The following is a 114,024-nucleotide window of genomic DNA, read 5'->3' on the forward strand; positions in this document are numbered from 1 at the left end:
TTGCCCGGGTCAGGCCCCAAGGTGTTCATCAACGCTTCGTAAAGCCAGAACAACGGCCAAACCGCCGCGGCGACAAAGACGCCAATTCGCCAGACTGGAAAACGCATCAGTAGTCCTTCCTCAAGTCCATCCCTGCATATAAAGAAGCGACTTCATCCTGATAGCCGTTGAACATCAACGTATCGCGAACATTGGGACTGAATAACCCGCTCGGCAAACGGCGTTCGTGCGCCTGGGTCCAGCGCGGATGATCGACCGTCGGATTGACGTTGGCATAGAAGCCGTATTCATCGGACGCAATACTCTGCCAGGTCGTCTTCGGCTGCTCGCTAACCAGGCTGATACGTACAATCGACTTCACACTTTTGAAACCGTACTTCCACGGCACCACCAACCGCAACGGCGCGCCGTTCTGGTTCGGCAACTCCCGTCCGTACATTCCTACCGCCAGGATTGCCAGCGGGTTCATTGCCTCGTCCAATCGCAAGCCCTCGACATAAGGCCAGTCGATCAAGGCGAAGCCGGAGCGCTGCCCGGGCATGGTTTTGGGATCCTGCAGGGTTTCGAAGCGGATGTATTTGGCCTTGGAGGTCGGCTCGATCTGCTTGAGCAGTGCGGAAATGGGAAAGCCAATCCACGGGATGACCATCGACCAGGCTTCGACACAGCGCAGTCGATAAATCCGCTCCTCCAACTGATAGGGCTTCATGAAGTCTTCCAACCCATAACGCCCCGGCTTGCCCACCTCCCCGTCCACCACCACGCTCCAGGGTTCGGTTTTCAAGGATCCGGCATTCGCCGCCGGGTCGCCCTTATCGGTCCCGAACTCATAGAAGTTGTTGTAGTGGGTGGCGTCTTTGAACGGCGTAATGGGCTCATTCTTGACCGTGACCGCGCCCCATTGAGTGGACGGCAGTTTCTCGGCAAACCAGGATGGCGCCTTGCCGGGCTCGACATCGGCATACCGCGCCGCGTCGGCAGCACTGGCCCAACGCGGCAGGCCGCTCACGGCAAGGCCGGCCATGGTTGCGCCCAGCATTTGACGACGAGATAGATAGAGGGATTCGGGCGTGACGTCCGATTCACGGCAGTCGGACGACTTGGGGATCTTGATTAGCATGACAACTCCGCAGTATTGGAGGGCAGGTGCACCAATAGACTGCGGAGTATGGGGGAAATTACATCACTCGGCGCTTTTGTGGCGACGCAAGTGCAACAGGTATTGAACCGGGCCGGACGCCGCGTAAGCGAGGAATACCAGTAACAGAATTCGCGGCGGATCACTGAAGACCACCGCGAACACCAGCACCACCGCCAGAATCGCAACGAATGGCACACGCCCCTTCAAGTCCAACTCCTTGAAGCTGTTGTACTTGATGTTGCTGACCATCAGCATCCCGGCCGCCGCTACCAGCAACGCCACCAGGAACGACATTTTCGAACCCTGGATGCCATAGTCGCTGAATGCCCAGACCACACCGGCCACCACACCTGCAGCTGCCGGACTGGCCAAGCCGATGAAGTAACGCTTGTCAGCCTTGCCTACTTGGGTGTTGAAACGCGCCAGGCGCAACGCCGCACCGGCTACATAGATGAAGGCGACCATCCAGCCGACCTTGCCCATGTCCCCCAGCGCCCAGCCGAAAGCTAACAAAGCCGGCGCCACGCCGAAGGCCACCATGTCGGACAGCGAATCGTACTCGGCACCGAAAGCGCTCTGGGTATTGGTCATGCGGGCCACGCGCCCGTCCAGACCGTCGAGCACCATGGCAACAAAGATCGCAATGGCAGCGAAGGCGAAGTAACGACTCGCCCCAGCACTGTCACCGGCGCTCAACGCGGCCTGAGCGCTCATGGAACTGATGATGGAATAGAAACCGGCGAACAGGTTCGCGGTGGTGAACAGATTCGGCAGCAGATAGATGCCACGATGCCGGACCTTACGGCCTTCAGCGTCATGGCCTTCTTCGATGTGCTCATCGATGGGTAGCAGGCTTTCGGCGTCAGGAGCCTGGTTTGGCTCGTCGGGACGTTCGCTCATGGACAATACCTTGCAACGGTGTGAAAAAATTCGACAGGTGTCTGGGACGACGGTTCGACCGCAAACGATGCAGCTTTATACCAGAAGCCACCGCCCAAACGAAAAAACGCGGCCAAGGCCGCGTTTTTCGATCAAGCTCGCGACTTAGTTCTTGGCCTTGTCGACGATCTTGTTGGCACCGATCCACGGCATCATCGAGCGCAGTTGCTCGCCGATGATTTCAATACCGTGAGCGGCGTTGTTACGACGCTTGGCGGTCATCGAAGGATAGCCGGTGGCGCCTTCACTGATGAACATCTTGGCGTATTCGCCATCCTGAATGCGTTTCAGGGCGTTGCGCATAGCCTGGCGGGACTCGGCGTTGATCACTTCCGGACCGGTCACGTATTCGCCGTATTCAGCGTTGTTGGAGATCGAGTAGTTCATGTTGGCGATACCGCCTTCGTACATGAGGTCAACGATCAGCTTCAGTTCGTGCAGGCACTCGAAGTAGGCCATTTCTGGCGCGTAGCCCGCTTCAACCAGGGTTTCGAAGCCGGCTTTGACCAACTCGACGGTACCGCCGCACAGAACGGCTTGTTCGCCGAACAGGTCGGTTTCGGTCTCGTCCTTGAAGGTAGTTTCGATGATGCCGGTACGACCGCCGCCGACGCCAGCTGCGTAGGACAGGGCCACGTTCTTGGCATTGCCGGACGCATCCTGGTAGATCGCGATCAGGTCAGGGATACCGCCGCCTTTCACGAACTCGGAACGTACGGTGTGGCCCGGGGCCTTCGGCGCGATCATGATCACGTCGAGGTCGGCGCGTGGCACAACCTGGTTGTAGTGGATCGCGAAGCCGTGGGAGAAGGCCAGGGTGGCGCCTTTCTTGATGTTCGGCTCGATTTCGTTTTTGTACAGGGCAGACTGGAACTCGTCCGGGGTCAGGATCATGACCAGGTCGGCGGCAGCAACGGCGGAAGCCACGTCGGTGACTTTCAGGCCATGGGCCTCAGCCTTGGCAACGGTGGCCGAGCCCTTACGCAGGCCAACAGTCACGTCAACGCCGGAGTCTTTCAGATTGCACGCCTGGGCGTGACCTTGGGAACCGTAGCCGATGATGGCGACTTTCTTACCCTGGATGATCGACAGGTCGCAGTCTTTATCGTAGAAAACTTTCATGAATTTCCCCTCTATCCGGCCTTTCAGGCCATTCGCTAATTTGGTTTAGATGCTCAGTACTTTGTCGCCACGGGCAATCCCGGTGACGCCACTGCGTACGGTTTCCAGAATCGAGGCAGTGCCGATCGATTGAATGAAGCTGTCGAGCTTGTCGCTGGTACCGGTCAACTGAACGGTATAGACGCTGGCGCTGACATCGACGATCTGCCCACGATAAATATCGGTAGTGCGTTTGATCTCGGCACGCTGTGCGCCGGTGGCCTTGACCTTGACCAGCATCAGTTCGCGCTCGATGTGAGCGCTTTCCGACAGGTCCACCAGCTTGACCACCTCGATCAGCTTGTTCAGGTTTTTGGTGATCTGCTCGATGATTTCATCGTGGCCAACAGTGGTCAGCGTCAGACGCGACAGGGTCGGGTCTTCGGTTGGCGCCACGGTCAGGCTTTCGATGTTGTAGTTGCGCTGCGAGAACAGGCCCACTACACGAGACAGAGCACCCGGTTCGTTTTCCAGAAGCAGGGAAATAATATGTCGCATGATTAGGTACGCTCCGTCTTGCTCAGCCACATATCGCGCATGGAGCCGTCTTTGATCTGCATCGGGTAGACGTGCTCACTGGTGTCGACCGCAATATCGATCACCACCAGGCGGTCCTTCATGGCGAACGCTTCCTCCATCTTCGACTTCAAATCTTTCGATTCGGTGATGCGTACGCCGACGTGACCGTAGGCCTCTGCGAGCTTGACGAAATCAGGCAGCGATTCCATGTAGGAATGCGAGTGACGGCTGCCGTAGCTCATGTCCTGCCACTGGCGAACCATGCCCAACACACCGTTGTTCAGGATGACGATCTTCACCGGCAAACCGTATTGCAGGCAGGTGGACAGTTCCTGGATGTTCATCTGGATGCTGCCCTCGCCCGTGACACAGGCAACGTCGGCATCCGGAAAACTCAACTTGATGCCCATGGCCGCCGGAAAACCGAAGCCCATGGTGCCCAGGCCACCGGAGTTGATCCAGCGGTTGGGCTTGTTGAACTTGTAGTACTGCGCGGCGAACATCTGGTGCTGGCCCACGTCGGAGGTCACAAAGGCATCGCCCTTGGTCACTTCGCACAGGGTTTCGATTACGGTCTGCGGCTTGATTATGCTGCCGTCGCCCTTGTCATAAGGGAACAGGCCACGATCGCCACGCCATTCATCAACCTGCTTCCACCAACTGGCCACGGACTCCTTGTTCGGAGCCTCGCCGATTTCCTTGAGGATGGCGACCATTTCGGTCAGCACGCTCTCTACCGGACCGACAATCGGCACGTCTGCCTTGATGGTCTTGGAGATGGACGCCGGGTCGATGTCGATGTGGATGATCTTGGCGTTCGGGCAGAACTTCGCCGGGCCGTTGATGACACGGTCGTCGAAGCGCGCGCCGACTGCCAGGATCACATCGGCATGGTGCATCGCCAGGTTGGCGGTGTAGCTGCCGTGCATGCCGAGCATGCCGATGAACTGGCGATCGGTGCCCGGGTAGGCACCCAGGCCCATCAGGGTATTGGTGACCGGCAGGTTGAGCATTTTTGCCAGTTCAGTCAGCGGCGCTGAGCCACCGCCAAGGATCACACCACCGCCGGAGTACAACACAGGGCGCTTGGCCGCCAGCAGCATTTCAGCTGCCTTGCGGATTTGCCCGGAGTGACCGCGTACGGCCGGACTGTAGGAACGCAGCTTGGCTTTTTTCGGGAAGATGTATTCGAACTTCTCGGCCGGGTTGGTCATGTCTTTGGGGACATCGACCACGACCGGGCCCGGACGACCGGACTCAGCCAGGTAGAAGGCCTTCTTCATGACTTCCGGGATTTCCGACGCGTGCTTGATCATGAAGCTGTGCTTCACGATCGGCCGGGAAATACCGATCATGTCGGTTTCCTGGAACGCATCGGTGCCGACCATAGTGCTAGGCACCTGACCGGAGATGATCACCATCGGGATAGAGTCCATGTACGCCGTGGCGATACCGGTGATGGCGTTCGTGGCGCCTGGACCGGAAGTCACCAGTACCACGCCGGCCTTGCCGGTGGCACGGGCATAGCCGTCAGCCATATGAGTGGCCGCCTGCTCGTGACGAACCAGGATATGGGTCACTTCCGGTTCTTTGAACAGGGCATCATAGACATGAAGAAGAGCACCACCGGGGTACCCGTAGATATATTTGACGCCTTCGTCACGCAAAAAGCGGACGAGCATCTCACCGCCAGATAAAAGCTCCACGTTGTTCACCTCTAAAACGCCAGAATACCGACCCACAACAAGGGGACGGGTCTTAATAGGTTTACTTCTCGGCAGAGCATGAGCGACGGTGGTCGCCGACTACGTCAGCACTGACTGAGCAAGTATTGGGATCGTCCCAAGTGTTGCGGGCCTTTCCCACCCAGCGCGAGGTAACGCGTTGCGGGTGTAACAGGTCGGCGCGGATGTGCGCCTCATGATCTGCCGAGTGGGTCTGCTTCTGGCAGTCCCTCTACAGCGGACTTTGGATTCTTCTGTTTCGTCTTCTGCAAGTCAAGTCGTCAATGTACTTTATTCGAAGTAAGCGCATGAGAACGCAAGAAAAAACCTTTAAACGGCAACTGTGTTAGCTTCAATTGCGCAACCCACGACAAGGAAACAGCATGCGAATGTTCTTCTTGATGGCCAGCTTGCTGGTTGGCCTGAGCCCGACCTGCATGGCCGGTCAGGTCTACAAATGGGTGGACGCCCAAGGCGTGACGCATTTCGGAGCCCAGCCGCCCGAAGGCGTGCAGACCACGACCGTGATCAAGTCCTCGCCGTCCGTCGCTAAACCACCAGCGCCCCCCTCTGGTGGAGTCATTGGCGACCAGAAGGCTATCGATCAACAGGTAAAGAAACAGATCGCAGAACAGCAGGCCCAGCTCAAGATGTTCTGCGATCAGGCCCGGACCAACCTGGCGCAATTGCAGAACAACCCGAGGGTGCGTGAGGACGTGGAAGGGGAAATGCGTCGCCTCACCGATGAAGAGCGACGCCAGCGGATCGATGAGACCCGCAAGCAGATCGAAGAACATTGCCAGTAATAGCGATCAACCGACGTCGCTGATCAACTGGTCAAACTGCGACAGCAGCCGCTGCAACTCGATGCCCTGCCCTGGCCGCTGGGCATAGACCATTTCAGCCATGGCGAGGATGCCTGAGGCGTTGGGCAGCGGCAGGTCATTTTCCAGGATGGCTTTCATCCGTGGCAGGAAAATCCATTGCAGCCATTGCTCGAAGTCCAGGGTATCCACCGCGAACGGCTCGACGCTGGCCAGCGCTTCGACGGAAGGCGAAACGCTGCTCCACCAGCCTTGGACCCTCAACTCCCGCTCGATCAGCAGCAACTGCTCGGCAATCAGGGGAAAACGCGTATCCATCAGAGCGAAACCTTAGCCTTCTGACGGGCCAACGCCGCGCCAGCGGAATCGCCTTGTTTCTCGCGAGCCTGGGCGATCAATTCCCACAGGCTGGCCTGAAGCGCCGGACGACCGCTGGTGAGTGTCAGGCCGCGACGGGCGAGTTGTTCGGCTTGCGGCGCATCGCCCTGGGCCATGCGCACCTGGGCCAGGCGATAAAGCACCTGCGGTTCACGCGGTGCTACTCGCTGGGCACGCTCCAGGCTGGAGGACGCACCATTGAGGTCGCCGCCGGCCTGCTGCTGTTGCGCGGTAGTGAGCAGGGCCAGCACCGGGCCGTCCAATTGCTCATCGGCGGACAAACCACCCGAACTGGCCGACGGAATGCGGCTCGGCGTCGAAGGCATGCTGTAGCTGCCCTGATCGATCGGCGAGGTCTCGATAGGCCCCGGGGTAATGGGGCCCGGCGTGATCGGCGTGCTGCTGATCGGCGCCGAGGTCGTAGCGCCACCACCCGGCACCATCACCACGACACCGGTGTCGCCTTGAGGGATCGCCTGAGGCTGGCCCTGCACCGGCCGCTTTACCGTCGTTTGCCGGAAACCGCCGTTGGCCGAGATCCGCTCACTGTTGGAAACAGCGGTGCCGGAATCAACGACCGGAATCGAACCGCGCTGTACGGTAGAGCAGCCACTGAGCAAAGCCACGGCCGTTACCGCTGGAATCAACCACTTGTTCACTTGAAACCCTCTTTGCTTAATTCACCCAATCCTTGACCCAATCCATCACCGACTCGGCGGGACTCGTGCTGCCACAGGCAGCACCGGGTGGCGGCTCGCTGCCGCGAATATACGGCATCTGTACAGCGCCCGGGCAATTGGCGTCGGAACCTTGTCCAGTGCGCGAATCGACCCAGGCCTGAACGATATTGTCCGGTTGTGGCATGTCCAACGGCAATGGGTCAGCCTTGCGCATGAAACTGGTCCAGACCTGCAACGCCCCCGTGGCGCCGGTGAACGGGGTCTTGCCGTTATCATCACGTCCAAGCCAGACCACCGCCAGCAGATCCTGGCTGAAACCGGCAAACCAGCTGTCGCGCGAATCGTTACTGGTACCGGTCTTGCCCGCCAGGTTCAAGGTCCGGGGCAGCACGTTATAAACCAAACTGCCGGTGCCTTCACGCATGACCCGCTGCATCGCGCTCTGGATCAGATAAATGGAAGCCGGATCAAAACGCTGCTGGATCTGGAACGGGTAACGCTTGAGCGGTTCGCCATCGGCGGTCAGCACGCTACGGATCCCGCGCATCGGCGTATTGAAACCACCGTTGGCCAGGGTCTGGTACATGGCCGCCACTTCGATTGGCGTGAGACCACCAGCCCCCAGCAGCATCGATGGGAAAGCCGGGAATTCGCGGCTTACCCCCAGGCGCGCCAGGGTCTTGAGTACGTTCGGCACGCCGATTTCCAACCCGAGGCGAGCCGTCGAGAGGTTGTAGGAATGCGCCAGCCCCTGGTACAGGAACACCGTCCCGTGGGAGCGGCGATCGTAGTTCTGCGGTTTCCAGACCTGCCCATCCGCCCCTTTGACCGAGAACGTTTCGTCCGACAGCCAACTGGTCAGCGTGTACTGGCTCGGTTTCTCCAGCGCGGTAAGGTACACCGCCGGCTTGATCAGCGAGCCGATCGGCCGCACAGCGTCCAGCGCCCGGTTAAAACCGGCGAAGCTGGCCTGGCGGCTGCCGATCATGGCCTGGACTTCGCCGGTTTCCGGGTTGGTCACCACCATGGCGGCTTCGACTTCGTCAGCGCCCTTGCGCCCGCCCAGCCGTTTGAAGGTGTCCTCGACCGAGGCTTCGGCCTTCATCTGTAGGATCGGGTCGAAACTGGTGAAGATGCGCAGACCTTCTTCGGTCAAGTCTTCGTCGCGGTAGTCTTCACGCAGCTGGCGCTTGACCAGGTCCATGAAGCCTGGGAACGAGCTGTCCGCCAGACTGCCGCGCTTGGTCACGCCCAGTGGCATTTTCTTTGCCGCTTCAACCTGCTCGGCGGTCGCCACGCCTTGTTGTTGCAACAGGTCGAGCACCAGATTGCGCCGCTCGAGGGCACGCTCCGGATTACGCCGCGGGTTGTAGGAAGACGGCCCCTTGACCATGCCCACCAGCAACGCCACCTGATGCAGCTTGAGCTCGGACAATGGCTGGCTGAAGAAGAACTGGCTGGCGAGACCGAAACCATGCACCGCCCGCTGACCGTCCTGGCCGATAAACACCTCGTTGAGGTACGCCTCCAGGATCTCCGGCTTGTCGTAGTGCAGCTCCAACAGCAGCGCCATCATGGCTTCGGTGAGCTTACGAGACAGACTGCGCTCGTTGGTCAGGTAGAAGTTCTTGACCAACTGCTGGGTCAGGGTACTGCCGCCCTGGCGCATATGGCCGGAGGAGGTGTTGACCCAAATGGCCCGGGCAATCGACTTGGGCGAGACGCCGAAGTGATGGTAGAAGTCGCGGTCTTCGACGGCGATCAGCGTATCGAGCAGGAACGGCGGAACCTGGTCGATCTTGATCAGGATCCGGTCTTCAAGGTTCTTGGGGTAAAGGCCACCAATCAACAGCGGCTCGAGGCGCACCACCGACAAGCTCGCATTGTTGGCGCCAGTCAGCGCAGCTACATAGTCGCCAGAGAAGCGCACCCGCACCGGTTGCGCCTGCTCCATGCCTTCATAGAACTGGAAACCGCGGGTATTGAGGTCGACGGTATTGCCATTGACCGAGGCCGCACCCGGACCATTGGCCACGCTTTCACGGCGATAACCCAAGGCATCGAGTTCGGTCAGGAAATCATCCTTGCTCAGCTTCTGTCCGACGAACAGCTCCAGCGGCCTGGCGTAGACCTTGGCCGGGATCGTCCAGCGCTTGCCGGAGAACTTCTCCTGGACCACGGCATCGAGATAGACCGCAAAACCGGCGAGCACGACAAGGCCCACCAGGCTAAGTTTAAGGGCCCAGCCCAGCCAGGGCCGCAGGCGGCTGGCGGGTGGTTTCTTGGGGGTACGGGGGGATCGGGTACGAGTCATGGCGGCGGATTATACGCACTTTGCGGCGGTTCAACATGAGCCCGACGAGGTTTGCGTTAACGTCGCTTGCGGCCATAATGACGGCCTTGAATTTTCCAGTCTCTGAAGGACCGCCCGTGAGCCAATCCCTGATCGCCGCCCTGCAAAACCCGGCCCTCTACCCGCATCCCGTCGAAGGGTTCCAGGTCATCGAAACCCACATTTCCTGGGTATTGCTCACCGGGCCATACGCCTACAAATTCAAAAAGCCGGTGAACTTCGGTTTCCTCGATTTCACCAGTCTCGAGGCACGCAAGCATTTCTGTGGCGAAGAGCTGCGCCTTAACCAGCGCTTGACCCAGGACCTGTACCTGGAAGTCCTGCCAATTACCGGCAGTGCCGAAGCGCCGCAATTGGCGGGCGATGGTCCGGCCATCGAATATGCCCTGAAGATGCGTCAGTTCCCCCAGAGCCAACTGCTCAGCACGCTGCAAGCCAACGGTGAACTGACCACCGCCCACATCGACGAAATGGCCACGCAGATCGCCCAGTTCCACCTTTCCACGCCCAAAGTGCCAGCCGACAATGCGGCCGGCACCCCGGACAGCGTGATGGCGCCGGTGCGGCAGAACTTCGAACAGATCCGCCCGTTCCTCAGCGACAAAGCTGACCTGTTGCAACTCGAAGCGCTGCAAGCCTGGGCTGAAAGCAGCTTTGATCGTCTCAAGTCGCTGTTCATCCAACGCAAGGCCGAAGGTTTCATCCGCGAATGCCATGGCGATATCCACCTGGGTAACATCACGCTGATCGACGGCAAAGTGGTGATTTTCGACTGCATCGAATTCAACGAGCCCTTCCGCTTCACCGACGTCTACGCCGACACCGCGTTCCTGGCGATGGACTTGGAAGACCGTGGCCTCAAGTCGCTGGCGCGGCGCTTCGTCAGCCAATACCTGGAACTGACCGGCGATTACCGGGGCCTTGAACTGCTGAACTTCTATAAGGCCTATCGTGCCCTGGTCCGCGCCAAGGTTGCGCTGTTCAGCATGCCGGCCGAAGCCGATCCGGTGCAGCGCGCCACCACCCTTCGCCAATACCGCAACTACGCCAACCTGGCCGAAAGCTACAGCACCATTCCGTCACATTTCCTGGCCATTACCCACGGCGTTTCGGCCGTAGGCAAAAGCCACGTCGCCATGCGCCTGGTGGAAGCACTGGGGGCGATTCGCCTGCGTTCGGACGTAGAGCGCAAGCGCCTGTTCGGCGAGCAACATGTGCCCAACGATCCACAAGCCGGTATCTATAGCAGCGACGCCAGCAGCGCCACCTACGCGCGCCTGCATGAAATCGCCGACATGATCCTGCACGCCGGATTCCCGGTGGTGGTCGACGCCACCTACCTCAAGCGCGACCAGCGCGATGCAGCAGCGAAAGTGGCTGAAGCCACGGGCGCACCATTCCTGATTCTCGACTGCAACGCACCGCAAGCGGTCATCGAAGCCAGACTCGCGCAGCGTCAGGCCGATCAGAAAGACCCCTCGGACGCGACTCTGGCGGTCATCGCTGCACAACAGGCCAGCCGTGAAGCCCTGACCCCGACGGAAATCCTTTGCAGCAAACGGGTCCAAACCAACGAAAGCGGTACCCTCGACGTCGTGGTTGCGCAGATCCGTCAGCGCCTGCCAGGCCTGTAGAAAACTATTTCGGCCGTGAAGCGAGACCCGGCTTCACGGCCGCCAAATAGTGGCACTATACTGGCGTCATAAAACCAACAGGTGCTATGAAATGAGCCTCCCCAAGCTTCTCAATACCCCGCTTTATGCCTTGCTGCGCAAAGACGATATTGCAGGTTTCAACAGTGAGCGCCCTCAAGGTCCGGTCGACATGCGCGGCGGTGATTTTCGTGGCCTTGATCTGCGGGAACTGAACGCCGACGACGTTGATTTCAGCGACGCTTACTTCCGCTCCGCTGATTTGCGCGGCATCGATTTTCGCAAAGCGTCACTGGAAGGCGCGAGCCTGGCCCACGCGCAGATATCCGGCGCCTACTTCCCGCCTGAGCTGTCTGCCGACGAGATTCTGATGTCGATGAACTTCGGCACCCGGCTGCGTTACCGCACCCGCTGATCCTGTGGAAACCGGGTAGGCCAAGACGCGGCCGCCCCGCCACAGACCGACCCGAACTCCAGCGCCCCCGCCCGCGCTGGAGGACGTATCGTGCGGCACCTTCCCACCGCATCGTGCGTAATGCATTAGAAGCTTTTGCGTCGAATCCCACCAAAGAATCACGCTTTTCCTACTGACCGCTACACTGCTCAGAAGCTTGCCCAATGCACCAATCGGCCGTCGCAAGGAGGCTCGATGAATGATGAGTTGCAACACCTGAAGAATCTCGGCAAGACATCAGCCCAGTGGCTGCATGCCGTCGGTATACACAGCGCCTCGGATCTACGCCGGCTTGGCGCGGTGGACGCCTATCGGGCCGTGCGCACTCGCGGCTTCCGGGCTTCCAAGGTGTTGCTGTATGCGATCGAAGGCGCATTGATGGATGTGCACTGGAACGACCTCCCCGCCGAACGCAAGGAAGCCCTGAATCAACAACTGGACGCTATCTCGACGCGGCATAAAGCCTGACTACCCTCGTTTTGCCGACTGACGTGGTAACCGTTCAGGTTATTTCGGGAAATCGAAAAACAATGTTTGACATGGTAATGAGAATCGCTATGATTACCACATCCGGTCGCGAGACTGGTCGATATTTGAACAGCCCTTGGTTCGGACTCTCAGATATCTCCTCATCAGGCTAATCACGGTTATTTGACCCGGCTTTTGCCGGGTCTTTTTTTGCCTGGAAAAAGCCTCTCTTCTTTAGCGCGATCTCACCCCTTGGTGTGTTCACGCATCTGTGCGCAGTAATCCTGAGGCGGTGTGGCCGGGGTGTACCACACATAGTCGGCCATGGTTGATGTCACGTCGCGGCCTTCCTCGGCCAGCATCAAGACGATCGGAGCTTCGCTGGCCCCAAGATCCAGCGCATGCAGCGGCACACCAACATCCTTTCGCCCATGCCAGGCGCCGGCGAACAACAATGCGGGGGTGGGCGCGTCCAGTAGACGTTCAGCCATGCGCCGGTCACGCTGCTGCTGGACCGCCAGCATCGCCGGCATTTGCGATTCAGGCAGCAGGCCGCAGTGGGATTCACGGATCTGTCCCAGCAGTTCCCCCTTCACAACCGTCGCATTGGTGCGAACGCCGCTCAAGCCCGGCGCTTGCCGATAGAAACGCTGGATCTCGGCGGCGTCCAGATTGGCCGCCAGCAAAGGATAAGGTTGCGTCAAGACGAACTCGATGACAGGCCCATACAGGCTCCAGTCCCAGCCCGGCGACCAATCCAGCGCACCGGGCAGGTCCTTCGGCAAGGTCGATAACTGGCGAACGGCAGCAATCCGTGGTTGCTGCTGCGGCGTCAGCATTTCCAGCAACAGACTGCCTTGAGCCCGCCTCTCGGCCAAGGCCTGAAGCAGCCATAGCTGTAGCGCGTGGTGATCGCGATTGTCGTGTTTTTCACCCACCACCACTCGAGACGCTGTCGCCAAACGCTCGACCAGCGCCTGGGGCGTGACGACCTGACCAGTGTGCAAGTCTCGGATCCGCCCGCTGACCGGGGGCGGCGCAATGCTCTGACAAGCCGTCAAGACACTCAATGCCAGGATCAGGATCAGCCGCACGTCTACATCCTCAAGAAACCCTCAACGGGCAATGATCAATGGATGCCCGCGCTCCGGATGGGACTGCACCAGCACTTCCAGGCCAAACACCGCTTTGAGCGGTTCCGGGCGCAGCACCTGCTGCGGCGTGTCCAGGGCCACGGGCCGGCCAGACGCAAGCAGCAACAGACGATCACAGTAACGCGCCGCCAGGTTCAGGTCATGCAGGATCACCAACACGGCAGCGCCGCGATCGGCGAATTCACGCACCGCCTGCAGGATGGTGTGCTGATGCAGTGGGTCGAGCATCGAGGTCGGCTCGTCCAGCAACAAAGTTTGACCCGCCTCACCCGGCCACAGTTGTGCCAACACCCGCGCCAGATGCACCCGCTGACGCTCGCCCCCGGACAACGCCAGGTAACTGCGTCCGTGCAGATGCGCCGCGTCCGCGGCTTGTAGCGCCGAGGCGACGATTTGCTCATCGCGTACCCGGCCACTCTGATGCGGCAGGCGCCCCATGCCGACGACTTCCTCGACACGGAACGCAAAGTCCAGGGTCGAGGACTGCGGCAAGACCGCCAGGCGGCGAGCGCGCTCGGCACCGTCCCACTGGGCCAGCGGTCGATCGTCGAGCCAAACCTGGCCCTGGGCCGGACGCAATTGACCGCACAGGCCGGCCAGCAAGGTACTTTTCCCCGCGCCATTGGGCCCAAGCACGCCGAGCACTTCACCGGGATTGAGTTGCAGATCGACGTCCGCCAGCACGCTTTGCCGACCACGATGAATGTGCAGGTTCTGCGCTCGCAACATCAGGCGCGCCCTCGCAACAATAAATAAAGGAAGAAAGGCGCCCCGATAAAGGCCGTGACGATACCAATCGGCAGTTCCGCCGGGGCCAGCGCCAAGCGTGCCACCAGATCGGCGAACAGCAGCAGGCTGGCACCTGCCAACACTGAAGCTGGCAGCAACACGCGATGGTCCGGGCCCGCTATCAGTCGCACCAAATGCGGCACCACCAACCCGACAAAACCGATCATGCCCGCTGCCGCCACCGCCGCGCCAACGCCCAGGGCCGTGCAGAACACCAATTCACGCTTGAGGCCTTCAACATCAACGCCCAAATGGGCCGCTTCGGACTCACCCAACAACAGCGCATTGAGCGCTCGGGCCCGACGTGGCAACCAGAGCGCCACGCCGGCGCTGACCAGCAACAACGGCCACAACCGCGCATAGCTGGCGCCGTTAAGACTGCCCAGGTTCCAGAACGTCAGGGTGCGCAGGGTCGCGTCGTCCGCCAGGTAGGTGAACAGGCCGACCGCCGAACCGGACAACGCGGTCAGGGCGATGCCGGCCAGGAGCATGGTCGCCACGTGGGTCTGGCCGTTGCGCCGACCGAGGCGATAGACCAGGGCCGTGACCCCAAGCCCGCCAAGAAACGCACACAACGACAACACATAAGGGCCGAACGCTTCGGGCAACCCACCCAGCGCCGAACCAGCGACAATCGCGAAGGCCGCCCCCAGCGCCGCGCCGCTGGACACGCCCACCAGCCCCGGGTCGGCCAGCGGGTTGCGGAACAGGCCCTGCATCGCCACACCGGACAATGCCAGCACTCCACCCACCGCCAACCCCAGCAAGGTGCGCGGCAAACGGATCTGGCCGAGGATCAGCTCAGCCTGCTCCAGACCATCGGCAGCGACCGGCAGACCCAGCAGGCGCAACGCGGCGCGCAAGGTGTCGAACAGCGGCAAGCTCACCGGCCCCAGGGCCAGGGACAGCCAGATCGCCAACAGGCACAGCAGGCTCAGGCCGATGAATAAGGTGCGCGGCTTGACCACCGGCCTCATGGCGCCTTGGCCGACGCGGCCGGATAGAACCCATCCGTCAGTTTCACCAGGCTTTGCGGCAACCGTGGCCCCAGCCCGCCCACCAACAACGTCGGGTCAAGTTCCATGACGCGTCCATCCCTGGCGGCCCGGGTCGAGGCAAGGATCGGGTTTTCCTTGAACAATGCCGCGCGGGCTTCTTCACCCTTCAAGGCACGGTCGGCGAAGACCAGCACCTCAGGATTCAGCCCGGCGAGGTTCTCCATGGAAAATGGCTTGTAACCGCTATGGGTCGCCAGATTGTGACCACCCGCCTGCTGCAACAGCCAGTCGGCGGCGGTGCCCTTGCCGGCAACCAAGGGTTTGCCGCCGGCGCCCCCGATCAACAGCAACACGCCGGGCGTCTTTTGCTTGAGTTGGATTTCGCTCACCCGGGCTTTTTGTTGGGCAAGCTGCTGTTGATAACCGTCGAACAGCTGCGCGGCCAGGGCCTCGGCCCCCAGCAATTGCCCCAGGTGCCGCAAATTGCCTTGCAGGGTCGGCAGATCCGGCGTGGCCGAGAACAGTTCGACCTGTACGCCGGCGCCGCGGATCTGCGACAGCACCGGGGGCGGCCCCATTTCTTCAGTGCCCACCAGGATCTGCGGGCGCAGGCTCAGCACGCCTTCCGCCGACAGCTGACGCTGATAACCGATACTCGGCAGGGCCCGCAAGGATTCGGGATGCTGGCTGGTGGTGTCCACACCCACCAGTTTCGATTCACCACCCAGCGCGCTGACCCACTCCGACAAGGCACCACCGGCGCTGACCCAGCGCTGCGGCAAATCGGCCGCAGTGGCCCACGGGCTGGCCAGCAGTGCGACACACAACCAAACAACACGGATATTCAGGCGCATCAGGCAGCTTCCTCAAAGAAGTTGTTCACAGGACCGGGCATGGACGTGCCAGGCCAAGTATCCTCAGTCACCTGCGAAGAAGGCGCCATTTGATAATTGTTTTCATTTGACCGTCAAGCATGAACCTTTTGCCACACGAAACCTGTGGGAGCGAGCTGCTCGCGATAGCGGTGTGTCAGTCACTGAAGTGTTCAATGTGGCGCCGTCATCGCGAGCAAGCTCGCTCCCACAGGGGCTCTTCAACACAAATATCGAGACACACATGAAGCTTCTTTGTACCGCTGCCCAATTGCCTGACAACGGCAGTCGTGGCTTCGACATCAATGGCCGCAAGGTGCTGATCGTGCGCCGCGCAGGCCGGGTTTATGCGTACCTCAACCGCTGCCCGCACCGCGGCGTGCCACTGGAATGGCAACCCGACCAGTTTCTCGACCCCAGCGCCAGCCTGATCCAGTGCGCCACCCATGGCGCACTGTTCCTGATCGAGGACGGTGAGTGCGTGGCCGGTCCCTGCGCCGGTCAATTCCTGGCGGCGTTAGACAGCCGGGAGGACGAACAAGGGATCTGGGTCGAGCTGTAGCGGTTCGAGCAGTACCGGCAATGGACGGTCCACCCACATCTCCTCCGGCGTCAGGCTGACCCCATAAGCCAGCACCTCGACACCTGCCGCCACCGCGTCGCGCAAGGCGGCCGCATACAGCGGGTCGATTTCCTGCGCCGGACGCACGGCCTCAATGCCGCTCAGGTTCACGCAATACAGCTGCACCGCCCGCACACCTTCCCGGGCCAGGCAGGCGAGTTCGCGCAGATGTTTGGCCCCGCGCTGGGTCACCGCGTCGGGAAACGCCGCCACGTTCGTGCCATCGAAACCCAGCGTGACACTTTTGACTTCGACCCAGGCCGAACGGTTGTCGTAGTCCAGCCGGAAATCGATACGGCTGTTTTCCTGACCATAGGCCACTTCACGCTTGAGCCCGGTAAACCCGTTCAATTCGGCGATGATCCCGGCGCGCAAGGCCTCTTCGATCAAGGCGTTGGCCCGCGCCGTGTTGATGCAGGCGAGCCGCCCCTGAGGGGTTTCGCCGACTTCCCAAGTACCGGGCAGCTTGCGCTTGGGATCACTGGAGCGACTGAACCAGACTCGCGCACCCTCTGTCATGCAATTAAGCATCGAGCCGGTGTTCGGGCAATGAATGGTCAGCAGTTCGCCATGAACGGTCTCGATATCGGCGAGAAAACGCTTATAACGTCGAATCAGACGCCCTTCTTCCAACGCAGGAGAAAAACGCATCAGCCTTGCCAGCTCCGCAGTCCGCGCTCGATTCGCGCCACCGCTTCCTGTAGCCGCGGCAGGCTCTGGGTGTAGGCGAAACGCACATGGTGGCCGGCCTGATGGCGGCCGAAATCCAAACCTGGCGTAAAGGCCACATGTTCGGTTTCCAGGAAATACTGGCAGAACGCAAAGGCATCGCCGCCGAACGCGCTGATATCGGCGTAGAGGTAAAATGCCCCTTGCGGCTCCACCGCAATACCGAAGCCCAACTCACGCAAAGCCGGCAGCAGAAAGTCGCGGCGCAACGCGAACTCGGCCCGACGTTGCTCGAAGATCTCGATGGTGGCGGGTTCGAAACAGGCCAGGGCCGCGTACTGGGCCATGCTTGGTGCGCTGATGTAGAGGTTCTGCGCAAGCTTTTCCAGCTCGCCGACGGCGGCCGAAGGCGCCACCAGCCAACCCAGTCGCCAGCCGGTCATGCCGAAATATTTGGAAAAACTATTAAGAACAAAGGCGTCGTCGTCGACTTCCAGCACGCTGGCGGCGTCGGTGCCGTAGGTCAGGCCGTGATAGATCTCATCCACCACCAGATGGCCGTTGTGCCCGCGGATGGCCTTGGACAACCCGGCCAGTTCGTCCCGGGTGAGGATCGTCCCGGTCGGGTTGGCCGGCGAGGCCACCAACGCGCCCACGCTGTCCTGGTCCCAATAACGGTTCACCAGGTCCGGCGTCAGTTGGTAACGCACATCCGGGCCCACCGGCACCAATTGCGCCGCGCCTTCCACCAACCGCAGGAAGTGACGGTTGCACGGATAGCCGGGATCGGCCAGCAACCAGTGCTTGCCTGGGTCCACCAGCAGGGCGCTGGCCAGCAGCAACGCGCCGGAGCCACCCGGGGTGATCAGGATACGCCGGGGGTCAATGTCCACCCCGTAGCGCTGCTTATAGAAACCCGCGATGGCTTCGCGTAATTCGGGAATGCCACGGGCCGCGGTGTAACGGGTCTTACCCGCTGCCAGCGCTGCCTGGCCGGCCTGGATGATCGGCTCGGCGGTGGTGAAGTCTGGCTCGCCGATCTCCAGGTGGATGACGTCGTGCCCGGCGGCTTGCAATTCATTAGCGCGGGCCAGCAGCGCCATCACATGGAAAGGTTCGATGGCGCGGCTGCGCGCACTATAGGGCTGAGCCATTAGCCTTCCTTACGTAAGAAAAAGAACCGATTCTACCCAAGCCGGGAACGAGCGCGAACCTAAAGAAGTCAGAGCCCTCGGATTGCTGGAAATGACTCCGGCGATTGGCCCAGGCTTGACTAGAATCAAGCATTGAGCAGGATTACATCTGCACCGAACCGAACCCGACCACGCTTTACAAAGCCCCCGACGGCCGCAGGCTCGACAACCGGGAGTAGCGCGGCCCGATTTGATCTGGTAAGTTCGCCCGCTTGCAGCCGCAGGGCCGGCAGGTGTCGGTGATGGAGCAATCCTGCGTAGTGGATTACAAGAGTAGAGGCGGTCCATTCATGCCCACCCAAGCAAAGCAAAACCCAAATAACACGCTCAGCGGGTTTGAGCCTTACGTCTCGCAACCTGGCGAAGAGTACATGGGCGCCCCCATGCGCGCGCACTTCACCAAGATCCTGAATAAGTGGAAACAGGACTTGATGCAGGAAGTCGATCGCACTGTGGATCACATGAAAGACGATGCAGCGAACTTCCCCGACCCGGCCGACCGTGCCAGTCAGGAAGAAGAATTCAGCCTCGAACTGCGTGCCCGTGACCGTGAGCGTAAGCTCATCAAGAAAATCGACAAGACGCTGCAACTGATCGAAGACGAAGAATACGGTTGGTGCGAGTCCTGTGGCGTCGAAATCGGCGTCAAGCGACTGGAAGCCCGTCCGACTGCCGACATGTGTGTCGACTGCAAGACCCTGGCGGAAATCAAGGAAAAACAGGTCGGCAAGTAATTGCCTGGGCTGTAACGAAAACGGAGCGTTCACACGCTCCGTTTTTGTTTCTGGCACTTTCTATGCGCCCGGCGAATCCCTTGTGGGAGCGAGCTTGCTCGCGATAGCGCAGTGTCAGTCAACTTAATACTGGCTGATCCGACGCCTTCGCGAGCAAGCTCGCTCCCACAGGGGATGGGTTTCGTCATCAAGATATGTATTCCTACCGCTCGGACTCAGTAACATTCTCCCCATGACTGCCACCACCCCCTACATCGGCCGCTTCGCCCCCACCCCCAGCGGCCACTTGCATTTCGGCTCGCTGGTCGCTGCGTTGGCGTCATACCTGGATGCCCGGGCTGTCGGCGGGCGCTGGTTGCTGCGCATGGAGGATCTTGACCCGCCCCGGGAAGAGCCGGGCGCGCAAGCGGCGATTTTGAAGGCACTGGAAAGCTACGGGTTTGAATGGGACGGCGAGATGGTCCGCCAGAGCGAGCGCCATGACGCTTACGAGCAAGTCATCAACCGCTTGTTCAGCCAGGGCCTGGCCTATGCTTGCACCTGTTCGCGCAAGCAACTGGAGGCGTATCAGGGCATTTATCCGGGACTGTGTCGCAACGCTGGGCATGGCACCGAAAACGCCGCCATCCGCCTGCGCGTCCCTGAGCTTGAGTACCACTTCACTGACCGGGTACAAGGCGAGTTCCGCCAGCATCTGGGCCGCGAGGCCGGTGACTTTGTGATTCGCCGTCGTGACGGGCTCTACGCTTATCAACTGGCGGTGGTGCTGGACGACGCCTGGCAAGGGGTCACCGATATCGTGCGCGGCGCCGACCTGCTGGACTCCACGCCGCGCCAGTTGTACCTGCAAGAACTGCTCGGGCTGCCACAACCGCGTTACCTGCACGTGCCGCTGATCACCCAGCCGGACGGGCACAAGCTTGGTAAGTCCTATCGCTCGCCACCGCTGGCGGCCGATCAGGCCACGCCGCTGCTGTTGCGGGCGTTGCGCGCGCTGGGCCAGCAACCGGGCTCAGAGCTGGCCGACGCCAGCCCACGGGAGCTGCTGGATTGGGGCATTCGCCACTGGGATGCGGCCAAGATCCCGCGCACACTGAGCCTGCCCGAAGCGCAAATACGTTGACGGCCCTTGCAGCTTGGCGCCCATCCGTTACCATCGCCGCACGTTTTCGGGCACGCGCATAAATAAGAGAGGCCGGGATGTATATCTATCGCTTGGTCCTGCTCCTGGTAGTGGGGATTTACCTGTTCTCCCCGGCGATCATGGATTGGTGGATCGATGCCACGGGTGCCTGGTATCGGCCGTATCTGCTCTGGCTGATTCTGATTGTCGTGACCTTCATCCTGCAGAGCCAAAAAGATGCCGATGAGCTTTAGCCTGACCCAGATGATCCTGATCAGCGCCGCCTACTTGGCAGTGCTGTTTGGTGTAGCCTGGATCAGCGAACGGGGCATGATCCCCCGGGCGATCATCCGCCACCCGCTGACCTACACCCTGTCGCTGGGCGTCTACGCCAGCGCGTGGGCGTTCTATGGCACGGTCGGGCTGGCGTATCAGTACGGCTATGGGTTCCTGTCCAGTTACCTCGGCGTGTCGGGCGCGTTCCTGCTGGCGCCGGTATTGCTCTACCCGATCCTGAAAATCACCCGCACCTACCAACTGTCGTCCCTGGCCGACCTGTTCGCTTTTCGCTTTCGCAGCACCTGGGCCGGTGCCCTGACCACGATCTTCATGCTAGTGGGCGTATTGCCGCTGTTGGCTTTGCAGATCCAGGCCGTGGCCGACTCCATCAGCATCCTCACCCGCGAACCGGTGCAGCACCGGGTCGCGCTGAGTTTCTGCGCCTTGATCATCCTGTTCACGATTTTCTTTGGCTCCCGGCACATCGCAACCCGGGAAAAACACGAAGGCCTGGTGTTCGCCATCGCCTTCGAATCGGTGATCAAGCTGATCGCCATCGGCGGCGTCGGCCTCTATGCCCTGTACGGCGTGTTTGATGGTCCGCAACAGCTTGAGCTTTGGCTGCTACAGAACCAGACCGCCCTCGCCGCCCTGCATACGCCCCTGCAGGAGGGACCGTGGCGCACGCTGTTGCTGGTGTTCTTCGCGTCGGCGATCGTGATGCCGCACATGTACCACATGACGTTTACCGAAAACCTCAACCCGCGCTCGCTGGTCAGCGCGAGCTGGGGCCTGCCGCTGTTCCTGCTGCTGATGAGCCTGGCGGTGCCGCTGATCCTGTGGGCCGGGTTGAAGCTGGGGGCCAGTACCAATCCAGAGTATTTCACCCTCGGCATCGGCATCGCCGCCAACAGCAAGGCCCTGGCCTTGCTGGCGTATATCGGCGGCCTGTCGGCGGCCAGTGGCCTGATCATCGTCACCACGCTGGCGCTGTCGGGGATGGCCCTCAACCACCTGGTGCTGCCGCTGTATCAGCCGCCAGCTGAAGGCAATATCTACCGCTGGTTGAAATGGACCCGGCGGGCGCTGATCGTCGCGATCATCATGGCCGGCTACGGTTTCTACCTGATGCTGGGCGACGGCCAGGACCTGGCCAACCTGGGCATCGTCGCATTCGTTGCCACCTTGCAGTTCCTGCCTGGCGTGTTGTCGGTGCTGTATTGGCCGACCGCCAACCGTCGCGGCTTTATCGCCGGCCTGCTGGCGGGGATCCTGGTGTGGCTGGTGGCCATGCTCCTGCCGCTGCTGGGCAACTTGCAGGGTTTCTATATTCCGCTGCTGAACATGATCTATGTGCTCGACGACACCAGTTGGCACATGGCAGCCATCGCCTCCCTGGCGGCGAACGTGCTGATGTTCACCCTGATCTCACTGTTCACCAACGCCAGCAGCGAAGAGGCCAGCGCCGCCGAAGCCTGTGCGGTGGACAACGTTCGTCGCCCGCAGCGCCGCGAGCTGCACGCCGCCTCGCCCCAGGAGTTCGCCACGCAACTGGCCAAGCCCCTGGGCGCCAAAGCTGCGCAAAAGGAAGTCGAACAGGCCCTGCGCGACCTTTATCTGCCCTTCGATGAGCGCCGCCCCTACGCCCTGCGTCGCCTGCGGGACCGGATCGAAGCCAACCTGTCCGGCCTGATGGGCCCCAGCGTGGCCCAGGATATGGTCGAGACGTTCCTGCCTTACAAGGCTGGCGGCGAGAACTACGTCACCGAAGACATCCACTTCATCGAAAGTCGCCTCGAGGATTACCACTCGCGCCTCACCGGCCTGGCCGCCGAACTGGACGCCTTGCGTCGCTATCACCGCCAGACCTTGCAGGAACTGCCGATGGGCGTGTGTTCCCTGGCCAAGGACCAGGAAATCCTGATGTGGAACAAAGCCATGGAAGAGCTGACCGGGATCGCTGCCCAGCGCGTGGTCGGTTCGCGCCTGAGCACCTTGGGCGAACCGTGGAAAGGTTTGCTGCAAGGCTTCATCGACCTGCCGGACGAGCACCTGCACAAACAACACCTGGCCCTCGACGGTCAGACCCGCTGGCTCAACCTGCACAAGGCGGCGATCGACGAGCCGCTGGCACCGGGCAACAGCGGCCTGGTATTGCTGGTGGAAGACCTGACCGATACCCAGATGCTCGAAGACAAGCTGGTCCACTCCGAACGACTGGCGAGCATTGGCCGGTTGGCCGCCGGGGTCGCCCACGAGATCGGCAACCCGATCACTGGCATCGCCTGCCTGGCGCAGAACCTGCGCGAAGAGCGCGAGGACGACGGCGAACTGACGGAAATCAGTGGCCAGATCCTCGAACAGACCAAGCGCGTGTCGCGTATTGTTCAGTCGCTGATGAGCTTCGCCCATGCCGGCGGTCACCAACATAACGATGAGCCCGTCTGCCTGGCCGAAGTGGCCCAGGATGCCATTGGTCTGCTGGCGCTCAACCGGCGCAATTTCGAAGTGCAATTTTTCAACCTGTGCGACCCGGATCATTGGGTCGACGGCGACCCCCAGCGGCTCGCCCAGGTGCTGATCAACCTACTCTCCAACGCGCGGGACGCCTCACCGGCCGGCAGCGCGGTGCGGGTCAAGAGCGAAGCCAGCGAACACACGATCGACCTGATCGTCGAAGACGAAGGCAGCGGTATCCCACAGAACATCATGGACCGATTGTTCGAACCCTTCTTCACCACCAAGGATCCTGGCGAAGGCACCGGTCTGGGCCTCGCACTGGTCTATTCCATCGTTGAAGAGCATTATGGACAAATCACCATCGACAGCCCGGCCGATGTACAAAGCCAACGCGGCACCCGTATCCGGGTCACCTTGCCGCGTCATGTCGAAGCGACGTCCGCTGTGAACTGAGACCGTCGAGAGAATCGAATCAATGCCGCACATTCTGATCGTCGAAGACGAAACAATTATCCGCTCCGCCTTGCGCCGCCTGCTGGAACGCAACCAGTACCAGGTCAGCGAAGCCGGTTCAGTGCAGGAAGCACAAGAGCGTTTCAGCATCCCGACATTTGACCTGATCGTCAGCGACCTGCGCCTGCCCGGCGCTCCCGGCACCGAGCTGATCAAGCTCGGCCAGGGTACGCCGGTGCTGATCATGACCAGTTACGCCAGCCTGCGCTCGGCGGTCGACTCCATGAAAATGGGGGCCGTGGACTACATCGCCAAACCGTTCGACCACGACGAGATGCTCCAGGCCGTGGCCCGCATCCTGCGCGACCGACAAACGGCAAGCGGTAACCCATCGGAACCCGCCGGCAAGGCCCCTGCCTCCGCGAAGGTCGGCGCCAGCAACCATAACGGCGAAATCGGCATTATCGGTTCCTGCCCACCCATGCAGGACCTGTACAGCAAGATCCGCAAAGTGGCACCAACCGACTCCAATGTCCTGGTCCAGGGTGAGTCCGGTACCGGTAAGGAGCTGGTGGCCCGCGCGCTGCATAACCTCTCTCGTCGGGCCAAGGCGCCGATGATCTCGGTGAACTGCGCGGCGATCCCGGAAAGCCTGATCGAGTCCGAGCTGTTCGGTCACGAGAAAGGCGCGTTCACCGGCGCCAGCGCCGGACGTGCCGGGCTGGTGGAAGCGGCGGACGGTGGCACGCTGTTCCTCGATGAAATCGGTGAGTTGCCGTTGGAAGCCCAGGCGCGATTGCTGCGCGTGCTTCAGGAAGGCGAGATCCGCCGGGTCGGGTCGGTGCAGTCGCAGAAAGTCGACGTCCGCCTGATCGCTGCGACCCACCGTGACCTCAAGAGCCTGGCGAAGATCGGCCAGTTCCGCGAAGACTTGTATTACCGCTTGCACGTCATCGCCTTGAAACTGCCGGCCCTGCGCGAGCGTGGCGCGGACGTCAACGAAATCGCCCAAGCGTTCCTCGCCCGCCAGAGCGCGCGGGTCAACCGCACCGATCTCAAGTTCGCCCCGGACGCCGAGCAGGCCATTCGTCATTACGCCTGGCCGGGTAACGTTCGAGAGCTGGAGAACGCGGTCGAGCGGGCGGTGATCCTGTGCGAGAGCCCGGAAATCTCCGCCGATCTGCTGGGTATCGACATCGAACTGAGTGACCTGGACGACGAAGAGTTCATCGGCCTGGCCCCACAACAGGGCGGTGCGGCCAACAACACCAGCCACGAACCCACCGAAGATCTGTCCCTGGAGGACTACTTCCAGCATTTCGTCCTGGAGCACCAGGACCACATGACCGAGACCGAACTGGCCCGCAAGCTGGGCGTAAGTCGCAAGTGCCTGTGGGAACGCCGCCAGCGCCTGGGTATCCCGCGACGCAAGACCGGGGTGGCCAGCGAAAGCTGATTTGTGGGAGCAAGCTCGCTCCCACAGGAGGACAGGCTCGAAGAGCCATGAATGTGAAAAAACTGTTACCTCAGCTTTTTCACGTAACAGAAGCCGGGGTTTACGGTAACGAAACCCCGGCTTTTTTTCGTCCCGAAAAAACCGACATATCCTTAGAACCCCCGGTTTTTCTAGCCTTCGCAAAAGTTGGCACGCACCCTGCTATAGCTTTGGTACAAGAACAATAACAAGCAATGCAAAAGACAATAAAAATAAGACGAATCGACTCACGCACAATAAAAACAAGACGGCGAGAGGCGCAGCTAACTGATTCTTTTGGAGAGGCGTTGTATTTGGGGCTAGCCCCACAACCAGGCCGAGAACAATAAAAACTGTCTCAAGACAGGTGCCTGAACTGGTTGGATCGATTGATCACTGCAACACAGCGACCAAAGCAATCCGTTTGCTCTTGACTCCCGATTGGGAGGGTCACGAAGGGAAAACCTCGTGGCGCGGGCACTCAACAAAAACAAGAAGCCCGAAACCAATAATAAAAATAGAGCACGTAACTAATTCTGGGGGAGCTTCGGCTCCCCTTGTGGTTTCTGTCTTTCCCACCCGAAAGCCTACAAGGCTTGTGGCGCAAGCCTGCAGCTCAAAACTGCTCCGTCCTACACCATCCCTCGACTAAATGCTAGAATCCCCGCCCATCTGCGGTCATTCTTCGTTTTTGGCCGAATATTCCTTCAAACAGTGCATCCCATGCTGAAGAAGCTGTTCCAGTCATTCCGTTCTCCCTTGCGTCGTACGCAACACATTCGCAGCACGCCTGAAGTGCTCAACAGCGGCCAGCATTCGCTGCAAAAGGCCCAGTTCAGCCGTTATGCGGTGAACATCGTCGAACGCCTGCAGAACGCCGGTTACCAGGCCTACCTGGTCGGTGGCTGTGTGCGCGACATGCTGCTCAACATCACACCCAAGGATTTCGACGTTGCCACCAGCGCCACGCCGGAACAGATACGGGCCGAATTTCGCAATGCACGGATCATTGGCCGGCGCTTCAAGCTGGTCCACATCCACTTCGGTCGCGAAATCATCGAAGTGGCGACGTTCCGCGCCAACCACCCGCAAAGCGAAGAAGAAGACAGCAACCAGTCTTCTCGCAACGAGAGCGGGCGTATCCTGCGTGATAACGTCTACGGCACGTTGGAAGAAGACGCGCAACGCCGCGACTTCACCATCAATGCCCTGTATTACGATCCGGTCAGCGAACGCATCCTCGATTACGCCAACGGTGTACATGACATCCGCAATCGCCTGATCCGCCTGATCGGCGATCCGAAGCAGCGTTACCAGGAAGACCCGGTGCGGATGCTGCGGGCCGTTCGTTTCGCCGCCAAGCTGAATTTCGGTATCGAAAAACACAGCGCCACGCCGATTCGCGAACTGGCGCCAATGCTGCGGGAAATCCCTTCGGCCCGCCTGTTCGAAGAGGTGCTCAAGCTGTTCCTGTCGGGCCACGCGGCAGATACCTTCGAGATGCTGGTGGACCTGCAACTGTTCGACCCGCTGTTCCCGGCCAGCGCCGAGGCGTTGGAGCACAATCCAACCTACACCCACACCCTGATCAGTGAAGCGCTGATCAACACCGACTTGCGCATCAAGCAGAACAAGCCGGTGACCCCGGCGTTCCTGTTCGCCGCATTGCTCTGGCCGGCCCTGCCGGCCCGGGTGCTGCGCCTGCAAGACCGAGGCATGCCGCCGATCCCGGCGATGCAGGAAGCCGCCCACGAGCTGATCGCCGAACAGTGCCAGCGCATCGCAATTCCAAAACGTTTCACGATGCCGATCCGCGAGATCTGGGACATGCAGGAACGCCTGCCACGGCGCAGCGGCAAACGTGCCGACCTGCTGCTGGACAACCCGCGTTTCCGCGCCGGCTACGACTTTCTACTGTTGCGCGAAAGCGCCGGCGAACAGACCGATGGCCTGGGCGAATGGTGGACCGACTATCAGGACGCCAATGACAGCGAACGCCGCGACATGATTCGCGAGCTCAGCAGCAAGGAGGACGGCACCACCGGCCCACGCAAGCGGCGGCGCAGCAGCGGTGCCAAGCGCAAACGCGCCGGGGCACCGAGCGCATCGGGCGAGTAATCGATGGAGCGCATCTACATCGGCATGGGCAGCAACCTGGCCGAACCCGCTGAACAATTGCGCTGCGCCGTCCAGGCGCTGGCGCAACTGCCCGACACCCGGTTGGCGGGCGTTTCAGCGTTCTATCAAAGCGATTCCCTGCTGCCCGGCCAGCCGCGCTATACCAATGCGGTGGCAGCGCTGGACTGCCGACTGGCGCCGCTGGTCCTGCTCGATGCGCTGCAAGCCATCGAAACCGGGCAAGGTCGCGAACGCCTGGAACGCTGGGGCCCGCGCACGTTGGATCTGGACATTCTGCTGTTCGGCGATCGCCTGATCGACGAGCCCCGCCTCAAAGTCCCCCACTACCACATGCAGGCCCGGGCCTTTGTACTCTATCCGCTGGCCGAGCTGGCCCCCGCCGACCTGCGTCTGGCCGATGGGCGCCTGCTCAAGGATTTGCTTGCGGCGTGCCCGTTTGTAGGCCTGGAACGCTTGCCTGCGAACTGATGCAAATCCCCCCTGTGGGAGCGAGCAAGCTCGCTCCCACAGGTTCCAGCACCGGGCAGTCATTCTGGGACGCTCATCTACGCTGAAACGCATCAGTAACCCCGGTAACACCCAGCGGTAACACATCCAATTGACTTCCCGAGAGCTCCTCACGACTATAGGCGTCCCGTTGCCGCCAACGCGGCGTTGAAGGGCGCAATCCAGGCCTTACAAGCACCACACATAGAGGGTGCGCCTGTGTAAATGACGAATCATGCGCGTTACTCGCAGTAGTTCACGAGCGCCTAATGAGGACTTTTTCATGCCAGCTATTACCCTGACCACACTGCAAGGTCTCAAGCAAAAAGGTGAGAAAATCGCCATGCTGACCTGCTATGACGCGACCTTCGCCCACGCCTGCAACGAGGCCGGTGTCGAAGTGCTGCTGGTGGGCGATTCCCTCGGCATGGTGCTGCAAGGTCACGACAGCACGCTGCCGGTGACCACCGCCGAGATGGCCTACCATGTGGCCGCCGTCAAACGCGGTAACACCGATGCGCTGATCCTCGCCGACCTGCCATTCATGTCCTACGCCACCCTCGAACAAACCATGACCAACAGCGCCATGCTGATGCAGGCCGGCGCCCACATGGTCAAAGTCGAAGGCGCACTGTGGCTGGCCGATTCGATTCGGCTGCTGGCCGAGCGCGGCATCCCGGTGTGCGCGCACATGGGCTTGACCCCACAGTCGGTAAACATTCTCGGTGGCTACAAAGTCCAGGGGCGCAATGAGAACCAGGCACGGCAGATGCGCGCCGACGCCATTGCACTGGAGCAAGCCGGTGCAGCGATGTTGCTGCTCGAATGCGTGCCCAGCGAGCTGGCGGAAGAAATCACCCAGGCAGTGAAGATCCCCGTGATCGGGATCGGCGCCGGCAACGCCACCGACGGCCAGGTGCTGGTGTTGCACGACATGCTCGGGCTGTCGATCACCGGCCGAGTGCCCAAGTTCGTGAAGAACTTCATGGCTGGGCAAGGCTCCATCCAGGCGGCCCTGAGCGCTTACGTTGCCGAAGTCAAAGCAGCGACCTTCCCAGGCGTTGAACACGGATTCTCTGCATGAACACCGTCAAAACCGTACGTGAACTGCGGGCTGCCGTAGCCCGCGCCCGCGGTGAAGGCAAACGCATCGCCTTCGTGCCGACCATGGGCAACCTGCACAGCGGCCACGTGGCGCTGGTGACCAAGGCGGCACAGCGCGCCGACTTCGTGGTGGCGAGCATTTTCGTCAACCCGCTGCAATTCGGCGCCGGCGAAGACCTGGACAAATACCCCCGTACCCTGGCCGCCGACCAGGAGAAACTGCTCCAGGCCGGCTGCCATCTGCTGTTCGCCCCCAGTGTCGAAGAGATGTACCCCGACGGCATGGCCGGACAGACGCGGGTCAGCGTCCCGCAATTGTCCGAAGGCCTGTGCGGTGCCAGTCGGCCAGGGCATTTCGAGGGCGTGGCGACGGTGGTCAGCAAGCTGTTCAACATGGTCCAGCCTGACCTGGCAGTGTTCGGCCAGAAGGACTTCCAGCAACTGGCAGTGATCCGCGCGCTGGTCCATGACTTGAACATGCCGATTCAGATCATCGGCGAACCCACCGTTCGCGCCGAGGACGGCCTGGCGCTATCGTCGCGCAACGGTTTCCTCAGCCCTGAACAGCGCGCCGTCGCGCCGGTGGTCTATCGCGGCCTGAGCCAGATTGCCGAGGCCATCAGGCAGGGCCAACGGGATTTCCCGGCGTTGGTTGCCGAGCAGCTCAAGCAACTGGAAGCCGCCGGCCTGCGTCCCGATTATCTGGAAGTCCGCCATGCCCGGACCTTGCGTCCGGCCACAGCCGAGGATCGTGACCTGGTGATACTGGTGGCTGCATTCCTGGGTACAACGCGCTTGATCGACAACTTGCACCTGGACCTCGATACGCCCGCCTGACCCCTCACCTCCCCCTGTGGGAGCGAGCTTGCTCGCGAAGACGCCGGCACATTCAACATTGATGTGACAGACACACCGTCTTCGCGAGCAAGCCCGCTTCCACAAGGGGACTGCAGTGTTATTGCCGCTTCGGTAGCCTTCGGGCAAACTGCCCGCCGTTCGGACCCGACCAGAGGAAACACTCATGCACGCCATCATGCTCAAGGCCAAGCTGCACCGCGCCGAAGTCACCCACGCGGTGCTCGATTACGAAGGCTCCTGCGCCATTGACGGTGAATGGCTGGACCTGTCGGGGATCCGTGAATACGAACAGATCCAGATCTACAACGTCGACAACGGCGAACGCTTCACCACCTACGCCATCCGTGGCGAGGAAGGCTCGCGGATGATCTCGGTCAACGGCGCCGCCGCCCATAAAGCCAAGGTCGGTGACCGCGTCATCATCTGCGCCTACGCCCATTACAGCGAAGCCGAGCTGGTCAACTTCAAACCCCGCATGCTGTACATGGCACCGGGCAACGAACTGAGCCACACCAGCAATGCCATCCCGGTTCAGGTTGCCTGACCAAACCCGCGAACTCCCTGTGGGAGCGTGCTTGCTCGCCAAGGCGATGTGTCTGTCACATCAATGTTGAATGTGCCGCCGCTTTCGCGAGCAAGCCCACTCCCACAGTTGATCAGCAATATCCCCAGCACCTCCGTCTGTCGGACCATTCCTGGCCTGTTTGTATAAAAAAGTACCAGGAACCGGTCTGACAAAGTCAAGACAGATCGCAACGCGAGGTTTACTGTAGTCGCCCTGCGCCCAGAGATCGTGTCGACGCAGTTGTCCGGACGCCTACCTAGGGCCGCGCCGGAATTTTTAGTGTACAAAAGGTCGTTCAAGTAAAAAGGAAACCCGCAGCGATGGCGTATTACCGAACCCCTCATGACGTGACCGCTCTGCCTGCCTGGCAAGCGCTGAATGACCACCGCAAAGCCATGCAGGATTTCAGCATGCGCGAAGCGTTCAATGCCGATCCGCAGCGTTTCACCCAATTCACCCTGTCGAGCTGCGGCCTGTTTCTCGACTATTCAAAAAACCTGATCAACGCCCAAACCCGCGACCTGCTGGTGGGCCTGGCCAATGAAGTCGAGCTCAAGGGCGCGATCAAGTCGCTGTTCGAAGGCGAAATCGTCAACGCCTCCGAAAACCGCCCAGCCCTGCACACCGCCCTGCGTCGGCCGGTGGGCGACAAGTTGCTGGTGAACGGCGTCAACGTGATGCCGGACGTGCACAAAGTGCTGAACCAGATCACTGACCTGGTGGGCCGCATTCACGACGGCCTGTGGCGTGGCTACACCGAAAAGCCGATCACCGACGTGGTGAACATCGGCATCGGTGGCTCCTTCCTCGGCCCGGAGCTGGTGTCCGAAGCGCTGTTGTCCTACGCGCATAAAGGCGTGCGCTGCCATTATCTGGCGAATATCGACGGCAGCGAGTTCCACGAGCTGACGATGAAGCTGCGCGCCGAGACCACGCTGTTTATCGTCTCGTCGAAATCCTTCAACACCCTCGAAACCCTGAAGAACGCCCAGGCTGCCCGTGCCTGGTATCTGGCCCAGGGCGGCTCCGAAGCGGAGCTGTATCGCCATTTCATCGCGGTATCGAGCAACAACGCCGCCGCCGTGGCCTTCGGCATTCGCGAAGAAAACATCTTCCCCATGTGGGATTGGGTTGGCGGGCGTTACTCGCTGTGGTCGGCCATCGGCCTGCCGATCGCCCTGGCCATCGGCATGTCGAACTTCAAGGAATTGCTCTCCGGCGCCTATTCCATGGACCAGCATTTCCAGAGCGCGCCGTTCGAGCAGAACATGCCGGTGCTGCTGGCGCTGCTGGGCGTGTGGTACGGCAATTTCTGGGGTGCGCAAAGCCATGCGATCCTGCCGTATGACCACTACCTGCGCAACATCACCAAGCACTTGCAGCAACTGGACATGGAATCCAACGGCAAGAGCGTGCGCCAGGACGGCACGCCTGTGTCGACCGACACAGGCCCGGTGATCTGGGGCGGCGTCGGTTGCAACGGACAGCACGCTTACCATCAGCTGCTGCACCAAGGCACCCAGTTGATCCCGGCCGACTTCATCGTGCCGATCGTCAGTTTCAACCCGGTATCTGACCATCACCAGTGGCTGTACGCCAACTGCCTGTCCCAAAGCCAGGCACTGATGCTGGGCAAGACTCGCGCCGAAGCCGAGGCCGAGCTGCGGGACAAGGGCGCGAGCGAAGAAGACGTGCAGAAACTGGCGTCGCACAAAGTGATCCCCGGCAACCGTCCGAGCAACACGTTGGTGGTTGAACGCATCAGCCCACGTCGCCTTGGCGCACTGGTGGCGTTGTATGAACACAAGGTATTCGTGCAAAGCGTGGTCTGGGGCATCAACGCCTTCGACCAATGGGGCGTCGAGCTGGGCAAGGAACTGGGCAAAGGCGTCTACAACCGCCTGGTGGGCAGCGAAGAAAGCCCGGCCGACGATGCTTCGACCCAAGGCTTGATCAACTACTTCCGTGGGCGTCATCGCGGCTGATCCTTAGTTTTTGCATTATCCCTGTGGGAGCGAGCTCGCTCGCGATGGCGGTAGGTCAGTTGACACCTATGTTGACTGACACACTTCTATCGCGAGCAAGCTCGCTCCCACAGTCGCTTTTTGTACATGACTTGAACCCTCCGGCTACTCGGCGCATCTTTATGACTTGTCGCAAAAACAAGAATAAGGAACCGTCATGTTCGATATCAGCCAGTTCCCCCAAGCCGATGCCGTCCGCCGGGCTGCGCAACTGAGCCAGGACGAGTACAAGCGACTCTATAAAGAATCCATCGAACACCCCAGCGCCTTCTGGGCCGCACAGGCCACGCGCTTTCTCGACTGGATGACGCCTTGGCAAACCGTCCAGCGCTATGACCTCAAGAGCGGCGACGCGACATGGTTCGCGGGTGGCAAGCTGAACGTCAGCGCCAATTGCATCGACCGTCATCTGGACACGCGCGGCGACCAGACGGCAATCATCTGGGAAGGCGACAACCCCGCTGAATCGGCGGAAATTACTTACAAAAAACTTCACAACCATGTTTGCCGCCTGGCCAACGTGCTGAAAAGTCGTGGGGTGAAGAAAGGCGATCGGGTCTGCATCTACATGCCGATGATTCCGGAAGCCGCCTACGCCATGCTTGCCTGCACCCGCATCGGCGCAGTGCATTCGGTGGTGTTCGGTGGTTTCTCGCCGGACTCTCTGCGCGACCGGATTCTCGACGCCGATTGCCGCACCGTGATCACCGCCGACGAAGGCGTGCGCGGCGGGCGCTTCATCCCGCTCAAGCGCAACGTCGACAAGGCCCTGGAAAGCTGTCCGAACGTCAGTACGGTATTGGTGGTCGAGCGCACCCAAGGCCAGATGGACTGGGTTGAAGGGCGTGACCTGTGGTACCACCAGGCCATGCACGAAATGAGCGACGACTGCCCGCCCGAACCGATGGACGCCGAAGACCCGCTGTTCATCCTCTACACCTCCGGCAGCACCGGCAAACCCAAGGGCGTGCTGCACACCACCGGCGGTTATCTGCTGCAAGCGGCGATGACGTTCAAGTACGTGCTCGATTACCGCGACAACGAAGTGTTCTGGTGCACCGCCGACGTCGGCTGGGTCACCGGCCACAGTTACATCGTCTACGGCCCGCTGGCCAACGGCGCCACCACGCTGATCTTCGAAGGCGTCCCGAGCTATCCCAGCAGTTCGCGTTTCTGGCAGGTGATCGACAAACACCAGGTCAACATCTTCTACACCGCGCCGACGGCCCTGCGTGCGCTGATGCGCGAAGGTCCCGGACCGTTGCAGGAAACGTCGCGCAAAAGCCTGAGATTGCTCGGCAGCGTCGGTGAGCCGATCAACCCGGAAGCGTGGGAATGGTACTTCAACGTGGTCGGCGAACAGCGCTGCCCGATTGTCGATACCTGGTGGCAGACCGAGACCGGCGGCATCATGCTCAGCCCTCTGGTGAGTGCCCCGCGGCTCAAACCCGGCTGCGCTACCCAGCCGATGTTCGGCGTGCAACCGGTATTACTGGATGAAACGGGCAAGGAAATCAGCGGTGCCGGCAGCGGCGTACTGGCGATCAAATCCAGCTGGCCGGGACAAATCCGCAGCGTCTACGGCGACCATCAACGCATGGTCGATACCTACTTCAAGCCCTACCCCGGCTATTACTTCACCGGCGACGGTGCTCGTCGCGACGAAGACGGCGATTATTGGATCACCGGGCGCATCGACGATGTGATCAACGTCTCCGGGCACCGCATCGGCACTGCCGAAATAGAAAGTGCCCTGGTGTTGCACGACAACATCGCCGAAGCAGCGGTGGTCGGTTACCCCCATGACCTCAAGGGCCAGGGCATCTACGCCTTTGTCACACCGATGAACGGGGTCGAGGCCAACGACGAATTGAAGAAAGAATTGCTGGCCCACGTCAGCAAGGAAATCGGCAGTTTCGCCAAACCGGAACTGATCCAGTGGGCGCCGGCGCTGCCCAAGACCCGTTCGGGCAAAATCATGCGGCGGATCCTGCGCAAGATCGCCTGCAATGAACTCGACAGCCTCGGTGATACCTCGACCCTGGCCGATCCGAGTGTGGTGGAGGGGTTGATCGACAAGCGCCTGAATCGCTGAGCCAAACACAGACCCCGTGGCGAGGGAGCTTGCTCCCGCTGGAGTGCGTAGCGCTCCCAAAAATCATAGGGCCGCTGCGCAGCCCAGCGGGAGCAAGCGCCCTCGCCACAGGAGCGTATCTGGTTCGCAACCTTATGCGACCTCAAACCTGATCCTTCATAACTGCTAAACTCCCGCGCCTCATTTCCTTAAGGCGCGCTCGGCATGTCTTCCTTGAATCAGGCGCTGCGCGCCGCCCTCGACCAACGCCAGGACCTGCTCGGCCAGTTGCATCAGCAAGGCACCGATTGCTATCGCCTGTTCCACGGCAGCCAGGAAGGCGCCCCAGGCCTGACCATCGACCGCTACGGCCCGCAACTGCTGGTGCAGAGCTTCCATCAGTCACTGGAGCGCGACGCCTTGCTGCAGCTGCACGGCATCGTCAACGAGCGCCTGGGGCTGGAAACCCTGCTGGTCTACAACGATCGCGCCCGGGGCAATTCGCGCATCGACCGCCAGGACACGGTGTACCAGGCTGACGAAGCCGCCTTGCAAGACCTGGTCGGCCATGAATGGGGCCTGAACTATCGCGTTCGCGGGCGCCATGCCGGACAGGATCCCCTGCTGTTTCTCGATCTGCGCAACGCCCGGGGCTGGGTCAAGGAACACAGCCGAGACAAAAGCGTGCTGAACCTGTTCGCCTACACCTGTGGCGTAGGCTTGAGCGCCGCAGCCGGTGGCGCGCGCGAGGTGTGCAACCTGGACTTCGCCGAAGGCAACCTGGCGGTGGGGCGCGAGAACGGCCTGCTCAACCCCGCTTTGCCGCCCATGGAATTCGTGCAATCGGATTACTTCCCGGCGATCCGCCAACTGGCTGGCCTGCCCATCAGCCAACGCCGCGGGCAGAAACTGCCCAGTTATGTGCGCCTGGAACAACGCCAGTACGACCTGGTGCTGCTCGATCCGCCGGCCTGGGCCAAGAGTGCTTTTGGCACCGTCGACCTGTTGCGCGACTACCAGAGCCTGCTCAAACCGGCGCTGCTGAGTACCGCCGACAATGGCGTGCTGATCTGCTGTAACAACCTGGCAAAAGTGCCCATGGACGACTGGCGCGAACAAGTGCTGCGTTGCGCGGAAAAGGCCGGCCGACCGGTGCGTGAATGGAGCGTGCTGACACCCGGCGACGATTTCCCCTCCCTGGACCAGCAGCCGCCGCTCAAGACGTTGATCCTCCAGCTCTAAGCCGGCGCCTGAATTCTCATGCACAAAACAGACAAATCTCATAAATCACAGTGGCTTCGGAACCGTAAACGCATGCCATACTCCAAGGCACTCCGAATTCACACTAGATGAAGCCACACATGCCCAAAGGATTGATTCGCGCTTTCGGCGCCCTGTTGACCGCACTGGCCCTCTACAGCTTGTTGGGTTTTCTGATATTGCCGGGCATCGCCTTGCGGATCGCCAATCAGCAACTGGCCGAGTACGCGACGGTGCCGGCCCAGATCCAGCGTATCGAACTCAATCCTTTCAGCCTTGAAGTCAGCCTTTGGGGCCTGAACATCGGCGAACCGGGCAAAGAGCAGGTCGGCTTCGAACGGCTGTACGCCAACCTGCAGCTCGACAGCCTGTGGTCCGGCGCCCTGCACCTGGTCGACATCGAGCTGGACAAGCCCAAGACCGAGGTGATGTTCACCAAGGACGGTCAGTTGAACCTGCTGGGCCTGTTCAAACTGCCGGCCAGCGAACCGACCCCGGCCGATCCCGAAGCCAAGCCATTCCCCCTGCGGGTTGATCGCATCAAACTCGCCAGCGGTTATGTACATTTCCAGGACCTGCGTCCCAGTGAGCCCATCGAGTTCCTGTACGACACTCTCGATTTCGAGCTGAAAAATCTCAGCACCCTGCCCGATGACAACGCCGACATGACCCTGGTGGCCGCCGGCCCCGCAGGCGGGAAAATCGACTGGACCGGTAACTTCAGCCTCACGCCGATCGCTTCCGAAGGCACACTCAAGGTCACCGGCGGCCAGATGAAAGCCTGGTGGCCCTACGTGCGCGACGCGGTGCCGCTGGTATTGGAAAACGGCGTACTGAACCTCAGCACCGACTACAAGCTCAACCTGTCCAAGGGCACCGAGCTGCTGCTCAACAATGTCGCTGTCAGTGTCGCGCCCTTCTCCATCAAGGCGCCCGATGGCCGTCCGCTGGTGAGACTCGAACGCCTGGATGTCAGTGAAACCACGGTGGACCTGGCCAAGCAGCAAGTCATCGTCGGCAAGATCCGCAGCCAGAAGCTGGAAACCTGGGCTGCGCGCGAGGCGGACGGGCAACTGGACTGGCAGAAACTCTTCGCCAGCCAGCCGAGCAAACCGCAAGTCAAGGTCGAGCCGGCCTCCGCCCCGGCCGCCGCCGACTCGCCGAAACCAGCAGCTGAAACGGCCAGCAAACCGTGGCAGGTGTTGTTGAAGGACGTGCAGTTGCGCAATTACCAGGTGCACCTGGCCGACCGCCAGGCACAACCTGCCGTGGCACTGGAAGTCGGCCCGCTGAACCTTGACCTGCAAAACTACGACACCCTCAACGGCTCGCCTTTTACCCTCAAGCTGGATACCGGGGTGGGTAAGCAGGGCAAGATCCTCGCCGATGGCGAGGTGAACCTGAACCCGATCACCGCCCGGCTCAAGGTCAAGACCCAGGACATTGACCTGCGGGTCGCCCAGTCGTATATCAACCCGTTCATTCGCCTGGAGCTGCGCTCCGGGATGCTCGGCAGCGATCTGGCAGTGGATCTCAAAAGCACCGAACCACTGGCATTCGCGGTCACCGGTCGCGCCCAGGTCGATCAACTGCATACCCTCGACACCCTCAAGACCCGCGATTTCCTCAAGTGGCAGCGCCTGGTACTCGACGGTCTCAGTTATCAACACGGTGACAGCCTGTCCATCGACAAGGTCAACCTGTTCCAGCCTTACGCGCGCTTCATGATCAACGACGATCGCACCACTAACGTCGATGACCTGCTGATTCCGCAACCGGCCGACAGCGGCGCGAAGAAAGCCGCGGCAAAACCGGCTTCTCAGGAAAAACCGCTGGGTATTCATATTGGCGGCATCGCCATCAACGACGGTTCGGCCAACTTCGCCGACTTCAGCCTGACGCCCAATTTCGCCACCGCCATCCAGCAGCTCAACGGCCAGATCGGTACCATCGACAGCCGCGAGGCCAAGCCAGCCAGCGTGGACATCAAGGGTAAGGTCGACCGCTACGCGCCTGTCACCATCAAAGGTGCGCTCAACCCCTTCGACCCGATGGCCAGCCTCGATATCGCCACCAGTTTCAAACGGGTCGAGCTGACCACGCTGACGCCGTATTCCGGCAAGTTCGCCGGCTATCGCATCCGCAAGGGCCGGCTCAGTCTCGACCTGCATTACCGGATCACCAAGGGCAAGCTCCAGGCAGAAAACAAGGTGGTGGTCGAACAACTGCAACTGGGAGAAAAAGTCGACAGCCCGGATGCCGTGAGCCTGCCCCTCAAACTGGCGGTCGCCCTGTTGAAGGATTCTGAAGGCAAGATTTCCATCGAGCTGCCGGTTTCCGGCGACCTCAACGATCCGCAATTCAGTGTCATGCCGATTGTCTGGCAAACCTTGCGCAACCTGGTGGTACGAGCAGCCCAGGCGCCGTTCAAACTCATCGGTGGGTTGGTGGCCGGCGGCGGTTCGGAAGATCTGGGCAGCGTTTCGTTCGCGGCGGGTTCGAGCGATCTGAGCAAGGAGAACGAAGGCACGCTGCTCAAACTGTCCGAGGCCCTTGGCAAACGCCCGGAGCTGCGCCTGGAGATCGAAGGCACCGCTGCCGAGAGCAGCGACGGGCCGCTGCTCGCCGCCCAGCGCCTGGAGCGCGAATACCAGTACAACTACTTCAAGATGCTGCAGCGCCGGGGCGACAAAGTACCGGCCCAGGCCTCCTTGCTGCTGGTACCCGAGGATGAAAAGCCCCCGCTGCTCGAAGGCATCTACCGCACCCGTCTCAAAACCCAGCCGCCGGCCGAATGGACGCAACTGGATAAAAAGGCGCGTATCGAGAAACTGCGCGAAGGCGTGATCAAGTTCTGGAGCGGCAGTGACGTGCTGTTGCGCCAACTGGGGCAGGAACGCGCCAGCAGCATCAAGGACTTCCTGGTGGACAAAGGGCAATTGGCCGACGACCGTGTGTACTTCATCGACGCCAGCCTCGGCCAGGCTGAGAGTGACGGACGCGTAATCACTCCCCTGCATCTGGATGCTGAATAAGATGAAGCGTCGGTGGGCGTTCAGCCTGGGTTTACTGCTCGCCGCCAGCCAGGCATCGGCAGCCAATACGCTGCGCTGCGGCAGGCAGTTGATCAGCGTCGGTGACCGCGCGAGCGAAGTACTGCAAAAGTGCGGGGAGCCTGCGGCGCGGGATGACCTGGGCTATAAACGCAGCGTCAATCGCCGGGAAGAATACCCGGTGGAGGAATGGACCTACGGCCCCAACAGTGGCATGTATCAGTACCTGCGTTTCGAGCAGAATCGGCTGGTGGAGATCACCAGCAAGCGGGGGCGCTGAGTCGTCCATGACCCTGTGTGGAATGTACCGCCGCCATCGCAAGCAAGCTCGCTCCCACAGGTGATCGAGTTCTTTCAGGAGGAATGCAATCCAATGTGGGAGCGAGCTTGCTCGCGATGGCGGCAACTCCGAGCCAGAGCCTGACCCGCAAATTTAGCCATCCCGGAATAGAACAGGCCCCCGGCACGAATGCCGGGGGCCTGTAATGGCCACGTCCGTGTGGCCTTTCGCATGAACTGCAAAGCAACGGCAAACGTATGTCTTGGCCCGCTTGCCGTGCCCTCTCCCAGTCCAGGCGAGAAGTCGTAGCCTTACTCGGACTTCAGGCCATCAGCCGATACGGCTTTCACACCTTTGATCTTTTTGGCGATCGCCACGGCGGTGTCTTTTTGCGCATCAGTGACTGCGGTAGTCGAAGACAGGGACACAACACCTTTGTTGGTTTCGACTTTGATGTCGGTACCTGGAATGCCTTTTTCGGTAACCAGGTCAGCTTTGACCTTGGTGGTGATCCAGGTATCGGAAACGTCTTCTTTGGCCTCTGTCACTTCGCCAGCAGCCAGCATCATCGGCGCCTGGGTCGCTTGAGTGGTCTCGGCGAATGCGCTAGCCATGGTCAGGGTCAGTGCGGTAGCAGCGGCGGCAGTGATAGCGAACTTCTTCATACGAGTAACTCCTGTTTTTCTCAAAAACTGCCGGAGGTGAATCCCGGCAGGGTTATCAGGAGTAGTGCGAACGCTGTGCCAGTTTTGAATCATCGACTAATTCGTTATAAATCAAACAGTTAAGCGAAGCGGTTATTTTCGCAATCATGCAAAATGCATGAAGCGTTGATTCTGGACATGCAACTTGCGGGTTTTCGCATTTCGCTAAGCCGCTGAATTGTCGGACTTTTATTCAACGACACAATAAGCATTTTCTTGAACAAGTCGTGCCGCCATGAACACGCTGGGGCACGATACAAAAAACCCCGCTGTGTTAAGGCGGGGTCGATCATTTCAAGCCTTGTTACTAACCAGCAGCGGCAGCAGCACCGGTACAGCCGGCGGGCAGATACTCTTGAGCGGCATTGGAACCGCACGTCCAGGCACCCGCAGCTGTGCGAGAAAGAGTGATCGTCTTACCGGCTACGGCAGCAGGGGCGTTGGTGAGGGTACAGACGATAGTGCCTGCACCCGCTGCGGCGGTACCTGTGATCGTAATTGTGCAGTTACTGGTAGGCGAGGTTATGTTCATGTTAGCCACAGAGGGATCGGTACCTTGATTCATGGCGTCCTCATACGGCACCTTCAACGCAGAAATCTCCGCCAACCCGGCGGTGGCCTTGGCCCGCGCCTGGTACTTGGAATACTGCGGCAACGCGAACGTCGCCAGAATGCCGATGATCGCCACGACGATCAGCAGCTCGATCAGCGTAAAACCCTTCTGCTTGTTCATAGACATCTCCATAGCATGAGGTGAAATCTCATGTCCTGATACGGCCGTTGCACGGCACATGCCAACCTCCCCGGCCCCGCAGGCAGAGGGTTTCAACCGTCACAAGCCCGACGTCCTACCCAAACAACCGCACTATCTGACGTTTTTTGTCACCCCACCCCGCTGGTTTGGCGTCGATGCTTGACTAGGCTATAAGTCATGAACTGTCAGCCGCCGGTATTCCCATGAATGACATCGCCCTCAGCGGCCTGACCAAGCAATTGGTATTGGCCGAACTGATCACCGAGCAAAATGCGCAACAGGCGTACCAACAGGCCCAGCGCAGTCGCATGCCCCTGATCAGTTATCTGGTGCAAAACAAACTGGTCCAGAGCCGCCAGGTTGCGGAAATCGCTTCGGAACATTTCGGCGTCGCCCTGCTGGACCTCAACAGCCTGGACAAAGACACCCAACCCAGCGGCCTGGTCAGCGAAAAACTGGTGCGCCAGCATCACGCCCTGCCGTTGTGGCGACGCGGCAACAAGCTGTATGTGGGCATTTCCGACCCGACCAATCACCAAGCCATCAATGACATCCAGTTCAGCACCGGCCTGACCACCGAAGCCATCCTGGTGGAGGACGACAAGCTCAGTGACGCCATCGAGAAGTTTTTCGAGTCCAGCAGCACGGGCCTGGAAGGCATGGGCGACGTCGACCTCGACGGCCTGGACATCGAGTCGATCGATGAACACAAGCAGGACTCCATCGCCGGCCAGGACACCGACGATGCGCCAGTGGTGCGCTTCGTCAACAAGATGCTGCTGGACGCGATCAAGGGCGGCTCTTCCGACCTGCACTTCGAACCCTATGAAAAAATTTACCGGGTGCGGGTGCGTACCGATGGCATGTTGCGGGAAGTGGCCCGGCCTCCGATCCAGTTGGCCACCCGTATCGCCGCACGCCTCAAGGTGATGGCCAGCCTCGATATCTCCGAACGACGAAAACCCCAGGACGGACGCCTGAAAATGCGCCTGTCGAAAAGCAAATCCATCGACTTCCGAGTCAACACCCTGCCCACCCTCTGGGGCGAAAAAGTGGTGATCCGGATACTCGACCCGTCCAGTGCGCAAATGGGTATCGATGCCCTGGGCTACGAACCGGATCAGAAAGACCTGTACATGGCCGCCCTCAAACAACCACAAGGGCTGATCCTGGTGACCGGGCCGACCGGCTCGGGCAAGACCGTGTCGCTCTACACCGGGCTGAATATCCTCAACACCGTGGACATCAACATTTCCACCGCCGAAGACCCGGTGGAGATCAACATGGAAGGCATCAACCAGGTCAATGTGAACCCGCGCCAGGGACTGGATTTTGCCCAGGCCCTGCGCTCGTTCCTGCGCCAGGACCCGGACGTGATCATGGTCGGCGAGATCCGCGACCTGGAAACCGCCGAAATCGCCATCAAGGCCGCCCAGACCGGGCACTTGGTACTCTCGACACTGCACACCAACAGCGCCGCCGAAACCCTGATCCGCCTGCAGAACATGGGCATTCCGGGCTTCAATATCGCCACGGCGGTGCACCTGATCATCGCCCAGCGGCTGGCGCGCAAGCTGTGCAACCACTGCAAGAAAGCCATCGAGATCCCCGAGGAGACCTTGCTCAAAGAAGGTTTCCCTCGGGAACGCATCGGCACATTCACGATCTATGAGCCGGTCGGTTGCGAACAGTGCAACCACGGCTACAAAGGGCGCGTGGGGGTTTACGAAGTGGTCAAGAATACGCCTGAGCTGCAACGGCTGATCATGGCCGAGGGCAACTCGCTGGAAATCGACCTGCAAATGCGCAAGGACGGTTTCAATGACCTGCGCACATCGGGGCTGCTCAAGGTGATGCAGGGCATGACCAGCCTCGAGGAAATCAACCGGGTCACCAAGGATTGAACATGGCGGTCAAAGCAGTCAAAACCGATGTCTACACGTGGGAAGGCAAAGACCGCAAAGGCACAAAAATGACCGGCGAACTGACCGGTCAGAGCCCGGCCTTGATCAAGGCTCAGTTGCGTAAACAGGGCATCAACCCGGAGAAGGTGCGCAAGAAGTCCACCTCGATATTCAGCAAGGGCAAGCGCATCAAGCCGTTGGATATCGCCCTCTTCACCCGCCAGATGGCCACGATGCTCAAGGCCGGCGTGCCTCTGTTGCAGGCGTTCGACATCATTGGCGAAGGCTTCGACAACCCCAACATGCGCAAGCTGGTGGACGAGGTGAAACAGGAAGTCGCAGCCGGCAACAGCTTCGCCGCATCGTTACGCAAGTGCCCGCAATATTTCGACGACCTGTACTGCAACCTGGTGGACGCCGGTGAACAGGCTGGCGCCCTGGACACGCTGCTGGATCGCGTTGCGACCTACAAGGAAAAGAGCGAAGCGCTCAAGGCCAAGATCAAGAAAGCCATGACCTATCCAGCGGCCGTGGTCCTCGTCGCTGCGGTGGTCACGGGGATCCTGCTGGTCAAGGTCGTGCCGCAGTTCGAATCGGTATTCTCCGGATTCGGCGCACAGCTGCCAGCCTTCACGGTGATGGTCATCGGTCTGTCGGAATTCATGCAGCAATGGTGGTGGGTGGTGCTCGGCGGGCTGGTGGGGGCGTTTTTTGGCGTGAAATACGCCCTCAGGCGCTCCGAGGCCTTTCGCGACTGGCGCGATAAATGGCTGCTCAAGCTGCCACTGATCGGCACTTTGATGTACAAATCCGCCGTGGCCCGCTACGCCCGCACGCTGTCCACCACCTTCGCGGCCGGCGTGCCGTTGGTGGAGGCACTGGATTCGGTGTCCGGCGCCACCGGCAACGTCGTGTTCAAACGCGCCGTGCAACGCATCCGCCAGGATGTCTCGACCGGCATGCAGTTGAATTTCTCCATGCGCGCTTCAGGTATCTTTCCGAACCTGGCGATCCAGATGACCGCCATCGGCGAAGAATCCGGTGCGCTGGACGACATGCTCGACAAGGTGGCGAGTTTTTATGAGGCCGAAGTGGACAATCTGGTGGACAACCTCACCAGTCTGATGGAACCCTTCATCATGGTGGTCCTGGGGGTGGTCGTCGGTGGCCTGGTGGTTGCCATGTACCTGCCCATCTTCCAACTCGGCTCAGCGATCTGATATGCCCCTGACTGACTTCTTCGTGCTGTATCCACTGGCCTTCGTGCTCACTGCGTTATTGCTCGGATTGATCGTCGGCAGTTTCCTCAATGTCCTGGTGTGGCGCCTGCCAAAGATGCTCACCCGCGAATGGCGCCTGCAAGCCCACGACCTGTTGGGACTGCCGGCCGAAGCACCCGGCCCGATCTACAACCTGATGCTGCCCCATTCCCAGTGCCCTCACTGCGACCATCGCATCCGCGCCTGGGAAAACATCCCATTGTTGAGCTACCTGATATTGCGCGGTCGCTGTTCCAACTGCACCGCCCCCATTGGCAAGCGTTACCCGCTGACCGAACTGGCCTGCGGCGCCTTGTCAGCGTTCGTCGCCTGGCACTTCGGCTTTGGCTGGCAGGCCGCGATGGTGATGGTGTTGAGCTGGGGCCTGCTGGGCATGAGCCTGATCGACGCCGAGCATCAGTTGCTGCCCGATAGTCTGGTATTACCGTTGTTGTGGCTGGGCTTGATCGTCAACAGCTTCGGCCTGTTCGTTTCCTTGAACCAGGCGATGTGGGGCGCGGTGGCCGGCTATCTGACGCTGTGGTCGGTGTTTTGGGTATTCAAATTGCTCACCGGCAAGGAAGGTATGGGCTACGGGGATTTCAAGCTGCTGGCGATGCTGGGTGCCTGGGGTGGCTGGCAGATCCTGCCGCTGACCTTGCTGCTGTCGTCGCTGGTGGGCGCGGTTATCGGGGTCATTGTGCTGCGCCTGCGTGATGCCCCTGGGTCGACGCAGATCCCCTTCGGACCTTATCTGGCAATTGCCGGCTGGATTGCCTTGCTCTGGGGTGGTCAAATAACCGACTTCTATTGGCAGTCTGTCGGTTTCTAATGTCGATGTTTATGAATAGCTCCGTGAAACAACCCTGGATCCTCGGCCTGACCGGTGGCATCGGCAGCGGCAAAAGCGCGGCAGCCCAGCACTTCATCGACTTGGGTGTGCATGTCATCGACGCCGATCACGCGGCGCGCTGGGTGGTCGAACCGGGGCGCCCGGCGCTGGCTGAAATAGCGGAACACTTCGGCCCAGGCGTATTGCAGGCCGACGGTACGCTGGACCGAGCGGCGCTGCGCAAACTGATCTTCGAAAATGCCGAAGAACGCCGCTGGCTCGAGGCGCTACTGCATCCATTGATCGCCGAGGAAATCGTTCATCATCTGGCCCAGGCACAATCGCCCTACGCGATTCTGGTATCGCCGCTGTTGATCGAGTCGGGGCAGTACGCCATGACGCAACGAATCCTGGTGATCGATGTGCCGGAACAACTACAGATCGAACGCACCCTGCAGCGCGACCAGATCAGCGAACAGCAGGTCCAGGCGATTCTCAAGGCCCAGTCCAGCCGCCAGGACCGCCTGAGCCATGCCGACGACGTGGTGGTCAACGACCGCGACCTCGCCTGGTTACACAGCGAGGTCGAGCGCCTGCATCACTTTTACCTTACTTTGCGTGGAGGCCAGTCATGAGCCAAACCCCAACCGTTGATTGCCCAACCTGTGGCGCCCCTGTCGAATGGAGCCCGGAGAACACGTTCCGGCCGTTCTGCTCTGATCGCTGCAAACTGATCGATTTGGGCGCCTGGGCGTCGGAAGAACACAAGATCCCGGTCAGCCCCGATGCCGAGGATGAGCTGTTCAGCGAAGATTTCGAGCCTCGCTCACACCACTAAGGCCGCATGAAGCCGTAATCCTGTTCATCGTCGAGATTTTCCGCCAGGAAGCTCAACTCATCGGCCAGGTCTTCAACACTGCGCACGGTCTTGCTCTGCTGCACGATCGCACTGAGCAAGGCCCGCAGGCTCAAGCCCGGGTCGAAGCCAATTTCCATAGCGGCGTCGTGGCTACGCCTGATCTCTTGTCTCGCCCACTCATAAACACTCATGGTTGTGCTCCTGGAAGTTTTCCAGAGCATGAAGGGGGTGTGATTGTGCAGCCTTGACGTGAATCAAGGCTTGTCGTCATCGTTCCAGGGCGCCGACAGATAGCGCGTGCGGTTGAACGTCTCCAGCCATTCGGGGCTGAACACCACCAGGGCACTGACCACCATGCCGTTGATGAAGGCCTCGGGAAAGATGATCAGCCAGAGGTAGCCGATGAAGTCTTCCAGCCAGTAAGGCATGGCGAATACACCGTCGTACCACAGCAAACCGAGCCCCAGCAGCAGGCACAACAACGCCGACAGCGCCGCGGCGAGAAACCCCGAGCAGAAGATATACACAAACAGATTGCGCGGCCGGGCACGCTCCACCAGGATCGCGCAGCATTCGGTGACCAGCACGGGCAAGAGAATCAACAGCGTACCGTTGACACCCACCGCCGCCATGTCCTGACGGCCCAGCAACACCAGCGCGAACTGGGCCAAGAGGCCGCCGAGAATCGCCAGCGGCCAATCCAGCAGCAGCGTCACGGCGGTCATGCCGATGAAGTGATACGAAACGCCCGTATCGAAATCCCGTCGCACCAGCCACAACATGAACAGCGCCAACACCGTGCCGAACAGCAAATGCTGGCGACGGCTGTCGGTGAACAGCTCAACCCACGGCGCCCGCGACACCGCCCAGAGCAGCACCGGCACATAAATCAGCCAGCCGCCTGCCAGGGTCTGCGGTGAAAGCAGTTCGGCACCGATCATGGACTACTCCTGCGAGAACTTGAAAACGGTACTGCGCTTATTCGAGCGGCCGGCCTCAAAACGCAGTTCGTTCGCTACTCGGTCGCGACACTCCCTGCTTGTTGTACCAATGCCATTGCAAACTTACCAAAGCCCACCGACCAATCCGAATAGTCATTCTCATGCATGAAGATGAAAACGTCCTGCGGGCGAACCTGAGCCTGGACACCGAGATTGTCAGCAATTTTTTTGTAGAGCTCCCGCTTCATCGCATCACTGCGGCCTCTACGCATCGTAATCTCAATCACGATCAAATTGTCGGAACGCGCCACACCGTTAAAAGTGCGGCTGTAAAAAAACTGCTCCGGATCATAGTCCGCGACCAAGTTGAACAATTCATCCTCGGGCATACCAATGCTCTCGACCAACGCTTGGTGTATGGCATCGACAATGCGCTGGCGTTGTTGCTGGCTGGTGCCTTTGATAACGGCGGTACGAACGAATGGCATGTGAGGTGCTCTCAATTTGATTTGAAGTGTTCCTCAGTTCTGGCGACCCTGAACCGTCAGCAGATACTTGGTTAACCAAGGAATTCTGCAAAATCCGGACGGTGCCTGATACCGATTTATACGCCCTATGTAATTGAGTTAAAGTCACTTTATGAGACGTCGACTCCCCCCACTGAATGCACTACGTACCTTCGAGGCGGCTGCCCGACTGGGAAAAATGACGGCTGCCGCCGAGGAGCTGTCTGTCACGCCCGGCGCTGTGAGTCGCCAGGTACGTCAGCTGGAGCTGAGTCTTGGCGTGGATCTGTTCGAAGGCCCGAAAAACAAACCGCAGCTCACCGCTGCCGGAACAGAGCTCCTGCCGGATTTGACGGCCGCGCTGGATCAGATCGAGGCTGCGGTGGGCAGAATCCGAGACACTGCGGCAGGCACCTTGGACGTCTCCTGCTTCAGCACGTTTACGGTCAAGTGGCTGATACCCCGTCTTTTCGACTTCAATACGACTTACCCCGATATCAAGATTCGCTTGAGCTCCCCGGTCCACACGACCGATCCAGGTCGAGATCGATATGACGTGATGATCACGGCTGAACAGGGCGTCGTTGGAGACCCAAAAAACACCGTCCTGCTGTTTCCTGAACGGCTGGGCATCGTTCTGTCGCCCACATTATCCGCGCGTATTCAATTAACTGACTTGAACTCGATTTTCAGCCATCCCCTCCTGCATACAAAAACCCGTCCAGATGCCTGGATAAACTGGGGGGATGCGATTGGATACCGGGGCACTCCGCCGACCGGATTGGAATACGAGCACTATTACTTTACGTTGGAGGCAGCGATTGCCGGCCTGGGGATTTGCGTCGCCCCATGGCACCTGGTGGCCGACGACATTCGCCTTGGTCGTCTAGTGGCACCGTTCGGATTCCACCCAAGCCGCTACGCCTATATCGCAAAGCGAAGTGCCCAACACAGCAAAAAACTGGAGCTATTCTGCGCCTGGTTGGTGCGCCAGGCTGAACAGGACGGGCTAGCGGGCCCTACCTGATCGAAATTTTGCCCTTTCACGGCAAGCTTTATTTTTTATGATCACATTTGGACGCTAAGCTTGGGCTCATGGATGACTCCGATTATTTACGCCTGCTGACCATCGCGGCCGAGCAAGCCAACGCCTTTCTCTCCAATGCCCGCAAATGGGAGCGTGAGCGTTGGGTCTGCCAGCGCCTGCTCCAAGGGCTGAACGTGCCCTATCGTGCCGACGAGTTCGCGCCCGCCGGGGAGCCGCCGGACGTTTTGTTTCGGGACGCCAACTTCGAGGTGTTTTTCGTCCTCGACGAAGGTCGTCGCCTCAATGACGAATGGCGCGACGAACTGCAACGCCGCCGCAGCGCGTTCTCCCTCAGCCAACTGGTGCGCCGTGAAGCCAAGCCCCGGCGGATCCCGGCCAACGAGTTCCTGATGCGGCTGGCCCCGACCCTGCGCAAAAAAGCCCACAACTACACCGAGCGCGGCATGGACCTGGGCGACCTGGACATCATCGCCTTCGCCAGCCTCAAGCGTGAAGTGCTGGACCTCAACAGTCACTTCCCGCCGCCGACCGAATACCTGCGCCAGGGTTGGCGCTCGCTGTCGCTGGTGGGGCCGACGTTTGCGCGGGTATTGTTCGCCCATCCCGACGCGCCGGACTTTCTGCGCAGTAACCTGGGGCGCAGCATTGTGTTCGATGTCGGGATCAGCCTGTGAGTCCCTTGCAAGAACTGATTGCCGCAGTGCCCCAGCAAGGCCGCGTACGCTGGATCGGCGTGCGCCCCCAAGGCCATGCGCCAATGATCGAACTGGACGCCGTGGAGGCCCGCCTGGAAGCCGGCCTGACGGGGGATCATGCCCGCCCCGGCGTGCGCAATGCGCGGCAAGTCACCTTGATTCAGTGGGAACACCTGGCCGTGATAGGTTCACTGATGGGCCGCCCGGCGGATCGCCCCGTATTGCCGCAAGAGCTGCGCCGCAACCTTGTGATCAGCGGCATCAACCTGTTCAGTCTCAAGGGCCGACGCTTTCGCATCGGCCAGGCCCTCTTCGAAACCACCGGCTGGTGCCAGCCGTGCGCGCGACTGGAACGCAACCTCGGCGAAGGGACATTCCAGGCCGTACGCGGCCATGGCGGAATCACTGCACGGGTGTTAAAAAGTGGAATCATTCGCCTGGACGACAGCTTGCGTGTCGAACCTGTTCCGGCGAGCGGCTACGCTGCTTTTAATGCCGGATAGCCGGACGCTGTAGCGTCTACACCTTTCGCAACGTCTACCTGACGAGGCCTTTATGACCAGCCGCCTGAACCCAGATGACCAGAAGCATGTCGAAGAGTACCTGCAACTGTCCCAGCACCGAGTCGAGCGCCGGCCTTTCCGGCCGTGGATGCTCCTGGTGGTGGTACTGGCCATCACGATTGGCTTGGGCCTGTTGAGCCGATTGATCAGTTACCTGACGCTATGAGTTGCATTGCACTCGCTCGGGTAACGGCACCGATTTCCTTTAGCCTTGCGAGATATCCCCATGACTCATCGTATTGTCATCGTTGGCGGCGGCGCCGGCGGTCTGGAGTTGGCTACCCGTCTGGGTAAGACTCTGGGCAAGCGCGGCACGGCCAGCGTGATGCTGGTCGACGCGAACCTGACCCACATCTGGAAACCGCTGCTGCACGAAGTGGCCGCCGGCTCCTTGAACTCCTCCGAAGACGAACTCAACTATGTCGCCCAGGCCAAATGGAACCACTTCGAGTTCCAGCTCGGGCGCATGAGTGGGCTGGATCGCGAGAGCAAGAGAATCCAACTGGCCGCCACCTATGACGAGGCTGGCCTGGAGCTGTTGCCAGCCCGGGAACTGGGCTACGACAGCCTGGTGATTGCCGTCGGCAGCACCACCAATGACTTCGGTACCGAAGGCGCGGCGCAACATTGCCTGTTCCTCGACACCCGCAAGCAGGCCGAGCGCTTCCACCAGCAACTGCTCAATCATTACCTGCGCGCCCACGCCGGCCAGACCGATGTGGTGGAGCGCATCAGCGTCGCCATCGTCGGTGCCGGTGCGACCGGTGTCGAACTGGCGGCCGAGCTGCACAACGCCGCCCATGAGCTGGCGGCCTACGGCCTGGACCGGATCAAACCGGAAAACATGCACATCACCCTGATCGAAGCCGGGCCACGGGTCCTGCCGGCATTGCCCGAACGCATCGGTGGGCCCGTGCACAAGACCCTGGAGAAACTCGGGGTCAATGTCATGACCAACGCCGCTGTTGGCCAGGTAACGGCCGACAGCCTGATCACCGTCGATGGCAAGGTCATCGACGCGAGCCTGAAAGTCTGGGCCGCCGGGATTCGCGCACCGGATTTCCTCAAGGACATCGACGGCCTGGAGACCAACCGAATCAACCAATTGCAAGTGTTGCCGACGCTGCAAACCACCCGCGATGAAAACATTTTCGCCTTTGGCGACTGCGCCGCCTGCCCGCAACCAGGCAGCGACCGCAATGTTCCACCTCGTGCCCAGGCAGCCCACCAGCAGGCATCGCTGCTCGCCAAGTCGTTGAAACTGCGGATCGAAGGCAAGGCACTGCCCGAATACAAATACACCGACTACGGCTCGCTGATCTCGCTGTCGCGCTTCTCGGCGGTAGGCAACCTGATGGGCAACCTGACCGGCAGCGTGATGCTCGAAGGCTGGCTGGCGCGGATGTTCTACGTGTCGCTGTACCGCATGCACCAGATGGCGCTGTATGGCATGTTTCGCACAGCGATGCTGATGCTGGGCAGCAAGATTGGGCGTGGGACCGAGCCTCGGCTGAAGTTGCACTGAGGGCGAACCGCTGACGACTGCGGTGTATCAGCAACATTGACACTGAATGATCTACCGCAATCGCGAGCAAGCTCGCTCCCACAGGGTGACCGCGATCAACTGTGGGAGCGAGCTTGCTCGCGATGACGGCGGCACAATCAATACTTAAGCTCGGACAGAATCTCTGTCCGAGCTATCCATCAATCAAACCTGAAACCGCTGCACCATAGTGCGCAACGAATTCGCCAGTTGCGACAACTCATGGCTGGACGCGCTGGTCTGATCCGCGCCGGTGGCCGAGCGCACCGACAAATCCCGAATGTTCACCAGATTGCGATCAACCTCACGGGCCACTTGTGCCTGTTCTTCGGCGGCGCTGGCGATCACCAGGTTGCGTTCGTGAATCTCGTTGACCGACGCCGTGATGGTCTGTAGCGCCTCCCCCGCCCGCTCCGCCATCGCCAGGGTGCTGGCGGCGCGGCTGGAGCTGGCCTGCATGGAGTCCAGCGCCTGGGTGGCGCCGCTGCGCATGCCCTGGACCATCTGCTCGATTTCCTGGGTCGATTGCTGCGTGCGGTAAGCCAGCGCCCGCACCTCATCGGCCACCACCGCAAACCCACGACCGCTTTCGCCGGCCCGGGCCGCCTCGATGGCCGCGTTGAGGGCCAGCAGGTTGGTCTGCTCGGCGATGGCCCGGATCACATCCAGGACCTTGCCGATATCCTGTGATTGATTGGCCAAGGACTGCACCAGGCCACCCGTCACCTGCACATCGCTGGCCAGGGCACCAATGGCGTCGACCGTGTCGCTGACCCGCTGCTGCCCAAGGGACGCCGATTCACTGGACTGACGCGTGGCATCGGAGGTGGAAACGGCATTGCGCGCGACTTCCTCCACGGCAGTGGTCATCTCGGTGACGGCGGTGGCGGCCTGTTCAATTTCGTTATTCTGCTGTTGCAGGCTGTGGGTGCTGTCGAGGGTGACGGCGTTCAGCTCATCGGCGGCGGTCGCCAACTGTGTAGCCGAGCCGCTGATGCCCTGCAGGGTTTCACGCAAGTTCTGCTGCATGGTCGCCAACGCCTTGAGCAAGCGGCTCACTTCGTCGCTGCCGTGGGCCTGGATCGGTCGGGTCAGGTCGCCTCGGGCGACGTTCTCTGCGGCATTCAACGCCTCGCCCAAAGGCTTGACGATACTGCGGGTGAGCAACATCGCCAGGGCCACCGTCGCCAGGGCGGCGAGCACAATGAACAGGCTGACGATCATCCGGGAATTGACGTAGTGCTCCTGGGACTTCTGGCTCTCGATGGAGACTTGTTTGGAGAACAGTTCCGCCAGGTCGTTGAGTTGTTTGCCGGAACCGTCCACCACGGTCTTCATGTCCACCAGCAGCAGCTTGATCAGCTCGTCTCGACGCCCCTGCTCTGCCAGGACGAAGGATTGGGCGATGCCCGTGCGGTAAGCGGCGAAAGTTTGCTTGAACTGCTCATAAAGCGCCTTGCCTTCAGGCGTGACGACGAGCTTTTCGTAACTGGCGATTTTTTCGCTCAGCTCTTTGTCGCGGGTGTCCATTTGCCCACGGTACACCGGGATATTCTTCGGATCCTGGTCCAGGGCCATGCGCAGGGAAATCGTGCGAATGCGCAACATCCATTCACGGATCTCGTCACCGCCGCGAATACTGGGCAGCCACTGGGTTTCTACCGCGACTTCACTGTCACGGATACTCGACATCTGTCCCAGCGCAAACACCCCGAGCAACGCCACCAGTACGGCGATCAAAGCGAAACCCAATGCGGCACGGGGGGCGATATTCAGTTGACGAAGAACCATAGGGAGCGCCTTTTTTATTGTTGGCCTGAGATGGGGCCATGCCCCTGTTGGCGGGTTATCGGCAACTTGTACGATGACTTAACACTGTTTGCTTTTTCGCAGGCAAAAAAAATCCCCGTATCTTTCGATACGAGGATTTTTAGTATGGTCGGGGTAAGGGGATTCGAACTCCTGACATCCTGCTCCCAAAGCAGGCGCGCTACCGGACTGCGCTATACCCCGGTAAAAAAAAGGCGACCTTCGCAAGTCGCCTTCTCGATCAGCGCTTTTGGCCTCTGATCTTAAGATTCGATTCCAGCGAGCTGGTTTCAAAAATGGTGGGTCGTGTGGGATTCGAACCTACGACCAATTGGTTAAAAGCCAACTGCTCTACCAACTGAGCTAACGACCCAAAAATGGTCGGGGTAAGGGGATTCGAACTCCTGACATCCTGCTCCCAAAGCAGGCGCGCTACCGGACTGCGCTATACCCCGATTGAAATGGCTCCGTGACCAGGACTCGAACCTGGGACCCAATGATTAACAGTCATTTGCTCTACCGACTGAGCTATCACGGAACTGATATTTCAAGTTACAACGTTGAAGCTAGCTTCAACCTCTTCTACCCTTACGCATCGCTGCGTTCGTGTGTCTGAGGCGCGCTATTCTACAATCTTAAAAACCTCTGTCAACCCCTTAAATTGCTTTCAAGACAATGATTTGCAACTTATTTTGGGTTTCTTCTCACCGAGAAGTGCCCCTTGGGGGTGACGTACTGCGGGGCGCACTTTACAAGCCTTTTCCTTTGAGTTCAACGGCCTGATGAAAAAAATGGCCTCGCAGTGCGAGGCCATTCCAATCACCCGATACGCTGGCTTTCAGTTGAAGACGATTTCATCGTTCTCCACAGTGCCCGTCACGGTTTCGCCTGGCATGAAGCGACCCGACAGAATCAACTGCGCCAGCGGGTTTTCGATCCAGCGCTGGATCGCCCGCTTCAGCGGCCGTGCGCCATAGACCGGGTCGTAACCCACTGCGATCAACTTGTCCAAGGCCTCGCTGCTCAACTGCAGCTTCAGCTCCCGTTCGGTAAGGCGGCTGCGCAGGCGACCCAACTGGATCTCAGTGATGCCGGCGATCTGATCACGGGCCAACGGCTCGAAGATCACCACTTCGTCGACCCGGTTGATGAACTCCGGCCGGAAGTGGGTGGAAATCGCATCCATCACCGCAGCGCGTTGCGCCTCGCGATCACCGACCAGCTCCTGGATCTGCGCCGAGCCCAGGTTGGAGGTCATCACGATCACGGTGTTGCGGAAGTCCACCGTGCGCCCGTGGCTGTCGGTCAGGCGGCCATCCTCCAGCACTTGCAGCAAAATGTTGAACACATCCGGATGGGCCTTCTCGACCTCATCGAGCAGGATCACCGAGTACGGCTTGCGCCGCACAGCCTCAGTCAGGTAACCGCCCTCTTCATAGCCGACATAGCCCGGTGGCGCACCGATCAGCCGCGCCACGGAGTGCTTCTCCATGAACTCGGACATGTCGATGCGCACCATGGCCTCTTCGGTGTCGAAGAGAAACTCGGCCAGCGCCTTGCACAACTCGGTTTTACCGACACCGGTCGGGCCGAGGAACATGAACGAACCGCTCGGACGATTGGGGTCCGACAGCCCGGCACGGGAACGGCGTACGGCATTGGACACCGCCACCACCGCTTCTTCCTGGCCAATCACGCGCTGGTGCAGCAGGCTTTCCATCTTCAGCAGCTTGTCGCGCTCGCCTTCGAGCATTTTCGACACTGGAATGCCGGTCCACTTGGAGACCACCTCGGCAATCTCTTCTTCAGTGACCTTGCTGCGCAGCAACTGGTTTTCGCTCTTGCCGTGCTGGTCGACCATTTGCAGGCTGCGCTCCAGGTCCGGGATCACCCCGTACTGCAGCTCGGCCATGCGGTTGAGGTCACCTTTGCGGCGGGCCGCTTCCAGTTCCTGGCGGGACTGTTCGATTTTCTGCTGGATTTGCGCCGAACCCTGGACTTCGGCTTTCTCCGAGTTCCAGATTTCCTCAAGGTCGGAATACTCCCGCTCGTGACGAACGATTTCTTCCTGCAACCTTTCCAGGCGTTTCTTCGCCGCTTCGTCGCTTTCTTTCTTCAGGGCCTGGGATTCGACCTTGAGCTGGATCAGGCGCCGTTCCAGACGATCCAGCACTTCGGGCTTGGAATCGATTTCCATGCGGATGCGGCTGGCAGCTTCGTCGATCAGGTCGATGGCCTTGTCCGGCAACTGACGGTCGGTGATGTAACGGTGGCTGAGCTTGGCCGCCGCGATAATCGCGCCATCGGTGATCGCCACCTTGTGGTGAACTTCATAGCGTTCTTTAAGGCCACGCAGGATGGCAATGGTGTCTTCTTCGCTGGGCTCTTCCACCAGCACTTTCTGGAAGCGCCGCTCCAGCGCCGCGTCCTTCTCTATGTATTGGCGGTACTCGTTGAGCGTGGTCGCACCAACGCAGTGCAACTCGCCACGGGCCAGCGCCGGCTTGAGCATGTTGCCGGCGTCCATCGAACCCTCACCCTTGCCCGCGCCGACCATGGTGTGCAATTCGTCGATGAACAGAATGATCTGTCCTTCCTGCTTCGACAGTTCATTGAGCAGGGACTTGAGCCGCTCTTCGAACTCACCACGGTACTTGGCGCCGGCGATCAACGCGCCCATATCCAGGGACAGCAGCCGCTTGCCCTTGAGGCCGTCCGGCACCTCGCCGTTGATGATGCGCTGGGCCAGGCCTTCGGCGATGGCGGTTTTACCCACACCAGGCTCACCGATCAGCACCGGGTTGTTCTTGGTACGGCGTTGCAGCACCTGGATCGTGCGGCGGATTTCGTCGTCGCGGCCAATCACCGGGTCGAGCTTGCCTTCCTCGGCGCGCTTGGTCAGGTCGACGGTGTATTTGTCCAGCGCCTGACGGGACTCCTCGTGATTGGCGTCGTTGACCGCTTCGCCGCCACGCAGGTTGTTGATGGCGTTTTCCAGGGCTTTCTTGCTGACGCCCTGGCCGAGCAACAATTTGCCAAGCTTGCTGTTCTCATCCATGGCGGCGAGCAGCACCAGCTCGCTGGAAATGAACTGATCACCTTTTTGCTGGGCCAGGCGATCGGCCTGGTTGAGCAGCCGCGCCAGGTCCTGGGACATGTTCACGTCACCGGTCGGATTCTGGATCTTGGGCAGTTGGTCGAGTTCCTTGGCCAGCTCTTTGCGCAGGCTGTTGACGTCAAAGCCCACCTGCATCAGCAGGGGCTTGATGGAACCGCCCTGCTGCTCGAGCATGGCCTGCATCAAATGCGCCGGTTCGATACCGGGATGGTCCAGGCCGACGGCCAACGACTGGGCATCGGACAGGGCCAATTGTAATTTACTGGTTAAACGGTCAATACGCATGGGTCACCTTCCTTTTGAGCAGGCCGGACCTAAACACATCCTGAATGAAGAAACCTGCCAGATACCGTTATAGATGTGGTCGATTCTGGGAGTTTCAAGCAGTGCGCTATTGATACAGGTCAGAGAAGTCTAGCGTTCGATCCAGATCAGGGAGGCGAAGCGACCGGTGCGCGAATGGCGCCGGTAGGAAAAGAAGCGTGGATCAGTCACGGTGCACAGACCGCCACCGTAGACCGCCGTGACCCCACGCGCCGCCAGCCGCAGACGGGCCAGCGCATAGATGTCGGCCAGGAACTTGCCCGCGTTGTGGCTCGGCACAAAGGCTTGTGCCGCCTGGGGCAGTTGCGCGATGAACACATCACGCACCTCAGGCCCGACTTCGAACGCTTGCGGGCCGATGGCCGGGCCGAGCCAGGCGAGGATTTCGTCGGGCGGAACCTGGAGACTGTCGAGAGTAGCTTCCAGCACGCCGTTCGCCAGCCCGCGCCATCCAGCATGAGCCGCCGCGACACGGGTGCCGGCGCGGTTGCAGAACAGCACGGGCAAGCAGTCCGCCGTCATCGCCGTGCAGGCGATTCCCGGCGTGGCGGTCCAACTGGCATCGGCGGTCGCCACCTGGGCCGGATCGGCTTCGACCACGGCAACCCCATGGACCTGCTGCAACCAGGCCGGGCGTATGGCAAACCGATCGGTGAGACGGCGACGGTTCTCGGCGACGGCCACGGGGTCGTCGTCAACATGATCACCAAGGTTGAGGCTGTCGAACGGCGCCAGGCTGACGCCGCCCGCACGGGTGGTGACGCAGGCCTTTACCCGGGCCGGCGCGGGCCAGTCGGGTATCAGCCAGTCACTCATCCGATGAACGCCTCGCGGTCCTGCTTGAGCAGCGTCAGCAGCCAGACAAAGTCATCCGGCAACGGCGACTCCCAGCTCATGCGCTTACCGGTGGTCGGATGATCCAGTTCCAGAAAACGCGCGTGCAGCGCCTGGCGCGGGAAATTCTTCAGCGATTCGACCATGGTCTGGCTGGCAGCCGGAGGAATGCGGAAGCGACCGCCGTAGGCCGGGTCACCCACCAACGGGAAGTTGATGTGGGCCATGTGCACGCGAATCTGGTGAGTCCGGCCGGTTTCCAGCTTGACCCGCACATGCGTGTGGGAACGGAAACGTTCGAGCACGCGGTAATGGCTCACCGCCTGCTTGCCGCCCTCCATTACCGCCATGCGCTGGCGCTGCTGGCCGTGACGGCCGATGGGTGCGTTGATCTTGCCACCGGCGGTGACCACGCCGATCACGATGCACTCATAGATGCGGCTGACGCTGCGGCTTTGCAACTGCGTAACCAGCTGTGTCTGCGCCTGGATGGTCTTGGCCACCACCATCAGACCGGTGGTGTCCTTGTCCAGACGGTGCACGATGCCGGCGCGCGGCACATTGATGATGTCCGGCACATGGTGCAGCAGGGCGTTGAGCAGGGTGCCATCGGCATGACCGGCCGCCGGATGCACCACCAGGCCCGCAGGCTTGTTGATCACCAGGATGTCATCGTCTTCGTAGACGATGTCCAGGGCAATGTCCTGGGCGACCCATTCTCCCTGGGCCTCCTGCTCGGCAGTCAGCTCTAGGATGGCGCCGCCGTGGACGATGTCGCGCGGGCGAATGACCGCCCCATCCACAGTCAGGCGGCCGTCCTTGATCCAGGCGGAAAGGCGCGAGCGAGAGTGCTCGGCGAAGAGTTGTGCGGCGACTTGATCGAGGCGTTGGCCGCCCAATTCGGACGGCACCTCTGCGCGAAGTTCTATTTTATCGGACATGCTCGGACTAGGCGTCGGCACAGCCTTTGGTTTCGGCTGCGCGCTTGTGGTTAAATACGGCGTCTTTTGCCCCGAGGCTTTTCAACGGGGCGCTCATCATAACAGGACGGCCCCGCCCAAGACAGCGGCCGTCATAGGGACGCAAGCCGCCATGCAAGTGAAACACCTGCTGCTGATCGCCATCCTCGCATTGACTGCTGCTTGCTCGTCGAAGGAAGTCGTAGACGAAAACCTGAGCGAAGTCGAGCTGTACCAACAGGCGCAGACCGACCTGGACAACAACAGCTACACCAGCGCCACAGCCAAGCTCAAGGCCCTGGAGTCGCGGTATCCGTTCGGTCGCTACGCCGATCAGGCTCAACTGGAGCTGATCTACGCCAACTACAAGAACGCCGAGCCGGAAGCTGCAAAATCCGCCGCCGAGCGCTTCATTCGTCTGCACCCGCAGCACCCGAACGTCGATTACGCTTATTACCTCAAGGGCCTGACCTCCTTCGACCAGGACGTCGGCCTGCTGGCGCGCTTCCTGCCGCTGGACATGACCAAGCGTGACCCGGGCGCCGCGCGCGACTCCTACAATGAGTTCGCCCAGCTGACCAGCCGCTTCCCCAACAGCCGCTACTCGCCGGACGCCAAGCAGCGCATGATCTACCTGCGCAACCTGCTGGCCTCCTACGAAATCCACGTGGCTGACTACTACCTGACCCGCCAGGCCTACGTCGCCGCCGCCAACCGTGGCCGCTACGTGGTGGAAAACTTCCAGGAAACCCCATCCGTGGGCGACGGCCTGGCGGTGATGACCGAAGCGTACCAGCGTCTGCACCTGGACGATCTGGCCGCCACCAGCCTGGAAACCCTCAAGCTGAACTACCCCGATCACCCGTCCCTGGTCGATGGCCAGTTCACCCCACGGGTTGACGAAGCCGACAACCGTTCGTGGCTGAGCAAGGCCACCTTGGGCCTGATCGAGTCCCGTCCACCCCTACCGCCGGGCGAAACCCGCGCCAACCAGGACGTGCAGCGTCAGTTCCAGGATGCCAAGGAAGCCATTCCAAACGAGCTCAAGCCCAAGGACGAAAATGGCGACGTGATCGAAGAAGAAGAGCCTGAGAGCGAATCCACCGATCGCTCCTGGTTCAGCTACATGACCTTCGGCATGTTCGACTGAGGCCAAGGCATCAGCAAAAAGGGAGACCCAGCGGTCTCCCTTTTTTGTGCCTGGCTTCTATTGCGCTGTGCGCCGTTCCAGTCCTTGGCTAAACTGCCTGATCACTCGCCAAAAAGCCGCCCATCATGCTTCGTCTATTGATTTTGTTCGCCGTCGTTGCCTCCGCCATATGGATCTTTCGCGGGATGAAAAACAACGGTCGCACCTCACGCCCTACCCAAGAACAAGACGCACCGCCCATGGTCCGTTGCGCCCATTGCGGCGTACACCTGCCCCGTGACCGGGCCCTGGCTCTCGAACAACAGTGGTATTGCAGCCAGGCTCATCTCGAGCAAGGCCCGGGCAGTCGTGATCGCTGAGGCCTCGAGCCCCCGCGTCAAACAGGCGCAGCGCCTGCTGCGCCTCTATCACCTGTATCGCCTGAGCATCGGCATCACCCTGGTGCTGTTGATCTCCAGCAAACTGGACAATCGTCTGCTGGAGTTCGCCAACGACGACCTGCTGCGCAGCGGTAGCTGGTTGTACCTGGTGCTGAACATCCTGCTGGTGGTGTTCCTTGAGAACACTCGCCGCCCTGCCCGGCTGTTTGGCCTGGCACTCACCGACGTGCTGTTGCTCTCGTGGCTGTTCTTCGCCGCCGGCGGCGCTCCCAGCGCCATCGGCAACCTGCTCATTGTTTCGGTGGCCATCGGCAATACGCTACTGCGAGGCCGCATCGGCCTGTTGATCGCCGCTGTCGCCACGATCGGTATCGTCGGCTCGAGTTTCTTCCTGGACCTCGGCGATTCGAACCGTCCCAGCAGTTATCTGCAGGCCGGAACCCTGGGGGCGCTGTGCTTTGCCGCGGCCCTGTTGGTACAAGGCCTGACCCGGCGACTGGAAGCCAGCGAAACCCTGGCCGAGCAACGCGCCAGCGAAGTGATCGGCCTCGAAGCGCTCAATGCGCTGATCCTGCAACGCATGCGCACCGGCATCCTGGTGCTCGACCGCCAGCGTCGGGTGCAATTGGCCAACGAGAGCGCGCTGAACCTGCTGGGCATGCACGATCTGGTCGGCCAGCAGCTCGACGATTACTCCATCGCCCTGGTCGAAAGCCTGCAACTGTGGCGCAACAACCCCAGCCTGCGCCCGCCCAGCCTGACCGTTACCAGCACGGGCCTGACCCTGCAACCGAGCTTCATCGCCTTGGGCCACAACGAGCAACATCAGATCCTGGTCTTTCTCGAAGACCTGGCCCAGGTTGCCCAGCAGGCCCAGCAACTGAAACTCGCCTCCCTCGGGCGCCTCACCGCCGGCATCGCCCACGAAATCCGCAACCCCTTGGGCGCCATCAGCCACGCGGCGCAATTACTGCGCGAATCCGAGGAACTGAACGACGCGGATCGACGTCTGACGCAGATTATTCAAGATCACTCCCAACGAATGAATCGCGTCATTGAAAACGTCCTGCAGCTGTCTCGCCGCCAGCAAACCACGCCGCAGCGCCTGGACTTGCGGGCCTGGCTCGAGCAATTCGTGCGTCAGGCCCAAGAAAACGCAAGCGAGCACCAGCAGTTGCACGTGAGCATCGACCCAGGCGACTACACCACGCTGATGGACCCCGACCAGTTGACGCAAGTGCTCGACAACCTGCTACGCAACGCCTGGCGCCACAGCGCGCAGGTCCATGAACAGGCCGAGGCCTGGCTGAAACTGTTCATCGATCCCCATAGCCAGTTATCCACGCTGGACATCATCGACAACGGCCCTGGCGTGACGCCGGACCAGCAGGTGCATTTGTTCGAACCCTTCTTCACCACCAGCAGCCAGGGCACCGGCCTTGGGCTCTATCTGTCCCGTGAGCTGTGCGAAAGCAACCAGGCCCGCCTAGACTTCAAACCACGCCAAGGCGGCGGCTGCTTTCGCATCACTTTTGCTCACGGACGGAAACAGATTTGAATACTCGCTCACGGCAACGAATCCTGATCGTCGATGACGAGCCGGACATCCGCGAACTCCTGGACATCACCCTGGGCCGGATGAAACTCGACACCCGCAGCGCCAAGAACCTTACCGAGGCCCAAGCCCTGCTGGCGGGCGAAACCTTCGACCTGTGCCTGACCGACATGCGCCTGCCCGATGGCACCGGCCTGGAACTGGTGCAACACATCCAGCAGCGTTACCCGCAACTCCCCGTGGCAATGATTACGGCCTACGGCAGCCTGGAAACCGCCATCGACGCCCTCAAGGCCGGGGCCTTCGACTTCCTGACCAAACCGGTCGACCTGGGTCGCCTGCGAGAACTGGTCACCAGCGCCTTGCGCCTGCCGCCGATCGCCACGCCGGTCGCCACCATCGAGCGCTGCCTGCTGGGCGATTCCCCGCCGATGTGCAGCGTACGCAAACAGATCGAAAAACTCGCCCGCAGCCAGGCACCGGTGTACATCAGCGGTGAGTCAGGCTGCGGCAAGGAACTGGTCGCCCGGCTGATCCATGAACAGGGTCCCCGTTCCAACCAGGGGTTTGTGCCGGTCAACTGTGGGGCAATTCCCACGGAGCTGATGGAAAGCGAGTTTTTTGGCCATCGAAAAGGCAGCTTCAGCGGCGCCATCGAAGACAAACCCGGGCTGTTCCAGGCCGCCCACGGCGGGACGCTGTTTCTCGATGAAGTGGCCGACCTGCCCTTGGCAATGCAGGTCAAACTGTTGCGAGCGATCCAGGAAAAGGCCGTGCGCGCCGTCGGCGGCCAGCAGGAAGAAGTGGTGGATGTACGCATCCTCTGCGCCACCCACAAGGACCTGGACGGCGAAGTGGCCGCCGGGCGCTTTCGTCAGGATCTGTACTATCGGCTGAACGTCATCGAACTGCGCGTCCCGCCCTTGCGTGAGCGTCGCGAAGACATCGAACCGCTGGCCAATCACATGCTCCAGCGGCTGGCGGCCAACACCGGTAGCCCACCGGCCAGGTTGCATCCCCAGGCGTTGGACGCTCTGAGGAACTACCGCTTCCCGGGCAACGTGCGGGAACTGGAAAATATGCTCGAACGTGCCTACACCCTTTGCGAACAGCAACAGATTGAAGCTGACGACCTGCGCTTGGCCGAGAGCAGTAGTGCTATCGACGCCGGCAACCCCGATTTGATGCAGGTCGACAACCTGGAAGATTACCTGGAAGACGTCGAGCGCAAGCTCATCCTCCAGGCCCTGGAGGAAACCCGCTGGAACCGCACGGCGGCGGCGCAGCGGTTGAAGTTGTCGTTTCGGTCGATGCGGTATCGGTTGAAGAAGTTGGGGTTGGATTAAAGCGCGGTCCTGAAGCCCCTACTTACCCCGTGGCGAGGGAGCTTGCTCCCTCGCCACAGGTTTTGTGGTTGCCTTGGCAGCTCTTCTAGCCTTGCGCCACCGGCACCTGTTTATCCAGAACTCGATTGGCCAACAACTCGCTCAGCTCAATCAACTGCTGCACTCCCAAGGCAACATGTCGCCGCGAGCCTTCGAGCTCGAAGGCCAGGTCGCTGACCGTTGCGTTGGCAGAGGCCAGGGTTTCGCTAAGGTTGGTGAGGAGGCATTCGGTGTCGATGCTGTCCACGACAGTGAATAGCTGGTTTGAGGCGGGTTTCTTTTTGGCTTCAGGTTTTGGGCCGAGGTAATAGTCGAGGGCACGCTGGGCGGCTTCATCGAGTTTTTGAGAATCGAGCCCGCCATGGGCTGACGAGGGATCGGTTTCGGGGGGATTGGGTGTGACTTTGATCATCGTGCATCTCCAAGTTTTGGAGCTGCCACCGATCGCCGCGACGCGATTGGGAGTGGCAGCTGTACGCAGGTTCGCGGACCGAACTTGGAGCCTCCGGCATACCCGAAGGTATCCCACGCACAGCCAGCCATGACGGAACGACAAATACCGAAGCACTGTCGTCGACTGGAATTATGCACCAAGTTAGCGGGCCGCGACGCCCGGACGCTGAATTGGCAGCGACGGAAAAAGGTTAACGAGAGACCTTCCCACCCGGCAACCGCCAGAACTCGTCGGAAAATTCGGTTTGAATTAGGACCTTGTCCGACCATTCCCACAAAGTCTGGTCAGCTGTAAGGGCGGTGTGTATATCCGTTTCTGCGGTAACGGCTGCTGACGGTTCCGCCCTTACGGCGGCTCACTTTTGAGAAGCGCAAAAGTAAGCAAAACGCTTTATGCCCCACCACTCGGTGCCTCGCTTAGGCTCGGCATGCCCGAACGAAGGCATTGCTCCGTGGGCCCGCCGCGAAGGGCCATCCATGGCCCAGCGCGGCTATCCCGGCATCCATGCCGGGATGCCCACTACGCAATGCCTGCGTTCGGCCATCGTGGTTAACGGGGCGCCAAAATCTACGTCCTCCGCGAGGCGGCCTTATAGCCGACCTGACTCTTGGTGAGACCGCGTTTCTCCTGTGGGAGCCAGCCTGCTCGCGATAGCAGTGGATCTGCTTGCATCAGCGTTGGATGTGCCGCCGTCTTCGCGAGCAAGCTCGATCCCACAACTGGATCTGAGTATAGATCCTTACAACCGCCCCGCCGGCGCATAAGGCACAGGATCAATCACCGGCTCACGCCCCAACATCAGATCAGCAAACAACCGACACGACGCCGGCGCCAACACCAACCCATTGCGATAATGCCCACAGTTCAACCACAGCCCCGCAAACCCCGGCACCTCGCCGATATAAGGAATACCTTCAGGCGATCCAGGCCGCAACCCAGCCCAGTGCCCAACCACCTCAGCCCCCGCCAGCGCCGGAATCAGCTGCTGGGCCGAAGCCTTCAGACTCTCCAGCGCTTTATCGGTCGGGGTCTTGTCGAAGCCTTCACGCTCCAGCGTGCTGCCGACCAAAATATGCCCGTCACGACGCGGGATTGCATAACGCCCCTTCGCCAGAACCATGCTCGGCAGAAAATCCGCCGCGCACTTGTACAAAATCATCTGGCCCTTGACCGGCTCGACCGGCAACTTCAGCCCCAGGGTCTTGAGCAGCTCACCACTCCAGGCACCAGCCGCCAGCACCACCTGATCGCCACGAATCTGTCCCGCCGAGCTATTCACCCCAACGATACGCTCGCCATCGCGAATGAACCCACTGACTTCACAGTGCTCATGCAGCGTGACATTGGGCAGCGCCTGCAACGCCGCCTTGAGCGATTTCACCAGCCGGGGATTACGCACATTGGCCACGTCAGCCATGTAGATCGCCCGGGAAAAACCCGCACCCAGTACCGGCACCGCATCATGGACGGAGGAGATATCCACAGCCCGCAATGGACGCCCTTCCCGTTCGGCCCAGGCCAACGCCTCGACTTGATCGTCAAGGTCCAGCCAATACAGGCCGGTGACGTGCACCTGCGGATCGATACCGGTAGCTGCGAGCAGACGCTGCCCCAGTTGTGGATAAAAATCCTGCGACCAGTGGGCCAGCGCAGTGACCGCCGGGCTATAGCGCCAGGGATATAGCGGCGACACGATACCGCCGCCGGCCCAGGACGACTCCTGGCCGACACTGGAACGGTCCAGCAGCACCACGCCTTGCCCTTCGGACGCCAGATTGAACGCCGTCAGCAGGCCGATGACTCCGCCGCCGACAATCACCACTTGCTGTTGCCTGGTCATGTTCTGATTCGACTCATAAGACAGAGGGTGCAAGCGTGCACCCGAATAAAAAACTCAGCGGCCCCAGCAATCCTTGGCGGTCAGCCCGGCGGCCTGGTTGACCATGTCTCGCGTGCCCGTGTTGTTGATCCTGAAATCACCGCACTTGTCCGTGGCCATGGACGAACCGCTCTTGCGCACGGCGGTCAGGGTGAAGCTCTGGTCCGCCAGTGTCTGGGTAATGGTATAGAAATCGTTGCCGCTGCTCAGGCCGGTGGCGTTGGTGTAGACGTTGTTCTTCGAGTAGTAACGTTCGAGAATCTGCGCCTGCTCCGACAATAGCCCGGCAACTTCAGCGCGTCGGCCCTTCTTCATGTACTCGGTCAGGCTCGGGTAGCCGATGGTGATCACGATACCGATGATCGCAATCACGATCATGATTTCGATCAAGGTGAAACCCCGGTTGGATCTGCGCATAGCTTACCTCTCACTGTATTTGCCGCCACATGATACGACGGCTGCCACCCACGGATTTTTCCAGCAGGTCGGTGATACCACCACCGGAGTCATTCACGATCATGTTGGTGGCCCCGCTGGCGCTGACCACAGCGCTCAAGGTCGGGATACCACCGGTGAAAACCACCCCGCTGGAAATCGTGTCGGCGCTGTTGAGCGTGCCATCACCGTTGGTGTCGAGCACGGCATAGTTGAGCATCTTACCGTTGAACGCATCCAGTTCGATCAGTTTGCCGGTACCAAAGCTGGCACACGGGTCAGTGGTGTCTACAGCGGCCGTGGTAAAGACCACGCGCCCGAGCACCAGATTGGCCGGATTGATCACCCGCTCCCCGGTCAGCACATTGTTGTACACCAAGGGCAGGTACCAACCTTTCTTCGATGGATAGTTCACATCGGTCTGGCTGGTGGTCACGAATTGCCCCGTGCTGCCCGAGAACACCCCCGTAATGGACTGGGCCTGCAAGCTCGACACCGTGATTTGCCCCGCCCCGCCAGTGGCATCCCAGATTGAGTAGAACCCCTGCAGATCCTTGTTGAGTTTATCCGCCGTCTCATTGAATTTACCGGTGCCGAAAAAGACCTGGGTGCCGCCCTGGGGGTTGTTCGCCAGCAGCGGTTGAACGGTGATCGGCTGGGTCGCGCCACCGGGCGCCGTGAACAATGGCTGACCGGAAAACGCTACGCCCCAGGCGGTTGGAGAAGTGCCGCTGAGGTCAAACTTCCACATCCGTCCTTTCAAGTCGCCACCGTACGCAGCCTGCACCACGTTCTGGGAGTTGACCCGCAGCTTGACGGACGACAAGCCATTACCGGTCTCGCTGCTGTTGATCACGATTTTCCTGATCAACGAACCGTCGCGGATATCCACCACGTACAACGCCGCCACACCGCTGTTGCTGCCGTAGCCATTGGAGATGAACGCAGCCCAGCGGCCGTCCGCCAGGCGGGCGACTTCAGGGCGGGCATAGGCGTAGCCCAAATCATTGAAGGCATTGGCGGTGTTGGCAACCGTCGGCGCGCTGATTTCCCACAACGCCCGCAACACATCGCCCGCCGCCGCATCGAACAGCTGAACCGCATAGAACGTTTTGCCCCCGGCACCGGTTCCGCCCAGGGCCACCGTTTTCCAGGCACTCCCCGACTGGGTATCGAATACACCGATCTGTCCATCCACTAAAAACTTGTGGCTCACGCCATTGATGTAGTTGGTGTCGGCAATGTCCTGCAATGACGGCAGCACGCTTGACGGCATGTAGGCGTAGCGCCGGGTACCGTTGGCGCTGTTGATGACACTGAAAAAACCATCGTTGGCGTTCACCACCAGGTTGGTGTCCATGTTCGCCGCCTTGGTCGTCAGGTAGGTGCTGTAGCTGGTGTCGTTCAGCAAATCCGCAGCGGTCTGCTCATTGGGCGATGCCAGCACCAGCGGCGAATTGATGATGTCCCCCAGCAACACGCTGCGTACCTTCAAGCCGGTTTTATTGACGCCCTTGCTCCACTCCACCAAGTCGTTGCCGGTGATCCCCGTGGGCAGGTTCTGGCTGAGGCTGGTTTGCTGGGCGGGTGAAAAATTACCGTAGGCCAGTGTCACTGGCGCGTTGGTCGCCGTGTTCCAGGATTGATAGATCGGCGCCGTGGCGCCGGGCACGATCACGGTGTCGGTAGTCCATTGCACCGCGGCCCTGTCGACCGTGCCTGCCGGGGTGAAGCCAAACGCCCGGACAGTGCCGCGCCAATCCTTGGGGTCATAGGTGGTCTGGTAGTAACTGGAGGTGCTGGACACCGTGGCGGCGTTGGTGGTGCCAGCGCCGCCGGACCCGGCCTTGGAGGTGATGTCGCTCAAGGCAGATGACAGGGCATCGTTCAGGCCTGCGCTGTCGCTCGCCGGATAATACTTGCCCGCGCCGTAGCGGGCAGCATCGGACAGCATCGTATTGGTGACGGCAAATCCCACCGTGTAGGTGTTGAGGTACTGGCGGGGGAAATCCGCAGCGTTCCAGCTTTGGCCGGTGGCGTCGGTACCGGTGGAGCGCATGTCGATGTCGAAGGCGAACTTGGCGATGTCGTCCAGGTAAAGCGTGTCGCCCTCCGCGTCACCGTTACGGTTAGCACCGTCGTTGGTGCTGATGCCATCCCAGTTCGGCAGACGGGAACCGCCTAACGGGTCGTTGGTGGGAAAGGTGCGGTCATAGGTGGGCAAACCGTCGGTGATCACCACGCCGAAGTTTTTCTGGCAACGGTACTGGATCGGGCTGGTGTAGGTACTCGGTGTGCCGTTGTAGTACGGCGCCATGCCCCTGAAGTATCGAGTGACCTCGTAATAGCTCTCGGCGAGCGGCGTATTCGCGACAGCGCCCAGGGCGTTAATTGCGTTGATCAGCGCGTTGTAGTTGCTGTTGGCCTGGGTCTGGGTCACGCTGCCGCTGACCGGCGACAGGTCGCTGACGGCGCGGGCAATGTAGCCCCCTGGACCAGAGTTGCTGAAGTTGGGCGGGTTGAAGGTGGCCAGACCGATGCGCAAAGCGCGGTTGTTGGCGACCAGATCGTTGGAGACGTCCCGTGCCACGTTGATTCGATAGTCGGTGGGGATCGAGCCGGTGGTGAAATCCCGGTTCGAGCCGTTGGCCAGGGTCACCAGATACGCCAGGTACTTGGCGGTGTAACGGGTATCACCGCTCCCCACCGGGTCCGGCAGCCGCAGACAGATTCGGCCAAGGCTGGGCCGATAGAAACCGTACCAGCCAGACGAGCAGCCGCCACGAAACAGACTCAATAACAAAATGTTCGAGTCTTCCGGATCCAGCTCATACCTATCGTTGCAATTGTTATTGGCGTTGCATGCATAAGTGCGCGTTTGCGTCACCGTCGGATCAAACCCCGCCGCCCAAATAATATTATTCATACTCCCCGAGTCATCGATCAGCAGCATCACGTTCGGCGTAACGGCGCCGGCACTCAGCAGCGGCGAGTCCGAAGGCGTGAAGGCATAGGCCGGGGCCATCAGGTAAAGGCTGAGCAACGCCCCCCATACCATCTGCATCCAGCCACGGCGCACCTCAGTATTTCGCATAAATGCTCTCCACCACGCTGCGCTGGTTATTCCCCACCACAGCCACCGCCGTGATCCTGTACAGCGTCGCCGAGGTATTGCTGGGCACATTGACCGCCGCGAGCGTGGTGCCTATGTTCTGCACGCCATAAAACCCACCGGCGGCGGCAACCCAGAGCACACCCGAAGATGAACGTCCTGCAGCGTTAACGGTCGCCGACTCAGGCGGCGGCGCGCATTGGATCGTGGTGGTACAGACTGGCAAGGAATAGGTCTCGACCTGCACCGCGCTCTCACCGATCCTCAACGCCGCCTCGGCCACCTGGAAAGACTGGTTGCGCAACATGACGCTGCTGGTCATTTTTTCCTGAAGGGTGGCGCTCTGCATCGATGACAGGCCAATCAGCGTCAGGAGCAGCAGGAAAACCAGGCTGACCAGCAAGGCCATGCCACGCTGGCTGTGCTTGATAGGCGTCGAATTCATCAGTCGCCCCTCACAAAAGCCGGTTGCGCAAAGCGGCAACCACGTTGAAGGTCTGCTCACGCACCGCGTTCTTCGGATCAAAGAGCGTCAGGGTCAGGCGCACGCTGCGAATCAGCGCAGGATCCGTTGGATTGCTGCTGTAACTCGACGCCGCGATGTCGGTCGCGCTGCTGGCCACACCGAACGTCACATCGAAGGCTCGGACGTTGTCCACCAGCACCGCCAAGGTCGGGTTACCGGCACCTGTGCCCATCGACAACTGGTTATTACTGAAGCTGTAGATCAGCCGCCGTATCGGAAACGCCATCTGCCCGGCCGCCGGTACCCGTACCCCGGTGTAGGCCGTTGCCGAGGTGCGGCAATCGGAGACGACGGTCCAGGTCGGCGCGCCACCGCCACTGCCGACATCCGTCGTCACCAGGGTCAGTTTCAGGTTGGCGTGATCCCAGCGGATCGGGGTGATCTGGCTGGCATTGAAATCATTGGCCGTGGAAGCATCGGTAATGGTCCCCAGGCAACCGAACATGCCCACCATGCGAATCTCCTGGACCATTTTGCTCAGGGCAAACCGTGCGTCTTCCTGCATCACCGCCGCCGCACCCTGGCTGATGTAGGTGTTCTTGGCGGCAATGAAAATCTGCACCACGCCCAGGATGACGATCAGGCTGAGCACCAGCGCGATCATCAGTTCGATCAGGCCGAAACCCCGGCAATGCCTGTTCATGGCGGCGTCCCCACCGGGTCGACGGCGACGCGGCTGGTCAGCACAAAGCTGCGCCGCGCCTCGGCTGCGTCGGCCGTGTTGGCGGCCCGGGCATCGTCCCAGGAAATGGTGATGGTATAGACCCGCTGGTTCAACCCGATGGTACCGGTGGCCGTGGCGCCGCCGAAGGCAATGATGTTGGTCTTGAAGTCGTAGAGGTCCTGGTCCCGGGCGACGCTGAGGTTTGGCGAATTGGGTGGCGTGACGGTGTAGTCGGCGCCGGAGTTGGCGCGGATGCGGTCCAGCATGTCATAGGCGATGAAACTGGCCTGGCTGGTCATGCGCGAGCTGTCGGTGTACTTGAGGGCATTGAGTTGGATCATCGCCGCCCCCAGCAAACCCACGCCGAGGATCAGCACGGCCACCAGCACTTCGATCAGTGTCATGCCCTCCTGCGCCCTTTTACTGCAATCCTTCATCCGCAACTTCCACCCAGTACGATTCTTCCATTGAGGCAAACACTCAGCGTCCTGCTCTGCGCCCCTCTTACATAATTGAAACTCACCGACGTGGCCGGGGCCGACAACCCGCCAAGGTTGTTGAAGTCTATGTTGGTCACCTCTGAGGTTAGCGTCAGAGTGACGCCACTGCCCATCGCTGGAACAACCCGCAATACATTGGTCGGGGAGGCCGGGTTGCCAGTGTTGTCATACACCATCAATTCACCGCTCCAGGCACCGCCCTGGGCCGTGGGGCGAATGCGTGTGGTGATACCTCGGTCGATCGCTTCCATCCGGGCAAAGTTCAGCGCCCTGCGCAGATCGCCGATCTCGGTATCGGCCTTGGTGCTCTGCATCGACCCGGTAAACGCCGGCACCGCCAGGGTGATCAGGATCAGCAGCACGCCAAGGGCCACCAACACCTCGATCAGCGTGAAACCTTTTGTACGAAGACCCATCGGTGCCCTCCGTTGCCGTCGGCTATACCTGCTTGTACACGCTAGAACAAACCCTCGCCACAACAAGCTCTCCAGGGAGGAGACGTTATGTATCAACAAGGCTTCAGCCTGATCGAACTGCTCATGGGACTGGCAATTGCGGCAATTGTTCTGCCGTGGGCCGGCTCCGGCTACAAAGCGCTGATCGAATCCACCGAACGCAAAGACGCCGCGCTGCTATTGGCCAGCGGCTTGCGCAGTGCCCGCAGTGAAGCCATCACGCGCAACCGAACAGTCGTGATCAGAGGGATAGACAATGATTGGGGCCGGGGCTGGCGGATCACACTGGACGACGATGAGAAGACATTGCTGATGGAGCGCAGCGGCCGCGCCCGGGTGATTGGCAACTGGCCGGTGAAACGTTCGGTGAGGTTCAGCAGCCAAGGCGAAGCGCTACTGCCCAGCGGCGCGTTCCAGGCCGGCACATTGCATGTCTGTGCCAAACGCGAGCCGCTCAGCCACCATCAGGTGGTGCTGGCGCGCACCGGACGCATCAGCCTGCGCAGCGAGAAAGCCGAGCAGGCCGTGTGCGAAAAAGGACTCAAAGCAGGGAACGGACACGTAGCTCTTTCGGCATCGAGAAAGTGATGTTCTCCTCGCGACCGGCCAATTCATCGGCACCGGTTGCGCCCCAGGCCTGCAATTGCTGGATCACACCACGCACCAGCACTTCCGGCGCGGAAGCTCCGGCGGTGATGCCGATCCGCTCGACGCCGTCGAACCAGCTGCGCTGCATGTCCTCGGCACCGTCGATCAGGTAGGCCGGGGTGGCCATACGCTCGGCCAGCTCACGCAAGCGGTTGGAGTTGGAGCTGTTCGGGCTGCCGACCACCAGGACCACATCGCATTCGTTGGCCAGTTGCTTGACCGCGTCCTGACGGTTCTGGGTGGCGTAGCAGATGTCGTCCTTGCGCGGACCACCGATGGCCGGGAAACGAGCACGCAGGGCGTCGATCACCCGACTGGTGTCGTCCATGGACAGGGTGGTCTGGGTGACAAAAGCCAGGCTCTCGGGATTACGGACCTGCAAGGCCGCAACGTCCTCCTCGTCCTCGACCAGGTAGATCGTCCCGCCATTTTTGGCGTCGTACTGGCCCATGGTGCCTTCGACTTCCGGATGACCCTCGTGACCGATCAGGATGCACTCACGACCGTCACGGCTGTAGCGCGCGACTTCGATATGCACCTTGGTCACCAGTGGGCAAGTCGCGTCGAATACCTTCAGGCCACGGCCGGCGGCTTCGGTGCGCACCGCCTGGGAAACCCCGTGGGCGCTGAAAATCACGATGACGTCGTCCGGGACCTGGTCCAGTTCCTCGACGAAGATCGCCCCGCGGCTACGCAGGTCTTCGACGACGAATTTGTTGTGGACCACTTCGTGACGCACATAGATCGGCGGCCCGAAGACTTCCAGGGCGCGGTTGACGATTTCGATCGCCCGGTCCACGCCGGCGCAGAAGCCACGGGGGTTGGCGAGTTTGATTTGCATGCTGTGCCTCGTGTCTTGCGCGCAAGAATTGCCTGTTGATCGAACCAAGGGCTCGGAAAACATGGAGATCGAATGTGGGAGCGGGCTTGCTCGCGAAGAGGGCCTTACATTCAACATTGATGTTGGCTGACACTCCGCCTTCGCGAGCAAGCCCGCTCCCACACTAAACCGCATCCGGTCAGTTACAACGCCTTCACTTCGATGATTTCCACCTCGAAGCTCAAGGTCTTGCCCGCCAGCGGGTGATTGAAGTCCACAGTCACCTGGGCGTCGTCGAAAGCCTTCACCACACCCGGCAGCTCGGTATTGGCTGCATCGTTGAAGATCACCAGCAGGCCCTGGGACAGTTCCATGTCCTGGAACTGGGAGCGTGGCATGGTCTGCACGTTTTGCGGGTTGGGCTGACCAAAGGCATTTTCCGGTGGAACCACTACGGTGCGCTTGTCACCGGCCTTGAAACCGAAAATCGCCGCTTCGAAGCCTGGCAGCAGGTTGCCGTCGCCGACCTTGAATACGGCCGGGGCCTTGTCGAAGGTGCTGTCGACGGTGTCGCCGTTTTCCAGGTGCAGGGCGAAGTGCAGCTTCACTTCAGTGTTTTGAGCGATACGCTGCTCAGTCATGGACGGTTTCTCCGGTTTTCTTGCTCTTGAACATGTCCAGGGCGAGCATCACCGCGCCCACGCTAATAGCACTGTCGGCAAAGTTGAACGCCGGGAAATACCAGCGGTTCTGCCAATGCACCAGGATGAAATCGATCACATGGCCCAGGGCAATCCGGTCGTAAAGATTGCCCAGCGCGCCGCCGAGCACCAACGCCAGCGCCACCGCCAGCCAGGTCTCGTCGCGGCCCAGGCGCTTGAGCCAGACCACCAGCACGCCGCTGACCACAATGGCGATCAGGGCGAACAACCAGCGCTGCCAGCCCGAACTGTCGGCCAGGAAGCTGAACGCTGCGCCGGTGTTGTAGGCCAGGGTCCAGCTGAAGTAGTCAGGAATGACCACGATCTGCTGGTACATGGTCAACGAGCTTTCGAAGTAGAACTTGCTGGCCTGGTCGATGACCAGTACCAGCACGCTCAACCACAACCAGCTCAGCCGTCCGAAACGGCCCGCTGTATTAGGCGCCACATTAGGCATAGTGACGAACCTCACCGCTGCCGCTGATGTTGTCGACGCAACGACCGCAGATTTCCGGATGCTCCGGGTTCACGCCGACGTCTTCGCGGCAGTGCCAGCAACGGGCGCACTTGGTGTGGTTCGACTTGACGATCTTCAGCTTCAGGCCGCTGACCTCAGTGACCACCGCATCGGCCGGTGCCTGCACCAACGGCGCGAGACTGGCGGTGGAGGTGATCAGCACGAAACGCAGCTCGTTGCTCAGCTTGGCCAGATCGGCGCTCAGGGCTTCCTCGGCGTAGAGGGTCACTTCGGCCTGCAGGTTGCCACCGACGGCCTTGGCCGCGCGCTGGATCTCCATTTCCTTGTTGACCGCCACCTTGACCGCCATGATCCGATCCCAGTAGGCACGGTCCAGTTCGAAGCCTTGCGGCAACTCGGTCAGGCCTTCGTACCAGGTGTTGAGCATTACCGATTCGTTGCGCTCGCCCGGCAGGTACTGCCACAGCTCGTCGGCGGTGAACGCCAGGATCGGCGCGATCCAGCGCACCAGCGCTTCGCTGATGTGGAACAGCGCGGTCTGGCACGAACGGCGCGCCTTGCTGTTGGCGCCAGTGGTGTACTGGCGGTCCTTGATGATGTCGAGGTAGAAACCGCCCAATTCCTGCACGCAGAAATTGTGGATCTTGGAGTAGACGTTCCAGAAGCGGTACTCGCCGTAGTGTTCCTGTAACTCGCGTTGCAGCAACAGGGTACGGTCCACGGCCCAACGGTCCAGCGCGAGCATTTCTTCGGCCGGCAGCAGGTCGGTGGCCGGGTTGAAGCCGGTCAGGTTCGACAGCAGGAAGCGCGCGGTGTTACGGATCCGCCGGTAGGCGTCCGCGCTGCGCTGCAGGATCTGGTCGGAAACGGCCATCTCGCCGGAATAGTCGGTGGACGCCACCCACAGACGCATGATGTCGGCGCCCAGGGTGTCGTTGACCTTCTGCGGCGCGATCACGTTGCCCAAGGACTTGGACATCTTGCGGCCGGACTCATCAACCGTGAAACCATGGGTCAGCAGCTCGCGGTACGGCGCGTGGTTGTCGATGGCGCAACCGGTCAGCAACGAGGAGTGGAACCAGCCGCGGTGCTGGTCCGAACCTTCCAGGTACAGGTCGGCACGCGGGCCGCTTTCGTGACCCATCGGGTGCGAGCCGCGCAGAACGTGCCAGTGGGTGGTGCCGGAATCGAACCAGACGTCCAGGGTGTCGCTGATCTTGTCATACAGCGGCGCTTCGTCGCCCAACAGTTCGGCGGCGTCCATCTTGAACCAGGCTTCGATGCCTTCGACTTCGACGCGCTTGGCCACCTCTTCCATCAGCTCGACGGTGCGTGGGTGCAACTCGCCGCTTTCCTTGTTCAGGAAGAACGGGATCGGCACGCCCCAGTTGCGCTGGCGCGAGATGCACCAGTCCGGACGGTTGGCGATCATCGAATGCAGGCGCGCCTGGCCCCAGGACGGAACGAACTGGGTGTCTTCGATGGCTTTGAGCGAACGCTGGCGCAGGGTGTCGCCAGTGGTTGGCTGCTTGTCCATGCCGATGAACCACTGCGCGGTGGCGCGGTAGATCAGCGGGGTCTTGTGGCGCCAGCAGTGCATGTAGCTGTGTTCGATGATGGTGGTGTGCAGCAGCGCGCCGACTTCGGTCAGCTTATCGACGATGGCCGGGTTGGCTTTCCAGATGAACTGGCCGCCAAAGAACTCCAGCGACGGCACGTACACGCCATTGCTCTGCACCGGGTTGAGGATCTCATCGTTGACCATGCCGTATTTCTTGCAGGTCACGAAGTCGTCAACGCCATAGGCCGGCGCGGAGTGAACCACGCCAGTGCCCGCACCCAATTCCACGTAGTCGGCCAGGTACACTGGCGACAGGCGGTCATAGAACGGATGACGGAAATTGATCAGCTCCAGCGCCGAACCTGGCGCGGTGGCCAGCACCGAGCCCTCGAGGTTGTAGCGGGCCAGGCAGGATTCGACCAGCTCTTCGGCCAGCACCAGCAGCCTGTCGCCGACATCGACCAGGGCGTAGTTGAATTCCGGATGGACGTTCAGTGCCTGGTTGGCCGGGATGGTCCACGGGGTGGTGGTCCAGATCACGATCGACGCCGGTTTGCTCAGCTTGCCCAGGCCAAACGCGGCGGCCAGCTTGTCTTCATCGGCGATAGGGAACGCGACGTCGATGGTCGACGACTTCTTGTTTTCGTACTCGACTTCCGCCTCGGCCAGGGCCGAACCGCAATCGAAGCACCAGTTCACCGGCTTGAGGCCCTTGAACACGAAGCCACCCTCGACGATTTTCGCCAGGGCACGGATTTCGCCGGCTTCGTTCGTGAAGTCCATGGTCTTGTACGGGTTGGCGAAGTCGCCCAGCACGCCGAGGCGGATGAATTCGGACTTCTGCCCTTCGATTTGCTCGGTGGCGTAGGCACGGCACAGCTCGCGGGTCTTGTCCGCGCCCAGGTTCTTGCCGTGGGTCACTTCGACCTTGTGCTCGATCGGCAGGCCATGGCAGTCCCAGCCCGGAACATACGGCGCATCAAAACCCGACAGGGTCTTGGAGCGGATGATCATGTCCTTGAGAATCTTGTTCAGCGCGTGACCGATGTGAATGGTGCCGTTGGCGTACGGAGGGCCGTCGTGCAGGACGAACTTCGGACGATCCTTGCCAATTTCGCGCAACTTTCCGTACAGGCCAATGCTGTCCCAACGCTGCAGAATCTGTGGTTCGCGCTGAGGCAGGCCGGCCTTCATAGGGAAGGCGGTGTCCGGAAGGTTTAGCGTGGCTTTATAGTCGGTCATTTAAGGCTCTTCATTAGCGATTGGCGCTGGTTGCGACAAGGGCACGGGCGGCGGCGATATCTGCATGGATCGCCGTCTTGAGCGCCTCCAGAGAGGCAAAACGCTGCTCTTCACGCAGCTTTTGGTGGAAAACCACCGTCAAACGCCGGTCATACAGATCGCCGGCAAAATCCAGAACATGTACTTCGAGGTGGGCCTTGCCATCCCCCTGGACCGTGGGCCGTACGCCGATATTGGCGACACCGGGCCAGGTCTTGCCGTCGATCTCGACACTCACCAGGAACACCCCGGTCAGCGGCACACGACGACGCTTGAGTTGCACGTTGGCGGTCGGCGTGCCCAATTGGCGCGCCAGTTTCTGCCCGTGCAGGATCCGCCCGGCAATCCGGTACGGCCGGCCGAGCAAGCGCTCGGCCAATTCGAAGTCGGCCGCCGCCAGGGCATTGCGGACCTGGGTGCTGCTGACACGCAGGCCATCCATTTCGACAGTCTGCGCCGCTTCGACAGTGAAGCCCTGGGCGATACCGGCCTGTTGCAGGTAATCGAAATCCCCTGAGCGGTCGCAACCGAAACGGAAGTCGTCGCCGACCTCCAGATGTTTCACGTCCAGACCGTCCACCAGGATGGTGTCGACGAACTCGGCCGCGCTGAGCTTGCTCAGGCGCTGATTGAAGGCCAGGCACAGGACCCGGTCGACACCTTCGGCGGCCAGCAATTGCAGTTTGTCCCGCAACCGGGCCAGACGGGCCGGTGCGGTGTCCGGGGCGAAAAACTCCCGCGGCTGCGGTTCGAAGATCACCACGCAACTGGGCACGCCCAATTCCAGCGCACGCTCGCGCAGCCGCGCCAGGATAGCCTGGTGGCCACGGTGAACACCGTCAAAGTTGCCAATAGTGGCGACACAGCCCCGATGCTGGGGGCGCAGATTGTGGAGGCCTCGGACCAGCTGCATAACGCGCTTCTTGCTCATAAAGTGGCCGATTATAACCACACCCGGCGGCCGACGACAGGCAACACCGTCACCCAAAGTGATCGAACCGACAAAACCGCTGCCCGGCCCGGGATTATCGAGGGCCGAGCCTCAGCCCAAGGCCTTGCGATTGAAGTCGCGCAGACGGAAACCCATCAGCAGCAACATACCGAAATACGCCACTACGCCAGCGACGACCAGCACGCCCAGGCGCAGGAAACGCTCGAGCATCTGCCCTTCGCCCCAGGCCGGCATGAAATGCATCGCCCCAAGCAAGACCGCCGACATTACCGCCACGGCGACCAGCAGCTTGAGGCCGAACTTGCCCCAGCCCGGTTGCGGCTGATACATCTTCTGCTTGCGCAGTTGATAAAACAGCAGCCCGGCGTTGAGGCAAGCGCCGGCACTGATCGCCAGGGCCAGGCCGGCGTGCGCCAGCGGACCGATCAGCAACAGGTTGAACAACTGAGTCATCACCAGGGTAAAGATGGCGATTTTCACCGGTGTGCGGATGTTTTGCTGGGCGTAGAAGCCTGGCGCCAGCACCTTGATCACGATGATCCCGAGCAGGCCCACCGAATAGGCAATCAGCGCGCGCTGGGTCATCGAGGCGTCGAACGCATTGAATTGACCGTATTGGAACAGCGAAACCGTCAGCGGCTCGGCCAGGATCCCCAGCGCCAGGGCGCAAGGCAAGACCAGCACGAAACACAGGCGCAGGCCCCAGTCGAGGATGCGCGAGTACTCCTGGCGGTCCTGGCTGGCGTAGGTCTTGGCCAGGGTCGGCAACAGGATCGTGCCCAGGGCCACGCCCAGTACGCCGGACGGCAACTCCATCAGGCGGTCGGCGTAGTACATCCACGACACCGAGCCGGCCACCAGGAACGAGGCGAAAATGGTGTTGATGATCAGGGAAATCTGGCTCACCGACACCCCAAGGATGGCCGGCAACATCTGCTTCATCACCCGCCACACACCACTGTCACGCAGGCTCAGCCGCGGCAGCACCAGCATGCCGATCTTTTTCAGGTGCGGCAGTTGATACAGCAACTGCGCCAGGCCACCCACCAACACCGCCCAGCCGAGAGCCATCACCGGTGGGTCGAAATACGGCGTCAGGAACAGCGCGAATACGATCATGCTGACGTTGAGCAGGGTCGGCACAAAAGCCGGCACGGAAAAACGGTTCCAGGTATTGAGGATCGCGCCGGCCAGGGACGACAGGGAAATCAGCAATATATAAGGAAAGGTCACCCGCAGCAGGTCCGAGGTGAGCTGGAATTTCTCCGGGGTATCGGTAAACCCCGGCGCCGTGGCCCAGATCACCCATGGCGCGGCGAGCATGCCGGCGGCCGTGACCAAGGCCAACACCAGCGTCAGCAGACCGGTGACGTAGGCAATGAACGTGCGGGTCGCCTCGTCGCCCTTCTGGCTTTTATATTCCGCCAGGATCGGTACGAAAGCCTGGGAAAAAGCGCCTTCGGCGAAGATTCGTCGCAATAGATTGGGCAATTTGAAGGCGATGAAGAAGGCGTCGGTGGCCATTCCGGCACCGAATATCCGTGCGATCAGCGTGTCGCGAACGAACCCCAGGACACGGGAAAGCATCGTGATAGAGCTGACGGCAGCCAACGATTTGAGCAGATTCATGAAAAGAGTTTTTGCCTGTCGATAAACAGCAGGCGAACAACGCGCCCACTTATGCGATACTCCGCGCCGCTAAACAGTGCAGAGCCAAAGTCCGCGAGTTTACAGGTCGCACGCCGGAAAGAAATCCTTCGGTGCGCTGCACCTGCCATTCAGCGGAACGCGTCACCCGCCCTTGACAAGACCTCAACTCATCGGCATGATTCGCGGCCTATTTTGTTTGCTATTTCCTAAAAAGTCTTTCGAGGAGCTCGACGGTGGCCAACACACCTTCCGCCAAAAAACGTGCAAAACAGGCTGAGAAGCGTCGCAGCCACAACGCCAGCCTGCGTTCCATGGTCCGTACCTACATCAAAAACGTAGTTAAGGCCATTGACGCAAAAGACGCTGAAAAAGCTCAAGCTGCTTACGTTCTGGCTGTGCCAGTTATCGACCGCATGGCCGATAAAGGCATCATCCACAAGAACAAAGCTGCTCGCCATAAGAGCCGCCTGAATGGCCACGTAAAGGCCCTGAACGTTGCCGCTGCTGCCTAAGCGACGCGCTCGTTAAAAAACCGACCCCAGGGTCGGTTTTTTATTGCCTGGGATTTAACACCTTTCCTTGCGGGAGCGGTGGGTCAGCCGGCATCCATGCTGGATGTGATGACTTCTTCGCGAGCAAGCCCGCCCCCACACTGGATCTTTAGCGGGCACAAGCTTTGTGTTCGGCACAGCCCCTTGCGGGAGCAGCCCCGCTACTCACCAAAATTGAAAACCACTGGCTTGGGCGGAGGGCAACCACCAGGTGGTGGGAAATTCTGTACACCGACCTCATCGTAGCCGGTGTAACACCCCACTATCTTGTCATCCTTGAAATTCATGCGACGCTCAACCACGCCCGTCGGGTAGTAGTAAACCGTCTCACCTTCACGCTTGGCGTATGAGTAATCCTTGTATTCCTTCCCCTCGACCGTTATCAGACGAAAGCCCTGCTTGGCCTCGGAGAACTTTAACTGACCGTCGGGGTAGTACTCCCTGTGAATGACGCGATCATCCGGCTCCAGCAACACCTCACGGACATTACGCCCATCCTGGGTGTGGCGAGCACTTTGCTCGTTTCCGAACAGGTACTCGCTCTCAGAGTCGAAATGGCCGTTGTTGAAAGCCCCTCGCTGCCTGCCGCAGCGCTTGATGCTGGTGTACTTGCCATCAGGCACATGGCAGTAGTTCCTGTCAGCGATCAGCACGCCATTCGCATCAAAGGATTGCAGATTCCCAATGGGCTCACCACCCTCGTAGGTTGCCACCGTGTCGGGCTGGCCATTGGGGTAATAGAGGCGAAACGACCCCTCTTTCGAACCATGCCGCCACGAGATATCCGAAAGCAGCACCGCACCGTCGTCACTGTAGGTCAGGGCACGCCCTTCGATCTGGCCATTGGCATAGTTGGCCGAATAGGTGAGCTTGCCATTCGCTGCGTAGGTTTGTTTCAAGCCATCCAGCACACCCGCGCGGTAATGCTCGACGAGCCGCAAGACACCTGCGGCATCCACTTCGCGCAATTCGCCTTGCTTCTTATCAGCGACGAAATCCACAGCCTGGACACCACCACCCTCTACATTCAATTTCCAACGACCCTCCCGCACACCCCGCACGTAATGCCCCTCACCCCAGGGCATTTTCCACTCCCCGTGCTGCCGGCCCGCCACGAAATCTCCACGCTGGACAACCACCCCCTGACTCACGCGCTCGGAGGGCCCATCAAAATCACCGTGCTTGTAAGTGTCGAAGCCCGACATCTGCTCATCATCGTGCGCCTCGATCGTCCAGCGCCCCTCGTAGAAATCGTCGACGATCATGCCCTTGGAAACCGTACTCCCATCACTGACGACCCACGGCCCCTGGCGCAACCCATCCACATAGGCACCGATGGACTCGTAGCCCGACTCGTCGAATTCAGTCCACTTACCCGACCGCTTACCCTGAACATACGAACCCAGCGCCCAGAGCCGTCCATCACCCAAAGCCGCCCACGGACCATCCTCGGAGCCCTGGTACACCTTTGGATTGGTTTCCCAAGCCATCCGACTGACACGGTAGGCAGAACCCACATCCTCGTCCTGGGGAGGCACGCGCTCATAAGTCAGCGTGAGCCAGCGCCCTTCGCGTTGCTGGAAAGTTTTCTTGTAGGTGTCGCGATGAGGATCCTCTGCCGACTGCCCCACTGAAGCCGGGACACCATCGACACCAAAGTAGCCCACCAGCGTGCCACTCGCGGGCTCCAGTGTGTCGAACTCGGCGATGCCGGTCTTGGGTAACACAGCGCTGTAATCGTAGGGCGGTAACTTGCCCAGCTCTTTCTGAACCAGTGCGGCAGTGAGGGCCTTGTGATCAGTGGCAATACAATCCAATACCGGCTGCAGCGTCTCCAGCCGGCGATACCGACCAGTGGCCGGCACGAAGCGATAACCGTGAAGTGCGGACTGCCCCTTGGCGCGGGACAGCACGATCAACGTCTGCAGATCGCTGTCGAGACTGGCGTAGAACACCGACTCGATGCTCGCATCGCCATACGTGTCGAGCGCTTGCGGGACACCGTCCGGCGAATCGCACAAGCATGAATAGCCGACGACACCCTGCGCCTCGCGGATAAAGGCCAAGGTCGCACCACTCTCCTGGGAGACCTTGATCACCGGATGAGCCAAGGGCTTTGCGTTATAAAACGGTTCCGCCAACGCCTCGACGCAAACCGAACAACCCAGCACAAACAACAGCAAAAACCCACGCATACGAATCCCTTCGCGCCTGAAGCACAACACATTCATAGAGTTTGAAAGAGCGAGCCGATCGGCTCGCCCATTATTCGAGACTTAACGCCACGGCAAGATCGGAATGGCCGTCACCGCATTCTGCGGGCTGCCTTCGATCACGCGGTCGCTATAGACCAGGTACACCAGCGTGTTGCGTTTCTTGTCGAGGAAACGCACTACCTGCATGGTCTTGAACACCAGCGAAGTGCGCTCCCTGAACACCTCTTCGCCGTCCTTGAGTTCACCCTTGAAGCTGATGGGCCCAACCTGGCGACAGGCGATGGACGCCTCGGCGCGGTCCTCGGCCAGACCCAGACCGCCCTTCACGCCGCCGGTCTTGGCTCGCGACAGATAGCAGGTCACACCGTCGACCTTGGGATCATCGAACGCCTCGACCACGATCCGGTCGTTCGGCCCGACAAACTTGAACACCGTCGATACCTGGCCGATTTCTTCGGCCGAAGCCAGCAACGGCAATGCCAGCAGCAAACCGATCAATCCTTTTGCCAAACCCATGATTTTTCCTTAGACGAGGATCAGGTTGTCACGGTGAACCAACTCAGGTTCAGCCATGTAACCCAACAGACCGACAATCGCATCAGACGACTGACCGATGATTTTCTGCGCTTCCAACGCGCTGTAGTTGGCCAGGCCACGGGCGATCTCTCGACCATCCGGCGCCACGCACACCACCATTTCGCCACGACGGAAACTGCCCTGGACCAGCTTCACACCCACCGGCAGCAGGCTTTTGTTGCCCTGGGCCAAGGCCGACACGGCACCAGCATCCAAAACCAAAGTGCCACGGGTTTGCAGGTGGCCGGCCAGCCACTGTTTGCGCGCCGCCAGCATGCCGCGCTCAGGCGAGAGCAAGGTACCAATGCGCTCGCCCGCCTTCAGACGATCCAGCACACGTTCCAAGCGACCGCCGACAATGATGGTGTGAGCCCCGGAGCGCGCCGCAAGACGCGCGGCACGCAGCTTGGTCTGCATACCGCCACGACCCAGCGCACCGCCGGTACCGCCCGCCACCGCATCCAGCGCCGGGTCATCGGCACGGGCTTCGTAGATCAGCTTGGCGTCGGGGTTGTTGCGCGGATCGGCGTCGAACATGCCGTCGCGATCCGTAAGAATCACCAGCAGGTCCGCCTCCACCAGGTTCGCCACCAGCGCGGCCAGGGTGTCGTTATCGCCGAAACGGATTTCGTCGGTGACCACCGTGTCGTTCTCGTTGATCACCGGGATGACTTTGAGCTCAACCAACGCCCGCAAGGTGCTGCGGGCATTGAGGTAACGCTTGCGGTCAGACAGGTCATCATGGGTCAGCAGGATCTGCGCCGTATGACGACCGTGCTCGGCAAAGCTCGACTCCCAAGCCTGCACCAAACCCATCTGGCCGATGGCGGCAGCGGCCTGCAATTCGTGCATCGCGCTGGGTCGCGACGTCCAGCCCAAACGGCTCATACCCGCTGCCACAGCCCCCGAAGAGACCAATACCAGCTCGACGCCAGCCTCATGCAAGGCCACCATCTGCTCGACCCACACCGCCATCGCCTGACGATCCAGGCCCTTGCCATCCGCTGTCAGCAGTGCGCTGCCGATCTTCACGACCCAGCGCTGCGCACCCGTCACCTTGCTCCGCATCATCTTCAACCTTTGCCAGCGAACGGCGCGACCCAGCGCCGCCCATGGGATTATTCGTATTTGCGTTTTACAGATACCAAAACGCCGCTCGAATGAGCGGCGCCTTGGAAACCGGCTGGCTGCGATGATAACACCGCGCCTCGCCGGATGAACTGTCATCGCGGGCAAGCCTTGCTCCCACAGGAGCTCCACTTGCCGCAGAGTCAGTCGCGAACGTAGATGATTTCCGGACCGTCTTCGTCATCCACATCTTCTTCGTCCCAATCGTCGTCACCGATGTCATGGACCGACTTCACGCCGCTGCGACGCAGGGCACGCTGGTCATCCAGCGCCTGCAACTGGGCACGGGCCTCGTCTTCGATACGCTGATCGAGTTCGGCCAGCTCTTCCTTGTAGACCGGGTCATTGGCCAGGCGATCGGCGCGATCTTCCAGGTAACGCATGATGTCGTGGCACAGGCGCTCGGTGCCTTCTTTGGCAATGGCCGAGATCACATAGACCGGACCTTCCCACTCCAGGCGATCGACGATCTCCTTGACCCGCTCCTCGTGCTCTTCTTCGAGGATCTGGTCGCACTTGTTCAGCACCAGCCAACGGTCACGCTCGGCCAGGGCCGGGCTGAACTTGGTCAGCTCGCTGACGATGACTTCAGCAGCATCGGCGGCATCGGTGTCATCCAGCGGCGCCATGTCCACGAGGTGCAGCAACAGGCGAGTACGGGACAAGTGCTTGAGGAAGCGAATCCCCAGGCCGGCACCGTCGGAAGCACCTTCGATCAGCCCCGGGATGTCCGCGACCACGAAGCTCTTCCAGCGATCGACGCTGACCACGCCCAGGTTCGGCACCAGGGTGGTGAACGGGTAATCGGCGACTTTCGGCTTGGCTGCCGACACCGAGCGAATGAAGGTACTTTTACCAGCGTTCGGCAGGCCCAGCAGGCCCACGTCGGCCAACACCTTCATTTCCAGCTTCAAGTCGCGCTGCTCACCCGGCTTGCCTGGGGTGGTCTGGCGCGGCGCACGGTTGGTACTGGATTTGAAACGGGTGTTACCCAGGCCGTGCCAGCCGCCATGAGCGACCAGCAGACGCTGGCCAGCCTTGGTCAGGTCGCCAATGACTTCCTGGGTGGCGGAGTCGATCACCGTGGTGCCGACCGGCACGCGCAGGACCAGGTCTTCACCTTTTTTGCCGGTGCAGTCGGTGCTGCCGCCGTTGGAGCCACGCTCGGCATCGAAGTGCCGGGTGTAACGGTAGTCCACCAAGGTGTTGAGGTTTTCGTCGGCGAGCATGTAGATCGAGCCGCCATCGCCCCCATCACCACCGTTCGGACCACCATTTTCAATAAATTTTTCCCGACGGAAACTCATGCAGCCATTGCCGCCGTCGCCAGCCTTTACTCGAATCGATACTTCATCAACAAACTTCATGACACACGCCTCTCGCCATACGGACGAGCCAAAAAAACAAGACATAAGACTCTTGCAAAAATGAGCGCAGCGACCTGATGACACGCCCCAACCGCAGCGCCGACAGCCCATACAAACAGTTTTGCAAGAGACTCACCCCACAAACGAAAAAGCCCCGTCGCAAGACAGGGCTTTTCCAGCGATCTCGCAATTAAGCTGCGACAACGCTCACGTAACGGCGGTTGAACGCGCCCTTTACTTCAAACTTGATCACGCCTTCGATTTTCGCGAAGAGAGTGTGATCTTTACCCATGCCAACACCGTAACCGGCGTGGAATTGGGTGCCGCGCTGACGCACGATGATGTTGCCCGGAATGATCTTCTGGCCGCCATACATCTTCACGCCAAGGCGTTTGGCTTCTGAGTCGCGACCGTTACGGGTACTACCACCAGCTTTTTTGTGTGCCATGAGTCAATTCTCCTAGTGAGGAATTAGGCTGAAATTAAGCCTGAATACCGGTGATTTTGATCTCGGTGTACCACTGGCGGTGGCCCATACGCTTCATGTGGTGCTTACGACGACGGAACTTGATGATGCGGACTTTATCGTGACGACCTTGGGAGATCACTTCAGCCACAACGGTAGCGCCAGCAACGACTGGAGCGCCGATGTTCACGTCATCGCCATTGGCGACCAACAGAACGCGATCAAAAGTCACGGATTCGCCGGTAGCGATTTCCAGTTTTTCGATCTTCAGGTATTCACCTGGGGCGACCTTGTATTGCTTGCCACCAGTAACAATTACTGCGTACGACATGGTATTTCTCCGATAATCCTGCTCACCCAGCGCTTTATAAGAAGAGGTATTGGCTGGCATGGCTGCATGGGCTGGAAGGCCCGGATGCAATTGCGTAAGGCAGGTGCTGCCCAGGAAGTTCAGGGTGCGCGATTGTACGCAAGGTGCAACAGCCTTGCAAGTAGCCGTCCATCGCGCCTTGACAGGTCTGGGTGGGGGTCCTAGCATGCCGCGCAACCCTTCTGGAGCACCTGTCGCTGATGCAACCCCAAGCTTTCTACCGCGCGGTGGCGGACGATTTTAGCGCCGTCGACGGCATCATCAAGAAGCAGCTGACTTCCCGAGTGCCTCTGGTATCGAAAATCGGCGACTACATCACCTCGGCCGGTGGCAAGCGCCTGCGTCCTCTATTGGTGCTTTTGTGCGGCAAGGCCCTGGGTCGCGAAGGCGACGACATGCGCCTGCTGGCGGCCACCATCGAATTCCTGCACACCGCGACCCTGCTGCATGACGACGTGGTCGACATGTCCGGCATGCGCCGTGGCCGCTCGACCGCCAATGCCATGTGGGGCAATGCCCCCAGCGTTCTGGTGGGCGACTTCCTGTATTCGCGCTCATTCGAAATGATGGTCGAACTGGGCTCGATGCCGGTGATGAAGATCCTGTCCCAGGCCACTCGCATCATCGCCGAAGGCGAAGTGTTGCAACTGTCCAAGGTGCGCGACGCCAGCACCACGGAAGAGACTTACATGGAAGTCATCCGCGGCAAGACCGCGATGCTCTTCGAAGCCTCGACCCACAGCGCCGCCGCCCTGGCAGGCGCCAGCGCCGAACAGAGTGAAGCGTTGCGCACCTTTGGCGATCACCTGGGCGTGGCCTTCCAGTTGGTGGACGACCTGCTCGACTACAAGGGCGACGCCGAGACCCTGGGCAAGAACGTCGGTGACGACCTGGCCGAAGGCAAGCCGACCCTGCCGCTGATCTACACCATGCGCGAAGGTACGCTGGAACAGGCAGCGCTGGTGCGCAAGGCGATCCAGAAAGGCGGGATCGAGGACCTGGAAAGCATTCGTGAAGCGGTTGAAGCGTCCGGCTCGCTGGACTACACCGCGAAACTGGCCCGCGACTACGTCGCCCGCGCAATCAAATGCCTCGATGCACTGCCGGCCAGCGAATACCGCGATGCGTTGGTGGAGTTGAGCGAGTTTGCGGTGGCGCGTACCCACTGATCCTGGCCGATCAGCGAGCTTTTGTGGCGAGGGAGCTTGCTCCCGCTGAGGTGCGAAGCACCTCTTGAAAACGCGGTCGCTGCGCAACCGAGCGGGAGCAAGCTCCCTCGCCACAGATGCTGCGAACACCCATTTCGGCAACAAAACCCTATATAATGTGCGCCCTTTTGTCCTCCTGATACCCAAGGAACCTTAGTGAGCACGTTGCCTCCCTGCCCGAAATGCAATTCCGAATACACTTACGAAGACGGTACCCAACTGGTCTGCCCGGAGTGTGCCCACGAATGGTCTGCCGGCGGCGAAGCCGAAACGGCGTCCGATGACACCGTGAAGAAAGACTCGGTCGGCAACGTCCTGCAGGACGGCGACACCATCACCGTGATCAAGGACCTCAAGGTCAAGGGCACGTCGCTGGTGGTCAAGGTCGGCACCAAGGTCAAGAACATCCGCCTGTGCGATGGCGACCACGACATCGACTGCAAGATCGACGGCATCGGCCCGATGAAACTCAAATCCGAGTTCGTCAGAAAAGTCTGATCCTGCTGTAAACCATCCCGCGCTCGGCGTGGGATGGTGCTTCACCCTCCCCGCTTCAGCCCCGTTTCCCAAGCCCTAGCCAAGCGCCAGCCGTCTTGAGCGGCCACAACCCATCGTCAGAAAAAGAATCGGAACACCAATAGAGACTTGCTATTTAGCGAATAAGAATTATTCTCATCGAACCCCATCAAGGAGATGAGAACCATGACTTATTTGATCGATGCCTGGTTGGACCGCCCACATCCCTACCTCAGGATCCTGCATCGGGAAACCGGGGAAGTCTGCGCGGTGCTTGAAGAAGAAGCCTTGAATGAGCTGCAGGACCAGGGGGATCTGGACCTCAACAGCCTCAATTCCAGCGAACCGTTGGTGCTCAAGGAACTGGTGCGTAATCTGTTTCTGTTCTGCTATGCGCGGGCGTTGCGCCCGACTGGCGATTTCAATGCCAGGTTCCACGGATGAAGCACCAAACCCTGTGGGAGCGAGCTTGCTCGCGATAGCGGTATGACAATCAACTGGGATGTTGAATGCAAGTCCGCCATCGCGAGCAAGCTCGCTCCCACAGGTATTCAGGGTCTTACAGAACGTCCAGCAGCTCGACGTCAAACACCAGTACGCTGTGCGGCGGAATGCTGCCAACGCCTTGGGCGCCGTAAGCCAGTTCGCTCGGCACGTACAGGCGCCACTTGCTGCCGGCATTCATCAGTTGCAAGGCTTCGGTCCAGCCTGGGATCACGCCGCCCACCGGGAATTCGGCTGGCTGGCCACGATCGTAGGAGCTGTCGAACACGGTGCCGTCGATCAGGGTGCCGTGGTAGTGAGTACGCACCTGGTCTTCACGGGTCGGCTTGGCGCCTTCGCCCTGAGTCAGCACTTCAAATTGCAGGCCCGACGCCAGGGTGGTGATGCCTTCGCGCTTGGCGTTTTCAGCCAGGAATGCAAGGCCTTCGCCAGCAGCCGCTTCAGCCTTGGCAGCCGCTTCGGCCTGCATGATTTCGCGGATGACTTTGAAGCTCGCGGACATTTCGTCCTGGCCCACACGGCTCGGCTTGCCGGCGAAGGCGTCGGTCAGACCGGCCAGGATCGCGTCCAGGCTGACGCCCGGTGGCGGGTTGTCGCGCAGTTGGTCGCCCAACTGACGGCCAATGCCGTAGCTGACGCGGGTTTCGTCGGTGGACAGGTTAACTTCGGACATGATGCTGCTCCGCTGTGCGGACGGCTCGGGAAATTGCCGTGGATGACACAGCGCCTCCCGGAGCGCCCGGAACCAAAAGGGCGAGCAGACTAGCACAGATGCCGGGGCGGGTGACGAGCCCCGCATCAAGGGCCGACCGCCAGAAACGACAACGCCCGCCTGCTTCTCGACAGGCGGGCGTTGCGTCAGGGCGATGAAACGACCTCAGTGCTTGGTCAGTTTATCCAGGTAGCCCATGGCAAATGCCGACACTACGAACGTCATGTGGATGATCACGTACCACATCAGGTGCTCGGGATCGACGTTCTTGGCATCCATGAAAATGCGCAAAAGGTGAATGGAGGAAATGGCCACGATCGAGGCCGCGACTTTCATCTTCAGCGATGAAGAGTCCATGGTGCCCAGCCAGTTGAGCTTTTCCTTGTCGTCGGCGATGTCCAGTTGCGAGACGAAGTTCTCGTAGCCGGAAATCATCACCATCACCAGCAGGCCGCCCACCAGCGCCATGTCGATCAGCGACAGCAGCACCAGGATCAGATCGGATTCAGCCATGGAAAACACGTTGGGGATGACGTGAAAGACTTCCTGGAAGAATTTCAGCGCCAGGGCCAGCAAGCCCAGGGACAGCCCAAAGTAGATCGGCGCCAGCAGCCAACGGGAGGCGTACATTGCATTTTCGATAAAGCGTTCCATTGAGTCTCACACCAGGGCTGAAAAATCGCGGCGAGTATATCAGCCACGACCTGCCCCACAAACGCCGGACCGATCCTTGGTCCCAGCCCTTGTTTCAAAACTTTACTGCCCGCGCCCGTCCGCCGATGCCGTCAATGCAGCGGACGAAACTCGAAACCGTCGACACTGCGACACCGTCCTCCATTGATTTCACGCAGTTGGGCTTGCATGTGCAGGCACCAGATTTGTGGATCGTCGGCCAGCTCATAGCCGTGCAATGTCAGGCTCTGAACGATGGTGTCGAGGATGGTTTCAGCGGCGTTCGGGCCAGGAAACGGGCCTTGAGCCTTGATAGCGGAAGGTTGTTCGCCGGCCATTCCGGCGGCGAAGAGCAAGGTCCACATACCGGTATCCCCCGCCAGGGGGCGAATGGCGCATTCGATACGGGTGACAAGGCCCAGGCATTGGCGAGTGAGGCAAAGGTTGCGCGACATGGCGGCGCCCCTCGGTAGATCCGGTATTCAGCCCAGGGAGGGCTGTTTCGATCCGATGATGACTCTCGTTATCCTTGAGCTGAGGATAGAAGAAAAGTTCCGGCCGCAAGGGAAAGCGAGACCAGAAGGCGCCGAATGGTCATAGTGTGAATATTGACGCCAAAGTGGTGGCACTTTTTTTGGATTAACCCGAAATAATGTGGGAGCGAGGTCTGTGGGAGCAAAGCTTGCTCGCGATGACGCCCTCACAGACAACACCTTTGTTGGCTGTAAAACCGCTATCGCGAGCAAGCTTTGCTCCCACAGACTCGCTCCCACATTGGACTTACTAACGATCAGGAAAGCATCAAGCCGGCTTCGCCTCCACCAATGCCTGCTGCGCCAGTTCCTTTTCCGCTTCCTTGATGTCGTCTTCGCTGATCATCTCCGCAATGACTCGCAGTCGCTCCACCACCCGGGCGTTGACGCTGCCCTCCGGGAATTCGCCGTTTTCATCCGGCTCACCGGCAGGCTCACCCACCAGCAGGCTCAGGGCTTCGTCGGCCTGGCGCACGGCGTAGACGTGGAACTGCCCGGCGCGTACGGCGGCCAGCACTTTCTCGTCAAGCATCAGGGTGGCGACGTTGGCCTGGGGAATGATCGCCCCCTGCTCACCGGTCAGCCCACGGGCTTCACAGAGGCGGAAGAAGCCTTCGATCTTCTCGTTGACCCCACCCACTGCCTGCACTTCACCGAACTGGTTGATCGAGCCGGTGATGGCGAAGCACTGCTTCAACGGCGTTTTCGACAAGGCCGAAATCAGCGTGCACGCCTCGCCCAGGGACGCGCTATCGCCGTCCACATAACCGTAGGACTGCTCCAGGGCGATGCTGGCCGAGATCGCCAACGGGAATTCCTGGGCATAACGACTGCCCAGGTAACCGGTGAGAATCATCACGCCCTTGGAGTGGATCGGCTGGCCGAGGTTGACCTCCCGCTCGATGTCCACGATACCGCTGCCGCCGGGATACACCGTGGCGGAGATCCGCGCCGGTACACCAAAGGCCGAGTCGCCCACTTCCAACACCGTCAAGCCGTTGCACTTGCCCACGGCCGCGCCATCGGTGTCGATCAGGATGATCCCCGCCAGCATGTCGTCGAGGATCCGCGCCGAGACACGCCCGGTGCGCGTGGCCTTGGCCTTGAGCGCGCGTTCGATATGGCCGGCGTCGGTCATCTCGTCACCGGCCAGCTGGCGAATGAAATCCGCCTCGCTGACCAGTTGGAACAAGTCGCCGATACGCGCCGACAAGCGTCCCTGGTGTTCGGCCAGCCGGGCACTGTAAGTGGCCAGGCGCGCCACCGCATCGGCGGTCAGCGGGGCCATGCCCTCTTCCGAAGTGCGGGTCTTGAGCAACTGGGCGAACTGCTCCAGGCTCTCGTCGCCCATCGGGATGTCTTCGTCGAAATCCACCAGCACGCGAAACATTTCCTGGAAGTCCGGATCCAGGTCCTGCAAGGCGTAGTAGAGCTGGCGGGCGCCGATAATCACGACCTTGACCTGTAACGGAATGTGCTGCGGTGTCAGGGTCACCGTGGCCAACCGACCGAGTTCCCCCAGCGGCGACTCCATTTTCAGCTTGCGCGATTGCAGGGCACGCTTGAGCGCATCCCATACGAACGGCTCGCCGAGCATTTTTTCCGCTTCAAGAATCAGGAAACCGCCATTGGCCCGGTGCAAGGCGCCCGGACGCAGCTGTCGGTAGGTGGTGTAGAGCGCGCCCTGGTCGGTGCTGTATTCGATGCGGCCGAACAGGTTGTCGTAGGTCGGGTGTGGCTCGAACACCACGGGCGCGCCACCGCTGGACGGATGACCGACCACCAGGCTCGGGGCGTATTGCTCTTCCAGCAGCTTGCGGGCGATGGCGTCAGTCTTGCTGTCGTCCACCAATTGCTCGACCACGGTCTTGAGCAGATAGACCTGCATCGCTTGCAGGTAGCCACAGACGGCCGCGTTCTCGGCGTACTTTTCCGACAATGGCGCCAGCAACGGTTGCAGGGCCAGGGTGATGGTTTCTTCGTTGAGATGGCGCAACTGGTTGCTCGACTCGCGCTTCCACTGCGGCAGGCTGGCGAGCTCTTCGTTCAGGCGCTCTTCCAGGGTCGAGATGTCATCATGGAAACGCTCGCGCTCGGCCTCGGGCAATTGGGCAAATTCCGCCTCATCCAGGGCTTTGCCGTCGCTCATTGGCGTGAAGGCGATGTTGCTGCTGTCACGGTACAGCGCGACATCCTTCTCCAGCGCCAGGCGTTCGATCACATCGAGGGCTCGGTCGTAGCGCTGGTTGAAGGCGCGGTCGATGGCGCTTTTTTTCTGCTGGTAGGACGGGTGCTCGAACACCGCCGGGAAGGTTGCCAGCAGGTTGTCGATCAGGCCGTTGATGTCGGTGATGAACGCACCCGCGGTGCCCGACGGCAGTTCCAGGGCACGGGGTTCGCGGGGCTCATCGAAGTTGTTGACGTAGACCCAGTCAGCCGGGGTCTGCAGGCGCTTGCCTTCGGCCTTGAGGTAGCGTTTGACGAACGAAAACCGGCCAGTGCCGGGCTCTCCCATCACAAATACGTTGTAACCGGGGCGCGGCATGGCCACGCCGAACTGCAAGGCTTCGACCGCACGTTCCTGGCCAAGCACACCGCGGAAGGGCTCCAGATCATTGGTGGTAGAGAAGCTGAACTGTTCAGCGGAAAACGGACGAGTCAGCGCTTCGGGCGCTAGACGCAAGCTGGCAGCAACAGGATCAGGCATCGGGCTTCCTTACATCAGGCGGGGCAGATAGCGGCATTCTGGCGCCGCCTGTACCTGACTGGCAAGGAGCGCCTCAGGCCAAAGCATAGTCGAGGGGTACAGCCCGGGCCGGACCCGGTAAATTCATGACTTAAAGGATAGTTTTTGCAAAATGTCACGGAACCCTCGGATCGTGCCTAAACTCCAAATTGCGCGGCTGGAACAATAACCGGCCCACTGGCGCCTCCCCCAACAGGAACGAAGGTGCCAGACCCTGTCCATTTTGGTATGCACATAAAGAGAACATAGCTATGAAACGGATTCTTCTCGGTACTCTCTTCACCGCTGTATCCATCAACGCCATGGCTCAGGCACCGGGTGGCCCGGACTGCGGCTGGGGCAACATGCTGTTCGAAGGCCAGCGTGGCACCCCGGCACACTTCCTGGCCTCCACCACCAACGGCACCTCCGGTAACGCTACCTTCGGCATGACGTCCGGCACCAACGGTTGCTCGACCAACGCGGCACTGACCTACGGTGGCAAGTCCTGGCTGGCCATGAATGGCATGATGAACGAGCTGTCCGAAGACATGGCCAAGGGTCAGGGCGAAGCGCTGACCACCTACGCCGTGGTACTGGGCGTGGCGCCGGAAGATCGCGCACATTTCTCCGCCGTTACCCACGAGCACTTCCAGCAGATCTTCAGCAAGGCTGACGTGACCGCGGAAGACGTGCATACCAACACCCTGGCCGTGCTGAAAAGCGACCCTCGCCTGGCCAAGTACGCGCCTCAAGCTTAAGCTCGATGCCACTCGCTCCTCTCGGGGAGCGGGTTTTCTTTTTGGGGCCCCTGCGGTCTTTATTTTTCGACTTTCCAAGTAGCCGACTATGCTCAAACGCCTTGCCTGGCTGGCACTCTGTGTGTGCGCCCCGCTGTCCGCCGCGCCTCATGTCGACCCTCAACGTTTGCAGCAACTGGCCAATGACCGATTCTGGATTTCCCTGGGCCATTACGAAACCGCCAAGCTGGGTGGCTGGCGCAGCTATGTCAGCGACAAAAAATTCTTCCTCGCGCCCGACGGCAACGAACACCCCGACCGTGAACTGAGCGCCACGCTGAACGCCTTGTACGGCCCGGCCAGCGCCGGCCAACAACACGCCCAATGCGTGTACCCGGCGCGTACTCGCTGGCTGAAGGCGCAGCTCAACTTGACCGACCTGCCGGCCATCAACTGCAGCGAATTCAATCAATGGTTCAAGGACGTGTCGCCCCACAGTGCGGTGATGATTTTCCCCGCTGCGTACCTGAACAGCCCGTCCTCGATGTTCGGTCACACCTTGCTGCGCATCGACCAGGCCGACGTGCAGACCGACAAGACCGCCCTGCTCAGCTATGCGATCAATTTCGGCGCCTACATCGAAGGCTCCGACAACAGCATCCTTTACGCCTGGAAAGGCTTGATGGGCGGTTATCCCGGCCTGTTCGCCCTGGTGCCATACCAGGAAAAACTCTCCGAGTACCGTAGCCTGGAGAACCGCGACCTGTGGGAATACCGCCTGAACCTGAGCCAGACGGAAACCGAGCGCATGGTCGAGCACGTCTGGGAACTCAAGCAGATTCAGTTCGATTATTTTTTCTTCGACGAAAACTGTTCCTATCGCTTGCTGGAATTGCTGCAAGTGGCTCGCCCCAGCCTGCGCCTGACCGAACAATTCCCGCTGACGGCGATTCCCACCGACACCGTCAAGGCGGTGAAAGAAGCCGGGCTGGTGGAAAGTATCCAATATCGCCCTTCCCGCGAACGGGAGTTGCTCAGCCGCGCCGAACCGCTCAGCGACGATGAGCAGCAATGGGTGCTAAAGGTCAGCGCCGACCAGCAGCAACTGCAAACCCCTGAATTCAAGGCACTGCCGCGCGCACGCCAGGCTCTGATCATCGATGCGGCTTATCGTCTGGAGCGCTATCGGGCCAACGGCCAGGAGCGCGATCCACAACGCTCCCAGCGCAGCTTCGAATTGTTGCGGGCGATCAACCAGAACCCCGCGCCAGAGCTGGACATCCCGCAACCTGGCCTGCCCGAGAATGGTCATGAGTCGCGCACCTGGCAGGCCGGCCTCGGCACGCGAGGCGACCGGGCGTTTGGCGAGTATGGCTTGCGCATGGCCTACCACGACCTCAACGACAACGGCGAGAGCTTCCCACTGGGCGCGCAGATCGAGATCCTGCAACTGAAACTGCGCCAGTACGAAGGCAATGACTGGCAAGTGCAGCAACTGGACCTGGCGACCATTCGCTCCCTGACCCCGCGCAACGAGCTGCTGCAACCGCTGTCCTGGCAGGTCACCGGCGGCCTGGAGCGGGTGCCGGGCAAGCACGATGATGAAACCCTGGTCAGCCACGTCAGCGGCGGCGCCGGTGGTACCTGGGCGCTGGGCGAAGATATGCTGGGCTTTGCCCTGGGCACGGTGCGCGTCGAGCACAACAACGACTTCGCCCAGTTCATCGCCCCGGCCGCGGGCTTCAACAGCGGCGTGCTATGGAAAAACCCGCTGGGCAACCTGAGCCTGGAAGCCAAGGGTGATTATTTCGTCAACGGCGAAGTGCGTCGTAGCCTGAGCCTGAATCAACAGTGGGAGTTGTCCCGCAACCTCGGCTTGCGCTTGAGTGCCCAGCGGGAGTTCAGCCAACTGGCCTCGCCGGAGAACGAGGTGATGCTCGAGGTGAAGTGGTATCACTATTGACCCAGGCCGCACGGGCAAAACGACAAACAGATTAATCACAGTGCTTTCACGTCGGCCTGACGAATCCGCTTCTAGACTTCTCGCATAAGTGGACGCGGCAGGACGGCAGAAAATGAGGCGCGTGGCAGTGGTACTGGGTGTGTTGATGTTGCTCGGCGGCTGTGAAACCACCCATGAAGACCTGATCGCCCGAGGTTATCCACCGGCGTTTGCCGACGGTTACGACGACGGTTGCAGCAGTGGACGACAAGCCGCTGGGGTGATCACCGGCCAGTTCAGGAAAGACGTACCGCGTTATCTCAAGGATGCACGCTACGCTGAGGGCTGGAGCGATGGTTTCCGCCAGTGCCAGGCCATGCGCGAAAGCGAGGAGCGGAACGCCTATCGCGAACGCCATTGGGACGAGCGCGAACGGGCCTGGCAGCAACAAAAAGATCAGGACGCCGCCCGGGCTTATCGCTCGCAGTGAGTCGCCTGCAGACATCCGTTGAAACCAAAAGCCTGGGACCATGGCCCAAACTCCAATGAGAGGAGCAATTCCATGAGTCGTGCCTTCGTCAACGAAGACAATGCCGCTGCCCAGGCCGATCAGCCGGTCGAACGCCAGGTCAGTGCGCAAGCCAATTACGTCACCCCCGCCGGACTCGCCCAATTGCAGGCCCGGGTCGCCGAATTGCAGGCGCTGCACAGCCAGCAGACGGCCAGAGGGGACCAGGCAGACAAGCAGCGCATCGCGGACATTGAAAGGGATCTGCGCTATTTCAACCAGCGTTTGCAAAGCGCGCAAGTCGTTGCGCCAACTTCATCCGATCAAGTGCGGATCGGACATTGGGTGACCTTTGTCGACGAGCATGATCACGAACAGCGCGTGCAACTGGTCGGTGAGGACCAGGCCGATGCGGCCAGTGGACTGATCAACTGGGGCTCGCCGCTGGGGCGAGCGTTGTTGGGAGCGAAGGCAGGGGATGAAGTGATCTGGGAACGACCGCTGGGGAATCTCGCCATTGAAGTCATTGCGATAGCGCTTGATTAAGCGACGCTTGTTAAGTGCACCGATAAAACATTTCAAATGTTTCCCATCATCAAAAGGATCGGATAAATAGCTTTAGCACTAGAGCGTGACGACAGCAGATTACATGCCTGTAGCAGCATGTAACTGCAACATAAGGTCATAACGACAAGTTGGTGTTAAATCAGGGGCGTGCTACTGTTTTTTCCGCACCAAAACAGGTGCGCGACAACAGTAGAGGAGAAACATAATGAGCGAACAAATACTGGCAATGTCAGGTGACTTCGACGGTGACTTCAAGTCCTACCAACAAGTTAACAGCCTTGGCATTGAGTCAGCAGCGCTGACCATTGTCGAGTGCGGCACCACAGAGTGCACCGCTCTTTTGTGCTAACCCCTACCCTTTTCAAAGTCACCATGCAACACGACTTTGACACCCCTAATCCAACTTATAAAAAACTTCATTTTACATCCTACAGCTCGGGCGCAATGACTGGCTTCCGATTGACCACAAGTCACTGTACGCGATGTTTAATCATTGATGAGGAAATACCATGAGCGAAAAAATCCTGAACATGTCCGGTGACTTTTATCTCGAATTCGACGCTTACCAAGCGCCCGCCAACAACATCGGCGGAATGCTGGTAACAACAATGGAATGCAATACCTTTGGAACGTGCACCGCCATTGAATGTTCAACAATTATGTGTTAATCCCGGTTAGCTTATCACCATACAGGCAACACTTTTAAACATAGAGCAGGCATCGCCTGCTCTATCCATGCCAGGAGCTACGGCATGCTTGTTAACGCTTTGAAGTTAGATCAGCGTGGGAAGTACAGATATTCTTCCGACGGCGACATCGCCCTTTTTGAAAACAACCTGACCCGTCTGCATGCTGACGACCAAACCTTGCTGAATCACTTTGGGTTGAACAGGGAGCAGCTGCTCTCCTATATCAAGGAACCTATCAACCAGCAGTGCTTGCCCGCCGATGGCGAAACCGCCTTGAACGCCCTTAGGGATAAGCTTGCTCGCCTCGACAGCATTAATGTCGAAACAAAAGAAAGCTCAGGCGGCACGGGTAATTTTTATTGGTTCAGCTATCGTTTTTTTCTTTATTTCGTCGACACCTTCAAGGCAGATGAGCGCTATTTGAATGCGTCAACGCACATTGATGAACCCGCGTTGTTTGCAAGCCTTGAACGCTATGTCCTGGCCCGGGTTGAACGCACGGCGGAGCAGAGCCTGGTCCATTATTTGAATACACGGATTGCGAACGCTGATGACATTGACTTGAACGGATTCAATGAGCATCTGCGCACGTTGCCGCTGCTGAAATTTTTCGAATCCTACCCAGTGCTGGCGACACTGCTGTTTGATCTGCTGGAAGACACCCTCCATTACCTTTATGCAGTCATTCACAACTTCGCCGACGATGCTGAAGCGCTGGTGCGGGAATTTTCGATCCCGTCCCGGAAAATCGAAGCTATCGAGCTTGGCCTGGGTGACCCCCATGGTCGCGGCGAAACGGTCTGCCAAGTCAAAATCAGCACGACTTCATTGGTCTACAAGCCAAGAGCAAACCGGGAGGCGATTTTTTTCTATGGTCTTCTTGGACAGTTGCGTGAGTGGACCGGCGCGGATTGTTTTTCTATCCACACCCCAAGGATCCTCAGCCGCGAGCGACATAGCTGGGTAGAGAAAATCGACAACCTACCTTGTGACAGCGAAGCGGACGTTGGACTGTTCTATGAAAAAATGGGGGCACAAATAGCCGTCATCCATGCATTGAATGGGATCGACTTTCACTACGAAAACATTATCGCGTGCGGCAACAGTCCGGTCATGATTGACCTCGAGTGTTTGTTCACGGCTTCCACCAGCGACCTGCTCACTGACCTGCCCGCTGGCTGCGCACTGTCCAATAGCTTTAAATTGGTCCAGCGGTCGATATGTTCCAGCGGCTTCGTACCCTTTTCACAGCAACTCAATAACGACCAAAGCGGTCTGACCCGACAAGCGCTATTTATCTCGACCCGCCATTCCCTGGTTTTCGACGGTGGCTTTTACCATCTGCGTAAAGTCGAATTCGAACACCACCTGATGCAAAAACACTTGCCGCTTTTGCAGGGTGAGCGCAAGGGGGCCCAAGCTTATAAAGCAGAGCTTCTCCAAGGCTTTGAATATGCCTATGGCGGACTCATGGTTCACCGGCACGCGATCATGCAGAAGCTTGAACAAGCCGCAGGCGAACTGTCGACCCGGGTGTTGCTGAAAAACTCTCAACGCTACGCTGACTTCATCGGGCTGATCCGTCACCCACGTTTTATGCAAAACATGCTCGACAGAGAACTTCTGCTCGCGACCTTGTGGAAAGATTTGAAAGAACCCTATCGGGAAAAGGGCATTCCCCGCTATGAAATAGCCGACCTGCAAAGGTCCAGCATTCCGTGCTTTACCATGCCGCTGAACGCCAACTATTTTACGAGCGCACAGGGTGAAACAATACCGATGGCGGCCGTGAAGCCCCCGCTGGAAAGCTGCCTACAGAAAATAGCCAACCTGTCCCACAAAGACTGGGCCTTGCAACGCACCTTGCTCGAAATCTGTTTGTTCCCAGAACCGAATGGACATCCGCCATCGCTTATCAAGCAAACGCTGGCGAACCTTGAAAAGAAGCCCCTCGACGCGATTCTGAGCATCAGTTCCCGCCTCGAGGAACTCGCGATAGTGGGCGCAGCAGAGGATGTAAGCTGGCTGTCTTTCCATATGCACCCCACGACGCAGAGAAAATACCCGTCGCCAATGGATCACGGGGTGTACTCCGGCATCGCCGGGATTGGCTTGTTTTACCTGAGCCTGTTTAAAGTGAGCGGCAAACCGCGCTTTCTATCGTGCCTGGATCAGGTCCTGGACTCACTGGAACAACGCTTCGGCTTTTTCAAAACCGATTTGACGGTCAGTGCGTATCACGGGCTGGGGGCTTACATCTATCTGCTCATCAATCGTCGCCAGGTCACTGGAGACGCCAGTCACGATGAAAAAATTGCCGGCCTGCTGACCCAGCTGATTGAAGTGCCTCCTGAACACTATGATTTCGACTTCCTGGGAGGTTGTTGTGGTGCGGTGACACTGCTGGCCAATATCCATGCGTTATCGGTACAGGAGGACGTGTTGCCGGCCATACAACGCATGGTCGACTACATAAAAGACCAAATCCTGATTGAAGATGGCCAGCTTCTACGACGCGATGACCGCTCTGTCATTCTGACGGGCTTGTCCCACGGCCTCTCGGGCGTCATCCATGCCCTGTGCAAAGCCTATGACGTGACCGGCGATGCGACGCTGGTGCCTTTGGCCATCCAGGTACTCGAGGGTGAAAACCGCTTGAGTCGGGATGGTTTCTGGCTGGACCTGCGCAACCTCGGGCCGGCGGACCATACCTCCAAGTGGTGCCACGGCGACGGAGGCATCCTCATCGCCAGACGACAGCTCATGGAGTCGATGGGGGACGCCCTGGATGAAGCGACCAGGCAGACCGTGCTCGACGATATACAGCGATGCGAGAACAATCTCTGGCAACACGGGTTTGGCGAGGGCTACAACCTTTGCCATGGCGATTTCGGCAATCTGCTCTGCCTGTATGACCTGTATCGGCATTCAGATAACCCCGAGGGTATGAACAGAGTCAGAGAGGCACTTGACGAAGTCTCCCGGCAATTTTTCGAAGGGCCCTATCTCGACAGTGATCGGGTGCCCGATGTCAGTCTGTTGACTGGAATAACCGGTGCAGGCTATGCCTTGCTGTACCAGATGGATCCGACCCTTCCAAATATTCTTTCGCTCGATTTCGCGAAGCAATCCGCGGGATAAAAACAGCCACATACCTTGTGGGAGCGGAATTGCTCGCGAAAGCGCTGGGTCAGTCAACCACAATGCTTGCTTATCCGACGCCTTCGCGAGTAAGCCCGCTCCCACAGGGAATTTGCAGCGCCCATAAAAAAACGGAGCCTTCGAAGGCTCCGTTTTTTATGCAACTGACCGCGAATCAGGCCAGTTTCTTGTGCCGTACACGGTGCGGTTGGGCAGCCGCTTCGCCGAGGCGTTTCTTGCGATCGGCTTCGTACTCGGTGTAGTTACCTTCGAAGAACACCGCTTGCGAGTCGTCTTCGTACGCCAGGATGTGGGTCGCCACGCGGTCAAGGAACCACCGATCGTGGGAGATCACAATGGCGGCGCCCGGGAAGTCCAGCAGGGCTTCTTCCAGGGAACGCAGGGTTTCGACGTCGAGGTCGTTGGACGGTTCGTCGAGCAGCAGGACGTTGCCACCCTCCTTCAAGGTCAACGCCAGGTGCAAGCGACCGCGCTCACCACCGGACAGGTCCTTGACGAACTTCTGCTGGTCGCCGCCCTTGAAGTTGAAGCGGCCCACGTAGGTGCGCGACGGAATTTCATAGTTGCCGATGCGGATCTGGTCGGAGCCGTCGGAAATCTGCTGGAACACGGTCTTGCTGCCGTCCAGGTCTTCGCGGCTCTGGTCGACGCAGGCCAATTGCACGGTTTCGCCGATTTCGATGCTGCCCGAATCCGGTGTTTCCTTGCCCATCAGCATACGGAACAGCGTGGATTTACCCGCGCCGTTACCACCGATCACGCCGACGATGGCGCCTTTGGGCATGGAGAACGACAAGTTGTCGATCAGCACGCGGTCGCCATAGCCCTTGGAGACATTCTTGAATTCGATGACCTTGTCACCCAGGCGCGGACCGGCCGGGATGTAGATCTCGTTGGTTTCGCTGCGCTTCTGGAATTCCTGGGATTGCATTTCCTCGAAGCGTTGCAGGCGTGCCTTGGATTTGGACTGGCGGGCCTTGGCGCCTTTGCGCACCCACTCCAGTTCTTCCTTCATGGCTTTTTCATGGGCCGACTGCTGCTTGGATTCCTGGGCCAGACGATCGGACTTGGCTTCCAACCAGCCCGAATAGTTGCCCTCGTACGGAATACCCGCGCCGCGGTCGAGTTCCAGGATCCAGCCGGCGACGTTGTCGAGGAAGTAACGGTCGTGCGTGATCGCAACCACGGTGCCCGGGAAATCGTGCAGGAAGTGTTCGAGCCAGGCGACGGAGTCGGCGTCCAGGTGGTTGGTCGGTTCGTCGAGCAGCAGCATGTCCGGGGCGGACAGCAGCAGGCGGCACAGGGCTACGCGGCGTTTCTCACCGCCAGACAGGTGTTCGACCTTCGCGTCCCAGGCCGGCAGGCGCAACGCATCGGCGGCGACTTCCAACTGGCGCTCCAGGTTGTGGCCATCACTGGCCTGCAGGATCGCTTCAAGCTTGGCCTGCTCAGCGGCCAGCTTGTCAAAGTCGGCATCCGGATCGGCGTAGGCGGCGTAGACCTCGTCCAGGCGCGCCTGGGCGTCCTTGATCACGCTGACCGCTTCCTCGACCACTTCACGCACGGTCTTGGTCGGGTCCAGCTGAGGCTCCTGAGGCAGGTAGCCGATATTCAGGTCCGGCATCGGACGGGCTTCGCCGTCGAATTCGTTATCGACCCCGGCCATGATTTTCAGCAGCGTGGACTTACCCGAGCCGTTGAGGCCCAGCACGCCGATCTTGGCGCCGGGGAAGAACGAGAGTGAAATATTTTTCAGGATTTCCCGCTTCGGCGGAACAACTTTGCTCAGCCGATGCATGGTAAAGACGTATTGAGCCATGGTGAACCTAGCGTCAGTGACAGGTGAAAAGAACGAGCCAGGCCATGCGCGGCGCCGGCACTTGATGGTCATCAATGCCTGCGGGCGGATAGAGCCTGGGAATCTGGAGCTGGAACGCTCTTGTTTGACCGGCAAAGCTACCTCAACCGTCGGTCAAGGTCCAGCCGCCAGGGACTGGCACTTTGCCACAAGTCAAGGCATGCTAGCCGCCCTTCGGGCGTCCGGCTTATAGTGCGTGTCGCGCCAGTCCAGCAAACCGCAGGATTACAGCTTGTCCAACGTCACGCCGCCCCTGTCCCCACGCGCACCGACTGCTGTGCCCGGCTCCCCCCTGCGCGGGACACTGAAGAGCGCACTGGCCACGCTGGTGCTGCTGTTGCTCGGATTGCTCTTCTGGCAGTTGCTCGACCAACTGCGCGAAACCCAGCAGCAACAGCGCCAGTACACCATCGAATACACCGCCGACCTGGCCGCGCAAGTCAGCCTGAACATGGCCCTGAACGCGCAAATCGCCCTCAATCTGCTACCGATCGTCGAGCAACCGCAAAGTACCGACGAACAGCAGGCCCTATTGCGCAAACTCCAGCAGTCGTTGCCCGATCTACGCAGCCTGGCGTTGCTGAGCCCGTCCGGCAAGGTGCTCAGCGACAGCGACCCCGCCAGCCGGGACGCCGACTACCTGGGTGAACTGGTACGCCGCAGCCGTGCCCAGGCGCACTATTTCAGCAATGCCGAAGACGGCTCCGTGGTGCATCTACTGTTGCATCAGGCCACCGGTAGCGGCCGGGGCTACTGGGCCCTGCGCCTGACCCCGAGCTTTTTCTCGACCCTGACCAAACAGGCCGATGTGGGCCTGCGCCCGCTGTGGCTGGTGGAAAACCGCCTCACCCAACAGATCATCAGTCGCGACGAGGGGCTGCCCTCGGCCAACGCCACCCGTCTATCGCCGGATGATCTGAGCAACACGGTGCTGACCGTGCCCTTGAGCAGCAGCGACTGGCAACTGCGCGGGCTATTCGACCGACGCCAGGTGCTCGAACAACTGCTACCGGCCTTCATCGGCAAATGCCTGCTGGGCCTGGCGTTTTCGCTGTTGCCGGTGATCGCGCTATTGAACATGCGCCGGCGCCAGCGCCAGTTGCACGAAGGTCGTCGGCGCTACCAGGATATTTTCGAAGGCACCGGCGTGGCCCTGTGCGTGCTTGACCTGTCGGGGCTCAAGGCATTTTTTGAGCAGGCCGGCCTGCACAATGGCGATCAATTGCGCACCTGGGTGGAACATCCGCACCAGCTCGAGCAACTGCGCCAGGAAATGCACGTCACCGAAGTCAATCAGATGGCGTTGAAGCTGCTCAACGTCGACACCTGCGAGCAGGCCTGGCAATTGCTGGTCGGCAAGGGGCAAGAAGGCAACAACCCGATTGGCTCGAAACTGCTCGAAGCGCTGCTCGACCCGCACAAACAACTGGAACTGGAAATCAAGCTCCAGGATGCCCACGGCCGCGATCAACACCTGTGGCTGGTCCTGCGCCTGCCGGAAAAACAGCAAGACTATAACGCCGTCATCCTCAGTATCAGCGACATCACCAGCCGCAAACTGATCGAGCTCTCGCTGCTTGAGCGAGAAGGCTTCTGGTCCGACGTGGTACGCACCGTGCCGGATCATCTTTACGTGCAGGACGTCATCAGCCAGCGGATGATCTTCAGCAACCATCACCTGGGCCAGACCCTGGGGTACGACCGCACCGAACTGCAACAGATGGGCGAATACTTCTGGGAAATCCTGCTGCATAACGAAGACGCCGATCATTACCACTGCCTGCGCCAGCAGCAACGGCAGGCCGGTTATGCCCAATTGCTGCAATGCCAGCTGCGCTTTCGTCATCGCAATGGCAAATGGCGGCGCTTCGATATTCGCGAGCAAGCCCTGGCCCGCGACCACTACGACCAGGTGACACGGATCATCGGCGTGGCCAAGGACATCACCGAACAGATCGAAGCCAGCGAATCGCTGCGTGACAGCGAACAACGCTACCGGATGCTCGCCGAAAGCATCAGCGACGTAATTTTCTCCACCGACAACAAGCTCTCGCTCAACTACGTCAGCCCATCAGTGCAAGCCGTGCTTGGCTATAACGCGGACTGGATCTTCCAGAACGGCTGGCAATCGACCATCGCCAATCCGCAGCAATTGACCGGCATCTATGCCCTGATGGAGCGGGTCAGCAAGGCCCTCGACAGTCCCGAGCAACTGGCCGAGCTGCGCAACCAGCTGCAGACCCAGCTGTTCCTGTTCGACTGCCTGCGTGCCGACGGACGCAAGATCCCCATCGAATTGCGGCTGGTGCTGGTGTGGGATGAACACGGCGCATTCGAAGGCGTGCTCGGCGTGGGCCGCGACATCAGTCAGCAGCGGCGCGCTGAAAAAGACCTGCGCATGGCCGCCACGGTATTCGAGCATTCGACCTCGGCGATCCTGATCACCGACCCGGCCGGCTATATTGTCCAGGCCAACGAAGCCTTCAGCCGTGTCAGCGGTTATGCGGTGTCGCAAGTGCTGGACCAGTTGCCCAACATGCTGACCGTCGACGAGCAACAGGAAGCTCACCTGCGCTACGTGCTCAAGCAGTTGCAGCAGCACAGCACCTGGGAAGGCGAAGTCTGGCTCAAGCGGCGCAATGGCGAGCACTACCCGGCGTGGGTCGGCATCACCGCCGTGCTGGATGACGAAGGCGACCTGGCCAGTTACGTGTGCTTCTTCAGCGACATCAGCGAACGCAAGGCCAGCGAGCAGCGGATCCATCGCCTGGCCTACTACGACGCCCTCACCCACCTGCCCAACCGCACGCTGTTCCAGGATCGCCTGCACACCGCGTTGCAATCGGCCGAGCGGCAGAAGAACTGGGTGGTGCTGATGTTCCTCGACCTGGACCGCTTCAAACCGATCAACGACTCCCTGGGCCACGCCGCCGGCGACCGGATGCTCAAGGAGATGGCCACGCGACTGCTCGGTTGCGTCGCCGATGACGACACCGTGGCGCGCATGGGCGGCGACGAATTCACCCTGTTGCTGCAACCGCGCGCCAGTCGCGAGATGGCACTGAACCGGGCGATTACCGTGGCCGAACAGATCCTCGCCAGCCTGGTCAGGCCATTCGTGCTCGAAGGTCGGGAGTTTTTCGTCACCGCCAGTATCGGTATCGCCCTGAGCCCTCAGGACGGCAACGAGCTGAGCCAGTTGATGAAAAACGCCGACACCGCCATGTATCACGCCAAGGAGCGTGGCAAGAACAACTTCCAGTTCTACCAGGCCGACATGAACGCCAGCGCCCTGGAGCGGCTGGAACTGGAAAGCGACCTGCGCCATGCCCTGGAGCAGAATGAGTTCGTGCTGTATTACCAACCGCAGTTCAGCGGCGATGGCAAACGTTTGACTGGCGCCGAAGCCCTGCTGCGCTGGCGCCATCCGCGACGCGGGTTGGTGCCGCCGGGGGACTTCATCCCGGTACTGGAGGAGCTCGGGCTGGTGGTGGATGTCGGTGACTGGGTCATCGACGAAGCCTGTCGGCAACTCAAGACCTGGCACCAGGCCAAGGTCCGGGTGCCGAAAGTCTCGGTCAATATTTCGGCCCGGCAGTTCTCCGACGGCCTGCTCGGCACGCGCATCGCCAACATCCTGCGCAGCACCGGTCTGCCGCCGGCTTGCCTGGAGCTGGAACTGACCGAAAGTATCCTGATGCGCGAAGTCAGTGAGGCGATGCAGATCCTGGCCGGGCTGAAGAACCTAGGCCTGAGCATCGCCGTGGATGACTTCGGCACCGGTTATTCGTCGCTCAACTACCTCAAGCAATTCCCCATCGATGTGCTGAAGATCGACCGCACCTTTGTCGACGGCCTGCCGTCCGGCGAGCAGGACGCCCAGATCGCCCGGGCGATCATTGCCATGGCCCATAGCCTCAACCTGGCGGTGATCGCCGAGGGCGTCGAGACCCACGAGCAGCTGGACTTTCTGCGCGAGCATGGCTGCGATGAAGTCCAGGGCTACCTGTTCGGCCGGCCGATGCCGGCCAATCGGTTTGAAGCGCAGTTCAGCAATGATGCGTTGTTCATGCTTGACTGAAAGCTCGCGAAGGGGCCGATCCGGGCACCGCTGAACGCTGCTTGAATCCCATTCGTCCGCGACATGATGTCCTTTCATATGCCTTCCAAAACCGGTTGGGTTAGAATGCCTCCCTTTTCTGCCCCCGATCCTTGAGGACCGCCATGTTCAGCCGTGATTTGACTATTGCCAAGTACGACGCCGATCTCTTTGCCGCCATGGAGCAAGAAGCTCAGCGCCAGGAAGAGCACATTGAGCTGATCGCTTCGGAAAACTACACCAGCCCTGCGGTGATGGAAGCTCAAGGCTCGGTACTGACCAACAAATACGCCGAAGGCTACCCAGGCAAGCGCTACTACGGCGGTTGCGAGTTCGTCGACGTGGTCGAGCAATTGGCCATCGACCGTGCCAAGGAACTGTTCGGTGCCGACTACGCCAACGTCCAGCCCCACGCCGGTTCCCAAGCCAACGCTGCCGTGTACCTGGCGCTGCTGTCGGCCGGTGACACCATCCTGGGCATGAGCCTGGCCCACGGCGGTCACCTGACCCACGGCGCCAGCGTTTCCTCCTCCGGCAAGCTGTACAACGCTATCCAGTACGGCATCGACGGCAATGGCCTGATCGATTACGACGAAGTCGAGCGTCTGGCCCTCGAGCACAAGCCGAAAATGATCGTGGCCGGTTTCTCTGCCTACTCGCAGATCCTCGATTTCCCACGCTTTCGCGAAATCGCCGACAAGGTCGGTGCCTATCTGTTCGTGGACATGGCCCACGTAGCAGGCCTGGTTGCCGCCGGCGTCTACCCGAACCCGGTGCCGTTCGCCGACGTGGTCACCACCACCACTCACAAGACCCTGCGCGGTCCACGTGGCGGCCTGATCCTGGCTCGCGCCAACGCCGACATCGAGAAGAAGCTGAACTCCGCCGTATTCCCGGGCGCCCAGGGTGGCCCGCTGGAACACGTGATCGCAGCCAAGGCGATCTGCTTCAAGGAAGCCCTGCAACCTGAGTTCAAGGCTTACCAGCAACAAGTGGTGAAAAACGCCAAGACCATGGCCGGCGTGTTCATCGAGCGCGGTTTTGACGTGGTGTCCGGCGGTACTGAAAACCACCTGTTCCTGCTGTCGCTGATCAAGCAAGACATCTCCGGCAAAGACGCTGACGCGGCGCTGGGCAAGGCGTTCATCACCGTGAACAAGAACTCGGTGCCAAACGACCCACGCTCTCCGTTCGTCACCTCGGGCCTGCGCTTCGGCACCCCAGCCGTGACCACCCGCGGTTTCAAGGAAGCCGAGTGCAAGGAACTGGCCGGCTGGATCTGCGACATCCTGGCTGACCTGAACAACGAAGCAGTGATCGACGCCGTTCGTGAGAAGGTCAAGGCTATCTGCAAGAAGTTGCCGGTATACGGCGCTTAATCAGCCCGCCAGACCGTAGTTAAAAAGGCCCGCATCGAAAGATGCGGGCCTTTTTTATTAGTCGTTAACCCGACAAGGCCAATTAACCAAGTTATCCGCACTCACATGCAACGCTCGCCACCGCACTTAACTTCCTGCAATACAGATAACACCACCGACAATCAATAAACCAATAACATCCACCTCGTTCCACCTCATAATTCAATACAGGATTCAATTATCACATGGACAGTGAACACTCTTTTCATGCAACACTTAATATGTTTGACGCCCACGTAAATCTACTTGAAACGCTGCATGGCAAACCCGCGATGGCGACCGTCAGTTCATTCAGCGGTGGATTCTTTACCGGCAAACCGCAAACCCATGATCACTCACACCTGCTCGGCATGCGCGCCGAAGCCCAGGCCGTGGACTGCATCCCATTGATGCTGCATTTCCAGCCTACGCCCAATGGCTACATCCTGACCCTGAAAAACCCCGGGGAATACTATAACAAACTGATTAGCAAGAGCTGGCTTGAAGTGCTTGGCGCACAGAATTCAAACACTGTTAATCCGACGCGTTTCATCCTTATCGATCATCAACAAAACATCATCACACGAAAAAGCATCAACACCCAGCACACCCCCATCTCGCTCATGACCGCGACTAATAAATATGTCGGCGGATTAAGAATGCGCGGGTCGCCTTATATTTATCTTGCCGAGACCGAAGAAAAGTCAAAGATAACTTTCATCTTGAGCCTGCGTGAAGGAGTGTAGGGTCCGCCCAAAAACATAAAACCAGGTAGCCCCTGTGACGAGAGGTTTGTCCCCTCGCCCCAGGGGCTGCGTCAGGTTGACCGGCTGCAAAATTTTTTTATTGGAAGAAAAGGCTCAAGCACAGGGGTTTCACACAACTGGTAAGACCGGTCAAGCCAAAACCCTACAATTCAGCTTGCATCCCCTGAAAAACAGCGCCTAGACTGCGCCTGCACTGGACAAACCGGTAAGACCACAATAATGAAGTCCTGACGCCAACGGCCCCAGCGCCGACGAACAAGGACACCGAACCAGGAATCCCTCCCATGCTCAAATGGTGCTCGCGGTCGATCTTCCTTCAAGTTGTCCTCGGACTGGTGCTCGGCATCGTCTGCGGGCTTACCCTTCCCGAATACTCTGCACAGCTCAAACCCCTCGGCGACGGCTTTATCAAGCTGATCAAGATGCTCATCGGCCTGATCGTGTTCTGCGTGGTGGTCAGCGGTATCTCCGGTGCCGGTGATCTGAAGAAGGTCGGACGCATCGGCCTCAAGTCGGTCATCTACTTCGAAATACTCACCACCATCGCCTTGGTCCTCGGTCTGGTGCTTGCCTTCAGTACGGGCATCGGCAGCGGGGCGAACATTCATCTGGAACAGCTCTCCAGCGCCGACATGGGTGATATCGCCCAGCGCGGCCAACACATGGTCACCACCACTCAGTTCCTGATGAACCTGATTCCGAGTTCGGTGATCGGTGCGTTCGCTGACAACAACATTCTGCAGGTGTTGGTGTTCTCGGTATTGTTCGGCAGTGCGTTGAATCTGGTGGGCGACGCGGCTTCGGGCATTTCTCGGTTGATCAACGAACTCAGCCACGTAATCTTTCGCATCATGGGCATGATCGTGCGCCTGGCCCCCATCGGAGTCTTCGGCGCCATTGCCTTTACCACCAGCAAATATGGCCTGGACTCACTGCAGCACCTGGGCAGCCTCGTCGGTCTGTTCTACCTGACCTGCATCGCTTTTGTCGCGGTGATCCTGGGCGTGGTCATGCGTGCGTCGGGCCTGCCAATGCTGCCGTTTCTCAAATACCTGCGCGAAGAGTTGCTCATCGTCCTCGGCACCGCTTCGTCCGACGCGGTGCTGCCACAGGTCATGCGCAAGCTCGAGCACCTCGGGATCGGCAGCTCCACGGTGGGCCTGGTGATTCCGACCGGCTACTCGTTCAACCTGGACGGTTTTTCGATCTATCTGACCTTGGCGATTGTCTTCATCGCCAACGCGACCGGCACGCCCCTGGCCATGAGCGATCTGTTGACCATCTTGCTGGTGTCGCTGATTACCTCCAAGGGCGCCCATGGGATTCCCGGCTCGGCGCTGGTGATCCTGGCCGCCACGTTGACCGCGATCCCGGCGATCCCGGTGGTCGGCCTGGTGCTGGTGTTGGCCGTGGACTGGTTCATGGGCATCGGTCGCGCACTGACCAACCTGATCGGCAACTGCGTGGCCACCGTGGCGATCGCCCGCTGGGAAAAAGACATCGATGTCCCGCGGGCGCGCAAGGTGCTGTCCGGCCAACAAGGCTATACCTTCCAACCCCGTAAACCGGTGGGCAGCGCCCATCATCAGCAATTCTGAAAGACCGCGATGCCGGCCCCTGAACCGGCATCGCCTGATTGATTTTCAAGGAGCCACATGTGATCAGTTCATCAACCGTCGTCAATTCCGTGGTGGAGAAACTCCGCGCCGCCCTCGCCCGGGGCCAATGGCGTTCGGGCGACATGCTGCCTGGCCAGCGTGAACTGGCCGAGCAACTGGGCATCAGCCGGCCAAGCCTGCGTGAAGCAGTGATTGTGCTGGAGACCCTGGGGCTGGTGCGCTCGATGCCCGGCAAGGGCGTGGTGGTGCTGGAGGCCACGGTCAGCGATACGCCCGGTGAGGGCAGTGCCATGGCCGGCGCGAGCCTGGAAGACGTGCTGCAACTGCGCTACACCCTGGAGCCCTTCATCGTCGGCCTTGTCGCCCAGTCCATCAGCAGCAAGGAGGTCGGCCAGTTGCGCCTGACCCTCATGGACATGCGCGAAGCCCTGGAAGCCAACGACAGCGACGCCTGCGCCAACGCCTACATTGCGTTTCATGAAGAGCTGTTTGCCCTGACGTCCAACCCGATCTTCCAGAATGTGGTCCAGCAGACCAGCAACGCCCTCAAGCAAAGCGCCGATGTCTTGCGCAACTCACCCGAGCACCTGGTCGAGCGTCTGGAAGAGAACGAAGCCGTGGTGCGCGCCATCCGTGGCAAAAACAGCGCCCAGGCCAGCGCCGAAATGCGCCGGCACATTCTCAGGGAAGGCCAGCGCATGGGCATCGAATTGAATATTCCGGACGACAACCTCGGCACTTGAGCCAAGGCCTGCGGAGACCGCCATGAATACTCTCGTTTCCCATCAACATAACCGCAACGTGCTGGCGGCCCTGCCCTTGCCCGGCCGGATCGGCAAACCGTCGGTGGACGATATCTACCCGCGCATCTTCGATGCCATTCTCGAACAACGCATTGCTCCGGCCAGCCGTTTCACCGAGGAAAGCCTGGGGGATGTATTCGGTGTCAGCCGCAGCATCATTCGCCGGGTGCTGGCCCGTCTGTCCCACCAGCAAGTGGTGATCCTGCGACCCAACCACCGGCCACAAGTCGCGGCGCCGGACCTGGAGCAAACCCGGCAGATCCTGCACGCCCGGCGCCTGACGGAACAAACCCTGGTGCGCCTGGCCTGCAAGACGCCGCAACCGCAGGATCTACGGCGCCTGCGGGAGCTGGTGGAACAGGAACAGCGTTGCCTGGATCGCGGCGAGCGCGGCCCGGCGATACGTCTGTCCGGCGAGTTTCACCTGCAATTGGCGGCCATGGCCGGTAACGCGCCATTGGCGCAATTCCTCGGTAGCCTGGTGCCATTAACCTCGCTGGCCTTGGCCCGGCACGAGATAAAGTCCCGCAGGCATTGCGCCTGGCAGGAGCATCTGGCGATCGTCGAAGCCGTGGAGGGCGGTAATGCCAATGAAGCGGCGCGGCTGATGGACGAGCATCTGGACCATCTGGAGCAAAAGCTGAAGATCAAATAGCTGTTGTGGCGAGGGAGCTTGCTCCCGCTCGGTTGCGCAGCAACCGCCAAAAAGCGAGGGCGGCTACGCCCACCAGCGGGAGCAAGCTCCCTCGCCACGAGAAGGTCTTTAGCCGCACATTGTTGATGGTCGCAGGCAAAGCGTCGTCAAAGTAGGATGGCTTCGAAGCCTGCGCGGATTTTTTCCTCGGGCAGCTCGTCGGCGATGAATACGATCACGCTTTCCCGGGGTTCATCCGGGGCCCATTCGGTGTCCCAATCGAAACCGTACAGCTTGAGCACGCCCTGGAACACCAACCGCCGCGATTCATTGGCGATGTTCAACACGCCCTTGTAGCGCAGCAACTGCTTGCCGTGCTCTTCCAGCAACTGGTTCATGAACTCGCTGAGCTTGTCGATATCCAGCGGCTTGTCGGTGCGCAGCACGAGGCTGCTGATGCGGTCGCCAGGGGTGGCCTTGCCGACCGGGCGCAGACTGAACCCCGCGCCCAGGTCGGCATTGAGATTGAAACCACGGATGTCGAGCAGCTCGGCCAGATCGATCTTGCCGTGTTCAACCACCCTGATCGGCGCCCGTCGGTTGATGCGCGTCAGACGCTCGCCAAGGACCTCGACCTGGGCCGCGTCCACCAGGTCGGTCTTGCTCAGAAGCAAGCGGTCGGCGAACCCGACCTGAGCCTGGGCGATGGCCTGGGCCAGGTGGACATCGGCGTGAGCAGCGTCCACCAGAGTCAGGATCCCGTCGAGTATGTAGCGCTCGCGCAGGTCCTCGTCGATGAAGAAAGTCTGGGCCACCGGCGCCGGGTCAGCCAGGCCGGTGCACTCGATGACCAGGCGATCGAAGGCGATCTCGCCGCTGTCCAGGCGCTCCAGCAGCAAGTACAGGGCCTTGGTCAGATCGGTGTGGATGGTGCAGCACACGCAGCCGTTGGCCAGTGTCATGACTTGCACCGGCTCGTCGCCCAGCAATTGGGTGTCGATACCGGCATCACTGAATTCGTTCTCGATCACGGCGATTTTCAGGCCGTGCTCGGCCTTGAGCAGATGACGCAACAGCGTGGTCTTGCCGGCGCCGAGGAAGCCGCTGAGGATGGTGACCGGGATGGGAGAGGACAACATGGTTCTCCTGTTTCGAAATTAAAAGAAGACCACAAGGGTTCTGTGGCGTATGCAAATGCTGAAACCAACCCAAAACAACTGTGGGAGCGGGCTTGCTCGCGAAAGCGCTGTGTCAGCCACATTATTTGCTAACTGACACTACGCCTTCGCGAACAAGCCCGCCCCCACAAGGGTTACATCATCCACCTGCAATCAGCGGATCAACAGCACTTGGGCCCGCCCTTGCCACCGTAACGGGCCTCCTGGCGCTCTCGAAAGAACGCCTCGTAGTCCATCATCGGCTTGTCCGGGTGCTTGGTTTGCATGTGCTCGACGTAGTTGTCGTAGTCGGGCATGCCGACCATCAGGCGCGCGGCCTGACCGAGGTATTTACCGAGGCGACTCAAGTCATTGAACATCGTTGCAATCCTCGTTTCAGGCGTCCGGCACGGCCTGGAATGGCGCTTCTTTATCCGTGCGTTCCTTGCTGCCCCAGGCGGCGATGCCGACCTTGAGCGCGTAGAACAGGATGCTGAAGACCACGAACAGGAACAACACCGTCAGCGTTGCGTTGGTGTAGGCGTTGAACACCACGTGCTGCATCTGCTCGATGCTCTTGGCCGGGGCCAGGATCTGGCCGGCGGCCAGGGCATCGTTGTATTTGCGCGCCAGGGCCAAAAAGCCGATCGCCGGGTTGGCGTCGAACAGCTTGATCAGGCCCGCCGTGGTGGTGCAGATCAGCAGCCAGACGGCCGGCAACATGGTCACCCAGACGTAGCGCTGGCGCTTCATCTTGATCAGCACCACGGTGGCGAGCATCAGGGCGATACCGGCCAGCATCTGGTTGGAGATGCCGAACAGCGGCCACAAGGTGTTGATGCCGCCCAGCGGATCGATCACGCCTTGATACAGCAGGTAACCCCACAGCGCCACGCAACCAGCGGTGGCGATCAGGTTGGCGGTCCAGGATTCGGTGCGCTTGAGCGCCGGCACGAACGAGCCGAGCAAATCCTGCAGCATGAACCGCCCGGCACGGGTGCCGGCGTCCACTGCGGTGAGGATGAACAGCGCTTCGAACAGGATCGCGAAGTGGTACCAGAACGCCATGGTGTTCTCACCCGGCAGCACCGAGTGCAGGATCTGCGCGATACCGACCGCCAGGGTCGGCGCACCGCCGGCGCGGGCCAGGATGGTGGTCTCGCCGATGTCCTTGGCCACCGCTTGCAGCGCTTCGGGGGTGATTGCAAAACCCCAGCTGCTGACGGTCTGCGCCACGGCCACCACGTCACCGCCGACGATCGCCGCCGGGCTGTTCATGGCGAAGTACACGCCCGGCTCGATCACCGAAGCGGCGACCATGGCCATGATCGCCACGAACGACTCCATCAGCATGCCGCCGTAGCCGATATAGCGGGCGTTGACTTCGTTATCCAAGAGCTTGGGCGTGGTGCCCGAGGAGATCAGCGCATGGAACCCCGAGACCGCACCGCAGGCGATGGTGATGAACAGGAACGGGAACAGCCCGCCCTTCCACACAGGTCCCGTGCCGTCGGTGAACTGGGTCAGCGCCGGCATTTTCAGCTCGGGCATGGTGACCAGGATGCCGATCGCCAGGGCGACGATGGTGCCGATTTTCAAGAACGTCGACAGGTAGTCCCGTGGGGCCAGGATCAGCCACACCGGCAGCACCGCCGCGACAAAACCGTAGCCGATCAGCATCCAGGTGATCTGGATCCCGGTGAAGCTGAAGGCCTTGGCCCAGACCGGGTCGGCGGCGATCTGCCCGCCCAGCCAGATCGAACCCAGCAGCAACAGCACGCCGATGACCGAGATTTCACCGATGCGGCCCGGGCGGATGTAGCGCATGTAAATGCCCATGAACATCGCGATCGGGATGGTCGCCATCACCGTGAAGATCCCCCACGGGCTCTCGGCCAGGGCCTTGACCACGATCAGCGCCAGCACCGCGAGGATGATGATCATGATCAGGAAACAGCCGAACAGCGCAATGGTGCCGGGGATGCGGCCCATTTCTTCCCGGACCATGTCGCCCAGGGAGCGCCCGTTGCGGCGGGTGGACAGGAACAGGATCATGAAGTCCTGCACCGCACCGGCCAGCACCACGCCGGCGATCAGCCAGAGCGTACCGGGCAGGTAGCCCATCTGCGCCGCCAGCACCGGCCCGACCAGCGGCCCCGCGCCGGCAATGGCCGCGAAGTGGTGGCCGAAGAGAATGTGTTTGTTGGTCGGGACGTAGTCCAGGCCATCGTTGTTGAGCACCGCGGGGGTGGCCCGGAGCGCATCGAGTTGCATCACGTTATTGGCGATGAAGAGGCTGTAGTAGCGGTAGGCGACCAAGTAGATGGCCACGGCTGCGACGACG

The 114,024-nt window shown here is 60.3% G+C and carries 103 protein-coding genes, 4 tRNA genes and 1 pseudogene (2 of these 108 only partly in view); 52 read left to right on the top strand and 56 right to left on the bottom strand.

The window, feature by feature from the left end; all coding sequences use genetic code 11:
* From msrQ to EPZ47_RS25135, 6 genes and pseudogenes are all read right to left on the bottom strand, one after another.
* A pseudogene (msrQ, locus tag EPZ47_RS25110) lies at nucleotides 1-107 on the bottom strand (protein-methionine-sulfoxide reductase heme-binding subunit MsrQ); it reaches 513 nt to the left of the window's first position.
* Nucleotides 107-1,120, bottom strand: coding sequence for a protein-methionine-sulfoxide reductase catalytic subunit MsrP (gene msrP / locus EPZ47_RS25115; protein ID WP_135847182.1), 1,014 nt, complete (start codon nucleotides 1,118-1,120; stop codon nucleotides 107-109). The pseudogene msrQ and the gene msrP overlap by 1 nt, the downstream one beginning before the upstream one ends.
* Before the next feature lie 63 nt (nucleotides 1,121-1,183).
* Complete coding sequence (gene pssA / locus EPZ47_RS25120) at nucleotides 1,184-2,041, bottom strand: CDP-diacylglycerol--serine O-phosphatidyltransferase (protein WP_135847183.1); 858 nt, start codon at nucleotides 2,039-2,041, stop codon at nucleotides 1,184-1,186.
* Nucleotides 2,042-2,185: 144 nt separating this feature from the next.
* A complete protein-coding gene (ilvC, locus tag EPZ47_RS25125; protein ID WP_003185459.1) occupies nucleotides 2,186-3,202 on the bottom strand; it encodes a ketol-acid reductoisomerase in 1,017 nt (338 codons plus the stop codon).
* Nucleotides 3,203-3,247: 45 nt separating this feature from the next.
* Complete coding sequence (ilvN, locus tag EPZ47_RS25130) at nucleotides 3,248-3,739, bottom strand: acetolactate synthase small subunit (RefSeq protein WP_003205610.1); 492 nt, start codon at nucleotides 3,737-3,739, stop codon at nucleotides 3,248-3,250.
* Between the two features lie 2 nt (nucleotides 3,740-3,741).
* A complete protein-coding gene (locus tag EPZ47_RS25135) occupies nucleotides 3,742-5,466 on the bottom strand; it encodes an acetolactate synthase 3 large subunit (RefSeq protein ID WP_135847184.1) in 1,725 nt (574 codons plus the stop codon).
* A 401-nt stretch (nucleotides 5,467-5,867) separates the two neighbouring features.
* On the opposite strand from EPZ47_RS25135, the gene EPZ47_RS25140 reads away from it, so the two are divergent.
* Complete coding sequence (locus EPZ47_RS25140; RefSeq protein WP_420825044.1) at nucleotides 5,868-6,290, top strand: DUF4124 domain-containing protein; 423 nt, start codon at nucleotides 5,868-5,870, stop codon at nucleotides 6,288-6,290.
* 6 nt (nucleotides 6,291-6,296) lie between these two features.
* Here the strand turns inward: EPZ47_RS25140 and EPZ47_RS25145 are convergent, their stop codons facing one another.
* The 3 genes from EPZ47_RS25145 to mrcB are packed head-to-tail and all read right to left on the bottom strand — an operon-like array spanning nucleotide 6,297 to nucleotide 9,680.
* Complete coding sequence (locus EPZ47_RS25145; protein ID WP_135847185.1) at nucleotides 6,297-6,626, bottom strand: YqcC family protein; 330 nt, start codon at nucleotides 6,624-6,626, stop codon at nucleotides 6,297-6,299.
* Nucleotides 6,626-7,345: a tetratricopeptide repeat protein gene (locus EPZ47_RS25150; RefSeq protein ID WP_135847186.1), complete on the bottom strand. Its 720-nt coding sequence runs from the start codon at nucleotides 7,343-7,345 to the stop codon at nucleotides 6,626-6,628. Before EPZ47_RS25150 ends, EPZ47_RS25145 begins: the two co-directional genes overlap by 1 nt.
* Nucleotides 7,346-7,361: 16 nt before the next feature.
* Nucleotides 7,362-9,680 carry a penicillin-binding protein 1B gene (gene mrcB, locus EPZ47_RS25155; protein WP_135847187.1) on the bottom strand — a complete coding sequence of 773 codons (2,319 nt, stop codon included), beginning with the start codon at nucleotides 9,678-9,680 and terminating at the stop codon, nucleotides 7,362-7,364.
* Between the two features lie 116 nt (nucleotides 9,681-9,796).
* Between mrcB and EPZ47_RS25160 the strand changes: the two genes are divergently transcribed.
* The 3 genes from EPZ47_RS25160 to EPZ47_RS25170 all read left to right on the top strand — a co-directional run bounded on the left by EPZ47_RS25160 (nucleotide 9,797) and on the right by EPZ47_RS25170 (nucleotide 12,293).
* Nucleotides 9,797-11,353, top strand: a complete 1,557-nt coding sequence (locus tag EPZ47_RS25160; RefSeq protein ID WP_135847188.1) for a bifunctional aminoglycoside phosphotransferase/ATP-binding protein — start codon at nucleotides 9,797-9,799, stop codon at nucleotides 11,351-11,353.
* 91 nt (nucleotides 11,354-11,444) lie between these two features.
* A complete protein-coding gene (locus EPZ47_RS25165) occupies nucleotides 11,445-11,786 on the top strand; it encodes a pentapeptide repeat-containing protein (RefSeq protein ID WP_135847189.1) in 342 nt (113 codons plus the stop codon).
* Between the two features lie 234 nt (nucleotides 11,787-12,020).
* The gene (locus tag EPZ47_RS25170) at nucleotides 12,021-12,293 is read left to right on the top strand and encodes a TfoX/Sxy family protein (RefSeq protein WP_135847190.1); all 273 of its coding nucleotides are present in this window, start codon (nucleotides 12,021-12,023) and stop codon (nucleotides 12,291-12,293) included.
* 245 nt (nucleotides 12,294-12,538) lie between these two features.
* Here EPZ47_RS25170 and EPZ47_RS25175 read toward each other — a convergent pair whose 3' ends face one another.
* The 4 genes from EPZ47_RS25175 to EPZ47_RS25190 are packed head-to-tail and all read right to left on the bottom strand — an operon-like array spanning nucleotide 12,539 to nucleotide 16,088.
* The gene (locus EPZ47_RS25175; protein WP_135847191.1) at nucleotides 12,539-13,387 is read right to left on the bottom strand and encodes a ChaN family lipoprotein; all 849 of its coding nucleotides are present in this window, start codon (nucleotides 13,385-13,387) and stop codon (nucleotides 12,539-12,541) included.
* A gap of 21 nt (nucleotides 13,388-13,408) precedes the next feature.
* A complete protein-coding gene (locus EPZ47_RS25180) occupies nucleotides 13,409-14,176 on the bottom strand; it encodes a heme ABC transporter ATP-binding protein (protein WP_135847192.1) in 768 nt (255 codons plus the stop codon).
* Complete coding sequence (locus EPZ47_RS25185) at nucleotides 14,176-15,159, bottom strand: FecCD family ABC transporter permease (protein WP_178084338.1); 984 nt, start codon at nucleotides 15,157-15,159, stop codon at nucleotides 14,176-14,178. Before EPZ47_RS25185 ends, EPZ47_RS25180 begins: the two co-directional genes overlap by 1 nt.
* Before the next feature lie 50 nt (nucleotides 15,160-15,209).
* Nucleotides 15,210-16,088 carry a heme/hemin ABC transporter substrate-binding protein gene (locus EPZ47_RS25190; protein ID WP_135847194.1) on the bottom strand — a complete coding sequence of 293 codons (879 nt, stop codon included), beginning with the start codon at nucleotides 16,086-16,088 and terminating at the stop codon, nucleotides 15,210-15,212.
* 262 nt (nucleotides 16,089-16,350) lie between these two features.
* Between EPZ47_RS25190 and EPZ47_RS25195 the strand changes: the two genes are divergently transcribed.
* Nucleotides 16,351-16,668 (top strand): Rieske (2Fe-2S) protein, encoded by a 318-nt coding sequence (locus tag EPZ47_RS25195; RefSeq protein WP_135847195.1) that lies wholly within the window; start codon nucleotides 16,351-16,353, stop codon nucleotides 16,666-16,668.
* Here EPZ47_RS25195 and sfsA read toward each other — a convergent pair.
* Together sfsA and EPZ47_RS25205 are read right to left on the bottom strand one after the other, a co-directional pair.
* On the bottom strand, nucleotides 16,624-17,379 hold the full coding sequence (gene sfsA, locus EPZ47_RS25200; RefSeq protein WP_135847196.1) for a DNA/RNA nuclease SfsA: 756 nt from the start codon (nucleotides 17,377-17,379) through the stop codon (nucleotides 16,624-16,626). The two genes, EPZ47_RS25195 and sfsA, sit on opposite strands and share 45 nt — an antisense overlap.
* Nucleotides 17,379-18,551: a pyridoxal phosphate-dependent aminotransferase gene (locus EPZ47_RS25205; RefSeq protein WP_135847197.1), complete on the bottom strand. Its 1,173-nt coding sequence runs from the start codon at nucleotides 18,549-18,551 to the stop codon at nucleotides 17,379-17,381. Before EPZ47_RS25205 ends, sfsA begins: the two co-directional genes overlap by 1 nt.
* 329 nt (nucleotides 18,552-18,880) lie before the next feature.
* Between EPZ47_RS25205 and dksA the strand changes: the two genes are divergently transcribed.
* From dksA to EPZ47_RS25285, 15 genes are all read left to right on the top strand, one after another.
* Nucleotides 18,881-19,324 (top strand): RNA polymerase-binding protein DksA, encoded by a 444-nt coding sequence (dksA, locus tag EPZ47_RS25210; protein WP_135847198.1) that lies wholly within the window; start codon nucleotides 18,881-18,883, stop codon nucleotides 19,322-19,324.
* Between the two features lie 232 nt (nucleotides 19,325-19,556).
* Nucleotides 19,557-20,447 (top strand): tRNA glutamyl-Q(34) synthetase GluQRS, encoded by an 891-nt coding sequence (gene gluQRS / locus EPZ47_RS25215; RefSeq protein ID WP_135847199.1) that lies wholly within the window; start codon nucleotides 19,557-19,559, stop codon nucleotides 20,445-20,447.
* Nucleotides 20,448-20,524: 77 nt separating this feature from the next.
* Nucleotides 20,525-20,701, top strand: a complete 177-nt coding sequence (locus tag EPZ47_RS25220; protein ID WP_003176118.1) for a hypothetical protein — start codon at nucleotides 20,525-20,527, stop codon at nucleotides 20,699-20,701.
* Nucleotides 20,685-23,639, top strand: a complete 2,955-nt coding sequence (locus tag EPZ47_RS25225; protein WP_178084278.1) for a sensor histidine kinase — start codon at nucleotides 20,685-20,687, stop codon at nucleotides 23,637-23,639. Before EPZ47_RS25220 ends, EPZ47_RS25225 begins: the two co-directional genes overlap by 17 nt.
* A gap of 22 nt (nucleotides 23,640-23,661) precedes the next feature.
* The gene (locus tag EPZ47_RS25230; RefSeq protein WP_135847201.1) at nucleotides 23,662-25,095 is read left to right on the top strand and encodes a sigma-54-dependent transcriptional regulator; all 1,434 of its coding nucleotides are present in this window, start codon (nucleotides 23,662-23,664) and stop codon (nucleotides 25,093-25,095) included.
* 741 nt (nucleotides 25,096-25,836) lie between these two features.
* Nucleotides 25,837-27,231 (top strand): polynucleotide adenylyltransferase PcnB, encoded by a 1,395-nt coding sequence (locus EPZ47_RS25235; RefSeq protein ID WP_135847202.1) that lies wholly within the window; start codon nucleotides 25,837-25,839, stop codon nucleotides 27,229-27,231.
* 3 nt (nucleotides 27,232-27,234) lie between these two features.
* Nucleotides 27,235-27,720: a 2-amino-4-hydroxy-6-hydroxymethyldihydropteridine diphosphokinase gene (gene folK, locus EPZ47_RS25240; RefSeq protein WP_135847203.1), complete on the top strand. Its 486-nt coding sequence runs from the start codon at nucleotides 27,235-27,237 to the stop codon at nucleotides 27,718-27,720.
* 301 nt (nucleotides 27,721-28,021) lie between these two features.
* Nucleotides 28,022-28,822 (top strand): 3-methyl-2-oxobutanoate hydroxymethyltransferase, encoded by an 801-nt coding sequence (gene panB, locus EPZ47_RS25245; RefSeq protein WP_135847204.1) that lies wholly within the window; start codon nucleotides 28,022-28,024, stop codon nucleotides 28,820-28,822.
* Nucleotides 28,819-29,679, top strand: coding sequence for a pantoate--beta-alanine ligase (gene panC / locus EPZ47_RS25250; protein ID WP_135847205.1), 861 nt, complete (start codon nucleotides 28,819-28,821; stop codon nucleotides 29,677-29,679). The genes panB and panC overlap by 4 nt, the downstream gene beginning before the upstream one ends.
* 184 nt (nucleotides 29,680-29,863) lie before the next feature.
* Nucleotides 29,864-30,244, top strand: coding sequence for an aspartate 1-decarboxylase (gene panD, locus EPZ47_RS25255; protein WP_007963888.1), 381 nt, complete (start codon nucleotides 29,864-29,866; stop codon nucleotides 30,242-30,244).
* A 341-nt stretch (nucleotides 30,245-30,585) separates the two neighbouring features.
* Nucleotides 30,586-32,250 carry a glucose-6-phosphate isomerase gene (gene pgi / locus EPZ47_RS25260; protein WP_135847206.1) on the top strand — a complete coding sequence of 555 codons (1,665 nt, stop codon included), beginning with the start codon at nucleotides 30,586-30,588 and terminating at the stop codon, nucleotides 32,248-32,250.
* A gap of 196 nt (nucleotides 32,251-32,446) precedes the next feature.
* Nucleotides 32,447-34,384 (top strand): acetate--CoA ligase, encoded by a 1,938-nt coding sequence (gene acs, locus EPZ47_RS25270; RefSeq protein ID WP_135847207.1) that lies wholly within the window; start codon nucleotides 32,447-32,449, stop codon nucleotides 34,382-34,384.
* Between the two features lie 204 nt (nucleotides 34,385-34,588).
* A complete protein-coding gene (locus EPZ47_RS25275; RefSeq protein ID WP_135847208.1) occupies nucleotides 34,589-35,605 on the top strand; it encodes a class I SAM-dependent rRNA methyltransferase in 1,017 nt (338 codons plus the stop codon).
* Between the two features lie 119 nt (nucleotides 35,606-35,724).
* A complete protein-coding gene (locus EPZ47_RS25280; protein ID WP_135847209.1) occupies nucleotides 35,725-38,658 on the top strand; it encodes a DUF748 domain-containing protein in 2,934 nt (977 codons plus the stop codon).
* A 1-nt stretch (nucleotide 38,659) separates the two neighbouring features.
* Nucleotides 38,660-38,956, top strand: coding sequence for a DUF2845 domain-containing protein (locus tag EPZ47_RS25285; protein WP_135847210.1), 297 nt, complete (start codon nucleotides 38,660-38,662; stop codon nucleotides 38,954-38,956).
* A 311-nt stretch (nucleotides 38,957-39,267) separates the two neighbouring features.
* Here the strand turns inward: EPZ47_RS25285 and EPZ47_RS25290 are convergent, their stop codons facing one another.
* Nucleotides 39,268-39,621 carry a BON domain-containing protein gene (locus tag EPZ47_RS25290; protein WP_135847211.1) on the bottom strand — a complete coding sequence of 118 codons (354 nt, stop codon included), beginning with the start codon at nucleotides 39,619-39,621 and terminating at the stop codon, nucleotides 39,268-39,270.
* 346 nt (nucleotides 39,622-39,967) lie between these two features.
* Entirely contained in the window at nucleotides 39,968-40,393 is a 426-nt protein-coding gene (locus EPZ47_RS25295; protein ID WP_135847212.1) for a pilin, read from the bottom strand.
* 224 nt (nucleotides 40,394-40,617) lie between these two features.
* On the opposite strand from EPZ47_RS25295, the gene pilB reads away from it, so the two are divergent.
* From pilB to yacG, 5 genes are read left to right on the top strand one after another with little or no spacing between them, the layout of a single operon-like run.
* Nucleotides 40,618-42,318 (top strand): type IV-A pilus assembly ATPase PilB, encoded by a 1,701-nt coding sequence (gene pilB / locus EPZ47_RS25300; protein ID WP_135847213.1) that lies wholly within the window; start codon nucleotides 40,618-40,620, stop codon nucleotides 42,316-42,318.
* A 2-nt stretch (nucleotides 42,319-42,320) separates the two neighbouring features.
* A complete protein-coding gene (locus EPZ47_RS25305) occupies nucleotides 42,321-43,538 on the top strand; it encodes a type II secretion system F family protein (protein WP_135847214.1) in 1,218 nt (405 codons plus the stop codon).
* Nucleotide 43,539: 1 nt separating this feature from the next.
* Nucleotides 43,540-44,409, top strand: coding sequence for a prepilin peptidase (locus EPZ47_RS25310; RefSeq protein ID WP_135847215.1), 870 nt, complete (start codon nucleotides 43,540-43,542; stop codon nucleotides 44,407-44,409).
* Between the two features lie 11 nt (nucleotides 44,410-44,420).
* The gene (gene coaE / locus EPZ47_RS25315; protein WP_135847216.1) at nucleotides 44,421-45,044 is read left to right on the top strand and encodes a dephospho-CoA kinase; all 624 of its coding nucleotides are present in this window, start codon (nucleotides 44,421-44,423) and stop codon (nucleotides 45,042-45,044) included.
* Nucleotides 45,041-45,247, top strand: a complete 207-nt coding sequence (yacG, locus tag EPZ47_RS25320; RefSeq protein WP_135847217.1) for a DNA gyrase inhibitor YacG — start codon at nucleotides 45,041-45,043, stop codon at nucleotides 45,245-45,247. Before coaE ends, yacG begins: the two co-directional genes overlap by 4 nt.
* Here yacG and EPZ47_RS25325 read toward each other — a convergent pair.
* The 3 genes from EPZ47_RS25325 to EPZ47_RS25335 form a co-directional block, all read right to left on the bottom strand.
* On the bottom strand, nucleotides 45,244-45,459 hold the full coding sequence (locus EPZ47_RS25325) for a hypothetical protein (RefSeq protein WP_003185533.1): 216 nt from the start codon (nucleotides 45,457-45,459) through the stop codon (nucleotides 45,244-45,246). The genes yacG and EPZ47_RS25325 overlap by 4 nt on opposite strands.
* 63 nt (nucleotides 45,460-45,522) lie before the next feature.
* Nucleotides 45,523-46,209 (bottom strand): energy-coupling factor ABC transporter permease, encoded by a 687-nt coding sequence (locus EPZ47_RS25330; protein WP_135847218.1) that lies wholly within the window; start codon nucleotides 46,207-46,209, stop codon nucleotides 45,523-45,525.
* Nucleotides 46,210-46,283: 74 nt separating this feature from the next.
* Nucleotides 46,284-46,697, bottom strand: coding sequence for a tautomerase family protein (locus EPZ47_RS25335; protein WP_135847219.1), 414 nt, complete (start codon nucleotides 46,695-46,697; stop codon nucleotides 46,284-46,286).
* A 151-nt stretch (nucleotides 46,698-46,848) separates the two neighbouring features.
* Here EPZ47_RS25335 and EPZ47_RS25340 point away from each other — a divergent pair, with 151 nt between their 5' ends.
* The 5 genes from EPZ47_RS25340 to EPZ47_RS25360 all read left to right on the top strand — a co-directional run bounded on the left by EPZ47_RS25340 (nucleotide 46,849) and on the right by EPZ47_RS25360 (nucleotide 50,546).
* Nucleotides 46,849-47,742: a LysR substrate-binding domain-containing protein gene (locus EPZ47_RS25340; RefSeq protein ID WP_135847220.1), complete on the top strand. Its 894-nt coding sequence runs from the start codon at nucleotides 46,849-46,851 to the stop codon at nucleotides 47,740-47,742.
* A gap of 68 nt (nucleotides 47,743-47,810) precedes the next feature.
* Nucleotides 47,811-48,437: a DUF1780 domain-containing protein gene (locus EPZ47_RS25345; RefSeq protein WP_003205682.1), complete on the top strand. Its 627-nt coding sequence runs from the start codon at nucleotides 47,811-47,813 to the stop codon at nucleotides 48,435-48,437.
* Nucleotides 48,434-48,961: an MOSC domain-containing protein gene (locus EPZ47_RS25350; RefSeq protein ID WP_135847221.1), complete on the top strand. Its 528-nt coding sequence runs from the start codon at nucleotides 48,434-48,436 to the stop codon at nucleotides 48,959-48,961. The genes EPZ47_RS25345 and EPZ47_RS25350 overlap by 4 nt, the downstream gene beginning before the upstream one ends.
* A gap of 52 nt (nucleotides 48,962-49,013) precedes the next feature.
* Nucleotides 49,014-49,187, top strand: coding sequence for a DUF3094 family protein (locus EPZ47_RS25355; protein WP_039593877.1), 174 nt, complete (start codon nucleotides 49,014-49,016; stop codon nucleotides 49,185-49,187).
* A gap of 60 nt (nucleotides 49,188-49,247) precedes the next feature.
* Entirely contained in the window at nucleotides 49,248-50,546 is a 1,299-nt protein-coding gene (locus EPZ47_RS25360) for an NAD(P)/FAD-dependent oxidoreductase (RefSeq protein WP_135847222.1), read from the top strand.
* A 183-nt stretch (nucleotides 50,547-50,729) separates the two neighbouring features.
* On the opposite strand, the gene EPZ47_RS31035 is transcribed toward EPZ47_RS25360, so the two are convergent.
* The 8 genes from EPZ47_RS31035 to rluD all read right to left on the bottom strand — a co-directional run bounded on the left by EPZ47_RS31035 (nucleotide 50,730) and on the right by rluD (nucleotide 57,590).
* Nucleotides 50,730-52,355 (bottom strand): methyl-accepting chemotaxis protein, encoded by a 1,626-nt coding sequence (locus tag EPZ47_RS31035; protein ID WP_135847223.1) that lies wholly within the window; start codon nucleotides 52,353-52,355, stop codon nucleotides 50,730-50,732.
* Between the two features lie 145 nt (nucleotides 52,356-52,500).
* A tRNA-Pro gene (locus EPZ47_RS25370) sits at nucleotides 52,501-52,577 on the bottom strand.
* Between the two features lie 93 nt (nucleotides 52,578-52,670).
* Nucleotides 52,671-52,746, bottom strand: a tRNA-Lys gene (locus EPZ47_RS25375).
* Nucleotides 52,747-52,751: 5 nt separating this feature from the next.
* Nucleotides 52,752-52,828, bottom strand: a tRNA-Pro gene (locus EPZ47_RS25380).
* Between the two features lie 7 nt (nucleotides 52,829-52,835).
* Nucleotides 52,836-52,911 (bottom strand) — tRNA-Asn (locus EPZ47_RS25385).
* Nucleotides 52,912-53,211: 300 nt separating this feature from the next.
* Nucleotides 53,212-55,776 carry an ATP-dependent chaperone ClpB gene (gene clpB, locus EPZ47_RS25390; RefSeq protein WP_135847224.1) on the bottom strand — a complete coding sequence of 855 codons (2,565 nt, stop codon included), beginning with the start codon at nucleotides 55,774-55,776 and terminating at the stop codon, nucleotides 53,212-53,214.
* A gap of 129 nt (nucleotides 55,777-55,905) precedes the next feature.
* Complete coding sequence (pgeF, locus tag EPZ47_RS25395; protein WP_135847225.1) at nucleotides 55,906-56,631, bottom strand: peptidoglycan editing factor PgeF; 726 nt, start codon at nucleotides 56,629-56,631, stop codon at nucleotides 55,906-55,908.
* Nucleotides 56,628-57,590 carry a 23S rRNA pseudouridine(1911/1915/1917) synthase RluD gene (rluD, locus tag EPZ47_RS25400; protein ID WP_003205696.1) on the bottom strand — a complete coding sequence of 321 codons (963 nt, stop codon included), beginning with the start codon at nucleotides 57,588-57,590 and terminating at the stop codon, nucleotides 56,628-56,630. Before rluD ends, pgeF begins: the two co-directional genes overlap by 4 nt.
* A 151-nt stretch (nucleotides 57,591-57,741) precedes the next feature.
* On the opposite strand from rluD, the gene EPZ47_RS25405 reads away from it, so the two are divergent.
* The 4 genes from EPZ47_RS25405 to EPZ47_RS25420 all read left to right on the top strand — a co-directional run bounded on the left by EPZ47_RS25405 (nucleotide 57,742) and on the right by EPZ47_RS25420 (nucleotide 62,039).
* On the top strand, nucleotides 57,742-58,758 hold the full coding sequence (locus tag EPZ47_RS25405) for an outer membrane protein assembly factor BamD (RefSeq protein WP_135847226.1): 1,017 nt from the start codon (nucleotides 57,742-57,744) through the stop codon (nucleotides 58,756-58,758).
* A gap of 125 nt (nucleotides 58,759-58,883) precedes the next feature.
* A complete protein-coding gene (locus EPZ47_RS25410) occupies nucleotides 58,884-59,117 on the top strand; it encodes a PP0621 family protein (protein WP_135847227.1) in 234 nt (77 codons plus the stop codon).
* On the top strand, nucleotides 59,107-60,696 hold the full coding sequence (locus EPZ47_RS25415) for a two-component system sensor histidine kinase NtrB (protein ID WP_135847228.1): 1,590 nt from the start codon (nucleotides 59,107-59,109) through the stop codon (nucleotides 60,694-60,696). Before EPZ47_RS25410 ends, EPZ47_RS25415 begins: the two co-directional genes overlap by 11 nt.
* Entirely contained in the window at nucleotides 60,693-62,039 is a 1,347-nt protein-coding gene (locus EPZ47_RS25420) for a sigma-54-dependent transcriptional regulator (protein WP_135847229.1), read from the top strand. The genes EPZ47_RS25415 and EPZ47_RS25420 overlap by 4 nt, the downstream gene beginning before the upstream one ends.
* An 85-nt stretch (nucleotides 62,040-62,124) precedes the next feature.
* Here the strand turns inward: EPZ47_RS25420 and EPZ47_RS25425 are convergent, their stop codons facing one another.
* The 8 genes from EPZ47_RS25425 to EPZ47_RS25460 form a co-directional block, all read right to left on the bottom strand.
* Complete coding sequence (locus EPZ47_RS25425; protein ID WP_135847230.1) at nucleotides 62,125-62,490, bottom strand: DUF6124 family protein; 366 nt, start codon at nucleotides 62,488-62,490, stop codon at nucleotides 62,125-62,127.
* 781 nt (nucleotides 62,491-63,271) lie between these two features.
* On the bottom strand, nucleotides 63,272-64,372 hold the full coding sequence (gene thiO, locus EPZ47_RS25430; RefSeq protein WP_135847231.1) for a glycine oxidase ThiO: 1,101 nt from the start codon (nucleotides 64,370-64,372) through the stop codon (nucleotides 63,272-63,274).
* Between the two features lie 54 nt (nucleotides 64,373-64,426).
* Nucleotides 64,427-64,828, bottom strand: coding sequence for a type IV pilin protein (locus EPZ47_RS25435; protein WP_135847232.1), 402 nt, complete (start codon nucleotides 64,826-64,828; stop codon nucleotides 64,427-64,429).
* 10 nt (nucleotides 64,829-64,838) lie between these two features.
* On the bottom strand, nucleotides 64,839-67,940 hold the full coding sequence (locus EPZ47_RS25440; protein WP_135847233.1) for a pilus assembly protein: 3,102 nt from the start codon (nucleotides 67,938-67,940) through the stop codon (nucleotides 64,839-64,841).
* Nucleotides 67,927-68,403, bottom strand: coding sequence for a pilus assembly PilX family protein (locus EPZ47_RS25445; RefSeq protein ID WP_135847234.1), 477 nt, complete (start codon nucleotides 68,401-68,403; stop codon nucleotides 67,927-67,929). The genes EPZ47_RS25440 and EPZ47_RS25445 overlap by 14 nt, the downstream gene beginning before the upstream one ends.
* Nucleotides 68,404-68,413: 10 nt before the next feature.
* On the bottom strand, nucleotides 68,414-69,127 hold the full coding sequence (locus EPZ47_RS25450; protein ID WP_135847235.1) for a PilW family protein: 714 nt from the start codon (nucleotides 69,125-69,127) through the stop codon (nucleotides 68,414-68,416).
* On the bottom strand, nucleotides 69,124-69,585 hold the full coding sequence (gene pilV, locus EPZ47_RS25455; RefSeq protein WP_135847236.1) for a type IV pilus modification protein PilV: 462 nt from the start codon (nucleotides 69,583-69,585) through the stop codon (nucleotides 69,124-69,126). The genes EPZ47_RS25450 and pilV overlap by 4 nt, the downstream gene beginning before the upstream one ends.
* Nucleotides 69,582-70,064: a GspH/FimT family pseudopilin gene (locus EPZ47_RS25460; protein WP_135847237.1), complete on the bottom strand. Its 483-nt coding sequence runs from the start codon at nucleotides 70,062-70,064 to the stop codon at nucleotides 69,582-69,584. Before EPZ47_RS25460 ends, pilV begins: the two co-directional genes overlap by 4 nt.
* Before the next feature lie 87 nt (nucleotides 70,065-70,151).
* Here EPZ47_RS25460 and EPZ47_RS25465 point away from each other — a divergent pair, with 87 nt between their 5' ends.
* On the top strand, nucleotides 70,152-70,691 hold the full coding sequence (locus tag EPZ47_RS25465) for a GspH/FimT family pseudopilin (RefSeq protein ID WP_135847238.1): 540 nt from the start codon (nucleotides 70,152-70,154) through the stop codon (nucleotides 70,689-70,691).
* Here the strand turns inward: EPZ47_RS25465 and ispH are convergent.
* From ispH to murJ, 6 genes are all read right to left on the bottom strand, one after another.
* Nucleotides 70,645-71,592, bottom strand: coding sequence for a 4-hydroxy-3-methylbut-2-enyl diphosphate reductase (gene ispH, locus EPZ47_RS25470; protein ID WP_135847239.1), 948 nt, complete (start codon nucleotides 71,590-71,592; stop codon nucleotides 70,645-70,647). The two genes, EPZ47_RS25465 and ispH, sit on opposite strands and share 47 nt — an antisense overlap.
* 182 nt (nucleotides 71,593-71,774) lie before the next feature.
* Nucleotides 71,775-72,212 (bottom strand): FKBP-type peptidyl-prolyl cis-trans isomerase, encoded by a 438-nt coding sequence (gene fkpB, locus EPZ47_RS25475; protein WP_116833486.1) that lies wholly within the window; start codon nucleotides 72,210-72,212, stop codon nucleotides 71,775-71,777.
* On the bottom strand, nucleotides 72,205-72,729 hold the full coding sequence (lspA, locus tag EPZ47_RS25480) for a signal peptidase II (RefSeq protein ID WP_135847240.1): 525 nt from the start codon (nucleotides 72,727-72,729) through the stop codon (nucleotides 72,205-72,207). The genes fkpB and lspA overlap by 8 nt, the downstream gene beginning before the upstream one ends.
* Nucleotides 72,722-75,553: an isoleucine--tRNA ligase gene (ileS, locus tag EPZ47_RS25485; RefSeq protein ID WP_135847241.1), complete on the bottom strand. Its 2,832-nt coding sequence runs from the start codon at nucleotides 75,551-75,553 to the stop codon at nucleotides 72,722-72,724. Before ileS ends, lspA begins: the two co-directional genes overlap by 8 nt.
* A 13-nt stretch (nucleotides 75,554-75,566) precedes the next feature.
* Nucleotides 75,567-76,505: a bifunctional riboflavin kinase/FAD synthetase gene (ribF, locus tag EPZ47_RS25490; RefSeq protein WP_178084279.1), complete on the bottom strand. Its 939-nt coding sequence runs from the start codon at nucleotides 76,503-76,505 to the stop codon at nucleotides 75,567-75,569.
* Nucleotides 76,506-76,634: 129 nt separating this feature from the next.
* Nucleotides 76,635-78,173: a murein biosynthesis integral membrane protein MurJ gene (gene murJ / locus EPZ47_RS25495; RefSeq protein WP_135847243.1), complete on the bottom strand. Its 1,539-nt coding sequence runs from the start codon at nucleotides 78,171-78,173 to the stop codon at nucleotides 76,635-76,637.
* A gap of 254 nt (nucleotides 78,174-78,427) precedes the next feature.
* On the opposite strand from murJ, the gene rpsT reads away from it, so the two are divergent.
* The gene (gene rpsT / locus EPZ47_RS25500; RefSeq protein ID WP_003185593.1) at nucleotides 78,428-78,706 is read left to right on the top strand and encodes a 30S ribosomal protein S20; all 279 of its coding nucleotides are present in this window, start codon (nucleotides 78,428-78,430) and stop codon (nucleotides 78,704-78,706) included.
* 200 nt (nucleotides 78,707-78,906) lie between these two features.
* Here rpsT and EPZ47_RS25505 read toward each other — a convergent pair whose 3' ends face one another.
* From EPZ47_RS25505 to rplU, 6 genes are all read right to left on the bottom strand, one after another.
* A complete protein-coding gene (locus tag EPZ47_RS25505; RefSeq protein ID WP_135847244.1) occupies nucleotides 78,907-80,940 on the bottom strand; it encodes a toxin-antitoxin system YwqK family antitoxin in 2,034 nt (677 codons plus the stop codon).
* Between the two features lie 81 nt (nucleotides 80,941-81,021).
* Nucleotides 81,022-81,477, bottom strand: a complete 456-nt coding sequence (locus EPZ47_RS25510; protein ID WP_135847245.1) for a CreA family protein — start codon at nucleotides 81,475-81,477, stop codon at nucleotides 81,022-81,024.
* Nucleotides 81,478-81,486: 9 nt separating this feature from the next.
* Nucleotides 81,487-82,605, bottom strand: a complete 1,119-nt coding sequence (gene proB / locus EPZ47_RS25515) for a glutamate 5-kinase (protein WP_135848070.1) — start codon at nucleotides 82,603-82,605, stop codon at nucleotides 81,487-81,489.
* Between the two features lie 203 nt (nucleotides 82,606-82,808).
* Nucleotides 82,809-84,032: an Obg family GTPase CgtA gene (gene cgtA / locus EPZ47_RS25520; RefSeq protein WP_135847246.1), complete on the bottom strand. Its 1,224-nt coding sequence runs from the start codon at nucleotides 84,030-84,032 to the stop codon at nucleotides 82,809-82,811.
* Between the two features lie 190 nt (nucleotides 84,033-84,222).
* Entirely contained in the window at nucleotides 84,223-84,480 is a 258-nt protein-coding gene (gene rpmA, locus EPZ47_RS25525; RefSeq protein WP_003176049.1) for a 50S ribosomal protein L27, read from the bottom strand.
* 34 nt (nucleotides 84,481-84,514) lie between these two features.
* Nucleotides 84,515-84,829 carry a 50S ribosomal protein L21 gene (rplU, locus tag EPZ47_RS25530; protein ID WP_003176051.1) on the bottom strand — a complete coding sequence of 105 codons (315 nt, stop codon included), beginning with the start codon at nucleotides 84,827-84,829 and terminating at the stop codon, nucleotides 84,515-84,517.
* A 239-nt stretch (nucleotides 84,830-85,068) separates the two neighbouring features.
* Here rplU and EPZ47_RS25535 point away from each other — a divergent pair, with 239 nt between their 5' ends.
* The 3 genes from EPZ47_RS25535 (at nucleotide 85,069) to EPZ47_RS25550 (ending at nucleotide 87,036) form a co-directional block, all read left to right on the top strand.
* Complete coding sequence (locus EPZ47_RS25535; protein WP_135847247.1) at nucleotides 85,069-86,037, top strand: polyprenyl synthetase family protein; 969 nt, start codon at nucleotides 85,069-85,071, stop codon at nucleotides 86,035-86,037.
* A gap of 195 nt (nucleotides 86,038-86,232) precedes the next feature.
* Nucleotides 86,233-86,574: a zinc ribbon domain-containing protein YjdM gene (locus EPZ47_RS25545; RefSeq protein ID WP_135847249.1), complete on the top strand. Its 342-nt coding sequence runs from the start codon at nucleotides 86,233-86,235 to the stop codon at nucleotides 86,572-86,574.
* 204 nt (nucleotides 86,575-86,778) lie between these two features.
* On the top strand, nucleotides 86,779-87,036 hold the full coding sequence (locus EPZ47_RS25550; protein WP_116833489.1) for a PA4570 family protein: 258 nt from the start codon (nucleotides 86,779-86,781) through the stop codon (nucleotides 87,034-87,036).
* Nucleotides 87,037-87,151: 115 nt separating this feature from the next.
* Here EPZ47_RS25550 and EPZ47_RS25560 read toward each other — a convergent pair whose 3' ends face one another.
* The 4 genes from EPZ47_RS25560 to EPZ47_RS25580 form a co-directional block, all read right to left on the bottom strand.
* Nucleotides 87,152-87,769, bottom strand: a complete 618-nt coding sequence (locus tag EPZ47_RS25560) for a BamJ family beta-barrel-assembly machinery protein (RefSeq protein WP_135847250.1) — start codon at nucleotides 87,767-87,769, stop codon at nucleotides 87,152-87,154.
* A 204-nt stretch (nucleotides 87,770-87,973) separates the two neighbouring features.
* Nucleotides 87,974-88,462: a TIGR00645 family protein gene (locus tag EPZ47_RS25565; protein WP_014340287.1), complete on the bottom strand. Its 489-nt coding sequence runs from the start codon at nucleotides 88,460-88,462 to the stop codon at nucleotides 87,974-87,976.
* Nucleotides 88,463-88,593: 131 nt separating this feature from the next.
* Nucleotides 88,594-88,935: a PA4575 family protein gene (locus EPZ47_RS25570; protein WP_135847251.1), complete on the bottom strand. Its 342-nt coding sequence runs from the start codon at nucleotides 88,933-88,935 to the stop codon at nucleotides 88,594-88,596.
* A gap of 346 nt (nucleotides 88,936-89,281) precedes the next feature.
* Nucleotides 89,282-91,720 (bottom strand): Lon protease family protein, encoded by a 2,439-nt coding sequence (locus EPZ47_RS25580; protein ID WP_135847252.1) that lies wholly within the window; start codon nucleotides 91,718-91,720, stop codon nucleotides 89,282-89,284.
* Nucleotides 91,721-92,010: 290 nt separating this feature from the next.
* Here EPZ47_RS25580 and EPZ47_RS25585 point away from each other — a divergent pair, with 290 nt between their 5' ends.
* From EPZ47_RS25585 to lanM, 7 genes are all read left to right on the top strand, one after another.
* Nucleotides 92,011-92,499, top strand: coding sequence for a DUF3015 domain-containing protein (locus EPZ47_RS25585; RefSeq protein WP_135847253.1), 489 nt, complete (start codon nucleotides 92,011-92,013; stop codon nucleotides 92,497-92,499).
* An 88-nt stretch (nucleotides 92,500-92,587) separates the two neighbouring features.
* On the top strand, nucleotides 92,588-94,441 hold the full coding sequence (locus tag EPZ47_RS25590; protein WP_135847254.1) for an Lnb N-terminal periplasmic domain-containing protein: 1,854 nt from the start codon (nucleotides 92,588-92,590) through the stop codon (nucleotides 94,439-94,441).
* Nucleotides 94,442-94,553: 112 nt separating this feature from the next.
* Nucleotides 94,554-94,910, top strand: coding sequence for a hypothetical protein (locus tag EPZ47_RS25595; RefSeq protein WP_135847255.1), 357 nt, complete (start codon nucleotides 94,554-94,556; stop codon nucleotides 94,908-94,910).
* Between the two features lie 72 nt (nucleotides 94,911-94,982).
* Complete coding sequence (locus EPZ47_RS25600) at nucleotides 94,983-95,474, top strand: GreA/GreB family elongation factor (RefSeq protein ID WP_135847256.1); 492 nt, start codon at nucleotides 94,983-94,985, stop codon at nucleotides 95,472-95,474.
* A gap of 226 nt (nucleotides 95,475-95,700) precedes the next feature.
* On the top strand, nucleotides 95,701-95,844 hold the full coding sequence (locus EPZ47_RS30275; protein ID WP_178084280.1) for a hypothetical protein: 144 nt from the start codon (nucleotides 95,701-95,703) through the stop codon (nucleotides 95,842-95,844).
* A 160-nt stretch (nucleotides 95,845-96,004) separates the two neighbouring features.
* Nucleotides 96,005-96,163, top strand: coding sequence for a hypothetical protein (locus tag EPZ47_RS30280; protein WP_178084281.1), 159 nt, complete (start codon nucleotides 96,005-96,007; stop codon nucleotides 96,161-96,163).
* A gap of 84 nt (nucleotides 96,164-96,247) precedes the next feature.
* Nucleotides 96,248-99,325 carry a type 2 lanthipeptide synthetase LanM gene (gene lanM / locus EPZ47_RS25605; RefSeq protein ID WP_135847257.1) on the top strand — a complete coding sequence of 1,026 codons (3,078 nt, stop codon included), beginning with the start codon at nucleotides 96,248-96,250 and terminating at the stop codon, nucleotides 99,323-99,325.
* 175 nt (nucleotides 99,326-99,500) lie between these two features.
* Here lanM and ettA read toward each other — a convergent pair whose 3' ends face one another.
* Complete coding sequence (gene ettA / locus EPZ47_RS25615) at nucleotides 99,501-101,165, bottom strand: energy-dependent translational throttle protein EttA (RefSeq protein WP_135847259.1); 1,665 nt, start codon at nucleotides 101,163-101,165, stop codon at nucleotides 99,501-99,503.
* Nucleotides 101,166-101,436: 271 nt separating this feature from the next.
* On the opposite strand from ettA, the gene EPZ47_RS25620 reads away from it, so the two are divergent.
* From EPZ47_RS25620 to EPZ47_RS25645, 6 genes are all read left to right on the top strand, one after another.
* Nucleotides 101,437-105,285 carry a sensor domain-containing protein gene (locus EPZ47_RS25620; RefSeq protein ID WP_135847260.1) on the top strand — a complete coding sequence of 1,283 codons (3,849 nt, stop codon included), beginning with the start codon at nucleotides 101,437-101,439 and terminating at the stop codon, nucleotides 105,283-105,285.
* Nucleotides 105,286-105,428: 143 nt separating this feature from the next.
* Complete coding sequence (glyA, locus tag EPZ47_RS25625; protein ID WP_135847261.1) at nucleotides 105,429-106,682, top strand: serine hydroxymethyltransferase; 1,254 nt, start codon at nucleotides 105,429-105,431, stop codon at nucleotides 106,680-106,682.
* 224 nt (nucleotides 106,683-106,906) lie between these two features.
* Nucleotides 106,907-107,446, top strand: coding sequence for a hypothetical protein (locus EPZ47_RS25630; RefSeq protein WP_135847262.1), 540 nt, complete (start codon nucleotides 106,907-106,909; stop codon nucleotides 107,444-107,446).
* Between the two features lie 305 nt (nucleotides 107,447-107,751).
* Entirely contained in the window at nucleotides 107,752-109,065 is a 1,314-nt protein-coding gene (locus EPZ47_RS25635) for a C4-dicarboxylate transporter DctA (RefSeq protein ID WP_135847263.1), read from the top strand.
* Between the two features lie 59 nt (nucleotides 109,066-109,124).
* Nucleotides 109,125-109,829: a FadR/GntR family transcriptional regulator gene (locus tag EPZ47_RS25640; protein ID WP_135847264.1), complete on the top strand. Its 705-nt coding sequence runs from the start codon at nucleotides 109,125-109,127 to the stop codon at nucleotides 109,827-109,829.
* 22 nt (nucleotides 109,830-109,851) lie between these two features.
* Nucleotides 109,852-110,544: a GntR family transcriptional regulator gene (locus tag EPZ47_RS25645; RefSeq protein ID WP_135847265.1), complete on the top strand. Its 693-nt coding sequence runs from the start codon at nucleotides 109,852-109,854 to the stop codon at nucleotides 110,542-110,544.
* 146 nt (nucleotides 110,545-110,690) lie between these two features.
* Here EPZ47_RS25645 and yjiA read toward each other — a convergent pair whose 3' ends face one another.
* The 3 genes from yjiA to EPZ47_RS25660 form a co-directional block, all read right to left on the bottom strand.
* Nucleotides 110,691-111,659, bottom strand: a complete 969-nt coding sequence (gene yjiA / locus EPZ47_RS25650) for a GTPase (protein WP_135848071.1) — start codon at nucleotides 111,657-111,659, stop codon at nucleotides 110,691-110,693.
* A 203-nt stretch (nucleotides 111,660-111,862) separates the two neighbouring features.
* Complete coding sequence (locus EPZ47_RS25655; RefSeq protein WP_003182142.1) at nucleotides 111,863-112,060, bottom strand: YbdD/YjiX family protein; 198 nt, start codon at nucleotides 112,058-112,060, stop codon at nucleotides 111,863-111,865.
* A gap of 16 nt (nucleotides 112,061-112,076) precedes the next feature.
* Nucleotides 112,077-114,024: the 3' portion of a carbon starvation CstA family protein gene (locus tag EPZ47_RS25660; RefSeq protein WP_135847266.1), read on the bottom strand. 119 nt of this gene lie beyond the right edge of the window; only the last 1,948 of its 2,067 coding nucleotides appear in the window; the start codon falls outside the window, past its right edge; the stop codon is at nucleotides 112,077-112,079.

Source organism: Pseudomonas viciae, assembly GCF_004786035.1.
GTDB classification, from domain to species: domain Bacteria; phylum Pseudomonadota; class Gammaproteobacteria; order Pseudomonadales; family Pseudomonadaceae; genus Aquipseudomonas; species Aquipseudomonas viciae.

What these genes read in the sequence shown, in the direction of transcription:
- msrP (WP_135847182.1), bottom strand. Translation starts at nt 1,120, where the DNA reads ATGCTAATCAAGATCCCCAAGTCGTCCGACTGCCGTGAATCGGACGTC.
- pssA (WP_135847183.1), bottom strand. Translation starts at nt 2,041, where the DNA reads ATGAGCGAACGTCCCGACGAGCCAAACCAGGCTCCTGACGCCGAAAGC.
- ilvC (WP_003185459.1), bottom strand. Translation starts at nt 3,202, where the DNA reads ATGAAAGTTTTCTACGATAAAGACTGCGACCTGTCGATCATCCAGGGT.
- ilvN (WP_003205610.1), bottom strand. Translation starts at nt 3,739, where the DNA reads ATGCGACATATTATTTCCCTGCTTCTGGAAAACGAACCGGGTGCTCTG.
- EPZ47_RS25140 (WP_420825044.1), top strand. Translation starts at nt 5,868, where the DNA reads ATGCGAATGTTCTTCTTGATGGCCAGCTTGCTGGTTGGCCTGAGCCCG.
- EPZ47_RS25145 (WP_135847185.1), bottom strand. Translation starts at nt 6,626, where the DNA reads ATGGATACGCGTTTTCCCCTGATTGCCGAGCAGTTGCTGCTGATCGAG.
- mrcB (WP_135847187.1), bottom strand. Translation starts at nt 9,680, where the DNA reads ATGACTCGTACCCGATCCCCCCGTACCCCCAAGAAACCACCCGCCAGC.
- EPZ47_RS25165 (WP_135847189.1), top strand. Translation starts at nt 11,445, where the DNA reads ATGAGCCTCCCCAAGCTTCTCAATACCCCGCTTTATGCCTTGCTGCGC.
- EPZ47_RS25170 (WP_135847190.1), top strand. Translation starts at nt 12,021, where the DNA reads ATGAATGATGAGTTGCAACACCTGAAGAATCTCGGCAAGACATCAGCC.
- EPZ47_RS25180 (WP_135847192.1), bottom strand. Translation starts at nt 14,176, where the DNA reads ATGTTGCGAGCGCAGAACCTGCACATTCATCGTGGTCGGCAAAGCGTG.
- EPZ47_RS25190 (WP_135847194.1), bottom strand. Translation starts at nt 16,088, where the DNA reads ATGCGCCTGAATATCCGTGTTGTTTGGTTGTGTGTCGCACTGCTGGCC.
- EPZ47_RS25195 (WP_135847195.1), top strand. Translation starts at nt 16,351, where the DNA reads ATGAAGCTTCTTTGTACCGCTGCCCAATTGCCTGACAACGGCAGTCGT.
- sfsA (WP_135847196.1), bottom strand. Translation starts at nt 17,379, where the DNA reads ATGCGTTTTTCTCCTGCGTTGGAAGAAGGGCGTCTGATTCGACGTTAT.
- EPZ47_RS25205 (WP_135847197.1), bottom strand. Translation starts at nt 18,551, where the DNA reads ATGGCTCAGCCCTATAGTGCGCGCAGCCGCGCCATCGAACCTTTCCAT.
- dksA (WP_135847198.1), top strand. Translation starts at nt 18,881, where the DNA reads ATGCCCACCCAAGCAAAGCAAAACCCAAATAACACGCTCAGCGGGTTT.
- gluQRS (WP_135847199.1), top strand. Translation starts at nt 19,557, where the DNA reads ATGACTGCCACCACCCCCTACATCGGCCGCTTCGCCCCCACCCCCAGC.
- EPZ47_RS25220 (WP_003176118.1), top strand. Translation starts at nt 20,525, where the DNA reads ATGTATATCTATCGCTTGGTCCTGCTCCTGGTAGTGGGGATTTACCTG.
- EPZ47_RS25225 (WP_178084278.1), top strand. Translation starts at nt 20,685, where the DNA reads ATGCCGATGAGCTTTAGCCTGACCCAGATGATCCTGATCAGCGCCGCC.
- EPZ47_RS25230 (WP_135847201.1), top strand. Translation starts at nt 23,662, where the DNA reads ATGCCGCACATTCTGATCGTCGAAGACGAAACAATTATCCGCTCCGCC.
- EPZ47_RS25235 (WP_135847202.1), top strand. Translation starts at nt 25,837, where the DNA reads ATGCTGAAGAAGCTGTTCCAGTCATTCCGTTCTCCCTTGCGTCGTACG.
- folK (WP_135847203.1), top strand. Translation starts at nt 27,235, where the DNA reads ATGGAGCGCATCTACATCGGCATGGGCAGCAACCTGGCCGAACCCGCT.
- panB (WP_135847204.1), top strand. Translation starts at nt 28,022, where the DNA reads ATGCCAGCTATTACCCTGACCACACTGCAAGGTCTCAAGCAAAAAGGT.
- panC (WP_135847205.1), top strand. Translation starts at nt 28,819, where the DNA reads ATGAACACCGTCAAAACCGTACGTGAACTGCGGGCTGCCGTAGCCCGC.
- panD (WP_007963888.1), top strand. Translation starts at nt 29,864, where the DNA reads ATGCACGCCATCATGCTCAAGGCCAAGCTGCACCGCGCCGAAGTCACC.
- pgi (WP_135847206.1), top strand. Translation starts at nt 30,586, where the DNA reads ATGGCGTATTACCGAACCCCTCATGACGTGACCGCTCTGCCTGCCTGG.
- acs (WP_135847207.1), top strand. Translation starts at nt 32,447, where the DNA reads ATGTTCGATATCAGCCAGTTCCCCCAAGCCGATGCCGTCCGCCGGGCT.
- EPZ47_RS25275 (WP_135847208.1), top strand. Translation starts at nt 34,589, where the DNA reads ATGTCTTCCTTGAATCAGGCGCTGCGCGCCGCCCTCGACCAACGCCAG.
- EPZ47_RS25280 (WP_135847209.1), top strand. Translation starts at nt 35,725, where the DNA reads ATGCCCAAAGGATTGATTCGCGCTTTCGGCGCCCTGTTGACCGCACTG.
- EPZ47_RS25285 (WP_135847210.1), top strand. Translation starts at nt 38,660, where the DNA reads ATGAAGCGTCGGTGGGCGTTCAGCCTGGGTTTACTGCTCGCCGCCAGC.
- EPZ47_RS25290 (WP_135847211.1), bottom strand. Translation starts at nt 39,621, where the DNA reads ATGAAGAAGTTCGCTATCACTGCCGCCGCTGCTACCGCACTGACCCTG.
- EPZ47_RS25295 (WP_135847212.1), bottom strand. Translation starts at nt 40,393, where the DNA reads ATGAACAAGCAGAAGGGTTTTACGCTGATCGAGCTGCTGATCGTCGTG.
- pilB (WP_135847213.1), top strand. Translation starts at nt 40,618, where the DNA reads ATGAATGACATCGCCCTCAGCGGCCTGACCAAGCAATTGGTATTGGCC.
- EPZ47_RS25305 (WP_135847214.1), top strand. Translation starts at nt 42,321, where the DNA reads ATGGCGGTCAAAGCAGTCAAAACCGATGTCTACACGTGGGAAGGCAAA.
- EPZ47_RS25310 (WP_135847215.1), top strand. Translation starts at nt 43,540, where the DNA reads ATGCCCCTGACTGACTTCTTCGTGCTGTATCCACTGGCCTTCGTGCTC.
- coaE (WP_135847216.1), top strand. Translation starts at nt 44,421, where the DNA reads ATGAATAGCTCCGTGAAACAACCCTGGATCCTCGGCCTGACCGGTGGC.
- yacG (WP_135847217.1), top strand. Translation starts at nt 45,041, where the DNA reads ATGAGCCAAACCCCAACCGTTGATTGCCCAACCTGTGGCGCCCCTGTC.
- EPZ47_RS25325 (WP_003185533.1), bottom strand. Translation starts at nt 45,459, where the DNA reads ATGAGTGTTTATGAGTGGGCGAGACAAGAGATCAGGCGTAGCCACGAC.
- EPZ47_RS25330 (WP_135847218.1), bottom strand. Translation starts at nt 46,209, where the DNA reads ATGATCGGTGCCGAACTGCTTTCACCGCAGACCCTGGCAGGCGGCTGG.
- EPZ47_RS25335 (WP_135847219.1), bottom strand. Translation starts at nt 46,697, where the DNA reads ATGCCATTCGTTCGTACCGCCGTTATCAAAGGCACCAGCCAGCAACAA.
- EPZ47_RS25340 (WP_135847220.1), top strand. Translation starts at nt 46,849, where the DNA reads ATGAGACGTCGACTCCCCCCACTGAATGCACTACGTACCTTCGAGGCG.
- EPZ47_RS25345 (WP_003205682.1), top strand. Translation starts at nt 47,811, where the DNA reads ATGGATGACTCCGATTATTTACGCCTGCTGACCATCGCGGCCGAGCAA.
- EPZ47_RS25355 (WP_039593877.1), top strand. Translation starts at nt 49,014, where the DNA reads ATGACCAGCCGCCTGAACCCAGATGACCAGAAGCATGTCGAAGAGTAC.
- EPZ47_RS25360 (WP_135847222.1), top strand. Translation starts at nt 49,248, where the DNA reads ATGACTCATCGTATTGTCATCGTTGGCGGCGGCGCCGGCGGTCTGGAG.
- EPZ47_RS31035 (WP_135847223.1), bottom strand. Translation starts at nt 52,355, where the DNA reads ATGGTTCTTCGTCAACTGAATATCGCCCCCCGTGCCGCATTGGGTTTC.
- clpB (WP_135847224.1), bottom strand. Translation starts at nt 55,776, where the DNA reads ATGCGTATTGACCGTTTAACCAGTAAATTACAATTGGCCCTGTCCGAT.
- pgeF (WP_135847225.1), bottom strand. Translation starts at nt 56,631, where the DNA reads ATGAGTGACTGGCTGATACCCGACTGGCCCGCGCCGGCCCGGGTAAAG.
- rluD (WP_003205696.1), bottom strand. Translation starts at nt 57,590, where the DNA reads ATGTCCGATAAAATAGAACTTCGCGCAGAGGTGCCGTCCGAATTGGGC.
- EPZ47_RS25405 (WP_135847226.1), top strand. Translation starts at nt 57,742, where the DNA reads ATGCAAGTGAAACACCTGCTGCTGATCGCCATCCTCGCATTGACTGCT.
- EPZ47_RS25410 (WP_135847227.1), top strand. Translation starts at nt 58,884, where the DNA reads ATGCTTCGTCTATTGATTTTGTTCGCCGTCGTTGCCTCCGCCATATGG.
- EPZ47_RS25425 (WP_135847230.1), bottom strand. Translation starts at nt 62,490, where the DNA reads ATGATCAAAGTCACACCCAATCCCCCCGAAACCGATCCCTCGTCAGCC.
- thiO (WP_135847231.1), bottom strand. Translation starts at nt 64,372, where the DNA reads ATGACCAGGCAACAGCAAGTGGTGATTGTCGGCGGCGGAGTCATCGGC.
- EPZ47_RS25435 (WP_135847232.1), bottom strand. Translation starts at nt 64,828, where the DNA reads ATGCGCAGATCCAACCGGGGTTTCACCTTGATCGAAATCATGATCGTG.
- EPZ47_RS25440 (WP_135847233.1), bottom strand. Translation starts at nt 67,940, where the DNA reads ATGCGAAATACTGAGGTGCGCCGTGGCTGGATGCAGATGGTATGGGGG.
- EPZ47_RS25445 (WP_135847234.1), bottom strand. Translation starts at nt 68,403, where the DNA reads ATGAATTCGACGCCTATCAAGCACAGCCAGCGTGGCATGGCCTTGCTG.
- EPZ47_RS25450 (WP_135847235.1), bottom strand. Translation starts at nt 69,127, where the DNA reads ATGAACAGGCATTGCCGGGGTTTCGGCCTGATCGAACTGATGATCGCG.
- pilV (WP_135847236.1), bottom strand. Translation starts at nt 69,585, where the DNA reads ATGAAGGATTGCAGTAAAAGGGCGCAGGAGGGCATGACACTGATCGAA.
- EPZ47_RS25460 (WP_135847237.1), bottom strand. Translation starts at nt 70,064, where the DNA reads ATGGGTCTTCGTACAAAAGGTTTCACGCTGATCGAGGTGTTGGTGGCC.
- EPZ47_RS25465 (WP_135847238.1), top strand. Translation starts at nt 70,152, where the DNA reads ATGTATCAACAAGGCTTCAGCCTGATCGAACTGCTCATGGGACTGGCA.
- ispH (WP_135847239.1), bottom strand. Translation starts at nt 71,592, where the DNA reads ATGCAAATCAAACTCGCCAACCCCCGTGGCTTCTGCGCCGGCGTGGAC.
- fkpB (WP_116833486.1), bottom strand. Translation starts at nt 72,212, where the DNA reads ATGACTGAGCAGCGTATCGCTCAAAACACTGAAGTGAAGCTGCACTTC.
- lspA (WP_135847240.1), bottom strand. Translation starts at nt 72,729, where the DNA reads ATGCCTAATGTGGCGCCTAATACAGCGGGCCGTTTCGGACGGCTGAGC.
- ileS (WP_135847241.1), bottom strand. Translation starts at nt 75,553, where the DNA reads ATGACCGACTATAAAGCCACGCTAAACCTTCCGGACACCGCCTTCCCT.
- ribF (WP_178084279.1), bottom strand. Translation starts at nt 76,505, where the DNA reads ATGCAGCTGGTCCGAGGCCTCCACAATCTGCGCCCCCAGCATCGGGGC.
- murJ (WP_135847243.1), bottom strand. Translation starts at nt 78,173, where the DNA reads ATGAATCTGCTCAAATCGTTGGCTGCCGTCAGCTCTATCACGATGCTT.
- EPZ47_RS25505 (WP_135847244.1), bottom strand. Translation starts at nt 80,940, where the DNA reads ATGCGTGGGTTTTTGCTGTTGTTTGTGCTGGGTTGTTCGGTTTGCGTC.
- EPZ47_RS25510 (WP_135847245.1), bottom strand. Translation starts at nt 81,477, where the DNA reads ATGGGTTTGGCAAAAGGATTGATCGGTTTGCTGCTGGCATTGCCGTTG.
- proB (WP_135848070.1), bottom strand. Translation starts at nt 82,605, where the DNA reads ATGCGGAGCAAGGTGACGGGTGCGCAGCGCTGGGTCGTGAAGATCGGC.
- cgtA (WP_135847246.1), bottom strand. Translation starts at nt 84,032, where the DNA reads ATGAAGTTTGTTGATGAAGTATCGATTCGAGTAAAGGCTGGCGACGGC.
- rpmA (WP_003176049.1), bottom strand. Translation starts at nt 84,480, where the DNA reads ATGGCACACAAAAAAGCTGGTGGTAGTACCCGTAACGGTCGCGACTCA.
- rplU (WP_003176051.1), bottom strand. Translation starts at nt 84,829, where the DNA reads ATGTCGTACGCAGTAATTGTTACTGGTGGCAAGCAATACAAGGTCGCC.
- EPZ47_RS25535 (WP_135847247.1), top strand. Translation starts at nt 85,069, where the DNA reads ATGCAACCCCAAGCTTTCTACCGCGCGGTGGCGGACGATTTTAGCGCC.
- EPZ47_RS25550 (WP_116833489.1), top strand. Translation starts at nt 86,779, where the DNA reads ATGACTTATTTGATCGATGCCTGGTTGGACCGCCCACATCCCTACCTC.
- EPZ47_RS25560 (WP_135847250.1), bottom strand. Translation starts at nt 87,769, where the DNA reads ATGTCCGAAGTTAACCTGTCCACCGACGAAACCCGCGTCAGCTACGGC.
- EPZ47_RS25565 (WP_014340287.1), bottom strand. Translation starts at nt 88,462, where the DNA reads ATGGAACGCTTTATCGAAAATGCAATGTACGCCTCCCGTTGGCTGCTG.
- EPZ47_RS25570 (WP_135847251.1), bottom strand. Translation starts at nt 88,935, where the DNA reads ATGTCGCGCAACCTTTGCCTCACTCGCCAATGCCTGGGCCTTGTCACC.
- EPZ47_RS25580 (WP_135847252.1), bottom strand. Translation starts at nt 91,720, where the DNA reads ATGCCTGATCCTGTTGCTGCCAGCTTGCGTCTAGCGCCCGAAGCGCTG.
- EPZ47_RS25585 (WP_135847253.1), top strand. Translation starts at nt 92,011, where the DNA reads ATGAAACGGATTCTTCTCGGTACTCTCTTCACCGCTGTATCCATCAAC.
- EPZ47_RS25590 (WP_135847254.1), top strand. Translation starts at nt 92,588, where the DNA reads ATGCTCAAACGCCTTGCCTGGCTGGCACTCTGTGTGTGCGCCCCGCTG.
- EPZ47_RS25595 (WP_135847255.1), top strand. Translation starts at nt 94,554, where the DNA reads ATGAGGCGCGTGGCAGTGGTACTGGGTGTGTTGATGTTGCTCGGCGGC.
- EPZ47_RS25600 (WP_135847256.1), top strand. Translation starts at nt 94,983, where the DNA reads ATGAGTCGTGCCTTCGTCAACGAAGACAATGCCGCTGCCCAGGCCGAT.
- EPZ47_RS30275 (WP_178084280.1), top strand. Translation starts at nt 95,701, where the DNA reads ATGAGCGAACAAATACTGGCAATGTCAGGTGACTTCGACGGTGACTTC.
- EPZ47_RS30280 (WP_178084281.1), top strand. Translation starts at nt 96,005, where the DNA reads ATGAGCGAAAAAATCCTGAACATGTCCGGTGACTTTTATCTCGAATTC.
- lanM (WP_135847257.1), top strand. Translation starts at nt 96,248, where the DNA reads ATGCTTGTTAACGCTTTGAAGTTAGATCAGCGTGGGAAGTACAGATAT.
- ettA (WP_135847259.1), bottom strand. Translation starts at nt 101,165, where the DNA reads ATGGCTCAATACGTCTTTACCATGCATCGGCTGAGCAAAGTTGTTCCG.
- glyA (WP_135847261.1), top strand. Translation starts at nt 105,429, where the DNA reads ATGTTCAGCCGTGATTTGACTATTGCCAAGTACGACGCCGATCTCTTT.
- EPZ47_RS25630 (WP_135847262.1), top strand. Translation starts at nt 106,907, where the DNA reads ATGGACAGTGAACACTCTTTTCATGCAACACTTAATATGTTTGACGCC.
- EPZ47_RS25635 (WP_135847263.1), top strand. Translation starts at nt 107,752, where the DNA reads ATGCTCAAATGGTGCTCGCGGTCGATCTTCCTTCAAGTTGTCCTCGGA.
- EPZ47_RS25645 (WP_135847265.1), top strand. Translation starts at nt 109,852, where the DNA reads ATGAATACTCTCGTTTCCCATCAACATAACCGCAACGTGCTGGCGGCC.
- EPZ47_RS25655 (WP_003182142.1), bottom strand. Translation starts at nt 112,060, where the DNA reads ATGTTCAATGACTTGAGTCGCCTCGGTAAATACCTCGGTCAGGCCGCG.